Origin of the sequence: Halotalea alkalilenta DSM 17697, from assembly GCF_000621205.1 — a bacterium.
GTDB classification, from domain to species: domain Bacteria; phylum Pseudomonadota; class Gammaproteobacteria; order Pseudomonadales; family Halomonadaceae; genus Halotalea; species Halotalea alkalilenta.
Genome location: NZ_KK211227.1, coordinates 256,681 through 343,082, shown reverse-complemented (window position 1 = coordinate 343,082; position 86,402 = coordinate 256,681). Strand labels below are relative to the sequence as shown.

Genomic DNA, 86,402 nt, shown 5'->3' with positions numbered 1-86,402 from the left:
AGTGCGGCCAGTGCTGGATGCCAGCGGTGCCGACCCTCGCCGTAGGCGTCTCGCTCGGTGATGATCGTGCCGGCATTGTCGAACAGCGCTTCTTCCGCTACGCAGCCAAAGTAGATGAAGGCTTCCCGAAGTCCTGTTAGCCAGGCATCGCTGTCCTCACGCTCGGAGAAGCGCACGAAGGTTGCGCGACTGTAGCCCAGCATGGCCACGAAGGCCTTGAGAGGCGTGCATCCGCGGCGAATCGTAGTGAAGTCGACCTGCAGCTGCTTGCCAGGGGGCGTTTCAAAGCGAATCAACGGCTCCTCTGGCTGGCGCTTGAACGGTGCCAGATAACACCTGAGCTGGCTGATGCCACCGGGATAGCCCTGGTCCTCGATTTCGCGCATCAATACGGTCGCCGGAATCCAGAGCGGATGCGCGGCCTCTGTGATGACTAGCCTGGTCTGTACTGATCAATGCTGGCGTATCGGCGTTTCAAAAAACGTTATTGCATATATAATAATTTTTCTTATTGTTATAAGTTAAAATCGTGCGTTTCAAAACAAGAATGCAAGGTAATGTATAAAAAATATGTTTAATATCATTAAGGCGAACTGCATTTGTTAAGGTGCATTTTTATGGGAAAGATAAACAATGGGAACTCGCAGAAAGTATTTTTTAAGAATGCACTAACATTAATGGGCGGGGCCGCGCTTGGTAAAGTAATTGCATTAATGAGCATTCCCATAATTACGAGGATATATGACCCTGAAACTTATGGATTATATGCTATTTTTGTAAGTGCCACTGCAATGATGGGTACCATTAGCTCATTGAGATATTGTTATGCGATACCATTACCGAATTCAAAAAAACTGGCTATGTATATTTTTGTGATCAGCATAGTAATAGCTCTGCTTCAGTCCATCCTCTTCGGCGGTATTCTGTATTGGCAAGGGGAGATTATATTTAATTTGTTAAATGCACCATTACTTTATAATTATTGGTATCTTTTAGTTCTATCGTTTTTATCTGTCGCTCTCTTTGAATGCCTGAGCATGTGGGCAATCAGAGAGAAAAGTTTCAGGCTACTGGCAATGGCCAACGTCACTCAAAATTTTTCAGGTTCGCTAAGTAAAATTCTGATTGGCATGACCTCCTGGTATAATATAGGACTTTTGATTGGACAGATAATCAATCAGATTGGTGGTGTGCAACTGTTAATTAAAGGTGTAATTTCATGTTTTAAAATCGCCAAACCTTTTTCTTTGAAAAAATATAAGTTATTAATTTTCGCATATATTGATTTTCCCATTTATAGAATGCCTGCACAAGTGATGCTAGTACTGTCAATGCAGGCCCCATTATTGTTGTCGAGCTATTTCTACGGACTAAATACCGCAGGTCAGTTATCTCTTGCAATGACAGTAGTGTCACTGCCCGTCATGTTGGTCGCTCAATCATTGGGACAAGTTTATTATGCAGAGGTATCGAAAATTGGAAAGCACAATCCATTAAAGATTTATAGATTAAGTAAAAATCTCATATTAAAGTCGCTTATGCTGGTGTCAGCTCCCTGTGCATGCCTTGTTATGTTTGGACCAATTCTATTTTCTGTGGTGTTTGGTAGCCAATGGGAGCATGCAGGGGAAATAGCGCGGATATTAGCGCTAACTTTGGTTGGGCAGTTCATAGCTAATCCAATAATGAACGTACTAAGTGTATTTGATCAACAAAAACTCTTTTTCAAGATTAATACAGTTCGTGCTCTTGGCGTAATAGTGATTTTTTTATTACCGCACCTGATAGCGATAGAGTTATATGTTGTGATTTGCCTGTATAGTTTATTTTTAACATCGCATTATTTCGTTACGACATATAAAATCATTAAATTTGTTAAACTACGAGCAATATCTCAATAGGTGATAAATGAAGAATCTGTTTATATTTGAGCCCGCAGGTCAGATTGAAAATACTGGAGATTTATTAATAAACAAAGCTGCACTAGATATGTATAGAAGATATGGTGATATTGTGATAAATGATACATATACGCCATCTTGGTTTGTAGAACAAATATCGAATGAGAATGATGTCAGGTTAAAGGAGAGTAATAAAGGTGGAGTGTTAAAATATATAAAAAAAAGCGGGAATAAAAATCCGTACACTAATGTTTATTATGTGTTACCTCCTGGACACATAACCCGTAAAGGGCTTAGATCGGCTGCTGGGAGTATTGTTAAAGCAAGTAGGTTTTTCATATACAGAATGTTTGGAATAAATATTATTCGAGCTGGGTTTTCAATAGGTCCTTTTGACACATGTAATGCAATTTCTGAAAAAATAATATCAAATATATATTGTGCATATGGAGTCAGGGATAAGCAGTCCCAGCAACTAGCGGAAAATATAGGAATAAAAAACTTAAGATATTCTCCAGACTATGCTTGGACTTATCAGCCGAATGAAAGTAAAAAACCATTTCGCTTTGATATTGAAAGTTTAGAGAATGCAGTAGTAATAAGTTTCAGGGCAAATGTAAACGGAACTGAGCACGATAGTAATTACCTTGGTATATTTCAAAAACAATTAAATGAATTAATTTCTTTTGATGTTTTTAGAGGACAAAAAATTATATTAACGTATCAGGTTTTATATGATCGTCAAGCATGTTGCGAAATTTACGAATCTTTAAAAGATAAATGTGCCGAAAAAGGAATTAATATTTCATTCATCGATGAAAAATTATTATTAGAAGATGCAAATTTGGTTTATAAAAAAGCATATTGCATTATTAGCAATAGATTACATGTTTTATTATTAGCGGGCAAAAATAAAACACTCCCTATCCCGTTAATAATAAAGAGGGATAATAAAAAAATAATCGGCATTTTAAATGACAACGGTTTAGCGCATACAATTATTGATATTCATGATGAAAATATAGCGCAAAAAATAAATATTTTGTTCGGAAAGAGGCATTCAATAATAGAACAGTACGATAAAGTGAGTAAATCCAATACGAGTTTAATAACTAAAGAAATGCAAAGGATTCTTAATAAATAAAGTTTATCTCACGGAGAAAGCCAAGGTATGGAAAAAGTATCAATTTATGTGCCAACACATAATAGGAAAAATTTGGTAGTAAAAGCTGTAAATTCATGTCTGTCTCAAACATATCATAATATTGAGGTGATCGTTTGTGATGATGGTAGTACTGATGGTACATATAGTAACTTGGAAAAATTATATGAAAAAGATGAAAGATTCATTTTGATCAGAAATGATTTCCCTCAAGGTGCTTGTGTAGCACGAAACAAGGCAATAAATGTAGCTTCTGGGCGCTATGTAACAGGGTTGGATGATGATGATGAGTTTTTACCAGATAGAATAGAGCGTCTGATAAGAGCATATCGGACTGATCTTAGTTTCGTTTGCTCTGATTTCATTATTAAGGGGGAAAACAAGGAATCGATTTTTTACAACTCTAAAAAAGATAAGTTATTCGATTATAAGGACTTGATTTTAATTAACCAAGCCACTAATCAAGTGTTTACAGAATTATGGAAAATTAAGAAAATAGGAGGGTTTGATCCTTCTTTTAAAAAATATCAGGATTGGAATGTTTGGTTGAGATTGTCTCGTAGGTTTGGTAGTTTTTTAAGAATTAAAGAACCTACATATATTATGCATGATGATAATCAAATAAATAGAGTTTCGTTATCTGGGAAACATAGTAGTGCATACTCATTTTTAATAGAAAAAAATAGTGATTTACTAGATAATGAAGATCGCGCTATCACATCTTATGCGGTCCATCGAGGTGTGAAGGATCTTATAAAACTGGCGACAATAAAAGATACTTATAAAAAACATTCTGTTAATTTATCTAAAATAATGGCGAAAAGTTTAATTCGTAGATAAATTCCTAGATTGTCGAATATTCTTAGCTCTTAATAAGAGCTTGATAATTTCCTTAAAATAAACTTCTTAGCTTTATTTTTATTTTAAGCATTAACCATTTAAAGATAATTCTATTATCTATTTAATAGACCAATAGATACTGGTTATCCCACGTAGAATATTCGATCAGCATATTTTGGTCTAAACTTCTGGAGTTGACCTCGGTGGCTGAAGGCAAGATGTTCAACGATTTTCCGCACAGTGTGCTGTGAATGATCCGAGGGCAGGTCTGTGATAGAATTGCGTTGGGTCATAATTGCCATTGACAAGGATAATTTTAACTGCGGTGATGTTCCTTCATGTGCGCGATTATAAAAGTCATGTTTACTAGTTTTCGTACTCAAAATCGCTTCTGCTAATTTTTTATGCCACAGTAGTATATATGAGATATGGCAGGACGTTACGAACTATCTGAGAGCCGTTGGTCATTGACCAAGGACATCGTTTCTCCGCCCCAAGGAAAAGGGCAGCCAGACGGGATGACCGCCAGGTATTGAACGGGGCCTTGTAGATCCTGTGCGAGGGTCAAATGGCACGACTTGCCAAAACGAACGGCTATGGCCCTGGAATCACTGTGTACGCGCACTTGTGTCAGTAGCGCAACGGCGGCGTTGCTGGCGCGTCTTTCTGCTCAGGCTTCGTGAGGATGGCCTGCTGGATTTGGGTATCTGGATGATCGATTCCATGGCCGTTCGTGCGAAAAGCCGCCTCAAGAGGCGTAAAAAAGGGGGGGGGGGCGAACCGGGAAGCCATGTGCGGCTGCAAACCGGGGCGGCTTGGCCCCCATAAGATTTGCCTGGTCTGTGACCGACATGAATGGTCACTGGCCTTCACTTTATCATCAGGCCAGGACACCGACTCTTGTCATGTTATTCTCTCCATGGAAACGATTTGTCTGCCGGTAAACATGGACCGGCCAAAAGCTCTGCCGCTATTTCATGGCAGACAAGAGCTACGACAGCGATGAATTGCTCCGATATTGCGACCGACACCGGATGAAGCTGGTCATCGTACAGCACAAGAAATATCGTGGACGCAATGTCATCGAAAGGTGCTTTGGCTGGCTCAGGTAACTACGCCTAATCGGCACGCGCTATGACAAGCTGGCCCTTAGTTGCCAAGGTATGCTCGGCTTGCATAGAATGTCGCCTACGTGCGGAATTTCGTACAAAACCTAACATGCTTTTATGTTAAAAATAATTATAAAAACATTTGTACATATCGAGTCCTTTTACAGACATTATTGTGGGGTGCTGAATGAGTTCAAATAGTGCTTTGTTAAATCATAAAAATAGTACCTATTTTTTTGCGATCTCAAGAGTCTATGCTCTTGTTGGAGCTATAATTTTTTTCTTGATGGCATATGCATTTAATGCGGCTGCTTCTGTATTATCAATTTATCTATGCATGTTCATGTTAATATCCATAATTGGCTTTTATAGAAATAATTACTTGAGTTTGCCATTTGCCTTTTCAATCGGCTGGATTTTGGTTTTGTTTTTTAGTACATTAAATATATCTGATTTCTCTAGAGATGTGAATCCAATAACAGTGATCATTTGTGGTTCATGCATATTTATTAATTTTATTGTGTTTTCTCCAGCAGTTTCACCGCGCTACGAAATAGGGGTAAAGGAAAATGCATTCACTAGATGGTTTAATTTATATGTAATGATCTTTATGATAATGGCGTTGGCCAATGTTGCTATTTCCGGTTACATACCTTTGTTATCAATGTTATCGGGCGGAGGAAGTGATTATAAAAATTTCGGTTTGCCAGGATTATATGGTTTTTTCTTGGCATATTCAAATGCACTTGGCGTCACTGCAATATATTTTTACATTAAAAATGGGCAGTCTAAATATATATATATATATATATTAATAATTGCCGTATTCCTGCTTTTTGTCACAAGGCAAAATGTAATGTCTCTGTTAATAGAAAGTTTGTTTGTATACTGTATCTGTAGGAAGAGAATAGGATGGGGCAAGATCATCACTATAACATGTATTGTATTAGTGTTGTTTTCTATTGTGGGTGAAATGAGATCCGGAAATATTCGAGATATTGCTAGAATTAAGAGCGATTTTGAATTTTTGCCAGCAAGTATAATTTGGTTATATTCGTATAGTTATTTCAATATACTGAATTTAGATAATTTGCTGCAAGCCCCAGGTGCTCCTTTTTTCGACTTTTCTTCATTTTCAAGACTTGTGCCGTCCTTTTTAAGACCAGACGGTGAGTATATTAATGTACTGGAAGTATTGAATTTTAATGTTGCATCTTATATCTATTCGCTTTATTTGGATATGGGGATTGCGTGGGTGATTATATTTTCTATTACAGTGAATTTCATAGGTTATTTTATTTTCAACAAAATTAAGAAGGAAAGTAGTTATTTTTGGATATGTTCAGGTAGCGTTTTCTTTTTCTGTTTTATGATGTCTTTTTTTATTAACTTCTGGTTATATCTTCCGATCATATTTCAGATTGTGTTTTTTTACATATTTAGCAAAACTGTAGTTATAAGGAAAAACTAATATGAAAATTTTGTTTGTTATAGTGAATTACAATAGTGAAAAACTTCTTTATCAAAATTTAAATTCACTGCTTCCGCAAGTGGAAGATGTATGTGAAAAAAATGATAATATTATTAATATTATTATTGTTGATAATGATGGCAAAGTTGATGCATGTGTTGTTGAAAAATATAAATCAATAAAATTAGTGACTCCTAAAAATAATTTAGGTTTTTGTGAAGGAAATAATTATGGTTTAGAAGTGATGGAATGGAAAAACTATGATTTTGTTGTTTTTTTAAATCCAGATATTATCCTTCCAAAGGACTGGTTAAATAATAGCTTAAAATTAATTGAGAAAGATAGTCATTGTGATATTGGTATTTTTTCTGGATATTTATTGGGCTACGATTTTAAAGAAAATAAGCCAACAGGGATGTTTGATTCTTGCGGAATTTATAGAACTTGGACTGGAAAATGGTATGACAAACGGCAAGGAAAGCCTATAAATAATAAAGCTATTTCACAAGAAGTAGAACCTCCGGGAATTTGTGGTGCTTTAATGATATGTCGAGTCTCTGCATTGATTAATGTGGAAGACATGCATGGAATTTTTGATAAACGTTTCTTTGCATATAAAGAAGATATTGATTTATCAATTCGATTTCGGAAAAAGCAATATAGATTACGAATATTTCCAGAACTTAATGCTTATCACGGAAGGGGATGGAACAAAAATAGAGTTGATGTTCCTAAAAAACTTAGATTAATTTCTGCCAGAAATGAATTTCTTCTTAATATAAAAAATGTCTCAATATATTCTGCGGTTTCAGCATTAAAATGGACTTATGTGAGATTCTTAGAAAAATAGGGCTAAGTGTTTGATCGCAAAATGTAAGGATTTAATATTGTTCACATAGGTGTATGGTCCCGGAAAGTAATGTTCAGGGTTGTGATGAAACTGAATTGGATCACGTTGCCATTGATCGAGGATGAATCCAACCGGGGTCATGCCTTTCAATGCTCTCAAGGGACGAGCGCTATTGTAAGCCCAGAGATACTCCTTCAGATGTGCTGACAGCTCGTCCAGGCGGGCGTAGTGGAAGGCCTGCGTCGTAGCCTCCTTCAGCGTCCGGTTCATCCGCTCGACCTGACCGTTGGTCCATGGATGATAGGCCTGGATCAGCCGATGCTCGATGCGATGCCGGTGACAAATGAGATCGAAACGATGGGGTTTGTAGGTCTCGGTCCCCGGTCGCTTGGCGAACTGCACACCGTTATCGGTCAGTACCGTGTGGACGAGGTACGGTAGTTGGGCCAGCGTTTATTCGAGAAAGGCAGCGGCCTCGTCCCGGCCCGCTTGGCGATTCAGCTTGGTGCGCTCGAACTTCGAGGTATGATCGACGGCGACGATGTAATGCCCCAGTGATTTCCTGCTCAAGTGTAACCTTTTCGAGGAGACACCGATGAGCGCGGTAATGGAAGAAGATATCAAGCGTTGGACAGCACGCCGGAAGTCGGCGCTGGTGCTGGAGATCATCCAGGGCAAGACCACTGTGTCGGAGGCGAGTCGCAGTTCGACTTGCCGCCATCAGAGATCAAGAGCTGGGTCGATGACGGCAAGCGCGGGATGGAGAACGCGCTGCGTGCCAAGCCAAAAGACGTGCGCGAGCAGTACGAGCGGCAGCTCAAGGATCTGCAGGAGGCGTATGGCGAGGCGATGCTGGAGCTGCGTGCCCGAAAAAAATTGGCGTCCCTGCTGGGCAAGGAAGAGACCTGATGGTCACGATCCAGCAGGGACTGCGCAATGACGGCGTGGCGGTCTCGATGTCGCAGTTGTGCCGCTGGTTCGACGTGCCGCGTCGGACGGTTTACTACCGGCCGGTGAAGGCTGCACCGGCGGTGCGGCCGGAGCTGGCCGACCCGATCAAGCAGCTGATCGAGGCCGAGCCCTCATTCGGCTATCGTACGGTCGCCGGCTTGCTGGGTATGAACAAGAACACGGTGCAACGGATCTTCCAGTTGATGGGCTGGCAGGTGCGCAAGCGCGCTGTGGGCATGCGTCCCCGCATCCAGGCACTGCCATCGGTGGCGTCGGCACCGAACCAGCGTTGGGCGACCGATCTGTGCCGGATCTGGGGCGGCCGCGATAGCTGGCTCACCCTGGCGCTGGTGATCGATTGTCACACTCGGCAACTGCTGGGCTGGCACCTGTCGCGAACCGGCCGTGCGACGACGGCGGCAGCGGCTCTGGAGCAGGCGTTGATCACGCGCTTCGGTACGCTCGGCCGCGTCCCCGAACCGTTCCTGCTGCGCTCGAATAACGGATTGGTCTTCACCAGCCGTCACTACACGTGCCCGGTGCGCAGCTATGGCCTGCGGCAGGAGTTCATTACCCCGCGCACTGTCCACAGCAGAACGGCTTGGTTGAACGCGTCATCCGCACGCTGAAAGAGCAATGCGCCCACCGCCATCGCTTCGAAAGCCAACAGCATGCGATGCGCGTGATCAGCGACTGGATCCAGTTCTACAACTACCGGCGGCCGCATCAGGCGCTGGGCATGAAGACACCCGCCGAGGCATACGCTTTAGCGGCCTGACCTGTGCAAGAAGTGCTGGGTCATTACAATTACAATGAACAGATAAGCCTTGCCTTCGCCGGTGCGGATATCGCTGAAATCGATGTGCAGATAACCAATCGGATAGGCTTTGAAGCGTTTGGGGGTAGGCTGTTCATGGCTGTCTTTCGGCAGCCGGCTGATGCCATGACACTGGTAGAGTCGCCCGGGTCATGTGCGGGCTGAATCGCTGCAAGGCGTACAGACAATCATCGAGTGGGAGCAAGGTTCGTCGACGAAACTCGAGCGCCGCGTTTTGCTCCAGCGGTGCCAAGGAGTGTGAGCGAGGGCATTGGGGTCCCATGGCCACGTCCTCGACCGAGTCCCGTGCACGCCATTTACGAACGGTCTCGGGATTGAGGCCATAGCAGCGGCTCAAAGCCGCGACCGAAGCCTTCGATCGCCGTATTTTTTTCGGATGGCGTGCGTGGTCGTGGCGCGTGGGTAAGCTATGGGTCCTCCGCAGACATAGGTTGATACCACAATCACCTACACCCTTAGACCATACACTGAGGCTGGGGAACCGGCTCGAGTGTAAGCGGTTCTGCAATAGACTAAAATTCATTGGGTATGATTTTTCCATATATCAGGTCTGAGGGCCGGGCTATTTCAAAATTATGAAGTGTACTCTTGGTCTCTTGTGTTGATAAGGACAAGTTAAATTATTTTAATAATTTGACTTAATGGCCCAGTATTTATTGCCATGGTTTTTCATTTTTGTTGCCACATCCACTGAATATTCTGACAAGCAGAGATGCATAGTGTAAAGTTTACAGGAGACATAGACGAATAATATAGCGGAAGCAATTATTACTGTTATTTATAAAGGTGTTTTGAAGATGTTTTATAATATTATGTTATTTTTAATACTTTTAGTGTCGCCAATAACTCATGCTTATGCAGAAGTAAGCACTGCAAATGAGTCATATATATTAACCACTAATTTTCCTAGTTATAGACTATCTCAAATTTCAACTAATAATAGTATGGATTTGTTTGAAGAAATAGTATGGTGGATTAAAATAAACGGGAATGAACGGTTAAGGAAAATAATAATAGACGAATCAAATACGGAAGTATTAGAAGAGAATCAACAATCACAAGATATTGTCACAGAGCTAGTAACGACAATAAATGGAGAAATAACAAAATGGGAAATGAAAATAAAGTTAACGGAAAGCAAGTTAGCAATAAACGTTTCTTTTCCCAATAAAGAAAATTTTTATTTATATGGCATGCAATTTAATAAAGTGGAAGATGATGTTTCATTATTGGGTTATACTATACCTACGCGTGAAATAGAGAGTTATCCTGGCAGGAATAGAAATAATCTATTTTATAATAATGATATGAAAATATGGATATACCCGTATTGGGATTTAAACGGTTCTTCAGTCGTATCGAAAAATCCTGATTCAGTTAATATTTATAATGATGGGAAAAATCATTCCAGTGATAGCATCGATATTAATGAAATTAATTTCCCACAATTATACTCAGATACAATGTCATCTCGTGGATGGGATGGAACGATTTTTTTTAATCCTACGGAACAACGAGACTTACCTATAAATGAAACACTGTATTTAAATTTTTCTCCTGATTTATGGAAAGCGGTTCCTGTATTGGATAATGAAAGAAGTCAGTATTATGAAAAATTAAAAAATACTGTATACCTAGATTTCTGGGGAGGGGAGTTCGAGTTAGGACATAAATTAAACGATTGGATATTATTGTTTTTGCCAAAATCAATTAACAATATTACAATCATACAGAATTGGCAAGAAGGTGGGTTTGATTCACATCAGCCGTTAAGCTATGTGCCAAATGTTTTAGAAGTAAATGAAAATTTAGGCTCTAAAGTTGCATTAAAAGAATGGGTAAGTGATGCAATAGATAACAATGAATTGATTGGTCTTCGTACTAATTATTTAGTGTTTAAGAATAATTCATTACCAAAGATACAGAAGAGTAATCGCGCCATAGATGCATATAACAATGAAAAATGGCATACATCATTGAGTCAAGTTGGCAATATTGCGGAACAACAGGAGCGCAATATAAAAGATGGGTTCATGACAAATGCCACCTTTTCCGATCAATTGTCTTCGGGGGGCGGGGGATTTCCATATATAGATTATTCTACCATCCTTAATTATATCGGTGTGGGGGCTGTTAGGAACAACCTTACTGAGCTGGCTAATACCATTAAACATGGTATTAACGGGCCATTGTTATCTGAAAGTTTAAATTCAGAATATTTGCTGGGATATGTAGATGGTGGTGATTATGGGCTCTTTTCGGGACACTCCAGATTTTTGATTCCTGACTATAAATTAATGCGACTCCATAATTTGGCAGTTGCTTACGGTGTCGGGTTAGGATATCGATTTTATTTTGCACCCCCATATCAAGGGAATAAACTTAGAGAAGGAAATATAAAATATAATAGTGTTTATTCTCCATATTCAGATGATTATAGATCGACGACCATTTTGTATGGAAATGCTGGTTATATTTATTTCTATCCATGGTTAAAAAAAATAAAAGTATTATCCGAGTATATGACGACGGGTGTGATTCAAGCATACTATCTTGGGCAAGGTGTGGATAGTATTCTTCACTATACGGGAAATGAATGGTTACCTCTGGATCAGGTGTGGTTGCGTAATGAATATGAATCGATGGAAGCTCAAAATTATACGCATATTCGTTACCGAAATGGGTTCAACATTGTTGTTAACAGAGGTATCTCAGAGAAAGTAGTCTCTATCCCCAGTTTTGGAGATGTTCGGCTACCTCAGTATTCTTATGCTGCGTTTTTTGATAATGGTTCAGTGATAGCCTTTTCAGGCATTCCAAGTAATAATAATGGGCAGAGGATTGATTATACAAAAGATGACAATATTAAAATGGAATATATAGATCCAAGGGGATCGGAGTTTAATGGAGTGAAAGAGCCAACTGTGTATCAAGACGGCACAGTTAAATTTTCATGTGCAAATTGCGACGAAACATTTGACTATAAATAGTTATATTCTATTTAAGTAATTTCATATCTATAGATTAAGGGATCTCTAATGAAAATCATAGTTACTGGCGGCGCTGGGTTTATTGGATCTGCTGTTGTGCGACATATAATAAAAAATACCGATCATCAAGTGATTAATATTGACTCCTTGACATATGCTGGTAATATAGATTCTTTAAAAGATTTTAATGGCGATGAAAGATATATATTCTATAAGATAGACATTTGTGATTATGAATTAATGTGTGACGTTATAAACAAGAACTGTCCCGATGCAATTATGCATTTAGCTGCAGAGTCACATGTAGACAGATCCATAGACGGGCCTGGTGAGTTTATTCAAACAAACGTCGTAGGAACATACTCCTTACTTGAAGCGGCCAGGCATTATTGGAATAATTTAACTGAAGAAAAGAAAAAAAAATTTCGTTTCCATCATATTTCGACAGATGAAGTTTACGGTGATCTAGAAGGAACTAATGATCTCTTTACTGAGCAGACTCCTTATTCACCTAGCTCTCCTTATTCTGCATCCAAAGCAAGCTCTGACCACCTTGTTCGAGCTTGGTATAGAACCTATGGGTTGCCGACGATAGTTACTAATTGCTCAAATAACTATGGACCATATCATTTTCCAGAAAAACTAATTCCTCATATAATACTTAATGCCATCCACGGAAAACCTCTACCTGTTTATGGTGATGGCGGTCAAATCCGTGATTGGCTTTTTGTCGAAGATCATGCCAGGGCGCTTGTAGAAGTAGTTACGAAAGGAAATGTAGGACAAACCTATAATATCGGCGGGCACAATGAGAAGAAGAATATTGAAGTAGTAGAAACTATTTGTGCCTTGCTCGAAGAGCTTGCTCCGAAGAAACCAACCGACGTCAAAAATTATCGTGATCTAATTACTTTTGTTAAAGATCGACCTGGTCATGACATGCGTTACGCTATTGATGCCACAAAAATAAAGAATGAGCTAGGATGGGTTCCGCAGGAGACATTTGAGAGTGGAATACGGAAGACGGTTCAATGGTATCTAGATAATGATGAATGGTGGCAACGTGTACTCAGTGGTGAGTATAGATTGGGGCGACTTGGTACTACTGCATAGTATATTATTATATATTCATACAGGTTTTTATATAATTAGGAGGCTCTATGAAAGGTATCATTTTAGCTGGTGGATCGGGCACGCGACTTCATCCGATTACTCGTGGCGTCTCTAAACAGCTTGTCCCGATCTATGACAAGCCGATGATTTATTATCCGCTCTCGGTACTGATGCTCGCTGGCATTCGCGAGGTACTAGTTATCTCTACTCCTGAGGATTTACCTAACTTCCGCAAGTTGTTGGGCGATGGATCTGCATTTGGCATCGAACTTAATTATGCAGAGCAGCCTTCACCCGATGGTCTAGCTCAAGCTTTTATCATTGGTGCTGAATTTATTGGTAGTGATAGTGTATGTCTAATACTCGGCGACAACATTTTTTATGGTCAGAGTTTCAGTTTGATGCTGCGCGAAGCTGCTGACCGTTCCTCGGGGGCTACCGTCTTTGGTTATCATGTCGCGGATCCTGAGCGATTTGGCGTAGTCGAATTCGACGATAATGGCAAGGCAATTTCAATTGAAGAGAAGCCCGAAAAACCTCGATCATCCTATGCAGTCACTGGACTTTATTTTTACGACAACCGTGTGGTTGAGATTGCTAAAGGAGTTAGGCCTTCGGAGCGTGGTGAGCTCGAAATTACAGCAGTCAATAATGCCTATCTTGAACTGGGCGAACTACATGTAGGATTACTGGGGCGGGGGTTTGCTTGGCTTGACACGGGCACCCATGATTCTCTGATGGAAGCTAGCCATTTTGTTCAGACTATTGAAGCTCGCCAGGGGTTGAAGGTCGCTTGTCTAGAAGAAATCGCCTACCGTCAGGGATGGCTTTCTGCTTTGCAGCTGAAAGAAGAGGCCGATAAGCTCAAGAAGACTGGTTATGGTCAGTATCTCCTGCAGCTGTGCAAATCGGAGAACGTATGATGAAAGTAATTGAAACCAAGCTGCCGGGTGTTTTGATCATCGAACCTACGGTCTTTGGTGATGCGCGTGGTTTTTTTGTTGAAAGCTTTCAATTGGAACGTTATCGCGAAGTAGGAATAGAGCTGCCGTTTGTGCAGGATAACCAGTCTCGATCAAGCAAAGGAGTACTGCGCGGATTGCACTTTCAACGTACTCGGCCTCAGGGAAAATTGGTCCGCGTAAGTCGCGGGGCGGTCTATGATGTCGCTGTTGATATAAATTCCAATTCACCTACTTTTGGCCAATACGTCGGTGCGGAGTTAACCGAGGAAAATCAACGTCAGCTGTGGGTTCCGCCTGGTTTCGCTCATGGCTTTTGTGTCCTTAGCGATATTGCAGATTTTCAATATAAATGTACTGATTATTATTTTCCACAAGATGAGGGGGCGCTTATCTGGAATGATCCTGAGATAGGAATTGAATGGCCTATTGCGGATCCCTTGCTTTCAGCTAAAGACTTGCTCAATCCATCATTGCGCGAATTGATTGATCAGGAGAAAGGGCGATGAAAGTACTAGTTACTGGTGCTCAAGGTCAAGTGGGCAAAGAGTTAATTAAGGCTGTGCCTATTGGTTGGAGTGTCATTGGTCTTGGATCTTCCCAGTTGGATATCACCCAACCAGCAGCTGTAGCAAATGCTGTCGCCGAGTTTCAGCCCGAATTGATCGTAAATGCAGCAGCATATACTGCTGTTGATAAAGCCGAAAGTGATGTTGATCGTGCCTATGAGGTTAACCGGGATGGTCCTGCTAACTTAGGAAAAGCAGCTGCGGTGTTTGGAATACCTGTATTACATATATCAACTGATTATGTTTTTAATGGTACTCTTGACAGGCCTTATCGTGAAGAAGATTCCGTTGGACCTACCGGTATTTATGGCGAAAGTAAGTTAGCCGGTGAGCAATATTTATTAGAATCTAATTCTAGCAGTTTTATTCTCCGTACTAGCTGGGTATTTAGTGAGCATGGAAACAATTTTGTAAAAACCATGTTGAAACTGGGTGTTGAACGTAACGAGTTAGGTGTTGTTGCTGATCAACGAGGTGCACCCACTTCTGCTGCTAGTATAGCCGCCGTTCTTTGGAAAATAGCTGAGCGTATATCTCGGCAAGAAACTGTTCCTTGGGGAATTTATCATTTTAGCAATACTCCTTATTGTACTTGGTTTGACTTTGCAAATGAGATATTTGATGAGGCAGTTCGGTTAAACCTTTTAGATAAAAAACCGATCATTAATGCATTAAGTACAGCAGATTATCCTACTCCAGCAAGGCGTCCTGCATTTTCCATGTTAGACAATAGGAAACTGTTAGAGTTACTTCCGGATTCTAATGTCGATTACAGAGAAGAGTTATCAAAAGTCATTTTGGCTATCTCAGATAAAATGATCATTAAATAAAAAGCCAGGATGGAAAATAATTCATGCTTTATTGATGGTGCATCAATATTTTATTGGTCTGAACAATCGACAGTTAGATATAGGCGGATTATGAAATGAAAATACATGTATCGATTGTCGATTATTTTAAGGGACGTAGGGTAGAAAAAACATTAGATGCACTGCTGGCGCAGCGTATTGATGGAAGACTTATTGCAACGGTTATCGATAATAGTTGTAGTAATGATAATTTCTTTGTCTTGAGTAAGAAAATCTCGGCTTTGAGAAATGTGACACTACTTCGATCGCACTCTAATCTTGGATATACTCGCGGTACTAACTTATCGGTTGATGCTTCGGCAGACTATATAGTATTGCTTAATCCTGATGTGATATTGGAGGATCCCAATACCTTAGCTCGATGTGTTGATCTGATTGCTAGTGATGAGTCTGTAGGAATTGTTGGCATAGCCCAATGTGATGATGAGGGTAAGCGTGAACAAGTAGCGCGTCGATTCCCCAATTTGAAGGTGCAGATAGCTAGACGTATGGGTAATCTAGGGCAGCACTTGATGGGGGATGATATCCGATCCTATGAATATTCCGAACACCTAAATGATGATGGTGGTTTTCATGTTGTGGATTGGGTCCAAAGCTCATTTTGGGTCGTTCGTGGTGAGCTGTGGAGAAAATTAAATGGACTTGATGAGTATTTTTACCTGTTTATGAGCGAGGCTGACTTTTCTCGTCGTGCAGCCATGCTGGGATATAAAACTATTCTCTATAATGATTTAATGGCGCGATCAGACGGAATTAGGGCTAGCGGAGGCGGTGTTAAAGCTTTGTTTACCTCTAAGGCGCTTAGGATTCATGTTTTGGACGCGCTGAAGTACTATTTTCGCTCGCGTTAAAATATAATTTAATTCAAATTACATTGATTTCATGAAGGTGATTGGGGGATGGGATATTATGGGTTCCATTAAGCGAAGAAATTCAACAGTTGCCTTACCATTATTCATATTAGGTCCGGTTTATGATGTCATCGCGATGCTTATTGCAGGAATTGGGACTTTTATTTTGAGATTTGGTGCCTCCGACTTTGAAGACCGATTTGGCTGGGCATTAGTAGTGATGATTCTCTTAATGCTTTTGTTCAATACGCAGTGCGATGCCTATAATCGTTGGCAAAGTAAGCGCTTAGGCCATTTGATATTTAATCTTTTTTTGGTATGGCTAGCTCTAACGGCAGTTGTTTCCTCATTGATTTTTTTCTTTGATGTGTCGAAAAATTATTCTAGATTTTGGATATTTTCTACACTTTGGATTGCCTTTGCCTTGAGCGTGATGGGGCGCGTAACTGCTCGATTGATCATTGGTAATTATAGTCGTAGAGGAATCGGGAGAAGAAAAATTTTTTTAGTTGGACCCACTGCTGCGCTTCGCTCTACAATTCAACATATGCGAAGAGAGCAGGTCGCGGGTTACTCTATTGCTGGTATGCAGCGTCTTAGTGAGGAGCCTAGGGAGGCACAACTAAGCTCAATCGAGCGCCGTGTTGCTTCTAGTAAGGCTCATGAGGTATGGATTTGTATGCCGCTGAATATGGGCGATACGATCAAACAATTAATGTATGCTTTGCGTTATCAAACGGTTGAAATTCGGTTCTTTCCCGAATTGAGCGATTTGCCTCTATTAAATCATCGAGTGAGTGAGGTCGTTGGCCTTTATTCTATTGACCTAAGCGCCTCTCCGATGTCGGGCAAAGCTAGGATCGCGAAACGGCTCGAGGATATTTTTTTAGCATTTTTAATTTGTCTACTTATTTCTCCTATTTGTCTTCTCATTGCTTTTTTAATCAAGGTTACTTCTCCAGGACCTGTGATTTTTAAACAATATCGTACGGGTATTAATGGTCGAAAGTTCAAAGTATATAAATTTCGATCGATGCGCGTACACAATGAGCACTTTGGAAAAGTTACTCAGGCAAGTAAGAATGATACACGTATAACTCCGATTGGGGCATTTTTGCGAAAAACCTCTTTGGATGAGTTACCACAATTTTTTAATGTTTTACAAGGAAGAATGTCAATTGTCGGGCCTAGACCTCATGCACTGGCGCATAATGAACATTATAAGGCATTAGTTGAATCCTATATGAAGCGCCATAAAGTAAAACCAGGAATTACTGGATGGGCCCAGGTCAGTGGCTATCGCGGTGAAACAGATACACTTGATAAAATGCAGATGCGTGTAAAATTCGATCTGTGGTATATTGAAAATTGGTCGTTAGCATTAGATGTTAAAATTGTGTTTTTAACCTTATTTAAAGGTTTTGTAGGTAAGAATGCATATTAGTGAGAGAAGTGCTGTTTCAGGCATAAATGCTTTGTAAGCACGCTTGTTTTGATTTATTTTTAAATATCCCTTGTCACATGCAATCAAGCATAAAGAAATACTTGATTACGCTTGTTGGTCAACTGCCATGGGAATTTGTGGCGGCAGCATTGCTGGGCAGTCTCAGGAACGCCGTCACAGTTGCCGTGCCATTCGAGATCATTGTGTGTGATGTTACCCTGAGCAGGTCGATCGCCGTTTCAATCGTCACTATGGCCTCAAAGTTATACTGCCTCGCTTGCTGTTGCTGCGGTAGGGACACTATTATTGATGCCTATCAATTTTTGAATTGGGCTGAGGCATATGCATAATCAGGAAAAGACACAGATACTGCTCTTTTGGGTTAATAGCATTTTTATTTTTTCTTGGATTACAATATTACCTATACAGATAAAATATGGCTATTGGGTGTCGTTCTTATTTTTAATTTTGTCGATTACTTTTTTCTTTAAAGCTAATTTTCTTATGGAAAGAATGAGTTACAGTGACTGGTTTTTATCACTTTCTTTTTTTCTATATTCAGTTAATTGGGTGTGGGATATTATAAGAAGTGATTCATATTTTTCTGAAGTTGCTTTTTTGGCACCACTATGGCCATTGTTTGGTATATTGTTGTTGATCTATTTAAGGAACAATAAATTTTCTATCTTTTTTATGAAATCTGCTTTTTTTGCTGCTTGTGTAGGCGTTTCTGTAATTGCATTTTATGAAAAATTTATTCAAGGTGCATATAGAGTAACAAATGGTGTTTCTCCCATTGTTTTTGGGAATTTGTCAATGCTTTACTCTGTGTTGGCCTTTTTTGTTCTATTGGCTTCTAGTAGAAATGTTTCGAAAAACATGGCATTGTTGTTATTTATTTTTATTTTAGGCGGTATATTGACTTCAATTTTTACGGGAAGCAGAGGAAGTTGGGGGTGTTTATTTTTTGTATTATTTGCGCTAATTAAAAAATTTAAATACGATGGATGTTTTAAATTTAAATTGGATGCGCGGAGCCTTATATTTATAGCATTATTTTTTGCATTTGGATATTTATTGATAACATTTTCTCATATCGAAGATAGATTCATGATGATCAAATCTGATTTGATGGATTATCGTGAAGGTCGTGTCTTTACATCGCTTGGCTTGCGTTTTGAAATGTGGCGAGGTGCTTGGATTATTTTTTCTCAACATATTTGGTTTGGAGCAGGTGAGTCCCAGCTTACTTTTATGCGTGATCAATTGGTTGAATCTGGAGTACTGAACCGAGGTGTGATTAGAGAAGGTTCTTTAGTTTTTTTACATTTGCATAATGATATTTTTGATGTGGCTGCACGAAGAGGATTAATTGGTGTTTTATTTGCATTGATAATGTATTTCGTCCCTTTCTATTTATTTTTTGCTAAGTATTTCAGATCTACTCATGAAGAGTTGCGCTGGCTAGCGTTAAGTGGGGGATTAATACCTATAATGTATTTTTTGTTTGGATTAAGTTATACGGTAATGAGAGAGCCCCAAATGCTGGCAGCATACTTTTTGCTAATTTCTGTGATCTGGTGCGCTATTCGACAAATAGAAGACAAGTTAAGAAAAGACCTAAACTAATGAATAATGATTTTAATCGACTAATTGCCTTATTATAGAGGAAAAGTTTTCATGAAAATCACCATTTTTGGTACTGGCTACGTGGGCTTGGTTACTGGCGCTTGTCTGGCCGATGTCGGTCACGACGTAATGTGTATGGACGTTGACGCCGGCAAGATTCAGCGCCTGGAACAGGGGGAAATCCCAATCTATGAGCCTGGCCTTGAGGAACTGGTGACCAGTAACGTGGCGGAAGGGCGATTGCATTTCACTACCGATGCACAGCAGGCAGTGGGTCACGGTACGCTGCAGTTCATTGCGGTGGGTACGCCACCTGATGAGGATGGCAGCGCTGATCTCAAGTACGTATTGGCGGTGGCCGAGACGATTGGCCAGTATATGAGTGACTATAAGGTAGTGATAGATAAGTCTACGGTACCAGTGGGTACTGCGGACAAGGTATCTGAGAGAATCCGCACCACGCTGGAGGCGCGCGGCAGTTTCTTGCCCTTCGACGTATGCTCTAATCCTGAGTTTCTTAAGGAAGGAGCGGCGATCGCCGATTTTACGGGGGGCGCACGTATAGTCGTTGGCACTGCTTCCGAGACGGTCAAGGGCCTGATGCGCGAGTGCTACGCCCCCTATAACCGCCACCATGAAAAGCTGATGTTCATGGATGTGCGTAGCGCCGAGCTGACCAAGTACGCGGCTAACGCGATGCTCGCAACCAAAATTAGTTTCATGAACGAGATCGCTAATCTTGCCGAACGGCTAGGGGCCGATATTGAGCACGTACGCCACGGTATCGGCAGCGATCCCCGAATCGGTTATTCGTTCATCTATCCTGGTTGTGGCTATGGTGGTTCCTGCTTCCCTAAAGATGTCCAGGCGTTGGCACGTACTGCTAGTCAGATCGGCTACGATGCCGAATTGCTGCTTGCGGTGGAAGCTGTCAATCAGCGCCAAAAGCAGACTTTGTTCATCAAGCTCTCTCAGGCCTTTGATGGCGATCTCGCCGGCAAGGTGATCGCGCTTTGGGGCCTTGCGTTCAAGCCCAATACCGACGATATGCGCGATGCCCCTAGCCGTGCGTTGATGGAAGCAGTATGGGCGGCAGGAGGGCGAATCCAGGGCTTCGACCCGGAGGCGATGGAGGAGTGCCGACGTATCTATGGCGAGCGAGATGATCTTCAATTGGTCGCGAGCCGGGATGAGGCGCTGGAAGGCGCCGATGCCCTGGTGATCTGCACCGAATGGAAAGCCTTCCGTGCCATAGATTTTGCCCAGCTCAAGCAGCAGCTCAGCTCGCCTGTCTTGGTCGACGGTCGCAATCTCTACGATCCGGCGGCAGTCAAAGCGGCGGGGCTGCTTTACTATGCAGTCGGTCGCGCCGATTCGTTGCAGCCCGTAGTTTGAGACACGTACGTTTTTCCATGTATCAGGATCTTCATTGATGACCCGAACCACCATCCCGCTTTCCGCCTTTCGCGCCTACGATATCCGCGGTGTCGTAGGACGAGATATCTCCACCTACGGTGTTCGCCTGCTCGGGCAGGCCATCGGCAGTGAGGCTCGACGGCGTGGTGAGCAGTCGATCGTGGTGGGGCGTGACGGTCGGCTCTCCGGGCCTGAGCTGGCTGGCGCCTTGATCGAGGGCATCCGCGCGGCGGGCGTCGAGGCGATCGATGTCGGCAGGGTACCGACACCAGTGGTGTATTTCGCCGCCGCTACGCTTGAGGGTACCCGTTCAGGCGTGGCGGTGACTGGTAGCCACAACCCTGCCGATTACAACGGTTTCAAGATCGTGCTCGCTGGTGAGACCCTGGCCAACCAGGCGATCACCGATCTGCATCGGCGTATCGAGGCGGAGGATTTCACCACCGGCGATGGCCAGCTCCGCCAGCACGATGTCCGTCCGGCCTATCTCGAACGCATCCTCTCCGGTATCGAGATTGGGCGTCCGCTCAGGGTGGTGGTCGATTGTGGCAATGGCGTGACCGGGGAGCTTGGCCCGCAGTTGGTGGCGCGTCTTGGCATGGAGACCATCCCGTTGTTCGATGATATCGACGGGCGCTTCCCCAATCACCATCCCGACCCTGGCAAGCTCGAGAACCTGCGAGATCTGATCATCAAGGTGCGTGAGACCGGCGCCGACATCGGCCTGGCCTTCGATGGCGATGGTGATCGCCTCGGCGTGGTGACGCCAAGGGGGGAGGTGATCTTTCCCGATCGCCTGATGATGGCCTTCTCCGAAGACCTGCTCGAGCGTGAGCCCGGCGCGCGGATCATCTTCGACGTCAAATGCACCGGCAACCTGCCTGCACTGATCGAGCGGGCGGGAGGGATACCCGAGATGTCGCCGACCGGCCACTCGTTGATCAAGGCGAGAATGAAGCAGACCGGGGCGGTGCTTGCCGGTGAGATGAGCGGGCATATCTTCTTCAAGGAACGTTGGTACGGCTTCGACGATGGTCTTTACTGCGCCGCACGGCTGCTCGAGATCCTCAGCGGCCAGCGGCAGGATGCCGATGCCTTCTTTGCGCGCTACCCACAGGATCTCGGCACCGCGGAGATCAACGTCGAGGTGACCGACGAGAACAAGTTCGCCATCGTCGAACGCTTGGCGCGAGAAGTCGATTTCGGTGCCGAGGCGACCAAGACCACGATCGATGGGATTCGCGTCGACTATCCAGATGGCTGGGGGCTATGTCGGGCCTCCAATACCACACCGATGCTGGTGTTGCGCTTCGAGGGCAAGAATGCGCAAGCGTTGGCGCGCGTCCAGGTACTATTTCGCACCGCTTTGCATGATATCGTGCCTGGGGCGAATATCGGGATCTGAGTCCGATGACGTCTCTATGCGCCACCCGCGCATGAGCGGTGGGTATGTTTGGGTCTCTTATCCCGGGGCTTGGCCGACATCGCTGCGAGCTATTGCGTGCTTTGAAGGAGAGCCGGTTTTCCCCGCATCTGCTGCACATTTCCATACCCTATGACGCCTCGTCCATGCTCTGCGTGGACGAGGCGTCGTCGTTTATGGCAGTACTGTCTGGCCTGTCGTCTTCATTCAGCGTTGCTATGTGTCATTGGAGGGGGTCATCGATACGCGCGCGAACCGCTGCGGTATGTTCGAGCCAAAACCAGCACTACCGTGGCGATCCGGTGGAGGGAGAGCGAATCGCAGAGTTCGAATGCGCGTGCGCCTGGGATGAATTGGGGCAGGCGGTCGTGTCAATGCGGGGATGAATTAAATTAAAATTAAGTATTTGGTGGGCCGAGTGGTACATCGGCCATGAAAGAGACATTTTGAACGCTAATATATACCTTATTTTTAAATTCGTTTTTTGGGAACGAAAATCTGTTCGTTCCATATGGTCTTAACTTATCGACAATGAGCCTGACCTTCTTTAGGCTTCACTGATTAATATGTAAGCCCCTATTCGGGACAATCTCTCGCGACCGTCGCATGCTGATGGCGTCCGGGGCAGTGCCATGCGACTCGTTTCGTGATTTAGTTCATCGCACATATGCGCTTGGCTTGTTTTCTGAAAATGACGCTTGGAGAACAGGATGAACAAACATGTCTCTATCTATATCCCCACCTTCAATCGACCCGATAGACTCGCGCGGGCGCTGGCATCGCTGCTGCGCCAGACTTATCGGCGCTTTGAAGTTCTTGTATGTGACGATGCTTCTACGGTTTCTTATGACGAGGTATTGGAACGATTCAAGAATGAGTTCGATCATTTCATATACTTGCGCAATGAAAAGAATTCCGGGGCATGTGTGTCCCGAAATAGGATGATCGAGCAAGCCAGCGGTGACTATATCACTGGCTTGGATGATGATGATTGGTTCGATGAACAGCGCTTGGAAAATTTCCTGACCAGTGATGCACTGGGGCGATACGCTTTGCTTTGTAGCCATAATGTCAGTGGAGATTATTTTGGCAAGATAAAAAATAAAATAAAGCATGAAGGTGTCATCAGCTTCGAGCAGATGAAGAAGCGCAACGAGGTGGGCAATCAAGCCTTCATCGCAAAGGACATTCTGATCAAGTCAGGAATGTTCGATCCTGTCATGCCGGCATGGCAGGATTACGATACTTGGTTCAGAGTGATACAGAAACATGGCGAAGGCTACAAGACGCCTCACATCGATTATTATGTGGGACTGGAAGATCCTGAGCAAAGAATGAGTACCTCCAGCAAAGCGCATCAGGGGTATTTGAAATTCGTGGAAAAGCATCGCCATGTACTCAGCGAAGAACATCTCGAAACGCTTCACTACGAGGACAAATTCAATCGCTGTGAGTATGTATCATTCTGGGAGGTATTCAAGACGAAGGATACCCAAGCAGCCAAGAAGATAGTCAGATACCATATCAAGGATCGTCATCCTAAAATATATGGCTGGGTCAAGAAGTATTGCTATGAAAGTACCTCCCGCTAAAGAGTGGCTTTTTTGTCGAGCGGGGACAAGGCAAGGCGCGCGCGTCTTGCCTGGGGTAACGCGCCTATCCGCCGCGCCCTGTGGGCCAATCGGACACCGGCAGGGTTGGATCGGAAAGGTTCACAGTCTGCTCATCCAGTTCATCAACTCGCTCTGGTCATTGCCGCCGGAGGCGGTGCCGTCGAGCATCTTCTTGCGCAGCCCGCGCAGTGAGGTGCCATATAGGGTGGTGAAATGGTGGCGCAGTACATGCACTTCCAGCCCGCATCGCCGGGCTATCGCGGCAATGGTCAAATGCGCCATGGAGGGCATTCTGAACATACGCGCGGCCATCGCCAGGCGGCGGTTTCGAATATGGGTCGCAACACCGCCTAGTGGCTCGAAGAGGCGGTAGAGGCTGGTGCGGGAGAGGGCAAACTTGCGGCACAGCTCATCGATGCTGATCGGGGTGGCGAGATTTGCTTCGATGTAGAGGCATATCTTCTCCAGTGTCGAGCCCTTCTCTATCAGGTTGAGCACTTCTTTCCCACTTACCAGGCCCAAGATATTGAGAAGAACGGATAGGCCGCTTTTACCGATCGTCATTATTTCTTCATCATTCATGGCGTCGAACAGCTCCAGCATACTGGAGAAGTTTTGCCGCAGAAGCCGATTGAGCGGACTCGCCGCTGTCAGCGAGTGGCCATGGAGGCTGCCGATGTCTATATTGAAGTCCAATGATGACCGAGGAATGAAAATGAACTGAAACTCGGCTTGCTCTCTATCGGGAGGTAATATGATATCTAGATCGATGGGCTGAGAGAGATCTTGGATGAGTATATCGCCGGGTAACAGACTGGTGGTGTTGCCATAGCAGCGGCACACCATCATGCCGGAGACGACGATGAGGATGAGCGCGTGATCGGGCGCACTGAATCGCTGCTCCAGGCTGCGGTTCAGCCGCATCGGGCTGAGTGCGATCATCCCGGTGATCAGCTTGCCGAAATGATGCGCATAAGCCGACCACTCGAGCGCCTCCTGAGGCATATCATCATGCAGCCGAGGCGATAGCGCCGAACATCTGAGAATGGTTTGCAGCTTCTCGAAACGCTGTACCGGCAGTGAATAGCGTTGACTTCTATCCTTCAGGGTTTTCGTATTGTTCTGCGTCATTCTGTTGTCCGAATGTGCCATCGTTACTCCGTCAGGATGGCGTGCGTGCCGTCTTATCCGGTAACCCGGTATCGACCACCCCGTGTGTTGGGTTAAATACACTACTGATGTCTTGCTGTAGAGCGTCACGCTGGATGAAGAAAATGTCAGTCACCGCCCACTTTGCTGAAAGATAGAGGATTGTGATCTCGGCAGTGACGAGATTAGTGTGGTAAATCTTTCACTGTCATTAAACATGTTTTCCGTGTTTTACATAAGGATTAAAATGTAACTAAAAGCGATCGAGCATGGCACGTAAAGATATGGAAATGATACGTTGTGAGATGTTTTTGAAACAGGAGGTGATATTTTGGCCCAAAAAAGTGGGTCGCCTCCAAAACGGACTCCATCTCCCTGCAGGTGCAGGGTGTTGATTTTTTGGCTAAATGCTTATTGCCAAAGATTTTTTTGGTTAATCGTCGGATTCGATGTTCGCCGCTTTGGCCTGCGCTGGCGGTGCCGGGCCGCAGGGGTACGTCAACTCGTTGATGGTTGAAGTACCCGGATTCGTGCAGGTCCATGGATAGGGTTCGAAGGAGAAAGGCTGTTGAGCCAGTCTGCATTAATGTAAAGAAAAGACCCCAGCAGAGACCGCTATGAAAGAAACCTCTGGGAAAAGAGATCGAAGTGAAGAGAAATGGGTGGCTCGACAATTACCTGCCACATTGAAAAATTCTCCAGGTATCCAGGCACTTCTTGTAACCTCAGCCCTGCGCTCTTTCGCTTTGTCTGGGCGATCCGAACGTCGTTCATTCGTGGATTTTCTGAAATGAGGCTTGGCAATGAGCGTTGGTGGTCTTCCTGAATGGGGGGCCTTTTTGCGCTGATCAGAGGCGAAAGGCCAGCCAGTTCAGGGGCGGGGGAGGGATGAGGTCGAGGTTCTGTGGTCGCTGGGTCGGCGGGGGATCGATTCGATATCTATGTAACTGTTTGTTTTTGTGATATTTTTTTGGGATTTGAAGGATTTGGTTCAAGTCTTGTTGTGAAAGTGGGTAAAATGGCTATCGTATGAGTAACAAGCGTGAGTGAAATGTGGCCCGCGCGGTCGAGGTCGCTTTCACTTTGCTGCTTCAACGAGTATCTGGCGCTTCATGCAACAAGGATTTCAGATGTCCCGGCCGGTCCCCATCGCTTTTTCTTTGCGTTACTACCGGCGAGCGTTGGTGCGCGCCAATCGTTGGTTGGGCATCCCCAACTGGACATGGTGCTTGCTCGCTTCGGGTTCGGGGTTGGTGGCAACCCTGATCGCTTCCGGTGGAGACTATGCTTCCCGCTTGCCTTTCGACCTGCTCTACTGGCTACTTGGCGCGGTGGTGCTGTGGGCGGTGCTGAGTCTCTTTTCGCCTAGTCGCAAGCGCTTGCTGGCCGTGGCTGCCGAGGAGCATCGCGCCGATGTCGCTCGTACCGCCCTGGCCTGTCGCCTGCCTTTGTCCGGCGTCAAGCTGGTGGACAGCGATGCCGAGTACGACCTGCTTGCCGCTCAGCTGGCTGAGAATGGGGAAGTGACCGAAACGCAAGAGACCCAATCCCGCCCCCAAAATACATCGCTACCCACCCGGTAGCGAACCTCGGCGGCTGCATCAGTGGCCGCCGTTGCTCGCTCTGGTCTCGTCAGCCGATAGTGCTCCCGCCTCCGCTTGATCCGTATCTTCTGATGCCAATTCATCGATGATAAAAGGTTAAACCTTTATCGCACCATGCCGATAGCGATGTCATGGGAATGAAAATTCCACCAATGACTTGCTTGGGACATCGACATGGCATCGACGATAACCTCTCTGGGCGTGGGTTCGGGGCTTGACCTCACTAGCTTGCTGGATCAGCTGCGCTCTGCGGAAGAGAGCAAGCTCACCCCTATCGCCACTCGGCAAAGCAGTACGCAGACGAAGATATCGGCCTTCGGTACCCTGGCCACCTCGCTGGAAAGGCTTCAGGAGGCGGCGGCTGGGCTGAGCGATGCTTCTCTTTACAGTGCAACGGCAAGCAGCGGCGAGCATTCGGCCTTCGATATATCGACCAGTACGGATGCCCAGGCTGGACGTTACGAAGTGCAGGTCTCCCAGTTGGCGTCAGCTCACTCCATCGCTACCGCTACGGTTGCCAGCAAGACCGAAACGCTCGGTAGCGGCAGCCTCACCCTGGGTGTCGGAGACCAGCTGGTGTCGATCGAGCTCCAGGACGCCACGCTCGAGTCGATCCGCGATGCGATCAATGCCCAGCGGGATGAGGATGGTAACCCCCTGGGTCTGACGGCGACGATCGTCAACAGCCGTAGCGGTGTCGGCGGGGAGGAGAGCTACAGCCTGGTGCTGACTTCGCGGGAGACCGGGAGTGCGAATGCCATAGGCACCGTTGCCTTCACGCCGGCTGATGCGGCCGCGGAGGATCTCACCCAGCTGTTCGCCGCTGAGAATCGTGCCGCTGAGGTAACGGCGAAAGACGCGGAGTTCACTTTGAATGGGATCCAGATCATTCAGGGCAGCAACCAGATCCAAGGGGTGGTCGATGGGGTGGACATCACCCTTAAATCGGTGACCGATGGGCAGCCTCAAGTCTTCACCATTGCCAGCGATACTTCCGCGGTCAAGAGCGCCGTCGAAGAGTTCGTCGGTGCCTACAACGACTATCTGTCGCTTGCTGCGTCCCTGGGCAAGACCAATCCGGAAGACCCCTCCAATAGCGGTGCGCTGGTAGGCAATTCGGCGCTGCGCTCCATCCAGGGGCAGCTGCGTTCGGCGCTGGGTGCGGATGCTCAGCTCGGCTCGTTGGAGACCCTGGGAATCACGACCAAACTCGATGGCAGCCTGGAGATCGATGACAGCGTCTTGAGCGCTGCGCTCTCGACCGACATCGATGCGGTGTCTGAGACGCTGATGGGAAGCGGTGACGGTGGGGGGCTGATCGGGCGGCTTTCGAGTACGCTCGAAAGCATGCTGGATGGCAGTAGCGGGCTGATCAATAGCGCCACCACGGGTCTCGAGGCTCAGCTCGATAGGTTGGGGCAGCAGTACGACACTATGTCGACGCGTATCGATGCCACCATGGAGCGCTATCGTAAGCAGTTTGTCGCGCTCGACCAGTTGATGTCCAGGATGACCAGCCTTTCGAGCCAGCTGACCCAGCAGTTCGATGCACTCAATACCAGTAATTGATGATTGGCGCAGTGGGCTGTCGAGGGCGTGCGAGAGGGGATCGATGCGGTGGCGAGCCGTGGTTCGACTGCCCTCGTTCCTCGGGCGCTCACCACGAACGGAGCTGTTGGCTGTTTCCGCTCCTCGGGTGCTTATGACGAACGGAGCTGTTGGCTGTTCCCGCTCCTCGGGTGCTTATGACGAACGGAGCTGTTGGCCGTCTTCGCCCCTTGGGTGCTTATGACGAACGGAGCTGTTGGCCGTCTTCGCTCCTCGGGTGCTTATGACGAAAGGGGTTGTCGACCGCTCTCGGTCCGTGCCTGGGGGCGGTTCGACGAGCTCGCCCTCTATTGAGGTTCTTTTCGCTCTGCGTTTTCGAAAGTAGCTGTTTTCCAGACAAACCGCGGGATCAATCATCGAGAAGCGGGCTTGTGGACGCGTTGCTTGCCGTATGAGCGGTTTTCCCGCTCGGCTATGCTGATCGAAAGTACCTACAAGGTGAATATGATGCAAATTCGCAGGGGTGCTCAGGCCTATGCCCGGGTCGGGCTCGAAACGGCAGTAATGAGCGCGTCCCCTCACCAGTTGATCGTCTTGCTGTTCGATGGCCTGGACAAGGCCATCTATCAAGCTCGCTGGGCCATTGAGCAGGGTGACATCGCGATGAAAGGGGCAATGCTGTCCAAGGCGATCGCCATCATCGACGAAGGCCTGAGAGCGGCCTTAGACATCGAGCAAGGAGCGATCGGGGAGGATCTGGAGCGACTTTACGCCTACATGTCGCATAGCTTGGTCAAGGTCAACGCGAGTAACGACCTCGATCTACTTAGCCACGTCGAGCAGCTTGCCGGTGATATAGGCGGAGCTTGGCGTGCAATTGCTCCAGGCGTCTGATGCGATGCCGCCCGATAGCCGCCAACTCGTGAGTCTCGATCTCAATGAGCGATACCGTTCTCTTCTGGCCCGGACCGATGTGATGCTGAGTCTGGCGAGAGAGCAATGCTGGGATGCTTTGGTCGATGAGGGAGTGGGGTACCTGATCCAGCTGGAAGCGGTCATGGAGGCGGACACAGCGACCGAGGAAGCGTTCGCCGTGCGTCTCGAGCGCCGCGAGCTGGTCGCGAAGATCATCGCCAACGACGCTGAAATCAGAAATCACTTGCGACTGCGCAGGGAAGAACTGCGTGGATTGATGCGACATACCGATGCCTCCAAGCGCGCGGGGATCGCCTACCAGCGCTTTCAGGAGTGAACCATGTCCACCATCTCGCCGCTGATCGACACTTTGCTGCATCACGTGCTCGGGCGGCGCGGGGAGCTGGAGCGGCACGCGTTGCCGCCCCGCGGGCCGATGGTGGTGAGTGGGACGAGCGAAGTGCAAGGGCAGCTTCGCGGCGAACCAGAAGGGGGCGGTCCAGCATCATCGAATGCCCCTTCGCAACGCGTGGGCCATGGTGGTGGGCCTGGTGAGTCGCGGGCCGATGCCGATGGTGATGCGGCTGACAGGAGCCTGTCGCCGAGGGGCGAGCGGGAGAGTCTCAGCCGCGAGGCGCGCGTCATCGCCCAGGTGCTGGGGCGGTTTCCGCAGCCTGCATCGGTCATGCTGCTGCCTGGGGTTTCCCGGGGGCACGCATCGGTCGCCGCTCCTGCTCGGCTTTCGGCTGAAACTGAATTGATCGACGGCCTGGAGGGCTCCCGTCTGCGCCCGGCGATGCGGTTGGATGCCGGCACCCTAGCCAGTTCGTTGCGGGATGGTGTGGTCGAGAGCGGGCTCTTCTATGAGCGCCATCTGGCCTTGGCACTCATGGATAAATGGCCGCTCACCAGGCTTGCGCATGAGCCCCAGGCGAAGGTGGCCGCTGAGTTTGGCCCGGCGGTGGAGGATGATATCGCCCCGATCGTTCGTCACCAGCTGGAACTGCTGGGAGGGGAGCCGCTCAGGCTGCAGTTTCCACTCCATGCGGGAGTCATCGCCAGCCTTGAGATACTCCTTGGCGAAGAAGACGGCGAGGTCGGGCCGGAAGGCGATGAGGATGGTGAGGGGGGCGGGCAGTCGCCAGAGAGCCCTAGCTGGCGAACCAGGATAACTGTCGACCTGCCTGCGCTGGGCAGGGTGGACGCTCGCATTGGCGGATACTCGGACGGGCTGCGTATCGAACTGCACGGTGCGAGTGAGGTGGCGTGCGCTGCGCTCACCGACGGCGGCAAAGCGCTCGAGGCTGGGCTTGGCGGACAAGGTTTGGCGCTGTCCGCCCTGAGTGTGGAAGCGCTCGATGCAAATGCGGGAGAAGCGGGGTCATGAGCGAGCGCGTCGAGCGAGCGGTGGCGCTACGCCACGATGATGGCGAAGTGCCGCATGTCGTCGCGAAAGGCTATGGATCGGTCGCCGAGCAGATCATTGACTTCGCGATGCGCCACGATGTCCACGTCCATCGCTCTCCGGAGCTGGTGGGGCTGTTGATGCGCTTGGATGTCGACCAGCGAATTCCGGCGGAGCTTTATCGGGCGGTCGCCGAATTGCTCGCCTGGCTCTACATGGTGGATGGCATGGTGGATGAGGCAAGTAGCTCGGGTGGGAAGTGACGAGGCGTCAGGTACGCTTCGCTCGCTGTGCCGCCTTGCGCGTCTTCCCCGCACGCGAGGGAGGCTGGCAGATTCCGCAGACGTAGTCGTGATCGATGCTGTGGGCGTGGGCGACGAAGCGGCCGCCGCAGCGGCGGCAAACCGAGAGCTGCATCATTCCGCTCTGGAAGAAGCGTACGAGTGTCCAGGCGCGCGTCAAGCCGAGCACCGGCTCCCTGTCCTCGAGCATCGATACCTGCTCCAGGTAGAGCCTGTAAGCCTTGACCATGGTGGCCATTCGCGTCTCTGTGCCGAGCAGCGATAGTGACTCGTAGATGTTGTAGAACAGCGACGAATGGATGTTGGGCAGCCAGGTCACGAACCAGTCGGTCGAGAATGGCAGCATGCCTTTGGGGGGAGAGACCCCATGTATTTCCTTGTAGAGCTTGATCAATCGCCCGCGGCTCAGGCTGGTCTCCGTTTCGAGTACCTGGAGTCTGGCGCCTAGTTCGATCAGCTCTATCGCGAGCTGGATCTGGCGCATCTCACCGAGCAGGCTGCGGTCAGCCATGGTGGATCTCTGCTTGCGCTGGCTGGGGGGCGACGTGCTGCTTGCCTGCCAGGAGCAGCGCCGTATGCGTGCGCTGAACGTCCTCGTGGGGAGTCTCTTCGACCAGGCGATTGAAGCTTGCCGTGTCCTGTATCGTCAGCTGGCACAGCAGCTGGTTGGAATTGGCCAGTTTGGCCAGCTGGCTGAGGGGGGCGGCCACGAGGGCGTCGGCCATCGCCGGGGTGAGCTTCAGGCGAAAGATGGCGAGGGTCCGGTCGTCCCGAATCATCCTCTGCACCAGCATCAGGTACGAGAGGTTGAGCTGTCGTATATCGTCCAGCAGTGATTCATCGATCATCGTGCTTATTACCAAGGCTGTTGTTGTCCGGCACATTGCATATCGAAGGAGCATCCATCGGTCGTCCTGCGCCTGGGCGTGTTGAGTATGAGAGGGGGCTCTGCTCCGTGTCGGCGCTGTAGCTCTCGAGCGTGACCTGAATGAAACGATGCACCGCTTTTTTGGAACGTTTGGATGGTACTTTTCATTACATTTATTTGCAAATTGGTTGAACGGTTACAAAAATCGGTGTTTTTAGTTTAAAAAAGTAGCTTCCCAGCCTCACATTTCCCCTCGAAAAGCCCCGTCTGGCCCTAGCCGCGCCGCTTTGCACCCGTTTCTCCCTTTCCCCTTGCGCCATCGAGACACGGCTTGCGTAGGTGAATCGGTTCTTCACTGAGCTTACGTGATCCTTGAAAACGCCATGCTTGGCTCTCCACGGGTATCGAGACGTGTGGGACAAGCATCGAGGGAGACGAGCGGGTTTCGAAAGCAGCGCTAAAGATCGCACCGCACCTGCCGATAGAGGGGGTTGAACTCATTCAGTCAGCGGTGGACCCCTTACGTGCTCATATTGCTTGGCTTCATCGCCATCCTGGTTTCGGTCTTCGGCGGCTTCATGCTCGCGGGAGGCCATCTGAGCGTCCTGTTCCAACCGGTCGAGTTCATCATCATCTTCGGTGCGGGATTCGGTGCCTTCCTCGCCAGCAACAATGGCAAGGGCGTCAAGGCTACCCTCGCGATCCTGCCTAAGCTTCGCCGCAGCACCCGATACGACAAGCCGACCTGCATGGCGTTGATGGCGCTGCTCTACGAGATTCTCTCCAAGGCTCGGCAGGACGGGATCATGGCGCTGGAGGCCGATATCGAATCTCCGGGCGAGAGCGAGCTGTTCGGGCGCTACCCGCAGTTGAGAGATGACCCCCTGGTGCTCGACTTCATCCTCGACTACCTGCGCCTGATGCTCAGCGGCAACATGGATGTCGCCGAGATCGAGGCGCTGATGGACCACGAGATCGAGACTTTCGAGCACGAGGCGGAGATCCCCGTCAACAGCCTCGCCATGGTGGCCGATGGCATGCCGGCCTTCGGTATCGTCGCCGCGGTGATGGGCGTGGTCCATGCGCTGGGTACCGAAGGGCTCGAGCCCGACCAGCTCGGCCCGCTGATCGCCCACGCCATGGTTGGCACCTTCCTCGGCATCCTGGTCGCTTACGGCTTCGTCGCGCCGCTGGCCACGCGTGCGCGCCACCAGGTCGCCGAGGCGATCAAGCTGTTGCAGTGCGTCAAGGTGACGATGCTGGCGCACCTGAGCGGCTACGCGCCGCAAATTTCGGTGGAGTTCGGCCGTAAGGCGCTTTTCTCCTCCGAGCGCCCTTCGTTCGAGGAGCTCGACCGCCAGGTTCGTGACGTTCGCGGCGCAGCGCGCCAGGAGCGGTCGTGAGCGCGCCTCGACGAAAGATCGTTCGTCGTGCCAAGCAGGCTCACGGCAGCCATGGCAGCTGGAAGATCGCGTATGCCGATTTCATGACCGCGATGATGGCGTTCTTCCTGGTGATGTGGCTGCTCTCCGGGGTGAGCGCGGCCCAGCTGGAGGGCATCAACGAGTACTTCCGTACCCCGTTGATGACCTCCCTGGCAGGGGGCGAGCGCAGTGCGATGAGTCCCAGCGTCATCCCGGGCGGCGGAGACGACCCCATCCATCTCAGTGGGGAGGTGGCGCTGGTCAGCCGAGTGAAGACGGACGGCGACGGCGATCGCCGGCTCGACCCGGCCAGCCGTCGGGCCTTGGAACGATTGACGACTGTGATACAGCAAGACCCGGCGCTGTCCGCGCTGGGTGAGCAGCTGCTGGTCGAGGTGATCGACCAAGGCATCCGCATCCAGATCATCGATGGTACGCAGTCGCCGATGTTCCAGCTCGGCAGCGCGGAGATCACACCGCGGCTCAGGCGGGTGCTCGATGCACTGGCGCCGCTGCTGGTCGAGGCTCCGCACGGTATCACGCTGACCGGGCATACCGATGACCTGCCCTATGCCTCGGGGCCGGCCGGATACGGTAACTGGGAGCTGTCCACCGAGCGTGCCAATGCGTCGCGGCGGGAATTGATGCGCGTTGGGCTGCCGGAGCAGCAGCTGCTGAGGGTGACCGGCATGGCGGCGACGATGAATCTCTCGTCCAGCTCCCACGATCCGATCAATCGCCGGATCAGCATCGTGCTGCTCAGCGAGCAGGCGCGTGCCTCGATCGATGGCGAGCGCAGCACCATCGAGCGGGGAGAGGGCCTCACCCCGGAGCAGCTGCAGCTCGATCAGCAACGACCTCTTTCATTGGCTTCCGATATGGTCGCGCAGCCTCTCCCATTGCGCTGACCCGGGCGGGGTTTCCCGCGTATCCCGTCCCCGGTTCATGTACCGATCCGGGGTCCACCATCCTGTACAGGTGATCAGCATGGAGTTTTCTTCCTTTCACGACACCTTCTTCGACGAAGCGCAGGAGCTTCTCGACGACATGGAGGCGCTGCTTCTCGGCCTCGACGTCGAACGGCCGGACCCCGAGACGGTGGCGGCGATCTTTCGCGCGGCGCATTCGATCAAAGGCGGAGCGTCGACGTTCGACTTCACGGCCCTGCAGCGTACGACCCACGGTCTCGAGAATCTGCTCGATGGCGTTCGCCAGGGGAGCCTGGCGCTGAGCCCCGCGAGCATCGACCTGATGCTCGAAGTGCGGGATTCGCTACTTGGAATGCTCGCCTTCCACCGCCGCGGCGAAGCGCCCGACGAAGGAGCGATAGCGCGCGCCACCGGCTTGCTCACCGATCTCGCCGCCACGATGCCCGCCAAGGGAGGCTCGGTCGAGACCGCGCGGGAAGATTCCGCCCAGCCGGCCGATACCGCCCCGCATGGCGACGACACGATGCGGCTCGCGGTACGCCTGCAAGGCGTGGATGACGAAAGCGCGGAGGGGATCTGCGAGGAGCTCGGCCTGTTCGGCGAGCTTGGCGAGGTCAGCGTCGAGAACGGAGTGCTGAGCGCTACGCTTGCGACCCAATCGAGCATCGATGACATCTCAAGCGTGCTCTGCTTCGTGCTCGAACCCGAGCAGATATCCCTTACGCCCGTCGAGCCGGTCGAGCCCGTCGAGTCCATCAAGCAGGCGCCGCAGGCATCCGCGTCCACCGCCGCTGCCAGGGAGGTGCCGCGAGAGCGTGCCGCCGCTCCCGCCCGGCGCAGCGAGCAGAGTTCGACCCTGCGGGTCTCCACCGAGAAGATCGACCAGATCCTCAACCTGGTCGGCGAGCTGGTGATTACCCAGGCGACGCTCGAGCAGGCCGCGGCCTCGCTCGACACCAGGGCCCACGAGGATTTGATGCGTGGCACCAGTCTGCTGCAGCGCAACGTCCGCGACCTGCAGGAAGCGGTGATGTCGGTGCGCATGCTGCCGATCGATTCAGTGTTCAATCGCTTCCCGCGCCTGGTCCATGACATGGCCGGCAAGCTGGGCAAGCAGGTCGAACTCGAGACCCGCGGGCATGATGTCGAGCTCGACAAGGGGTTGATCGAGGGTATCGTCGACCCGCTCACGCACCTGGTACGCAACAGCCTCGATCATGGCCTCGAACTGCCCGAGCAGCGGCTCGCCGCCGGCAAGCCCGAGTGTGGACGGCTGCTCCTGTCGGCGGCTCACCAGGCTGGCAACATCGTGATCGAGGTCGCCGACGACGGTGCCGGGTTGAACCGGGAGAGGATCCTCGCCAAGGCGCGCTCGAACGGGCTCGAGATCAATCCCGCGATGAGCGACGAGGCGGTATGGGATCTGATCTTCGCGCCGGGTTTCTCCACTGCCGTCGAGGTGACCGACCTCTCCGGCCGTGGGGTCGGCATGGATGTCGTGCGCCGGAACATCGTCGGCATGGGAGGGAGCGTATCCCTCTTCTCGACGCCGGGGCAGGGCACCACCACCCGGATAGTACTGCCGCTGACGCTTGCGATTCTCGATGGGATGCTTACCGAGGTCGGCAAAGAGACCTTCATCCTGCCGCTGAGCGCGATCGCCGAGTCGATACAGCTCGATCCGAGTTCACTCAAGCGGCTGCCAGGCGGCGGGCGGGTGGTGCCGATTCGAGGAGACTACCTGCCGCTGATCGAGCTCGGTGGGCTGTTCCATGTACCCGGGGCCGAGCGCGATCTCGGCAAGGCGATCGGCGTGGTGGTCGAAGCCGACCGGACCCGCTACGTGCTGCTGGTCGATCGTTTGATCGGCCAGCGGCAGGTCGTGGTGAAGAGCCTGGAGACCCACTATCGCCGGGTACCCGGCGTCGCCGCGGCAACCATTCTCGGTGATGGCACGGTCGCCCTGATTCTCGACTTGCCGATGCTCGCCGCCCTGCAGCATGAGGGGTTGCCGGGCGAAACGCCGCCAGCCCCTGTCCAAGCCATTTCCTCTCAGCCGTCCACCGTCTCAGGAGTAGAGATCTGATGAACATCGCCTCGACGCTCAAGCCCAGTGCTAGGGATGCCGCTGCCGCTCGCAAGGAGTACTTGAGCTTCCGGCTCGGTGATGAGGAGTACGCGATCGACATCCTTCGCGTGCAGGAGATCCGCGGCTACGACAACATCACCCGGATCGCGGGTACGCCTCCTTTCATCAAGGGCGTTACCAACCTGCGCGGGGTGATCGTGCCGATCGTCGATTTGCGCATCAAGTTCGAGCTCGAGAGCGTCGAATACGATCACCGCACGGTGGTGATCGTACTCAACATCGGCGACCGGGTGGTCGGCGCGGTGGTGGACGACGTCAAGGACGTGCTCTCGCTCTCTCCCGACCAGCTGCGTCCCGCGCCCGAATTCGGCGGCGCGATGTCGGTCGAGTATCTCGAAGGCTTGGTGGATCTGGATGATCGGATGCTGATCCTGCTCGACATCGAAAGGCTGATGAACAGCCGCGAAATGGCATTGGTCGATGCCATGGAGCGAGGCGGCGCAGAGGATCACGGAGAGTGACCATGGCGCTGCATCAGGCTACCGACGGCCGCGAGTACGTGCTTGGCGAAAGCCAGTATCTCTACTCCAGAACCGATCTGGACAGCACCATCGTCTATGCCAACAAAGCGTTCGTCGAGGCCAGCGGCTACTCGATCGATGAGCTCTACGGTGCACCGCACAACATCGTTCGCCATCCGGACATGCCGAGAATCGCTTTCGCTGATTTCTGGCGTACGCTGCGCGCCGGGCGCACCTGGGTGGGGCTGGTCAAGAACCGGCGCAAGAACGGCGGTTTCTACTGGGTTCGCGCCTATGTGAGCCCGGTGTTCGAGGCGGGCCGGTGCATTGGCTATGCCTCCATTCGCGTCAAACCGAGCATCGAGGAGATATCCCAGGCCGCGCGCGGCTATGCGGCGATCCAGCGCGGTGCGCGCCTCAAGGTGCGCGATGGTGGCTTCACCCGCCCGGGCGTGCTCGGTTGGCTGATGCGCTGGCGCAGGCCCAGCCTGAGCAAATCGCTGACGCTGCCGTTGGCTGGCGCCATGCTGCTGTTGCTTGCGCTGCTGGGCGTCGTCTCCCTGCAGGAGCGCCCCTCCTTGGCCGTCTTAGCAGCCCTGTGCGCGGCGATCGCGCTGGTCGCTTACGCCGTTTGGCGGGTGGAGCGACGTGTATTGTCCGGGCTGCGCCAACTGCGGGAGATGTCCATCCGGCTCGCCGCGGGGGATCTGCTGGTCGAGTTCGGCAGCCGCGGCGATGACGAGCTGGGGCGGCTGTTCGCCGCCCAGGCGCTACAGGCCAAAAGCCAGCTCAACCTGCTGGAAGGGGTTCATAGCGCTTCTTCGACCCTGCACGGGCGCTGCGAGACCGTCAGCACGGGCAGTCGGGAGCTGGAGCATCGGACCCAGGAGGAGCTGGTATCGATGCGCCAGACCAGCGCCAGTCTCGATCGTCTCACCGAGGCGGTGGAGCTGAATGCCGAGCGTGCCCGCCAGGCGCATGCCCTGGTCGAGCAGGCGAGTACCACGGTCGAACGCGGCGGTCGGGACATCGCGCGGATGGTGACGACGATGGACGAAGTGCGTGCGTCTTCTCGCCAGATCAGCGAGATCGTCGGGATGATCGACTCGATCGCCTTTCAGACCAATCTGCTCGCGCTCAATGCTTCAGTCGAGGCTGCACGCGCTGGCGAGCAAGGCCGGGGTTTCGCGGTGGTGGCCGGTGAGGTTCGGGCGCTGGCGAACAAAAGCGCCGATGCCGCGCGCCGTGTCGCCTCGCTGGTCGAGGACACCCGCACCAAGATCGATGGTGGTAGCCAGGAGGCTGCCGCAGCGGGGGAGACCATGAGCGCGATCGTCGATTCGACCCAGCGGGTCAACCAGATCATCGCCGAGATCTCCTCCGTTTCGAAGGAGCAGAGCGAGGGCATCGCTCAGGTCAGCGATGCGATGCGAAGCGTCGACAGTGCGGTACAGCAGAACGTCGCACTGGTGGAGAGCCTGGGCATCTCCGGGCGCGAGCTCAAGTCCGAGGCCGATGCGCTCGACGCCACGATCGCTGGCTTCCGCGCTGGCACCAGACAGAAAGAGCGTCGCTCCGCCCGCGGCTTTGGCGCGCGTACCGGCGCGGTCGCAACCACCGACATGGTCCATTGAGCATGCAGGCGCGGGGAGTAGGGACGACGGAACCCGTGAGCCGGGATCTGGTGATGAGCGATGAGGACTTCCAGCGCATCCGTGACTACATCCGGCGCCGGGCGGGTATCTCCCTGGCCGAGCACAAGCGCGAGATGGCCTACTCGCGGCTCGCCAAGCGGTTGAGGGCGCTGGGGCTTGCGCGCTTCGACAGTTACTTGGCATTGCTCGAGCGCGCCGACGCCGAGGAGTGGGAATACTTCGTCAACGCGTTGACCACCAATCTGACCGCCTTCTTTCGCGAGCCGGCCCACTTTCCCTTGCTGGCCGACCATGTGCGTGGCTTGGGGCGGCCCCCGCGTATCTGGTGCTGCGCCAGCTCGACCGGGGAGGAGCCGCTGTCGATTGCGATGACGCTGTGCGAGACGCTCGGTGAGTCGGCCGCTCGCTCGCGCCTGCTGGCGACCGACATCGATACCCAGGCGCTGGAGCGCGCCAGGGCAGGGGTCTACCCGCTTGCCGCAGCGCAGGCGATGGGCGAGGCGCGGCTGAGGCGCTTCTTCCTGCGCGGCACCGGCGAGCGTTCCGGCTGGGCCAAGGCACGCCCCGAGCTGCTGGGCATGATCGAGTACCGAAGGCTCAATCTGATGGATCCGCAGTGGGGGATCGACGAAGGGTTCGATGCGATCTTCTGCCGCAACATCATGATCTATTTCGATCGGGAAGCGCAGACCCGGCTGCTCGAGCGTTTCGCCCAGCGGCTGGTGCCGGGCGGTCTGTTCTTCGCCGGTCATTCGGAGAATTTCAGCCGCCAGACCCAGGCGCTGCGCCTGACCCGCAACACGATCTACCAGCGAGTGGCGCCTTGAGACGACTATCCGGGGCGATCGAAGGCGTCGAGCTCGACGGATGGCGGGCCACACATCGCTACTACGAGCCGCTGGTCAATGCGGCCGCGGTCAAGCTGCTGCCCGGTGAGTACTACGTCAGCGTCGCTGGTGAGCCGCTGTGCACCGTACTGGGTTCATGCGTTGCGCTGTGCCTGTTCGACCCGGTGACCAAGGTGGCGGCGATGAACCATTTCCTGCTTCCGGGCGATGCACCGTTGGCGGTGAAGCGCGCCCACGGCATGCGCTACGGCAATACCTCCTGTGCGGTGCTGATCGCGACGATGGTACGCGCCGGGGCCCGGCCCGATCGGCTCGAAGCCAAGCTGTTCGGGGGCGCTTCGGGGTTGACCGGCGTCGCGCAGTCGGTGTTGAGGGTAGGCGAGTTGAATGCCCGCTGCGCGGAGGCGTTCGTCGCGGCCCATGGTCTGCGGCTGGTCGCGAGCGATCTGGAAGGCCGGCAGGCACGCAGGGTGCTGTTCGATACCGAATCCGGGCGGGTGAGGGTACGGCGCTTGGGCGTACGTGAAGGAAAGATTGATCAGGTTACCGTCACCGGTTTGATCGAGCCGGGTGGATAAGGGAGAGGCGCCATGAATGGCGAAGGGGTGGGGCTGCAGGACGGGCGGAAAATCCGCGTGCTGGCGGTGGATGACTCGGCGCTGATGCGGCGCCTGCTGACCGATATGGTCAATGCCGAGCCGGATATGGAGATGGTCGCGACAGCGCCTGATCCGCTGGTCGCGCGGGATCTGATCAAGCGTCATGCACCGGATGTGATCACTCTCGACGTCGAGATGCCGCACATGGACGGGCTCGACTTCCTCGAGCGTTTGATGCGGCTGCGGCCGATGCCGGTCGTAATGGTTTCGACGCTGACCCAGCGGGGATCGGAGATCACGCTGCGCGCCCTCGAGCTGGGAGCGGTCGACTTCGTCGCCAAGCCCGGCAGCTCGCGCGGCGAGGGCATGGAGCACTACGCCCAACGGGTGGCGGACAAGCTGCGCGCAGCGGCGCAGTCCAAACCGCGCCGTCTGCACGTGGGCGGGCAGGCGAGCCCGATGCTGACGCGACGTGCGGGCGCCGGCTTCCGGCTGATCGCGATCGGCGCCTCCACCGGCGGTACCGAGGCGATCCGGCAAGTGCTCGAACCGCTGCCGGCCGATATGCCGCCGATCGTGATCACCCAGCACATGCCCGCTGGATTCACCCACTCGTTCGCCGAGCGGCTCGACCGGCTCTGTCGACTCCACGTCAAGGAGGCGGAGCATGGGGAGGCGCTGCGGCCTGGAACCGCCTACATCGCGCCGGGCAGCCATCATCTGCGCGTGCTCGGCACGGCGGATCACTGGCACCTGGGGCTCGACGACGGCGAGCCGGTGAATCGGCATCGACCCTCGGTCGACTCGATGTTCGAGTCGCTCAAGCGTTTCGCAGGCCCCAGCCTGTGCGCGGTGATCTTGACCGGTATGGGGCGCGATGGCGCGCGCGAGATGCTCGCGCTGCGTCGAAAAGGAGCGATGACGATCGGCCAGGACGAGGCGAGCTCGGTGGTCTACGGCATGCCGCGGGAAGCCGCGGCATGCGGCGCGATCGCCCGCGTGCTGCCGCTGGGGTCGATCGCCGGCGCCCTGCTCGAGCCACCCGAGCGCGGCGGACTCGACTGATTGGTTAGGCCAGCGCCCGAACCGGCGGGCGGTACGGCGACATTGAATACCGGTTTGACCTTCATCTGGCTGCGGTAAGGAGACACCCATGGCCGACAAGCAAATCAATTTCCTGGTAGTGGATGATTTCCCCACTATGCGGCGCATCGTGCGCAACCTACTCAAGGAGCTCGGCTACCAGAACGTCGAAGAAGCCGAGGATGGGCAGCAGGCGCTCGAGCGTCTGCGCGCGGGAGGCTTCGACTTCGTCGTTTCGGACTGGAACATGCCCAACCTCGACGGCCTGGAGATGCTCAAGCAGATCCGCGCCGACCCTGCGCTCTCCTCCCTGCCCGTGCTGATGGTGACCGCCGAGGCGCGCAAGGAGAACATCATCGCCGCAGCGCAGGCGGGCGCCAACGGCTATGTGGTGAAGCCCTTCACCGCGGGCACGCTCGAGGAAAAGCTCAACAAGATATTCGCCAAGCTCGAAAAATGACGCGGGTGTGGTAGAGCCGGCTGGAAGGGACACGCGCAGGAGGATGCGATGAGCACTAGGGCTGACAAGGGCGCCAAGCGTCGTGGCGCGCAACAACAGAGTGACGTAGACGAGGAGGAGCTTCTCGATCGGATCGGGCGGCTCGCACGTTCACTGCATGAGAGTCTCAAGGGGCTCGGGCTCGATCAGCACGTCGAGCATGCCGCCGAAGCGATTCCCGACGTTTGCGATCGGCTCCACTACATCTCGAGCGCCATGGAGAACGCCGCCAACCGCTCGCTCAACGCGATCGAAGCCGCGCAGCCGCTGCAGGACCGTCTCGGTGAACAGGCCAAATTGCTCGACCAGCGCTGGCAGCAGTGGTTCGACGCGCCGCTGGACAGCGAGCAGGCCAAACGCCTGGTCAGCGACACACGTCGCTATCTCGGCAATGTGCCAGCGGATACCGACGCGACCAGCAAGCGGCTGCTCGAAGTGGTCATGGCCCAGGAGTTCCAGGATCTCAGCGGCCAGATGGTCATGCGGATGGTGGAGAGCATGCGAACGCTCGAGAGCGAGCTGATCCAGGTGCTGCTCGACTACATGCCCGAACGCAATGGAGTCGCCAAGCCGAGCCCGAAGGAGGAAGACCTCGAGGGCCCGCAGATCAACCCCGCGCGCAGGGACGACGTCGCCAGCAACCAGAGTCAGGTCGACGACCTGCTGGACAGCCTCGGCTTCTGAAACCCTGATCGTCAGTGTCTCTCGCCGTGCTTCTTGTTGGAGATGCCCGGATAGCCGGCGAGGACCCTTCGGCTCGCTGCGCTCGCTCAGGGTGCTCGGAAACATCTCGAGTCGAACCACGGCCTTGGCGCCGCCGCTCGATCCCTCGACTGGCGTTCCCAAGTCTCGCATTGAACCGATGCCTTGGCGCGTAGGAACGCCGCTCGGGACGAACGGACTTATCAACCATTCGTGGTGAGCCGGCGAGGACCCTTCGGCTCGCTGCGCTCGCTCAGGGTGCTCGGAAACATCTCGAGTCGAACCACGGCCTCGGCGCCGCTGCTCGATCCCTCGACTGGCGTTCCCAAGTCTCGCATTGAACCGATGCCTTGGCGCGCAGGAACGCCGCTCGGGACGAACGGGTGGGGACTAATCCGTTCGTGTCCTTCGATGCGCTTCGCTTACTCAGGATGCTCGGGTAGCCGGCGAGGACCCTTCGGCTCGCTGCGCTCGCTCAGGGTGCTCGGAAACATCTCGAGTCGAACCACGGCCTCGGCGCTGCCGCTCGGTCCTTCGATGCTGGTTCTTCGCCCTCGGGGCGAATGGGTGGGATTCTCCCTTCTCGGGTCCGTGTGGGGCCCTATCGCTCGAATAGCCCATCGTTGGATGTTTTGTTCGGCCAATGCGTGTGCTTTCGCTGCTTCTATGATCGCAGGATCGAAAAGAGGCGGCGCGCGCGGCGCTGCGCGAAGCGGCAGCATTCGATGGCGGAAGAGAACGATCAGGAAAAGACCGAACAGGCCACTCCAAGGCGGCTCGACAAGGCGCGCGAGGATGGCCAGATCGCCCGTTCCCGCGAGCTTTCCACTTTCACGGTGCTGGTCACCGGCGTCGCTTCGATGTGGTTTCTCGCTCCGTGGATGTTCGATCGCATGGGCATGGCCGTCACTGAGGGATTGCGCTTCGATCATGCGCTGGTCTTCGACCCCTCCCTCGCCATGCGGCACGTGGGGGGGCTGCTGATCCAGGTGGGGTTGGCGCTGGCGCCGGTCCTGGGGGCGTTGGCGATCGCTGCGTTCATCGCGCCGCTGGCTCTGGGCGGCTGGTTGATGTCGGCCAAGTCGCTCTCTCCCGATCCCAAGCGGCTCAATCCGCTCAAGGGGTTCAAGCGCATATTCTCCCACCAGGCCCTCGCGGAACTCGCCAAAGCGGTGGCGAAGACGGTTCTCATCGCCTGTGTCGCTTGGCTGTTCATCGGCTATCAACGCCAGGCACTGCTCGGGCTGGCGCAGCAGTCGATCGGCTCGGCGATCGCGGACGCGCTGGGGCTGGTGGCGATGTGCTCGGTGCTGATCCTGCTCGCGTTCATCATCGTCGTGCTGATCGACGTTCCGTATCAGCTGTTCAGCCATCATCGCAAGCTGCGCATGAGCCGCGATGAGATACGCCGCGAACATAAGGAAAACGAGGGCGATCCCCATCTCAAGGCGCGGATTCGTCAGCAGCAGCAGGCGGTCGCGAGGCGGCGGATGATGAGCGAGGTACCCAAGGCCAGCGTGGTGATCACCAACCCCAGCCACTATGCGGTGGCGCTGCGCTACGAAGCGGGCATGGCGGTGCCGAGGCTGGTGGCCAAGGGAGCCGATGAGATCGCGGCCAGGATCCGGGCGGTGGCGGGGGAGCATCGAGTGCCGCTGCTCGAGGCGCCGCCGCTGGCGCGTGCGCTCTATCGTCATTGCGATCTGGAGCGTGAGATTCCCGCTGGGCTCTATGCCGCGGTGGCTGAGGTGCTGGCCTGGGTGCACCGGCTGGCGCTCGCTGCGCGCGAGGGCGAGGCGCCTCCCATGGCCCCTGTCGACCTGCCCATTCCCTCGGCGCTCAGCGTCGACCCCGATCCCCCCATGCCAGGAAGCGCTGACCGATGAAGCCTCTCGCCACCTTATCCAGAGAACGCGGCTTCGCTTCCAGCGCTTCGCTCAAGCTTCTCGCCGGTCCGGTACTGATCCTCCTCATCCTGGCGATGATGGTGCTGCCGCTACCTCCCGTCGCGCTGGATTTGCTGTTCACCTTCAACATCGCGCTGTCGATCATGGTGCTGCTGGTCGCGATGTTCACCACTCGGCCGCTCGATTTCGCTGCCTTCCCGGCGGTGCTGCTGTTCACTACATTGCTCAGGCTCTCGCTCAACGTCGCGTCCACCCGAGTGATCCTGATGCACGGCCATGAGGGTAGCGATGCCGCGGGGCGGGTGATCGAGGCATTCGCCGACTTTCTCGTCGGGGGCAACTTCGCCGTCGGCCTGGTGGTCTTCGTCATCCTGGTGTTGATCAACTTCATGGTTATCACCAAGGGGGCGGGACGTATCGCCGAAGTCGGCGCGCGTTTCATCCTCGATGCGATGCCGGGCAAGCAGATGGCGATCGACGCCGACCTCAATGCCGGCTTGATCGATGAGAAGACCGCTCGCGCCCGGCGCTCTGAGATCACCCAGGAGGCTGATTTCTTCGGCTCGATGGACGGAGCGAGCAAGTTCGTTCGCGGCGATGCGATCGCCGGCATCTTGATCATGGTGGTCAACATCATCGGTGGGCTGATCGTCGGCGTCGGCCAGCACGGCATGTCGGTCTCGGACGCTGCCCACGCCTACACGCTCTTGACCATCGGCGACGGTCTGGTCGCCCAGATCCCCGCACTGGTGATCTCTACCGCCGCCGGGGTGACGGTATCCCGTGTGCGCACCGAGCAGGACGTTGGCAGCCAGCTGATCGGGCAGCTGTTCACCAATCCGCGGGTGCTGCTGCTCTCCGCCGGCGTGCTCGGGCTGCTGGGCATGGTGCCCGGCATGCCCAATCTGGTGTTCCTGTTCTTCACCGCGATGCTGGGTGGTCTCGGCTGGTACCTGATGCGCCGCCCCGAGGCACCTGAACAGGCTGAGCCCGTGGCAAATCCTGAAGGCGACCAGGCGCTCGATGCCAGCTGGGAGGACGTCGCGCTGATCGATCCCTTGGGTCTCGAGGTAGGCTATAGATTGATTCCGCTGGTCGATCGGAGCCAGGGTGGCGAACTCCTCGGGCGGATCAAGGGCGTGCGCAAGAAGTTCGCCCAGGACTTGGGCTTCCTTCCCCCGGTGGTCCATATCCGCGACGACCTTGGCCTCGCGCCGCAGGGCTATCGGATCACGCTGAACGGTGTGGAGATCGGCACCGGGGAGGCGTGGCCGGGCAGTTTCCTGGCCATCGATCCTGGCGGTGTCAGCGGTGCGCTCGAAGGGCGGCCGACGCGCGAGCCGGCCTTCGACCTCGAGGCGGTGTGGATCTCCGCCGAGCTGCGCGATCGCGCGCAGGTGCTTGGCTACACCGTGGTGGATGCCAGCACGGTGATCGCCACCCATCTCAACCATCTGCTCGGTCGACATGCCAGTGAACTGCTGGGCCGTCAGGAGACCCAGCAGCTGCTCGACAGGGTGGGGGAGTCGGCGAAACCGCTGGTCGACGAGGTGGTGCCGCAGCCGCTCGGCGTCGGGGTGATCAACCGGGTGCTCCAATTGCTGCTCGCCGAGGAGGTGCCGATCCGCGACATGCGCACGATCCTTGCGGCCCTGGCCGAGCACGCATCCACCACCACCGATCCGCTCGAACTCAACGCCCTGGTGCGCATCGCACTGGGCCGCGCGATTACCCAGCAGTGGTTCGGCGCTTCCACCACCCTCGAGGTCATAGGTCTCGAGTTTGGGCTCGAGAAACTGCTGGGGCAGGCGCTCAACAACGGTGGTGGCCTCGAGCCCGGGCTCGCCGATGTGCTGCTCGCGCAGGCCCAGGCGGCGATCGATCATCAAGAGGGACGCGGGTTGGCGCCGGTGATGGTGGTGGCGCATCCGCTTCGGCCGCTGCTGTCGCGCTTCCTGCGCCGACGTCTCGACCGGCTGGTGGTGATGTCTCAGGCCGAGATTCCCGACGACCGCACGCTCAAGGTCGAGGTATTCGTAGGTGGCCAGTAGGGGCGGCGGGTGGATGGGTGCCATCTTCCTGGCGACGGCGTCGATGACGCTGTCTCCTGGCTCGTTCGCAGCGGGGGCGAGCTGGTCGACCCAGCTCGCAGGCCCCGTGCTCGGAGCACCTGGCGCCACCGTGCGCAGCCCGGTATTGGGTGACGGGGAGACGGGGCGTGTCACGCGAGTGCGCTGGCGGGTGGACTACGGGGAAATTCCAGTGCTCGCCAGGCTGTGCCAGCGAAGCCGCTGCATCACGCTGCCCTCGTCGAGTGGCACCAGCGCCGCTTTCGCCGGCCTGCCGGCCGGAGCGGGGTTTCACTTCGAGCTGCAGAGGCAGGCCGCAAAGGCGGGAGGGAGGAGGGCGAGCATGGCGGCGAGCGGTGGGCTGTCGCTGACGGTGGAGTACCGCCCCGATTCCTAGCCGTGCCCCAGCGCATGTCTGCCGACGAGCCCGGGAGGGCGAAGGCGCCTCGGGCCAAGCACGGACCCACTGGGCCTATCTACTTACTCGGTTGCCCGCCATTCGGCTGTGGCATCGTCGAGCGGCGGCCGCGGGCATCATAGAGCGATGCGCCCTGCTGACGTTGCGCCCAGGCCAGGCGGTGGGCGTTGAAATCGGATAGCTCCTCGAGCAGCCCTGCGAGCTGGGCGGTGAGGCGGCGCGCGCGCTCGAGTTCGGCGAGCAGGCGCCGCCACTGGGGCTCGAGGCCGAAGAGTGCCACGCAGGCGTCGGTATCGGTGCGGTCACCGTGCGGGTAGCCCAGGCTGCGCAGCAGCTCCCGTCGTGCCTGCTCGTCTCGTTCGAGCAGGGCCAGTTGGTGCAGCTTGGCTTCTCGTAGCCGTTCGAGACGCTCGAGCGGGGTGGCCGAGAGCGAAGGCAGTCCGGCGCGCTCCTCTTCCAGCAGCGCATTGAGCGCACGCAGATGTGCCTCCTGCGCTGTGAGCAGGGCCGAGAGCGCGTCGATGTCGTTGCCCATCTTCGCGGTCACTCTTGAACGAAGCTGCGTATATCGGTGATCAGGCCATCGGCGATTCGGTCGGTATCGATCTCGAACCGCCCCTCGCTGATCAGCTGGCGCAGCTCGTTGACCCGTTTGACGTCGACGTCCTGGGTGGCGTCCTGCACCGTGCCCGCATGGTGCAGGGCGGTGACGCTTTCGCTGCGCTCGGCGCCCGAGGCTGACGTCGGCGGGCGATGTACACCGATCTCGGTGGGGGTCGTCGAAGGCCGCAGCCCTTGACGCGGGTCGATTTTCACGCACTTTGCTCCTGAGAATGCTGTCTTGGAATGGGCGTGCCGGTACATGCTGCCCGTCGCCTCGTCCCTGTAACACGAATAGCTTCATCGGCCATTGGGAAGTTAACTTTAGCTTCGCCTGACAGTATCGCGGACTAAAGAGCGTTCCTGGCGCCACCCTTCACCGAGACAGCGTGGCGCTGCTGGCACCGCTCGCAGTGACATCCACTACGCTGCCCGAGGCCAAGCGAACGCGCAAGCGCTGCTCGAGCGCCGCATCCTCGAGGGCGATGCCCTCGGTGAGGATGGTGAAGCCGTTTCCCTCGGCGCGTACCTCGACCCGCTCATTGCGCTGGATCACGCTGGGCGCGCGGGTCATCCCCTCCAACAAGGCGGTACCACGATTGATCCGGCGTACCGTCTGCTGGCCGATCAGCTGGGCGGGGTCGGTGACCAGCCGACCCGGCAGCCGGCTGAGATCCCCTTCGCGCTGCTCCAGATCCCCCATGCTCAGCAGGTCTCCAGCGTCGATGTCGCGGTCGGCCACCCAGTAGGGAGCGAAGCGTCTCAGCGTTGCCCGCAGGTAGCGGGTAGTGGTCGCACCTATAGGCGACACGCAGCGCACGCCTATGGTGAGCTGGCCGATGAGATTGGGGTTGCCGGGAATGAAAGCCTCCGGCTCGAGGCACTCGGGCAGCGTCGCCTGCGGCGCGCGCAGCTCGATCTCGACGCGCCCTGGCGCTCCTGCCAGCCGCTGCTCCAGCAGGGTTCGCGCCGCGGCGAGCTCGGCGCGGGTCTGCGCCGCCTGCGCGATGGCGGGGCAAAGCATCAGCACGGCGCAAAGAAGGAGAGGAGTGATGAAGCGCGGTGGCGGCATGGCTGGCTCTTGGGACTTGGCACGGGGGGCTGCGCACTTCGAGTAGCATTCTAAGCGCTCGGTCGTTTGCCCAAGCGAGGAAATGGCTGCGAAACGGGCGGCTTTTCCGTCGACCATCGATTCGAGCGGCGCTCTATCCTGCTTCCATATCGCCATGGGCGCGCTCCGATGTTTCGCGCCCCGCGTTTCGAATTCGCTGGGGGAACGCCACGTGATCGATAGGCTCAATGAATCCTTCTCCTTCCTGCAGGGCGCGCTCGACTTGCGCAGCCGTCGCCAGGAAGTGCTGTCGGCGAACATCGCCAATGCCGATACCCCTCACTACAAGGCGCGGGACTTCGACTTCAAGCAGGCGCTGGACAGCGCGATGAGCCAGGCGGGAGCGCGGAGCCTTTCGCTCCAACTCACCTCGTCGGCGCACATTGCGGCGTCCTCCAGCATCGGTGCCGAGCTGGATCTCGCCTATCGGATCCCGGCCCAGCCCAGTCTCGACGGCAACACCGTCGATATGGACTTCGAGCGGCTCAACTTCGCCGACAACAGCCAGCACATAGAGTCCACCCTCGGGCTGCTCAACAGCAAGATCAGAGGCCTCAACTCCGTCATGCAGGCGGAGTGACCGCCAGGAGCTTTCCGATGTCGTTTTCTTCGATCTTCTCCATCGCCGGATCCGCCTTGACCGCCCAGTCCCAGCGAATGAACGCGATCGCCAGCAACCTGGCCAACGCCGATAGCGTCGCCGGTCCCGATGGCCAGCCCTATCGTGCTCGCCAGGTGGTGTTCGAGCTCGACGCGGCGCCCGGCGCCGCGGTCGGTGGCGTGCGGGTGGCACGGGTGATCGAGGACCAGAGTCCTCTGCGCCGTGAGTTCGACCCCTCCAGCCCGCTCGCCGACGAGGAGGGGTACGTCGAGATGCCCAACGTCGATCCGAGCGACGAGATGGTCAACATGATCTCCGCCTCGCGCTCCTACCAGGCCAATCTCGAGGTGCTCAATACCCATAGGAACCTGGTCAGCATGACCCTGTCGCTCGGCCAGGGATGAGCGGCAATGCGAACCCTTCCACTTCGTCTCAGGAGCGCTGCTTGAATGGTCATCGGTGACGCCACCCTCGCCAACATCAACGCCAGTGCGGGCAGTAGCCAGACCGGCACAGACTCCGCGGCGGAGCTCTCTACGCAGTTTCTCACCCTGCTGATCGCGCAGATGCAGAACCAGGATCCGCTCAATCCCACCAGCAATGCCGATCTCACCTCGCAGCTGGCGCAGATCAACACGGTCAGCGGGATTCAGGAGCTCAATCAAACGCTCAGCTCGGTGACCAGCCAGATCGACGCCAGCCAGCGGCTGCAGGCCAGCTCGCTGATCGGCCGCGGCGTGCTGGTCGAGGGCGACAGGATCGTGGTCGGCGAGGCGGATGGCGAAGCGGTCACCCCGCCGTTCGGGTTCAGCCTCGACAGCGCCGCGAGCGATGTGCAGGTCTCGATTCTCGATGCCGCGGGCCAGGAGGTGCAGGCCTACGACCTGGGTGCCCAGTCGAGTGGCGTGCATTCGCTCAGCTGGGATGGCAGCACCGCGAGCGGCGGCGTGGCCGAGGCCGGCAGCTATCGGGTGGTGATCAGCGCGTCGAGCGATGGGCAGGCGGTGACCGTCACCGCGCTCAATTACGCCTACGTCAGCGGTGTGATCACCGCCGGTAGTAGTGCCTCGAGGCTCGATCTCGGCACTGCGGGCGACGCCGCGCTCGACGAGATCTACCAGATTCTCTGATTGGTTCGCTTCGCCCGGGAGGCTCGTCCGTAAGAGGGCGTCCCGGTGTCTCAGTTTCCTCAACCCGCCAGGGAGGCGGTCCGCACATGGCATTTTCTCAAGGCGTCAGTGGCCTCAAGTCCGCATCCGTCAGCCTCGATGTGATCGGCAACAACATCGCCAACTCGCAGACGGTGGGTTTCAAATCCTCGCGCGCGGAGTTCGCTGACATGTACGCCGGAGCGATGGCGGGCATGGGTACGCGCGTTGCTGGTGTCACCCAGAGCTTCGGCTCGGGCTCGATCGAGCAGACCGACCGTACCCTGGATCTGGCGATCAACGGCAATGGCTTCTTCCGCCTCGAACAGGGCAACGAAGTAGTCTATTCGCGCAACGGCCAGTTCAACGTCGACAACCAGGGCTATCTGGTCAATGCCACCGGCGGACGGTTGACCGGCTACGCTGGCGACAGCGCCGGCGGCGACCCGATCGCGCTGCAGGTCGACAACGCCTCGAGCGCGGCCCAGGCGACCACCACCGCGGGCGCGGTCTACAACCTCGATGCCAGCGCGGCTGCCGGCGACAGCAATACCAGCAGCATGACGGTCTACGATTCGCTGGGCAACGCCCATGCCGTACAGCTGACCTTCACCAAACTGGCCGAAGACGCCGATGCCGTCCCCGCCGTGCCTGCCAACGCCTGGCAGCTCAGTGCCTCGCTCAATGGCGAGCAAATCCAGCTGGGTGAGGGGGCGGACGGCGAGGCCATGTTCGCTCAGCAAATCACCTTCGATGGCGCGGGTGCCTTGACCAGCGAAATGCCGCTCTCGCTGGACATCGGTGCTCCCGGCACCGGCGCCAACGACATGGCGGTCGCCCTCGATCTCACCGGGACCACGCAGTACGCCCGTGACTTCGCCAATACTTCCATCGAGCAGGACGGCTACGCCGCGGGAGACTTGATCGGGGTCAGCGTCAGCGAAGACGGCCTGCTGATCGGGCGCTACTCGAACAACCAGACCGAGACCCTCGGGCGCGTCGCGCTCGCTGATTTCCGCAACCCCCAGGGGCTGGAATCGACCGGCGACAACGCCTGGCGCGAAACCGTCGAGTCCGGGCAGGCCCTGGTCGGTGCCGTGGGCAGTGGCCAGCTCGGCAGCCTGCTGGCCGGCGCCCTGGAGAGTTCCAATGTCGATCTGTCGGAGCAGCTGGTGTCGATGATCATCGCGCAGCGCAACTATCAGGCCAACTCGCAGACGGTCCAGACCCAGGACCAGATCATGCAGACCCTGATCAGCATGCGCTGATCCCGCGGTTAACGGAGCTTTTCGATGGACCGGATGATCTACACCGCGCTTTCGGGCGCCAAGCAGTCCCTCGCCCAGCAGTCGGTGGCCAGTAACAACATGGCCAACGTGTCGACCACTGGTTTTCGTGCCCAGCTGTCGGCGTTTCGCGCCTTGCCGGTGCGCGATGAAGCCGGGGAGGGCGTGTCGACCCGAGTGGCGACGGTGATGACCACACCGGGCACCAAGCTAGACGCAGGCGAACTCAGGACCACCGGGCGCGGCCTCGACGTCGCCATCGATGGCGCCGGCTGGCTGGCGGTGGGGCGCGAGGACGGCAGCGAGGCCTATACCCGCGACGGCGGCTTGCAGCTCGATGATTTCGGCATGCTGGTCACGGGCAGTGGGCGCCCGGTTCACGGCGAGGACGGCAACCCGCTGGTCATCCCTCCCGGGTCGAGGGTCGAGATCGCCGCCGACGGCACCGTCTCCGCGCTTGGGTTGGGCGATCCGCCCGCGACCATCGCCGAGGTCGGCAGGATCAAGCTGGTCGACCCAGACCCTGTCAGTCTCGCACGTGGTGAGGATGGGCTCTTCGCCCTGGCCGCCAACGCCGAGGGAGAGCCCCAGGCGGCACCGCTTTCGGAGGCGGTACGGCTGGTCAGCGGCGCGCTCGAGGCGAGCAACGTCTCCGCGGTCGACGCGATGATGGCGATGATCACCAACGCTCGCCGCTTCGAGCTGAACATGAAGGCGATCTCCACCGCCGATGACAATGCCAACCGTGCCAACGCCCTGCTCGGGCCCAGCAATGGCTGAGCCGGACAGGCTCTCGACCGAGGATTGATTCGATGATTCGCTCCCTGTGGATCGCAAAGACCGGGCTCGAGGCCCAGCAGACCCAGCTCGACGTGACCGCCAACAACCTGGCCAACGTCGGCACCAACGGTTTCAAGCGCTCGCGCGCGGTGTTCCAGGACCTGCTCTACCAGAACATGCGCCAGCCCGGCGCGCTCTCCTCCAACCAGACCAACCTGCCGTCGGGGCTGCAGCTCGGAACCGGGGTGCGCACCGTCGCCACCGAGCGGATCCATACCCAGGGCAACCTCGAGGAGACCGGCAACTCGAAGGACCTGGCGATCAACGGCCAGGGCTTCTTCGCAGTGCAGATGCCCGACGGTACGCTTGGCTATACCCGCGACGGCTCGTTCCAGGTCGACCAGAACGGGCAGATGGTGACCGCCAGCGGCTATCCGCTCCAGCCCGCGATCGTGATTCCGCCCAACGCGCTGTCGGTCAGCGTGGCGAGGGATGGCGCGGTCACCGTGACCCAGCCGGGAACCACCGCCAATGTCCAGGTCGGCCAGCTGCAGCTGTCGATGTTCGTCAACCCGACCGGGCTGCAGAGCATCGGCGACAACCTCTATCTCGAGACCGAAGCCTCGGGGGCGGCCAACGACAGCGAGCCGGGGCTCAACGGCGCGGGCGTGCTCTACCAGAACTACGTCGAGACCTCGAACGTCAACGTGGTCGAGGAGATGGTCGCGATGATCGAGACCCAGCGCGCCTATGAGATCAATTCCAAAGCAGTGAGCACCTCGGATCAGATGCTCGCGAGGCTGACCCAGCTGTGAGGATGATGCATCGACGACTGGCGATCGCGCTGCTGGCGCTTGCACTCGGGGCCTGTGCCTACGTGCCGCGACAGAACGTGGTCCAGGGCCCGACCAGCTCGCCACCGCAGCCGGCGCCGATGCCGATCGCCAATGGCTCGATCTACCAGGCCAACTACACCCGGCCGCTGTTCGAGGACCGCCGCCCGCGTGGGGTCGGCGACATTCTCACCATCGTGCTGAACGAGAACGTCAGCGCGACCAGGAACTCTGCGGCCAATGCCAATCGCACAGGCTCCGTGGGGCTCGAGCTCACCGCCGTGCCGCGGATCACCGGCGGGCTGCTCAACGGGCAGGATGCCGACATCACCGGGACCAACACCTTCTCCGGCGGCGGCGGGGCGAGCGCCAACAACGTGTTCACCGGCACGATCACCACCACGGTGCTCGAACTGCTGCCCAACGGCAACTTCAGGGTCAGTGGCGAAAAGCAGATCGGGATCAACCAGGGCACCGAGTACATCCGCTTCTCCGGGGTGATCAACCCGCGCTTCATCACCTCCTCCAACACCGTGCAGTCCAGCCAGGTCGCCGATGCGCGCCTGGAGTACTACGGCGATGGCTACATCGACGAGGCGCAGCGCATGGGTTGGCTGCAGCGTTTCTTCCTCAACATCTCACCGTTCTGAGCAGACCCATGCCACAGCCCGTACGATTCGTTCGCTCGTTTTTCCCTTTCGTGCTGGCGCTGTCCGCAGTACTTGCGAGCGCGCTTCCCGGCAGCGCGGCGGCCGAGCGGATCGGCGACATCGCTACCATCCAAGGGGTGCGCGACAACGCCATCATCGGTTATGGCCTGGTGGTCGGTCTCGACAATACCGGTGACCAGACCACCCAGACACCGTTCACCGCCCAGACCCTCAACAACATGATGTCCGAGCTCGGCATCACCATACCTTCCGGGGTCAACATGCAGTTGCGCAACGTCGCCGCGGCGATGGTCACCGCCCAGCTGCCCGCGTTCGCGAGCCCCGGCCAGCAGATCGACGTCACCGTCTCTTCGGTGGGCACCGCGCGCAGCCTGCGCGGCGGCACGCTGCTGATGACCCCGCTCAAGGGCGCGGATGGCCAGGTCTATGCGCTGGCCCAGGGCAATCTGGTGATCGGCGGTGCCGGCGCTCAGGCCGCGGGCTCCAGCATCACCGTCAACCAGCTCTCGGCTGGGCGCATCCCCAACGGCGCTACGATCGAGCGCGGGGTACTGCTGGATCTCGGCAGCGACGGGCTGGTCGGTCTCGACCTCAAGCGCGCCGACTTCACTACCGCCACCACCGCGATGAATGCGATCAACGGCTACTTCGGCCGCAGCGTGGCTTCGGCGATCGACGGGCGCACGCTGATGCTGCAGGCCCCGACCGACCCTTCCGCGCGGGTCGCGTTCATCTCGCAGGTGCAGAACATCCGGATGGAATCCGCCGCACCGTCGCCGAAAGTGACGATCAACGCACGCACCGGCTCGGTGGTGATGAACTCCGACGTCAGGCTGCGCCGCGCCGCGGTGGCGCATGGCAGCCTCTCGATCGTGATCGATGCGCAGCCCATCGTCAGCCAGCCCAATCCGTTCGGCGGCGGTCAGACCGCGGTGGTACCGAATGCCAACATCACCATGCAGCAGCAGGGCGGTGCGCTGCAGATGCTCAATGCGAGCCCCGACCTGCTCGATGTGGTCAATGCGCTGAACATGCTTGGTGCCACACCTGGCGACCTGATCTCGATTCTCGAGGCGCTCAAGGCCTCGGGGTCGCTGCAAGCCGAGCTGGAGGTGATCTGATGAGCCTGGATTCGACCACGGGCTTCGCCCTCGACGTCAACGGTTTGAGCAGGATTCGCCGCGCCGAGAGCGCGGAGCAGGGCGCTGGCCTGCGTCCGGTGGCGCAGCAGTTCGAGGCGCTGTTTCTCAACATGATGCTGAAGAGCATGCGCGAGGCGATTCCCAAGGGCGATCTGGTCCAGAGCCCCGCCTTGGATACGTTGGGTTCCATGCGCGATCAGCAGTTCGCCCAGGCGTTGGCGGGAAAGGGCATCGGGCTTGCCGATCTGCTGGTCGAGCAGCTCTCCGCCCGTCGCGGCGAGGCAGCCGCCTCCCTCGACGACCAGGCAGCGCTGGGTGAGAGCGGCGTACCCTGGCGGATTCCTCCCGAACTCGCCAGCGCACGGCAGGGCACGCAGACGCAAGCGGCGCAGCAGGCGAACGACGCTAACATCCAGGACCGGCTCGACCGATTGCTCGGCGAGGTGGCGCCCCATGTCCAGGCGTTTCTCGATCGCCTTGCGGGGCCGGCGCTGCGTGTGGCCGAGCGTAGCGGCATTCCGGCACGGTTGATCCTTGCCCAGGCCGCACTCGAAACCGGCTGGGGGCGGTCGGTGGCCGGTGACGGGAACGGCGAGAGCAGCCATAACCTGTTTGGCATCAAAGCCACGGGTGGTTGGCAGGGCGAGAGTACGCTGGCGACTACCCATGAGTTCGAAGGTGGCGCCATGGTGAAGCGCGAAGAGCGTTTTCGCAGCTATGCCTCGATCGAGCAGTCGCTCGAGGACTATGCGCGGCTTTTGACCGAGAGCCCGCGTTACGCGGGGATCAAAGGGGCGAGCAGCGAAGAGGGTGCCCGTCAGCTGCAGGCCGGCGGCTATGCCACCGATCCGGACTACGCCGACAAGCTGATCGGTATCCTCCGCCAGCTGCCGGCTTCGCTCGAGCATGTCTGGGCGAACGCTAGCGCGACCGGCCGGTCGACACCGCTCGATGCGCTGGGCGATCTCGCGCGCAACCCCACGGCGCTGTTCTGACCCGGTCCGATTTCCAAGGCCAATAGGGGATTGGATGCTCAAGCTTCTCCCCGAATGGCCGATAGCTTGAAACAGGCAATCATTCCCGCGGTGCACCGCCGCGACCGACGAAGACCCGGATACGATGAGCAACCTCTACTCCATTGGCGGCAGCGGGCTGCGTGCAGCGCAGGCCCAGCTGAATGCGTCGAGCAACAACATCGCCAATGTCGACGCCCCTGGCTACAGCCGCCAGAACGCCCTGCTCTCCAGCGGTTTCGGGGGCGGCTCGGGTGTATCGATCAGCGGTATCGGGCGTGACTATTCGCGGGCGATCGGCGAGCAGTTGAATGCGGCGCTATCGCGCCAGGCCTCGCTGCAGGCTCAGAGCAGCTCGCTCGCCACGCTCGAGTCGCTCTACGGCAGCGGCGGGCTCGATCAGAGCCTCAATGACTTCTTCTCCGCAAGCGCCTCGCTCGCCGACGCGCCGAGTTCGAGCTCCACGCGTCAGGCGCTGATCGGCGACGCCGAGGCGCTGGTGGGGCGTTTCAACGCCTATGCCAGCCAGCTCGACGAGATTGCCACCACTGTCGACAAGCAGCTCGCTTCCACCCAGGGGCAGATCGAGGACGGGGCGGCGCAGCTTGCCGAGCTCAACAAGCAGATCGTCCGCGTCCGTGCCCAGACCGGCAGCGAGCCCAACGAACTGCTCGACCAGCGAGACCAGCTGGTCAGCGACCTCAGCGAGCTTGCAGACGTCCGGGTGGTCGAGCAGGACGGCCTCTACAATCTCTCGTTCGCCGATGGCACTGCGCTGGTGCTCGGCGAGCGCGCCGTCGCGGTTCCCGAGGCTGCATGGCAGCGGGTCCAGGGCGGTACCCTGGGCGGGTTGAACGAATTCAACCAGGGCGCTTTGGCTGAAGCGCGCAGCGGGTTGGATGGGCTGATGAAGGACTTCGCCGACAGCGTCGGGGAGGCCTATTCGGCACAGCTTTTCGGCTACCAGGCCCCGCAGCAGGAAGGCGACGTTGGCCGGTTGACGCTCGAGGTCACCGATGCCGACGATCTGGTCACCGGAGAGGGCAGTTTGCTAGATGGCAGCCGGATGCGCGCGATCGCCGATCTGCAGGACAGCCAGCGTTTCGGTGATCGGTATGCCGCCATGGTCTCCAAAGTCGGCACCTCGGCGGCCAACGTCGAGGCGCGCTTGACGACCCAGCAGAGCCTGACCAGCGAGCTGAGCGGTGCGATGCAGTCGATCAGCGGGGTGGACCTCAACGAGGAAGCGGTGAGGCTGGCCCAGTACCAGCGCTTCTACCAGGCCAATGCGCAGGTGATCCAGACCGCCACCAACCTGCTCGACACCATTCTCGCGATTCGTTAGGAGATTTGACATGCGAGTCAGCACCGCCGGGATGTTCCAGCGCAACATCGAGCTGCTCCAAAGCCAGCAGTCGCGCGATAACGCCGCGCTGGAGCGTCTTGCCACCAACCAGCGGATCAATCGTCCTTCCGACGATCCGCAGGGCGCCGCTCGAGTGATCGAACTGACCCAGGCGCAGGTGCGCAGCGAGCAGTACACCTCGAGCCGCGCGGCCGCTACCAGTGCCCTGATGCTGCAGGAGAGCGCGCTCACCGATCTCACCGATACGCTCCATTCGGCCCGCTCGCTGCTGGTTCAGGCCGGTAACGGGACGCTCGATAGCGCGACGGTGGTGGGGCTTGGCGAGCAGCTCTCCATGCTGGTGGACCGGATGGAGGACACGCTGCGTACCCGCGACGCAGATGGTAATTATCTCTTTTCCGGCCAGCAGGGTACGGCGGATCCATTGGGCGATGGCGCCGACGCCGCGCCGCGCAGCTACCGCATCGACGATGGGCTGACGATCGATGGTCCGGTCAATCGCAACCAGCTGATGTCCCCGGCTGGCGAGGATGGACCCGACCTGACCGAGTGGCTGCGTGAAATCGCCGATGGTCTCCTGGCCGGCGACACCGATGTCATTTCGGATACCACCCTTGCCGATATGGATGCGGGAATCGACAACGTGCTCGGTATCCGCGCACTGGGTGGCAGCCGGCTCAACCAGCTCGAACGGCTCGACGAACTCAGCAGCGACCGCAGCATTGCCCGGCAGGACGAGATCAGCGGGCTGCGCGACGTCGACTACGCCCAGGCGCTCTCCGAGGCGGCCATGACCAGTCTCGCACTCGAAGTCGCGATGAAGAGCATCGCCCAGAGTCAGCAGCTGTCGATGTTCGATCTGCTCAACGGCTGAGTGGAGCCCCCGGCCCGGCGCTAGCTTCCGATCCCTCGACTGGCGTTCCCGACTGTCGCGATGAACCGGTGTGTTGGCGCGTAGGAACGCCGCTCGGGACGAACGGGTTTATCTGTCCGCTCGTGCCCCTCGATGCGCTTCGCTTGCTCGGGATGCTCGGGATGCTCGCGGATAGCCGGCGAGGACCCTTCGACTCGCTTCGCTCGTTCAGGGCGCTCGGGATTACCTCGAATCGAACCACGGCCTCGTCTCTGACGCCGGGCTTCTCTGTGCAAGTCTCAATCGCCGGCGAATCCCGCGGCGATGCTCTGCATGGTGCGCAGGGCGTCACCGAACAGGCGAGAGAAGTATCCGCCGAGCTCGGGCAGCATCACCATCAGAAGCAGCAATCCCGCCAACAGCGTGATCGGAAAACCCACCGAAAAGACCGAAAACTGGGGCGATGCGCGGTTGAGGATGCCCATTGCCAGGTTGATGATCAAAAGCGCTGCCACCAGTGGCAGCGAGAGCAATAGCCCAGCGGCGAAGATGGTGGTGCCGAAGCTCGCTAGTCGCCAGCTGCCCTCGGCGGCCAGTCCTCCCGGGCCGATGGGTACCAGTTGGAAGCTGTCGACCAGGACCTGGAGCATCATCAGGTGGATATCGAAGGCGAGCAGCAGCAGCATGGCGAATAGATGCAGCAGCCGCGACAGTACGGTGGTGGTGCCGCCGGCGTCCGGGGAGAAGAACGAGGCGTAGGAGAGCCCCATCTGCAGGCCAATGTACTCACCCGCGGCCTGAACCGCGGCCAGGGCGAGGCGCATGGTCAGCCCCATTGCGATGCCGATGACCAGTTCGCGGGCGATCAGCCACAGCCCTGGCCAGGAGACCGGCGGTATCGCCGGCGGCGGTGGGAGTATCGGGGCGAGCACTAGTGCGATCAATCCTGCCAGCACCACCTTGGTGCGTGCCGGTACCTGGTTTTCACCGAACACCGGTGCTACGGAAAGCAGCCCGAGGATGCGCACGAATGGCCAGAAGTAGAGTGCCAGCCAGCCGTAGAGCTGCGCGGAGGTGACCTCTACCACGGGCCGCTCAGCTGACCAGCAGCGGGATACGCTGGAACAGCTCGCGGGTGTAGTCCGCCAGCAGGCCGAGTATCCAGGGACCAGCGAGGATCATCGTCCCGATCACCGCCAGGATCTTGGGAATGAACGACAGGGTCATCTCATTGATCTGCGTCGCGGCCTGGAACAGGCTGACCAGGAGGCCGACGGAGAGCGCTGCGAGCAGCATCGGCGCAGCCACCAGCAGGGTCATCTTCATGCTCTGGAATCCCAGGCTCATCACCATTTCCGGGGTCATTGGCGTTTCTCCTCCAGGCGCCCGTGGGGGATGCTCACCGGTGCGCTCATATGTAGAAGCTCTGGGCCAGCGAGCCGATCAGCAGGCCCCAGCCGTCGACCAGCACGAACAGCATCAGCTTGAAAGGAAGCGAGATGGTCACCGGCGGCACCATCATCATCCCCAGCGCCATCAGTACGCTCGCCACCACCAGGTCGATGATCAAAAACGGAATGAAGATCATGAAGCCGATCTGGAATGCGCTTTTCAGCTCGCTGGTGAGAAAGGCGGGCATCAGCAGCCGCAGCGGTACGCTTTCTGGACTTTCCAGCTCCGGCGCGTTGCTGATCCGCGCGAACATCGCCAGGTCGGTTTCGCGGGTCTGGTGGAGCATGAACGTCTTGAGCGGCTCTACGCCTTCCTCGATCGCCTGCTGGAAGGTGATCTCATCGCTGGCCAGCGGCAGGTAGGCGCGATCGTAGATCTGCTCTAGGACCGGTGACATGACGAAGAAGGTCAGAAACAGCGCCAGTCCGATCAGCACCTGGTTGGGAGGCGTGGTCGGTGTCCCGAGTGCGGTGCGCAGCAGGCTGAGCACGATCACGATCCGAGTGAAGGCGGTCATCATCAGCAGCGCCGCCGGTAGAAACGTCAGCGAGGTGAGCAGCACCAGCGTCTGGATCGGCAGCGACCAGCTTTGTCCGCCATCGGCGGTGGGCTGGCTGACTATCCCTGGCAGGGCCTGGGCGGCGGCGAGATCCGGCAGCACGATGAGCAGCGCAGTGGTGAACGCCCCGATCGCGCGATGACGATCAACCATCCCGCCCACCTTTGTGGCCACGAGCATGGGCGAGCACTCGAGCGAAGCCGCCCGGTGCGGAAGGGGCATCGTGCAGGTCGCGCTTGGCCGGAAGACTGTGGAGCTTTTCCACCCGGCCGGCGCCGACCCCCAGTACCAGCCAGGTGTCATCGACCTCGACCAGCACCACGCGCTCGCGCTGGCCGACCGGCTGGCTGGCGATCACCTTCAGCGCACTGCCACCGCGGGGCCGCTGCGGCGAGAAGCGCTTCAGCGCCGCGCATACGACGAGGATCAGCGCGATCACCACCACGAGTGCGAGCGCGGTCTTGCCCGCGCCTACCAGCGGGTCGGCGACGCCGGCACCGATCTGCCCGTAGTCGGAGACGGGCTGTTCGACGTGTGCGGTGCTGTTATCGTTCGCTGCAATGGAGATTGTCTCGCTCATCCGCGGCGTTTCAACCGCTGCAGCCGTTCGGAGGGGGTGACGATGTCGGTGATACGGATACCGTAGCGCTCCTCGATCACCACCACTTCGCCCTGGGCGACCAGATAGCCGTTGATCATGATATCCATCGGCTCGCCGGCGAGGCCTTCGAGCTCGACCACCGAGCCCTTGGCGAGATCGAGCAGCTCGCGGATCGTCAGCCGTGTGCGACCAAGTTCGACCGACAGGGTCACTGGGATGTCCATCACCATGCTCAGATCGCGTGGATCGCCTTCGGCGGTGCTCTCCTGCAGCGGCTTGAATACCTCTTCACTCGGCGGTGAGGCGTCATCCGTCGGCTCTGCCTGCTGCTCGGCCATCGCCTCGCCCCAGATATCGTCGAGTTCTTCCTGCTCTGAGGGCTTCTTCTCGTCACTCATGGTCAAGCTTCCTTATCAGTCGTCGTCCGGCCCGGTTTCGCATCGCCGTCGCGCGCGGCCTGGCTGCGCGCGAGGCGGTCCAGCGTCGGTGCCGGATGGTCGATCAAGCGGGTGATACGCAGCGCCTTGCGGTCGTTCAAACGACCGAATTCGCACTCCATCACGGCCACGCCGTCGATATTGGCGGTCAAGGTCTGGGGCAGGTCGATTGGCAGTATCTGGCCGCATTCGAGACTGGCGACTTCGCTGAGGGAGAGTTCGAGCTTGGTGAACTCGGCGACCAGATCCACGCTCGAGTGTTCGACCTCTCTGCTCAGGCGCTCGATGCGCACACGCTCCTGCTCGGGCGCCCCGCGCTGCATCGGCCCGCTGAGCAGCTCCCGGATCGGTTCGATCATCGAGTAGGGCATGCAGATGTGGAAATCGCTGCCGAAAGCACCGACTTCGAGGCGGAAGGTGGTATGCACCACCAGTTCGCTCGGCATATTGACGATGCTGGCGAACTTGGCCTGGGTCTCCGAGCGCTGGTGGAGCGGCGCGACCACGTAGATTTCTTCCCACGCTTCGCCATAGCACTGCAGTGCGATGCCCAGCAGCCGGCTGATGATCCTTTGTTCGGTGCGGGTGAAATCGCGTCCCTCGGTCTTCAGCGCGAAGCGACCGTCGCCACCGAACAGGCTATCGACCACCAGCAGCACGAACTCGGGTGGAAAGACCACCAGGGCCTGGCCGTGGAGAGGGGACAGGCTGATCACGTTGAGGTTCGCCGGCACCGGCAGGTTGCGGGCGAAGTCGACGTGCTTCTCGAGCCGCTGCGACATCACGGTGATGTCGGAACCGCGCCTGATCAGATCGAACAAAGAGTTGCGAAAGCGGCGGGCGAAACGCTCGTTGATCAGCTCGAGCCCCGGCAGCCGGCTGATTCTGATACTGCGCTTCGCCGATGCGGGGTCGAAGGGCAGGATTCGCTTGCCGTTGTGGAACTGCTCTTTTGGGCGATCGTCGCTGTCGTCGTCACCCGCGTTGAGCAGCGCATCGATCTCTTCCTGGGAAAGCTGGTCGTTGGCCATGGATCACTGCACGATGAAATCGGTGAACAATACCTGGCGTACTGGAAAACCGTTGACACCATCGAAGGGCTGGGAGAACAGCGCGCGCAGCTCCTCGGCGAGCCGACGCTTGTCGTCGGCGGTTTCGAGTCGATCCGCGGGCTGCTCGGCGAGCAGCAGCAGGATGCGGTTGCGGATATGCGGCATGTAGCTGGCCAGTTGCTGGGCACTCGACGGGTCTTCGAGCTCGAGGCTGAGACCTAGATGGAGCATCCTGCCGCTGTCGTCGTTGAAATTGACCGTGAACGGCTGGAGCGCGTAGAAGGTCGGCGGCTGAGCGGGAGCCGCGATCGGCGCTTGGTCGGGTGCCTGGGATGAGAGGAAGAACCAACCGGCTGCACCGGCACCGAGCAGTGCAAGCATCAGCACCAAGCCGATGACCAGCCATTTCTTGCTGGAATTGGGTGCCGGCTTGGCGGCTGTGGGATCGGACATGAAACGTTTCTCAGGCGGTCCGGACGAGCCGGAAGAGGATCGAAGAAGCAGGCGTACATCGCACCCATGGTAGAACCTGCTGCCGGGAGCGATGGCCCGAACAGAGGGCGATGGCGGGTTCAACTCGTGGCTTTGCGGCCGTGGTTCGAGATGTTGGTTCCTTGCCTGGAACGGATTCGATGATTGCCGTGCGCTGGGAACGAGCAAAGGCGGGGGGAAGAGTCCCCGCCTTTTCGATCTCACTCGACTGCTTTGAGCGCATCCTCGAAGACGTCGACCATCTCGTCGACGTGCGCCTTGGTCAGGATCAGCGGCGGCGAGATGATGAAGGTGTCGGCGAGGTTGCGAATCAGCACGCCCTTTTCCCGGCAATGGTCGGCAATCCGCGCGCCGAAGTTCTCCGACAGCTCGAATGGCGTCTTCGTTTCCGGATCCTTCACGAGTTCGACGCCGATCATCAGGCCGAGGCCGCGTACGTCGCCGATGTTGTGATGGCGGGTCTGGACTTCCTTCAATCGTTCGATGAAGTAGGCGCCGACCGTGCCGGCATTGGCGGGCAAGTCTTCCTCCTCGATGATCTTCAGATTGGCGATCGCCGCCGCGCAGGCGAGGGGATGGCCCGCATAGGTATTGCCGTGGAAGAAGGCGGCAGGGCTGAAGGAGGTGTCGTCGTCGGTGGTGAAGGCGTCGGCGACTTTGCTGTTCATCATGGTCGCACCGAGCGGCACATAGCCGCTGTTGATACCCTTGGCGAAGTTCATTATGTCGGGCTGCACGCCCCAATGGCGACAGCCCATCATGTTGCCGACGCGGCCGAATCCGGTGACGACTTCGTCGGAAATCATCAGGATGTCGTACCTGTCGCAGATCTCGCGCACCTTGGGCCAGAAATTGGTGGGCGGCACAATGACGCCGCCCGCGCCCTGAACCGGCTCGGCCACGAAGGCGCCGATCGTTTGGGGACCGTGATAGAGGATCTCCCGTTCCAGCAGTTCGGCGCAGAGCGTGCCGAGTGCATCATGGTCGCTGGTGAAGGGATTGCGATAGGCATGCGGCGTTTCCACCTGGAAAAAACCCGGTATCAGCGGTTCGTAGGCTTCGCGATAGGCGTTGGCGCCGTTGGCCGAAAGAGCGCCGAGCGTTACGCCGTGATAGGCTCTTTTCAGTGAAATGATCTTGATGCGGGTCGGCTCGCCTCTCTGCCGCCAGTATTGGCGCACCAGCTTGAACGCCGCTTCATTGGCTTCCGAGCCGCCCGAGGAAAAGAAGGCGCGGGTCATGCCTTCCGGTACGGTCATGCGGGTCAGTACTTCTCCCAGTTCTATGGCCGGCGAAACGGTGGTGCCGCCGAACAGGCTGTAATAGCTGAGCTTGTCGAGCTGGGTGCGGATCGCCTCCTTGATCTCTTCGCGGCCATGGCCGACATTGACATTCCATAGGCCTGCCTGGCCGTCGATATAGCGCCTCCCGCTCGCGTCCGTCACGTAAACGCCGTCTCCGCCCTCGATCACAAGCGGCGGATTTTTCGCCAGATGGCTGATGTTGGCGAAGGGATAGAGAATACTGCGGGTGCTCTTGTCATTGTTGGCCGCTGACGTATCTCGCATGGTGACGGGTTCCTTCTGACCTTAGGATTCAAATGCCTGGCAGGCGGGGATAATGGAAAAACTAGCTCGGCAGAAAAAATTAGTCAAATGACCAAAAATAGTGCAATTGAAAGAAATCCCGTCCGCCCGACGACCAAGAGTGTGGAAACCCGGGCACGTATCATTCGCGGTGCGCTGGATGCACTGGAGACGCACGGGATAGGCGAGGTGACGACGCGAAAGATCGCCGCCAATGCCAAGGTGCGGCTTGCCACACTGCATTATCATTTCGACAGCAAGGAAACGCTGCTGCTGGCAGTTCTGGAAGATCTGAACGCCAGCATGCTGGCGCGCTACCAGGAAGAGCTTCGCAATTCGGATGATTTTGAAACCCATGTGGCGGAGCTGATCCGGTCGATCTGGCGTTACGTGGAGCGCACGCCCGAACAGCAGTTCGTCCAGCTCGAGCTGACGCTCTATGCGCTTCGCACCAAGGGCAGCGAGTGGCTCGCAGCCAAGCAGTACGACGCTTACATCGATGTTTACAAGCGGCTGATCGTAGAAGGCCGGGGAACCCAGGATCCCGCCCTCGAACGCATCGGTCTAGCGCTTGGTCGCTTCATTCTCGGTGGCATCGACGGATTGATCCTGCAGTCCTTTGCCCTTCGCGACGCGGCTGACACGCAGGCCGGTCTGGAGGCATTGATCGTCGCCGCGCGGGATTATCTGCGACATCTTTTGGATAGCTGAATTTCCCCACCCGTCAAAATCTGGTCGTTTGACCAATTCTGGTGCAGGTACGAGAACTGCTGCTTGTCCGCTGATCACTTTGGCGGGTTCCGCTGCGCTGGATTCGCTTCCAAGTCTCTACCGTTTCAATCCGTTTTCGGTGCATTCACTCGGATAATGAGCTTTTTTATGGAGATGGCACGGAGATTGCTGAGACAAAACTACATGTCTTCGTTTGCAAAGATCTTCCGGATGTCATGGTGCGACGGGTGAGAGTTAGAGCCGTCGAGATGAACGGTTGCGAGAGAACAAGGGGGATATCTTGTTACTGGAAAATCCGTGCCGATTCGCCATAGAAGTTCGCGGTGTCAGCCGTATTTACGGCGCTAGCAGCGAGCGGGTAACAGCACTCGGCGGTGTGTTCGTCTCGATCCGCGAGAATGAGTTTTTCACGTTGCTAGGACCTTCCGGTTGCGGCAAGACGACGCTTTTGCGGCTGATCGCGGGTTTCGATTTTCCGACTGAGGGAGAGATTCTGCTGCATGGGCAGGACATCGCGCCGCTGCCGCCGTTCAAGCGACCGGTGAACACGGTGTTCCAGAACTACGCGCTCTTTCCGCATATGACGGTCGCGCAGAATATCGCCTTCGGGCTCGAGATGCTGGGCAAGCCCAAGGACGAGATCCGCGCGCGCGTCGACGAGATGCTGAAGCTCGTTCACATGGAGCAGATGCGGGATCGCTACACGGGCCAGATCTCCGGCGGCCAGCAGCAGCGCGTGGCGCTGGCGCGCGCCCTTGCACCGCAGCCCAAGGTGCTGTTGCTGGATGAGCCGCTGTCGGCGCTGGATTACAAGTTGCGCAAGGAAATGCAGATCGAACTGAAGCGGCTGCAGTCCGAAACTGGCATTACCTTCATTTTCGTCACGCACGATCAGGAAGAGGCGCTGACCATGTCGGACCGGATCGCGGTCATGTCGGCAGGCCGTATTCATCAGGTCGGCACCGCGCGAGAGATTTACGACCGTCCGGCCGACCGGTTCGTGGCTGATTTCATCGGCGAGACCAATTTTCTCCAGGCAACGGTGGTCGGCACGGCAAACGACAGGGCGACCGTGCGGCTGGCATCCGGCGAGATCCTCGATGCGGGGCTACCCGAGCGCTTCAAGCCGCAAGGTGAGGTCACGGTGGTCATCCGCCCGGAGCACGCGCAGCTCTTCGCGGACGACGGCGAGGAGTCGGGCATCAAGGGCGTGCTGGAAAACGTCGTCTATTTCGGAACGGACACCCATTACCATGTGCGGCTGGGGGGCGGCGATATCTTCATAGTGCGCCGGCAGAACACGCGCACCAGTGTCGATGTGCTCGAGCCGGGCGTCCCCGTGGGTATTCGCCTGGGCAGCGATGCCGCTCTGGTATTGAGGGATTGACTATGGAGCACACACGGCGGGCTGCTGAAAAGGCGCAAAGAGCGGATATTCGAACCCGGTGGCTGCTGTCGGCACCCGCCCTTGTCGTGATTGCGCTCGCAAGCGTCGGGCCGCTTCTGATCGTACTGGTCTATTCGTTCCTATCGCCCGGTCCCTATGGCGACGTGATCTGGAAGCCGTCCCTCGAAGGCTGGTTCAATGTCTTCTTCTCACGCGACATCTTCGACGACACGGTTTCCTTCGCCGACGCCCACCTCTCCATTCTCTGGCGCAGCATCAAGCTCGCCATCGGCACGACGTTTCTCACCTTCGTCTTCGGGTTCCCCACGGCCTATTTCATCGCCAGCCGTTCACCGCGCAGTCGGGCGATCTGGCTTTTCCTGATCACCATTCCCTTCTGGACCAATCTGCTCATTCGGGCCTTCGCCATTCAGGAGGTGATCCGCAACGAGGGCATCATCAATTCCCTGCTGATGTCTGCCGGGCTGATCACGCAGCCGATCCAGATGATGTTCACCGATTTCGCGATCATGGTCGGCATGACCTATGTGCACCTGCCGCTGATGGTGCTGCCGCTTTACGCCAGTATGGAAAAGCTGGATTTCAGATTGGTCGAGGCCGGATACGATCTCTATGCCACTCGGCTGGCGGTGCTGAGGCGGATCATCATTCCGCAGGTCAGACCCGGCATCATCGCGGGCTCGATCCTCGTTTTCATCCCGTCGCTCGGCTCCTACGTCATTCCTCGCGTTCTCGGCGGCGGCAGGAATCTGATGGTGGGCAATCTGATCGAATTGCAGTTCGGCCAGGGACGTAACTGGCCGCTCGGCGCGGCGCTTTCGATCACGCTGGTCTTCATCGTGCTGGTCGCGCTCGCCTTTTATGTCCGCAACGTCGGCAAGTCGGGGGGATCGCATGGCTGAACGGTTCGATATCAAGCGGCAGGTAGGTTTCTCCACCGTCGCCATGATCTGCTTTTTCCTGCTCTACCTGCCGATCGCAACGCTTGTCGTCTATGCTTTCAATGCGGGTACCTCCATCGCTATCTGGGAGGGATTCTCCCTGCGTTGGTTCCGGCAGGCGTGGAACAACCAGCAGGTGATCGACGCTTCGCTGCGCTCTCTGCAGATCGCTTCTGCCGCCGCCATCATTGCCACCATACTTGCGACGATGGCGGCTATCGCGACGACGAGAACTGCGCGCTACCGGGGGCTAAGTCTCAAGTATTCCTTCATCAACCTGCCGCTGATGATCCCGGAAATCGTTTGCGCCGTTGCCCTTCTGATCCTGTTCTCGCGCATCAAGATTTGGACAGGGTATTCCGGTCTCGGTTACCTGATCATCGCGCACACCGCCTTCTGCATTCCCTTTGCCTATCTTCCCATTCGTGCGCGACTGGAAAGCATGGACCTGGCGCTGGAGCGGGCGGCCGCCGATCTCTATGCCACGCCGTTACAGGCATTCCGCCGCGTCTCGCTGCCGCTCCTGTGGCCTGGCATCATCGCAGGTCTGATGCTTGCCTTCGTCATTTCCCTGGATAACGTCGTCATCACCGAATTCGTCAAGTCGGGTGGTCAGGATACGCTGCCAACCTATATGCTCGGCCAGCTCCGCCGTGTCGTGACGCCAGAAATGAACGCCATCTCGACGGTTTTCCTACTCCTGTCCCTTGGGATAGTGACGATTTTCTTCTTTATCAGCCGGCATAAAAACTAAACATCCCGACAGGAGTGAAGAAAATGAAGCGTCAACTGATATTGACCACCTTTGGCCTTACCTTGCTTGGATCTACATCCATCTCTCACGCCGAAGGCGAGCTGCATATCTTCAACTGGGGAAACTATACAAATCCGGATCTCATCAAGAAGTTCGAGGAAACCTACGAAGTCAAGGTGACCGTTACCGACTACGATTCCAATGACACTGCGCTTGCCAAGGTCCGCCAAGGTGGTCATGGATTCGACATCGTCGTTCCGTCTGCAAGCGTAGTCCCGATCTGGATCGATGAGGGTCTGCTGATCGAGACCAACCCGAACCAGATGGAGAACTTCAAGAACATGGACAGGCGGTGGGTCGACGTGCCGTTCGATCCTGGCCGAAGATACACCGTCCCATGGCAGTGGGGAACGACCGGAATAACGGTCAATACGTCCGTTTATTCCGGCGATATCAACACCTCGGCGATCTTCCTCGATCCACCGCCCGAGCTTGTCGGCAAGATCAATGTCATTCCCGAAATGAGCGATGTCATGCCGCTGGCGATCTACTATGCCGGCGGTGAATCCTGTACGGGCGATCTGGAAGTGCTGAAAAAGGTGCGCGACAACTTCGCTGCGGCAAAACCAAAATGGGCCTCGCTGGACTACGGTAACGTCGAACGCTATGCCAAGGGCGATATTGCCGCAGGCGTGAATTGGAACGGCTCATCCTTCCGCTCGCGTCTGCTCAACGAGAATGTCGCTTACGGGTATCCCAAGGAAGGCTATCCGATTTGGATGGACAATGTCGCCGTTCTGAAAGACGCGAAGAACGTCGAAAACGCCAAGCTGTTCCAGAACTTCATCATGGATCCTGAAAATGCGGCCATGATCTCGTCTTTCGCCCGCTATGCCAATGGCATCGCTGGTTCGGAAGCCTTCATGCCGGAAGAGATGAGGATGGCGCCGGAGATCAACATTCCGGAAGAATTCGTCGAAAAAGGTATCTTCAATGTCACCTGCCCGCCTGAGGTACAGGCGCTCTATACCCGGATCTGGACCGAGTTGCAGAAGTAGACGGTAACGATGATGGAGAAGCGGGGAGGGGCGGCTCTCCCCGCTTTTTTTTCAGCGAGCGCGGAAGCGATCTCGCATTCGCGGTGTAGAAGAAGAACAGTTTCCCAAGGCGGTGCCCATGCAGACCATTGCAGATATCGTCATCACCAACGCCCGTGTCATGACCATGGACGAGGACAATCCCCGTTGCGAAGCGTTGGCGATTGCCGGAAACCGCATTCTGGCAGTCGGTTCGGTCGCAGAGATAGCGGATTTCAAAGGCTCCGCGACGAGGATCGTCGATGCGAAGGGGGCAAGCGTTCTGCCGGGTTTCAACGAGTCCCATCTACACATTTTCGGCGGGTCGGTCGGGCTGTCGCAGCTCTCGCTTTTCAAGCTGCAAGGCTTCGATGCGCTGAAAGCCGCGTTGCTCGACTACGCGGCTGCACACCCGGGCCTGCACCTGCTCGTCGGTCAATATGCGAGCTACGCGATCCTGTCGAACGACGAGCGCCTGACCCGCCATCATCTCGATAGCATCATCCCGGAACGCCCCGTTCTTCTGTTCGCGTCTGATCATCATACCGCTTGGGCGAACACGGCGGCGCTCGAGGCGGCCGGCATCCTGTACGGAGCGGACGTCGGAGTGGGCAACGAGATTGTCATGGGGACGGATGGTCGTGCCACCGGCGAACTGCGCGAAGCGAACGCTATCAGGCCGGTGGCCTCGCTCAGCGAGACCGAAGGGCGCGAGGGGCTCGGCGTTGGAACCGGCGGCGAGCCGGAATCCGTCACACAGGCGCAGCGCGCCGCCGATATCGCCATTCTCCAGCGCGGTCTCGATTACTGCGCTTCCCTCGGCATCACCTCGATCCAGAACATGGACGGCAATCTCTACCAGCTCGAAATGATCGAAGAGATAGAAGAGACGGCCGGCCTGCCGGTGCGTGTCCGCGTTCCCTTCCATATGAAGAACTTCATGGATCTGTCCGCGCTGGAAGAAAGGGCAGTCGTCTGGCGTGAACGGTTCCGCTCGGACCGTCTGAAATCGGATTTCGTGAAGATGTTCGTAGACGGTGTGACGGAATCGGGCACGGCCTTCTTCATCGAGGACTACGCCACGCAGCCCGGATGGCGCGGCGAGCCGCTTTTCACCCAGGAGCATTTCAACCGCGTCGCCGTGGCCGCGGACGCGCTCGGCATGCAGATCGCCGTTCACGCGATCGGCGATGGGGCCGTGCGTGAGGCGCTCGACGGCTATGCCGCCGCCATCCGGGAAAACGGCAGCCGCGACAGCCGCCACCGCATCGAACATATCGAAGTGGTCCATCCTGACGACATTCCGCGTTTCGCGGAACTCGGTACGGTCGCCTCCATGCAGCCGGTACATTCGCCCGGTTCGGCGGGGCTTCCCCTCGAGCCCTATCTCAGAGATATCGGCGAGGAGCGTTGGGCTTACGCTTTCGCCTGGCGCATGCTGAAGGATGCCGGCGCGCGCATCGTGTTTGCGACGGACTGGCCGGTGTCCCCGCTCGACCCGCTGTTGTGCATTCGTGAGGCAATGGTGCGCAAAGTATGGAAGCAAGGGCTGCCGGACCAGCGCCTGACCCTTGAGGAGACCCTTGCCGCCTACACCAGCGAGAGCGCTTGGGTCGAATTCATGGAAGACCGCAAGGGCAAGCTGAAGCCGGGTTATCTCGCCGATGTCGTCGTGCTTTCCGCCGATATAGAGGCGGTCGAGCCGCAGAGCATCCACGAGATCCGTGCCTTGGTCACCGTCTGCGATGGGAAGGTGACATGGGACGCGGACGCCGCCCGTTCCGGCGGTCCCATGCAATGAAAGGGCAGTTGCCTGACGCGGCATCGCTAAGCGTGGCCTTCCCACCCGTTCGTCCCGAGCGGCGGTGGTGAGGCCGTGGTTCGAGATGTGCGGTGATCAGGCGAATAGATCGACTCCCCCCGAGAGCCGGGGTGTCTGCTGACTGGCGCCTGTCGCTTGTTCGTCGGTGGTTCCTGCGGACGCAGCCGCTTCGATCGAGTCAGGCTGGGTCGGGCTATCCGGGCGTTGGCCGCTGCCTTGCTGAAACGCTTGCTGCTGACCGGCGAACCCGCTCGTGTCGCCGTTCTGGGAGAACTGCGGCTGTGCGCCGTTTTGCTGCTGAGCGGTCGTGGCGGCGGCCGAGGGGCGTTCGACGAGCTGTACCTGGACGAGGGTCAGGCCGCGTTCGCTGAAGGCCTCGCGCAGCTTGTCGAGCGAGTCGTCCAGCGCTTTGCGGGTTTGTGGGTGGGCCATTTGGAGACTGAGTACGGCTTGGGATTTGGTATCGACGCTCAGCGACACCGACAGCGGACCAAGCTCCGCCGGGTTGAGGCTCAGTTCGAGCGTGCGCACGCCAGGGGTATTGCCGAGGCCGGTCAGGCGTGTGGCCAGCGAGTTGGTCCATTCCTGATCGCCAACCTGCTCGGTCAAGGCGGCACTGGGCACCTCGCTGCTGCTGGACGCTGGGCTGGAACCGGGCAGCCCCGGTTGGGAAGCCATCAACGGTGCCGCTGGTGGGGCGGTGGCGGTATCGGCGGCGCGCCCGCTGACCTCTAGGCTGGCGGGCTTGAACGAGCGAAACCGATTGAGGCTGTCTTCAAGGCTCAGGTCCGCGCGAGAACGGGGCGAGGTGGCGCCGGCTGGGCTGGACTCCTCTCGCGCGGTGCCGAATGCCGGGCGCACCTCGGTTTGGGGACGCTCTACCGCGGTGTCGTCAACGCTGCCAGAGGCGGTGTTCGCGGTCGTGGCGACGCCCGGTACCTGCCGGGCGAGCGCTCGTGCTTCTTGCGGCTGGACGCGTGGGTCGATGACCGCTCGCGTAGTAGAAGGGGAGGCGGGCTGGTGGTCCGCGGGCGCTGCGGCGGTAGCTTGTGCGGCCGTCGCCTGCGGCCTGCTCGAGACACCGTTCTTCGCGGGGAGAACTTCCGCGGGGAGCGCAGTCGCGGCGTCCTTGGGTAGTTCGCCTTGGCTTGGCGATTCGGTCCTCATCGATGGGGCATTGGTCGAGGGCGAGGAGGGCGGGTTGAGCAGGGCGACCTCCGCGAGCGCTTCAGCCGCTTCGGGCTCGCGCGTCCCATCCTGGTCGTGATCGCTGCCTTCTGGGGCGATCGTGCGTGGCTGGCCGACATCCGCGGATGAGCGCGGCTGATGGGCTAGTCCGGGCTGCGGAGGCAGTGATGAGCTCACTTGATCGAGCAGCGAGGAGAAGCTCGCGTCTTGCTCCCCACGGGGAACGAGGTCGCGCGTCGTGTCGATGTTCGGGCTCGGATTCAAGGCGATCTGCATGGCGTCTTTCCCCTGCGTGAAGCGAAACTTGTCGGTGAGGCCGGGATGAGGGTCGATGCGTCCTAGGTGTAGTGCGACTGGGCGCGACTGGCGTACTCATCGTTGCGAAGCTGCTCCAGGCGTCGCTCGCGGTGATTCGCATCCTGCTTGCGCCGGCTGGCGAGCGTGGAGAGCGCGTCGACCTTGCGCTGGTCCTGTCGCCAGGTCGCGAGCCCCTGTTCGCGGCGTACCTGGTCGTCGTCGCGGCGCTGTCGCTGATGCGCGATCGCGGTATCGAGCGCCTCGAGGAAGCGGCGCTGGTTATCCAGCTGGCCGGGCGATACCCCCTGGGCCATCGCTTCGCGCAGGCGGTTACGATAGCCCTGGCGATACTCTTCGAGCTGGCTCAGCTGGCTTTCACTCGCGCCCAGCGCGCGTTTCAGCTCGGCCAGCGCGAGCGTCGCACTATCGCGGCGCTCGGTGGCGAGATCGATCAGCATCTTGAGTGATTGCTCGCTCATCTTGGTCGGCTCCTTGACGCACTGTTGCCCTGCTCGATCAAGTCGAAGAGGGCCTGGACGGCCGTATCGAAATCGGCGCGTTCATCGATTCGCTGGCAGAGGAAGGCTTCGATCATCGGTTGCAGCGCGATCGCCTGGTCGAGCAGCGGGTCGCTGCCGGAGACGTAGGCACCGACGTTGACCAGATCGCGGTTGCGCTGGTAGTGGGAGATCAGCCGCTTGAGGCCCTGGACGCAGTCGAAATGACGGCTATCGACCAGCGAGGTCATCGCGCGGCTGATCGAGGCTTCGATGTCGATCGCCGGATAGTGGCCGGCTTCGGCCAGCGAGCGCGACAGCACGAAGTGCCCATCGAGGATCGCTCGAGCGGCGTCGGCGATCGGGTCCTGCTGGTCGTCGCCTTCGGTGAGCACGGTGTAGAAAGCGGTGATCGAGCCGCCGCCGGGCGCTGCGTTGCCCGCGCGTTCGACCAGTGCCGGTAGCCGGGCGAATACCGAGGGCGGGTAGCCCTTGGTGGCGGGGGGCTCGCCGATCGCCAGCGCGATCTCGCGGATCGCCATCGCATAGCGGGTCAGCGAATCCATGATCAGCAGCACGTTGCGCCCCTGTTGGCGAAAGTTCTCCGCCAGCCGGGTGGCATAGGCCGCGCCCTGAAGGCGCAGCAGCGGCGAGCAGTCGGCTGGCGCGGCGACTACCGCGGCCCGGGAGAGTCCGGATTCGCCGAGGATGTTCTCGATGAAGTCCTTGACCTCGCGTCCGCGCTCGCCGATCAGTCCGACCACGATCACTTCCGCCTCGGTGAACCGGGCCATCATCCCCAGCAATACGCTCTTGCCGACCCCCGAGCCTGCGAAGAGGCCGAGACGCTGGCCGCGGCCAACGGTGAGCATCGCGTTGATCGCGCGCACCCCTACATCGAGCGGCTCACGGATCGGTGCGCGCTCCAACGGGTTGAGGGAGGTGCCGCCAAGGGATTGCGAGACCACGTCGCGAAGCGCTCCCTGGCCGTCGAGCGGGCGGCCTCGCGCGTCGACGACGCGCCCGAGCAGGCCGTCTCCCACCGGCAGCCGCTGGGACATGCTCCCTTTTTCGTCGAGCGGCCAGACCCGGGCGCCGGGAACTACGCCGGCGATCTCCTCGAACGGCATCAGATAGAGCGTGTCGCGGGTGAAACCCACTACCTCGGCCTCGGCGAAGCCGCCTTCATTCGCTAGCTCCACTCGGCAGCTGGCGCCCAGCGGCAGGCGCAGGCCGCCGGCCTCGAGTACCAGGCCGGTCGCCCGCAGCAGCCGGCCGCAGGTGCGCCAGCGGGGGAGTGCGGCGACCGCGGCACGCGCGCGAGCGAGCCGGTCGAGGCGTTCGGTGCGCAGCGTCTGGGCGTCGAACGGGGTATTCATCTCAGTGCGCCTTGTGGCCGACGGCTAGGCGCAGTCGCTCCCAGCGGTCGCTGCGGCTGGCGTCGATCACCTGGTACATGCTTTCGAGCTGGCAGTCGCCGCGTTCGAGCGCGGGGTTGGCGCGCAGCTGCCAGCCCGCCGCACGCAGCTCGGCGTCGAGGCGTGTCTCGACCAGCGCCAGGTCCTCGGGATGAAGCAGCAGCGTCGGTGGGGCGTTGGACTCGAACGGCTCTTCGAGCAGCGCCTGGACATCATCGACGATGTATTCGGGTGCGAGCCGCAGTGCGTCTCCGGCGAGCACTCGACCGACCTCCAGCGCAAGCTCCGTGGTGGCGCGAGCGATGGTGTCGTTCTCCTCGCGCAGCGCGGCTTCGAAGCGGCGTGCCAGTTCGGCGAGCGGTGCCACCAGGGTGTCCAGGCGCTGTTCCAGGCCCTCGAGCCCGGCTCGCTGCGCGGCCTCGAATCCTTCCCGCTGCCCCTGCTTGAAGCCCTCTTCGCGTCCCTGCTCGAAACCCTGGGCGCAGGCTTGCTCCTTGGCCTGTTCGAACAGTGCGCGGCTGATCTCCGCCTCGGCGTTGCGCTTGGTACGCGCCGGTGCGATGTCCGCGGGCGCTGGCCGGGTGGAGCCGAGGTCGTGGAGCCGCCAGGGGCGCCAGTGGCGAGGTTGGTCAGACATAGTCCTCCTCGCTGTGGCCGAGGTTGATTTCGCCCCTTTCGGCGAGTCGGCGGGCCAGCTGGGTGATCGCCTTCTGCTCGGCCTCGACCAGGGTGACCCGGATCGGGCCGCGCATCTGGATGTCGTCGCGGAGGATCTCGGCGGCGCGGTTCGACATGAACGAGAAGAAGTGCTCGCGCAGCGCCTCGTCGGTTCCCTTGAGCGCGATCGCCAGCGAGTTGCTGTCGACTTCCTGAATGATCCGCTGGATCGCTTGTCCGTCGAGGTCGATCAGGTTGTCGAACACGAACATCTGGTCGACGATCTGCTGGGCCAGCTCCTCGTCGTAGGCGCGTACCCGGGAGATCACCTGCTCCTCGAAGGAGCTGCTCATCAGGTTGAGGATCTCGGCCGCTGGACGTACGCCGCCGAGCTTGTCGCGCTTGACCTGCTTGCCGCTGAGCATGCCGCCTAGCACCTGGTCGAGCTCGGCGAGTGCGGCGGGCTGGACGCCGCCGAAGGTGGCGATGCGCAGCAGGATGTCGCTGCGCTGGTCGTCGTCGAGCAGGTTGAGCACGTTGGCGGCGTGGCCGCGCTCGAGATGGACGATGATGGTGGCGATGATCTGCGGATGCTCGTCGCGGATCAGCTCGGCGATCACCTTCGCTTCCATGCCGTTGAGCGAGTCGAGCCCGGTGCTGTTGCTGGCCTCGAGAATGTCCGAGAGCAGCTCGGTGGCGCGATCCTCGCCGAGGGTCTTGGTCAGGATGCCCTTGAGGTGCTCGGTCGAGTCGATGTTGATCGCGCTGAACTGGTCGAGCTCGTCGTCGAAGTCGTTCATCACCTCGGTGACGCGCTCGTTGGAGAGCGGGCCGAGGCTGGCCATCGCGCGGCTCAAGCGCTGCACGTCATGCATGTTGAGGTGCTTGAACACATGGACCGCGGTCTCTTCCTCGAGCGCCAGCATCAGAATCGCGCTGCGCTCGAGCCCGGCGGTGAGGTTGAACTCAACGTTGGCGCTGGTCATCTTCGTTCATCCATCCCTTGAGAATCATCGCGATCAGGCGGGGATCCTTGCGTGCCTGTTCTCGGACCCGTTGGATCCGCTGTTCGTCCTGGCGCTTGCGGGCCAGCTGGTTGCGCTGCTCATTGGCCTGCGCCTGCTGTTCGGCTTCCACGCGGCTAGCGGTCTGTACCGCCTCGCTTTCGGCCTCGGCGACCATGCGCGCTCGCTCCTCGCGCTCGACGCGCTGGCGGTTGACGGCCGGGCGGACCAGCCGTCGCCACAGCAGCCAGGCAACCAGGGCGATCGCGAGGTAGCGGGCATATTCCAGCGCCAGCTCGATCAGGCGCGGGTCTTGCCACCAGTTCGATTCGGCCACGACGTTGATCGATTCGCTGAATGGGGTGTTGACCACTTCGAGGCTATCGCCGCGGCTTTCCGAGAACCCCATCGTCTCGCGTACCAAGCGGCTGATCCGCTCCAGCGCCTCGGCGTCGAGCGGCTGGGCCACGCCTTCCTCGTCCGCGCGATAATTGACCGCCACCGCGACGGAGAGCCGGTTGATCGCCCCGCGCGCTTCCCTGACATGGCGCACCGTGCGGTTGAGCTCGTAGTTGACCGTTTCACCGCGCTGCATCGAGGAAGGGCCGCGGTTGGTTTCTTCCTGCTCGTCGCCCTCGGCCTGCTCGCCCTGCTGGGCGTTGATCGTCTGCGGCTGTGATTCGGGGGCCTGGTTGGAGAGCGCGCCGGGCACGCCGCCGATGCCATTGGCGCCGAGCTGCTCGGCATCGTTGGACTGGCGGCTGCGGATCGCGGTCGACTGCGGATCCGCGTTGGGGTCGTAGTGTTCCTGGGTGTGCTCGGCGCTCGAATAGTCGATGTCGGCGGTGACCGTGGTAAGCACGTTGTCGCGGCCGACCAGGGCGCCGATCAAGGCTTCGATCCGCTTGCGCAGCCGCTCCTCGACCTCCTGGGTGTATTTGAGCCGGGCGTCGTCCGCGCCGGCGTCGCCGAGGCCGCTTCTGGTCAGCAGGTTGCCGTTCTGGTCCACCACGCTGATGCCATCGATCGGCATTTCGGAGACGCTGCTCGACACCAGATGAGTGACCGCGGCGACCTGGGAAGTATCCAGCGCCCTGCCCGGATGGAGTTCGACCACGACCGATGCGCTTGGCGTGCGGCGATCGCGGACGAACACCGTCGGCTGGGGGATCGCCAGATGGACGCGTGCCGAGGCGACGGGGCCGAGCGTCTCGATCGAGCGGGCGAGCTCGCCTTCGAGCGCACGCTGGTAGTTGACGTGCTCGGTGAACTGGCTGACCCCGAACGGCTGGGCATCCATCAGCTCGAAGCCCACCGCACCGCCCTTCGGCAGCCCGAGGCCTGCGAGCGTCAGCCGGGTACGGTCGATCTGTTCCGCGGGAATCAGCACCGTGGAGCCGCCGGCGGAGAATCGGTAGGGAATCTGCATCTGCTCTAGCTGAGCGACGATGGCGCCGCCGTCGCGGTCGCTCAGGTTGGAGTAGAGCGGCTTGTAGTCGGGCGAGCGTGCCCACAGCAGCAGTACGACGAGAATCGCGAGGGACGCAGCGATGGCGACCGCCACGCCGATCAGTGGCGCTGTGCGCAGCTTGGCCAGCGCCTCTTTCAGTCGGGCGGGATCCAGCCCGGTGCGGGCGTTCGCTGAAGTCATGTCTGGCGCTCGCAAGCGGCGAGGAAGCGAGACGAAGGCTGGTAGCTGATCGAGGTCACCGGGCGGGACGTCCTTGGCACGAAGCACCCGCTGCGATCGCGGTGCATTGGGTGTAACGGTGTGTAAATACAGATGTCACCCATTATTGGCCCCGGGCCGGCGTAGCAAACCGACGAGTAGGTCGATAAATCGGGCTCATTTACGCCGATCGAACTGACGCACCAGTGGTAGCCTGCGATCGACATCCTCGTCTCGTCGCATCCGCCTGAGCTTGATCCGGTGGCATGCCCGGTACTTGGGGACGAGTTTCCTTCCAGGTTCTCTTCGATGGATCGGTGATCGATCGTTGCTTGAGCCTCGCTTCAATGAGAGATGCCATGACCGTTGCCTCTGGCGCCCTTGCCAGTGCCCTGCAGGCGCTGGAGACCACTGCCGCCCAAGCTGCCGGCGGCGTAACCCGCATGCCCCGGGCCGAAGATGCGAACCGCGACGGGCTCGACTTCGCCGCTTCGCTCAAGCGTTCGATCGATCGCGTCGACGGCATGCGCCAGAGCGCCGAGATCCAATCACAGGCCTACGAGCGTGGCGATCCCGGCGTCTCGCTCAACGATGTGATGATCGACCTGCAAAAGGGCAGTATCGCGTTGAACATGAGCGTCCAGGTGCGTAACCGGCTGGTCAGCGCCTATCGTGAAGTGATGAACATGCAGGTGTGAGGGTTGCTTTTCCCTTTGGGTTGAAGCGTCATCTGAATCTGCCGTTGTGACTTTTGCACATTCACAGCATGGCGACTGAAGATGACTCCAACTCACGACTATGGCTATCGGTTGCTTTTCGGCCATCGACGGATGATGCGTGACCTGATCGTCGGCTTCATCGACGAGCCCTGGGTTCGCGAGTTCGATCTCTCGACCCTGGAAAGGGTGAACGCGGTCTATGTCAGTGGCGATTGGCGCAAGCGCGAAGGTGATGTGGTCTGGCGATTGAAGTGGGGCGGCGATTGGCTCTACGTCTATCTATTGCTCGAGTTTCAAAGCAGCATCGACCGTTTCATGGCGCTGCGGATGATGGTCTATCTCGGCCTGCTCTATCAGGACCTCATCGCTCAGAAAGCCCTGACCCAGCAGAGCATGTTGCCGCCGGTACTGCCGATCGTGCTTTACAATGGCGAGGCTCGCTGGAGCGCGCCTCGCGATGTCACCGAGCTCATCCAGTCCATTCCCGATGGGTTCGAGCGCTATCTGCCCAAACTGCATTATCTGCTGCTCGACGAGGGTGATATCGCCCTCGACCGAGCCTGGTCGGAGGAGAGCCGTAATCTCGCTGCGGCGCTCTTTCGCCTCGAGCAACACCCCGACATCGATGAACTGCTTTCATTGTTGAGCTTGCTGGTAGACTGGCTGCAAGGTCAGGAACAAGCGCAGCTGCGCCGTCATTTCGTTGGCTGGATCAAGCGTGTACTGCTGCCGCAGTGGGTTCCCGCCGACGAGTTGCAGGATTGGACCACTCTGGATGAACTCAGCGAGGTGCAAGGTATGTTGACCGAACGGGCGAAGAAATGGCCGCAGCGGTGGCTGGAAGAAGGGTTGGAGAAAGGGTTGAAACAGGGCTTCGCCAAAGGAAGAGAGCAGGGGCGTGAGAGTGCGCTTATTGCCACCGCGCTCAGCATGATCAGTCGAACCGAGATGGATGATGCGACCATCGCCGATTTGGTGGGCCTACCGGCCGAGCGGGTGCGGGCACTGCGTGAGCAGCGCAGGGGTTGAATCCGACGGGGGAGTCGTTGGTGTCCTTCGACTCGCTTCGCTCGCTCAGGGCGCTCGGAAACACCTCGTCTCGAACCACGGCCTTGGCGCCGCCGCTCGATCCCTCGACTGGCGTTCCCAACTGTCGCGATGAGCCGGCACCTTGGTGAGTAGGAACGCCGCTCGGGACGAACGGGTAGGTGTGTGCCGAGCCCTGGGTCCGGAAAACCTCATTTGAGCCCTTCGATGCGCTTCGCTTACTCGGGATGCTCGGATAGCCGGCGAGGACCCTTCGGCTCGCTGCGCTCGCTCAGGGTGCTCGGAAACATCTCGAGTCGAACCATGGCCATACCACCGTCGCCGGATTCCTCGACTGGCGCCCCATTGCCGAGCCGGTACCCGGCCTTAGCGCGTATCGGCGCCGCTCGGGACGAACGGGTGTATCCGTCCGTTCGTGGTGAGCCGGGCCTTCGTCGACTTGGGCAATCTCGCAAGACACCATGGAGGCCCGTGTCGAACCACGGCCTCACCACCGCCGCTCGATCCCTTGACTGGCGTTCCCGGCTGTTGCGCTGAATCGGTGCTTTGGCGCATGGGAACGCCGCTTGGGAAGAGCTGAGGGGGGGGGCGTTAGTGGAGAATTAAGCCCACTCGTCCAGCAGGCTGCCGGGGGTGACACTGCCGGTTTCTAGGCGGGTTGCGATCCTGAGCATTTCTTCGGAGGGGATCTGGCGGATCAGTTCGCCGCTGCTGCGATCGACCACTTTGATGATCAGCCGGTCGCTGCCTTCGTCTATTTCGAAGGTCACGCCGAGGTCGGCGAACGCTTGCTGGGCGACTTCCAGTGCGTTCAACGGGGCTTGCGGTTCCATCTCCCGCTCCACGTCGGGCGATGTCCGTTCGGCTTGAGGCGCCTCGACCTTGAGTGAAGCAGCGGTGATGAGGTCTGTCGCGGCCTGGAGGGCGGCGCTGGGAAGTTGGGTCGACTGCGGTGGAATCGGTGGAATCGGTGGAAGGGTCATGCAACGCTCCTTGATCTAGTTATCAAGCGTCATGCTCAAGCGGGATTCGAACCTTGGGGATGAAAAAAGGGCGCCGCGGCGCCCTTTTCGTTGCCTGCTCTCGCTCGCTTACTGCAGCAGGGACAGGACGTTCTGCGGGCGCTGGTTGGCCTGCGCCAGTACCGAAGTGCCTGCCTGCTGGAGGATGTTGGCGGTGGTCATGTTCGACACTTCGGTAGCGTAGTCGGCATCGGCGATCTGCGAACGGGCTGCCGAGAGGTTGGTCGAAAGCGCTGAGTTGCCGTCGATCGCCGATTCCAGGCGGTTTTGCTGCGCACCGAGGACGCCGCGCGCGCTGTCGATGGTGTTCAGCGCAGCGTCGAGTGTCGCGAGTTGCGTGGAGGCATCACCACCTTCTTCGACGGCGAAGCCCGTCAATCCCAGGGTCTCGAGTGAGGTGTCCTGCAGTGTCAGTTCGATAGTCTGGCCATCGTTGGCGCCGACCTGGATGGTGACGCTTGTGTTGGTACCATCCAGCAGACTGATCCCGTTGAACTGGGTCTGTTCGGTGAGGCGGGTGATCTCCTCGAGGCGCTGGGTGACTTCGGATTGGATCGAGGTACGGTCATCCTCGGTCAGCGTACCGTTGCTAGCCTGGACGGTCAGTTCACGGATGCGCTGGATGTTGTCCTGCACCTGGCCGAGGGTGGAGTCGGCGGTCTGCGCCATCGACAGGCCGTCGTTGGCGTTGCGGTTGGCCTGGTTGAGGCCGGTGATCTGGGCGCTCAGGCGGTTGGCGATGCCGAGGCCGGCGGCGTCGTCCTTGGCGCCGTTGATCCGCTGGCCCGAGGAGAGACGCTCGATCGCGGTGTTCAGCTGGTTTTGCGATTTGCTGAGGTTGTTCTGCGTCATCAGCGACAGAGTGTTGGTGGAGATGACTTGTGCCATGGCTCTATGTCCTTGAATGCTTGGGCCCTTGAGGGCGCGGGCTTTGGGTCTTCGGCGCTGCTCGCCGTCGCATAGTGGTTATCGACGTGGATCGACTTTGCTTTAGGAAAATTGCGCATTCTTTGCGCGGCGGGTGTCGATCCTGGGCTGCGTCATCGTTCGGTCAGGAGGGTAAAAGCGCGGTTTTTCCGGCGATGGCGGGGGCGTCATCGGGATGACAATGGGCAGAGTGCTCGCTTTGGAGGTTTCAATGCCCGCGGGCACGGGAGCACAGAATTGTCATCATCCGCGGGCGTCTGCCCGCTTCGCTGGAGGTCTCGAGAAGTGGCGATCTACACCGCGAAGGGGCGGCTGGAGCGCGCCGCTCTGATCGAACGCTACCTGCCCATGGTGCGCCGCCAGGCGCTGTCACTTTCCGTGCGGCTACCCCCGAGCGTCGAGCTCGAGGATTTGATCCAGTCCGGGATGATCGGGCTGCTCGATGCGCTCGAGCGTTTCGATCCGAGCCAGGGCACCAGTTTTCCCACCTATGCCTCCCAGCGCGTGCACGGCGCGATGGTCGATGAGCTGCGCTCGCGCGATTGGCTGCCGCGCAGTGTGCGCCGGGGCTATCGCGAGGTCGAGCGAGCGATGCGCGAGCTCGAGCAGCGTCACGGCCGCGCGGCGAGCGAGCGGGAGATCGCCGAGTATCTCGATATGTCGCTCGAGGCCTATCGCCAGCTGATCGGCGAGGTCAACGATGGGCTGTTCTCGACCTTCACCGAAAGCGGTGAGGACGATCAACCCGCCAGCAGGGTCGATGAGGAGCTGGCGCCCTTCGTCGCGCCGGACCAGGCCTGCCTCGATGCCGAGCAGCGCAAGCGTTTGCTCGATGCGATCGAGATGCTGCCGGAGCGCGAGAGGATGCTGCTAGCGCTTTACTACCAGGAGCAGTTGAACCTCAAGGAGGTCGGCGCGGTGCTCGGCGTCACCGAGTCCAGGGTCAGCCAGCTGCATTCCCAGGCGGTCGCTCGACTGCGGGTGAAGCTTCGCTGGTAGCCGGGCTGTGATCTTTGCGCGAGCGCGTGGTTGCCTGTGTCACCCTATCGCCAGCCGGACCGGCTTGCCAACCCGGCTCAGCATCTCCACCAGCGCGTCGATGGTGAATTTCTCGGTTTTCTTGTTCACCACATCGGACACACGCGGGCGCGATACCCTCATGATCTTCGCGGCCTCGGCCTGCTTCAGGTGATGCTGCGTAATCCATTCGGCCAGCGCCGACATCAGTTGCTCTTTGAGCCGCCGCGTGTCGTTGATCTGCTGGCGAGAAGCGGCTTGTAGCCGGGTGGCTTCCTCGGCCGGGAACCCCAGCTCGAGGAACAGGTTTACGCCGGGTCCGGTGACACGGCGAATTTCGGTGTCGATCTTCATGGCCTGCCTCTTCTCGCGTTGACCACAGCACGATAACGCACCATGGCGATGTCCCTGTCCCGCTTGCTGGTCGCCTGTGTCTTCTTCTGGAAGCAGTGCAGGACGTACACGGCTTCTTCGAATTTGGCGACGTACATCACCCGGAATATGCCGCTGGTGTCTCTTATGCGGATTTCCCGCGTCCCGATACCCACGTCATCGAACGGCTTCCAGTCCTCCGGCTCCAGGCCCGCCTGTACATTGCTCAACTGAAAACCGGCATCCCTGCGCGGCTCTTCGGGGAACTTCAGCAGATCGTCGTAGGCGGACCCGACCCAGCGGATCTCCTTCTCATGCAGCATACGTTAGCCTAGTATAAAATTTTATACGGGCGTGCGCCAGGCGTAAAGCCTGATGCCGCTCCCTGGCGTGGCCGCTGAAAGCGTTTTCTTGCTCATAATGCTCGCCGCCTGGCGGGCGCAAAAAAGCCCGCACGCTGGCGGGCTGGAAGCGTTCGTTTGTGCGGGGGTCAGAACTCGGTCCACTCTTCGATCGACTCGCTCTTCGATGCCGCCCGTTTGTCGCCCACCGGTGTTTTGAGCGCCGGTACATGGGTCGCCGATGGCGGTTTGGAAGAGGGGCGGGGCAGCGACGGCGCTTGTCCGGTATCGCGGACATGTTCGTCACCCAGGCGGAAGCGCTCTACGGTCTCGGCAAGCTCGGCGGCCTGGTGTTCGAGGGAGGAGGCGGCGGCGGCGGCTTGTTCGACCAGCGCGGCGTTCTGCTGGGTCACGCTGTCCATCTCGCTGACCGCTTGGTTGACCTGTTCGATGCCGTCGCTCTGCTCCTTGGAGGCGGAGGCGATCTCACTGACCAGCTGGTTGACCTCGCGAATGCCGTCGACCACTTCTTGCATGGTCTTGCCTGCGCTCAGCGCAATCTGGCTGCCGGCGTCGATCTTGCCGCTGACGTTCTCGATCAGGTTCTTGATCTCGCCGGCCGCTTCGGCCGAGCGGGTGGCGAGGTTGCGTACTTCGCCGGCTACCACGGCGAAGCCGCGACCGTGCTCGCCGGCACGCGCCGCTTCCACCGAGGCGTTGAGGGCGAGGATGTTGGTCTGGAAGGCGATACCGTCGATCATCGCGATGATCGATGAGATCTGGCCTGCGGTGCTCGAGATGTCCTCCATCCCACCGACCACTTGCTTCATCTCTTCGCCGCCGCGCTCGGCGACGCCGGTGGCGCGATTGGCAAGGCTACGGGCCTGCTCGGCATTGGCGGCGTTCTGGCGCACGGTGGAGGTCATCTGCTCCATGCTCGAGGCGGTCTCCTCGAGCGAGGCGGCCTGCTGCTCGGTGCGGCTCGAGAGATCGGTGTTGCCTTGGGCGATTTCTCGCGCGCCGTGGTGGATCGACTGCGCGCCCACGCGGACTTGGGAGACGTTGTCCTTCAGCATGTCCTGCATCTTGCCGAGCGCGGCATAGAGCTGGCCGATCTCGTTGCGTCCCAGTGTCTCGATCGGCCTCGAGAGATCACCCTGGGCGATACGTTCGAAGTGCGACTGGGCGTGGACGAGCGGGGTGACCACGCTGCGGCGCAGCATCAGGAAGGTGACGACGCAAAGCACCAGCGAGAAGAGCAGGCAGGCTGCCATCACCAGGGTGTTGCGCAGGTTGGTTTGGTCGGTGGCTGCTTCGACTTCGGCCGCGCGCTGAGTGCGAAAGTCCAGGATCGCTTGGATCGCTTGGTTGAAATCGGCGTTGGGTTGCACCGCATTGAGCGTCAGTGCGTTCAACCCATCGACGTCCGAGCGGCGCGCGTAGTTGAGCGTCGGTTCGATGATGTTGGCCACGTAGCCGGCGAAAGCGGCGCCCAGCTGCTGGTCGATGGTTTCAACGACGCTGGAGGTGCCTTCGCGGGTGAGGTAGGCATCGAACGATTGCTGCACCTCCGCGAGCAGTTGCTCCGCGCTCTGGAGCGCCTGGCGTTGCTGGGCGAGATCACCGCTTCGACCGGCGATGGCTGCGCGAATCGACGTCAGCCGGACCTGGCGCAGCTGGCTGTAGGCATTGACCATGCTTTCGGGCAGTTGCGCCTGGCGGGCGGTGTCCTCCCGCAGCTTGTCCATCGAGGAGAAACTCAGCATGGAGATGCTGATCACCAGCACGAAGAGCGCGAAGCTCACCGACAGCGCTATGCCGAGCTGAAGAGTCAAACGGAGGTTTTTCATGGGACGCCCGATGATCCAGGAATGTGTATTCCGATAGATCGACCGGGCGCCCGAAAACTTGACCTTTTTCTACTTTTCGTCGATGAAATCCGGCTTTCGGCCAGCACTGCTGAAGGCGCGCATGCTGCCATCGCGCTCCAGCGCCTGGTGCCAGGCAAGCGCCTCTTCCAGGCAGTGCGGGGTCTGTCCGCCGCGGGCGCAGGCGCGCTCGAAGTAGTCGTGCAGCGCATCGCGATAGAGCGGGTCGGCGCAGTTCTCGATCAGAAGCGGCGCACGCTCGCGCGGAGCAAGGCCACGCAGGTCGGCGAGGCCGTGCTCGGTGACGATGATGTCGACATCGTGCTCGCAATGATCGACGTGGCTTGCGAACGGCACCAGGCTCGAGATGTCGCCGTTTTTGGCCAGGGCCTTGGTGATGAAGATCGAGAGCTGGCCATTGCGGGCGAAGTCACCCGAGCCGCCGATGCCGTTCATCATCCGGGTGGCGCAGACGTGGGTCGAGTTGACGTTGCCGTAGATGTCGATCTCGAGCGCGGTGTTGACCGCGATCACCCCGAGCCGGCGCACCACGCCGGGGTGGTTGGAGAGCTCCTGCGGGCGCAGTACCAGGCGATCACGATAGGCGTCCAGGTTGGCCCAGACCCGTGCGCCGCACTCCTCGGTGAGGGTGATCGAGCTGCCGGAGGCGAAGCTCATCTTGCCGCTGTCGAGCAGGGCGAAGGTGCTGTCCTGCAGTACCTCGGAATACATCGTCAGGCCCTCGAACGGCGCCGAGAGCAGCCCTTCCATCACTGCGTTGGCCATCGTGCCGATGCCGGCCTGGAGCGGCAGCAGGGAGTTGGAGAGGCGCCCTTGGGCCACTTCGGAGACGAAGAACTCGATCAGGTGGTCGGCGATGCGCTGGGTGTCGGGATCGGCGGGCTTGCAGTTCGACGGGCTGTCGTGGCCGTCGGTGAGCACGATGGCGGCGATCTTGGCCGGGTCGATCGGGATGTAGGGCAGGCCGATCCGGCTGTTAGGTGCGGTGATCGGGATCGGGGTGCGTTTGGGCCGCATCTGCGGGATGTAGATGTCGTGGAGCCCTTCGAGCGCCGTGGGTGAGTTGAGGTTGAGCTCGATGATCACGCGCTCGGCGAGGATCGCGAAGCTCGCTGAGTTGCCGACCGACGCGGTTGGCACGATGCCGCCTTCCTCGGTGATGGCGCAGGCTTCGATCACCGCGATGTCGAGGTTGCCGAGCTGCTTGTTGCGCAGCAGTTCGACGGTTTCTGAGAGGTGCTGGTCGATGAACATCACCTCGCCGCGGTTGATCGCCCGGCGCAGCGTGGTATCGACCTGGAACGGCATCCGTCGAGCGAGCACGCCGGCTTCGGTCAGCTTGGCGTCGATGTCGTTGCCGAGCGATGCGCCGGTCATCAGGGTGATCGAAAGCGGCGTCGAGCGCGCCCGCTCGGCAAGCGCCAGGGGGACCGCCTTGGCCTCTCCTGCGCGGGTGAAGCCGCTCATCCCGACGATCATGCCGTCAT

The 86,402-nt window shown here is 57.7% G+C and carries 85 protein-coding genes and 1 pseudogene (1 of these 86 running past the window's edge); 58 read left to right on the top strand and 28 right to left on the bottom strand.

Translation table 11 applies throughout. The annotated features are described in order from the left end of the window. Window positions 1-422: pseudogene (locus tag Q376_RS22575) on the bottom strand (DDE-type integrase/transposase/recombinase); the annotation flags it as partial. 195 nt (window positions 423-617) lie between these two features. Here Q376_RS22575 and Q376_RS24425 point away from each other — a divergent pair. The 5 genes from Q376_RS24425 to Q376_RS24400 all read left to right on the top strand — a co-directional run bounded on the left by Q376_RS24425 (window position 618) and on the right by Q376_RS24400 (window position 7,333). Continuing rightward, on the top strand, window positions 618-1,901 hold the full coding sequence (locus tag Q376_RS24425) for a lipopolysaccharide biosynthesis protein (RefSeq protein WP_081803539.1): 1,284 nt from the start codon (window positions 618-620) through the stop codon (window positions 1,899-1,901). Window positions 1,902-1,908: 7 nt separating this feature from the next. Further along, window positions 1,909-3,045 carry a polysaccharide pyruvyl transferase family protein gene (locus Q376_RS24420; protein ID WP_081803538.1) on the top strand — a complete coding sequence of 379 codons (1,137 nt, stop codon included), beginning with the start codon at window positions 1,909-1,911 and terminating at the stop codon, window positions 3,043-3,045. Between the two features lie 27 nt (window positions 3,046-3,072). After that, on the top strand, window positions 3,073-3,903 hold the full coding sequence (locus Q376_RS24415) for a glycosyltransferase (protein ID WP_081803537.1): 831 nt from the start codon (window positions 3,073-3,075) through the stop codon (window positions 3,901-3,903). A 1,296-nt stretch (window positions 3,904-5,199) separates the two neighbouring features. Further along, a complete protein-coding gene (locus Q376_RS24405) occupies window positions 5,200-6,483 on the top strand; it encodes an O-antigen polymerase (protein WP_081803536.1) in 1,284 nt (427 codons plus the stop codon). A 1-nt stretch (window position 6,484) separates the two neighbouring features. Further along, window positions 6,485-7,333: a glycosyltransferase family 2 protein gene (locus tag Q376_RS24400; protein ID WP_081803535.1), complete on the top strand. Its 849-nt coding sequence runs from the start codon at window positions 6,485-6,487 to the stop codon at window positions 7,331-7,333. On the opposite strand, the gene Q376_RS24395 is transcribed toward Q376_RS24400, so the two are convergent. Further along, on the bottom strand, window positions 7,322-7,735 hold the full coding sequence (locus tag Q376_RS24395) for an integrase core domain-containing protein (protein WP_162177906.1): 414 nt from the start codon (window positions 7,733-7,735) through the stop codon (window positions 7,322-7,324). The genes Q376_RS24400 and Q376_RS24395 overlap by 12 nt on opposite strands. A gap of 225 nt (window positions 7,736-7,960) precedes the next feature. Here Q376_RS24395 and Q376_RS22565 point away from each other — a divergent pair, with 225 nt between their 5' ends. The 14 genes from Q376_RS22565 to Q376_RS22540 all read left to right on the top strand — a co-directional run bounded on the left by Q376_RS22565 (window position 7,961) and on the right by Q376_RS22540 (window position 23,980). Beyond that, entirely contained in the window at window positions 7,961-8,242 is a 282-nt protein-coding gene (locus Q376_RS22565) for a hypothetical protein (RefSeq protein WP_211266664.1), read from the top strand. Beyond that, window positions 8,242-8,913 (top strand): DDE-type integrase/transposase/recombinase, encoded by a 672-nt coding sequence (locus Q376_RS22560; protein WP_245598947.1) that lies wholly within the window; start codon window positions 8,242-8,244, stop codon window positions 8,911-8,913. Before Q376_RS22565 ends, Q376_RS22560 begins: the two co-directional genes overlap by 1 nt. Next, entirely contained in the window at window positions 8,886-9,062 is a 177-nt protein-coding gene (locus tag Q376_RS25400; protein WP_027350627.1) for an integrase core domain-containing protein, read from the top strand. Before Q376_RS22560 ends, Q376_RS25400 begins: the two co-directional genes overlap by 28 nt. An 857-nt stretch (window positions 9,063-9,919) precedes the next feature. Next, window positions 9,920-12,112 carry a hypothetical protein gene (locus Q376_RS24860; RefSeq protein ID WP_155834341.1) on the top strand — a complete coding sequence of 731 codons (2,193 nt, stop codon included), beginning with the start codon at window positions 9,920-9,922 and terminating at the stop codon, window positions 12,110-12,112. A 48-nt stretch (window positions 12,113-12,160) separates the two neighbouring features. Next, window positions 12,161-13,225 carry a dTDP-glucose 4,6-dehydratase gene (gene rfbB / locus Q376_RS22555; protein ID WP_043447720.1) on the top strand — a complete coding sequence of 355 codons (1,065 nt, stop codon included), beginning with the start codon at window positions 12,161-12,163 and terminating at the stop codon, window positions 13,223-13,225. A 47-nt stretch (window positions 13,226-13,272) separates the two neighbouring features. Next, a complete protein-coding gene (gene rfbA / locus Q376_RS22550) occupies window positions 13,273-14,148 on the top strand; it encodes a glucose-1-phosphate thymidylyltransferase RfbA (protein WP_043447716.1) in 876 nt (291 codons plus the stop codon). Continuing rightward, a complete protein-coding gene (gene rfbC, locus Q376_RS24040; protein WP_052365221.1) occupies window positions 14,148-14,696 on the top strand; it encodes a dTDP-4-dehydrorhamnose 3,5-epimerase in 549 nt (182 codons plus the stop codon). Before rfbA ends, rfbC begins: the two co-directional genes overlap by 1 nt. After that, a complete protein-coding gene (gene rfbD / locus Q376_RS24035) occupies window positions 14,693-15,586 on the top strand; it encodes a dTDP-4-dehydrorhamnose reductase (protein ID WP_052365214.1) in 894 nt (297 codons plus the stop codon). Before rfbC ends, rfbD begins: the two co-directional genes overlap by 4 nt. A gap of 95 nt (window positions 15,587-15,681) precedes the next feature. Beyond that, window positions 15,682-16,476 (top strand): glycosyltransferase family protein, encoded by a 795-nt coding sequence (locus tag Q376_RS24390; RefSeq protein ID WP_081803533.1) that lies wholly within the window; start codon window positions 15,682-15,684, stop codon window positions 16,474-16,476. 58 nt (window positions 16,477-16,534) lie between these two features. After that, entirely contained in the window at window positions 16,535-17,920 is a 1,386-nt protein-coding gene (locus Q376_RS22545) for an undecaprenyl-phosphate glucose phosphotransferase (protein WP_043447875.1), read from the top strand. A gap of 513 nt (window positions 17,921-18,433) precedes the next feature. After that, window positions 18,434-19,549: an O-antigen ligase family protein gene (locus tag Q376_RS24855; RefSeq protein ID WP_155834340.1), complete on the top strand. Its 1,116-nt coding sequence runs from the start codon at window positions 18,434-18,436 to the stop codon at window positions 19,547-19,549. A gap of 51 nt (window positions 19,550-19,600) precedes the next feature. Continuing rightward, window positions 19,601-20,944, top strand: coding sequence for a UDP-glucose dehydrogenase family protein (locus Q376_RS0112690; protein WP_027350625.1), 1,344 nt, complete (start codon window positions 19,601-19,603; stop codon window positions 20,942-20,944). A 37-nt stretch (window positions 20,945-20,981) separates the two neighbouring features. Continuing rightward, the gene (locus tag Q376_RS0112685; RefSeq protein ID WP_027350624.1) at window positions 20,982-22,370 is read left to right on the top strand and encodes a phosphomannomutase/phosphoglucomutase; all 1,389 of its coding nucleotides are present in this window, start codon (window positions 20,982-20,984) and stop codon (window positions 22,368-22,370) included. 728 nt (window positions 22,371-23,098) lie between these two features. Continuing rightward, on the top strand, window positions 23,099-23,980 hold the full coding sequence (locus Q376_RS22540) for a glycosyltransferase (RefSeq protein WP_052365212.1): 882 nt from the start codon (window positions 23,099-23,101) through the stop codon (window positions 23,978-23,980). Window positions 23,981-24,100: 120 nt separating this feature from the next. Here Q376_RS22540 and Q376_RS0112675 read toward each other — a convergent pair whose 3' ends face one another. Continuing rightward, window positions 24,101-25,153 carry an AraC family transcriptional regulator gene (locus Q376_RS0112675; RefSeq protein WP_027350623.1) on the bottom strand — a complete coding sequence of 351 codons (1,053 nt, stop codon included), beginning with the start codon at window positions 25,151-25,153 and terminating at the stop codon, window positions 24,101-24,103. A 1,127-nt stretch (window positions 25,154-26,280) separates the two neighbouring features. Between Q376_RS0112675 and Q376_RS0112670 the strand changes: the two genes are divergently transcribed. The 6 genes from Q376_RS0112670 to Q376_RS0112645 all read left to right on the top strand — a co-directional run bounded on the left by Q376_RS0112670 (window position 26,281) and on the right by Q376_RS0112645 (window position 30,885). Further along, window positions 26,281-26,733 carry a hypothetical protein gene (locus tag Q376_RS0112670; RefSeq protein ID WP_155834339.1) on the top strand — a complete coding sequence of 151 codons (453 nt, stop codon included), beginning with the start codon at window positions 26,281-26,283 and terminating at the stop codon, window positions 26,731-26,733. A gap of 195 nt (window positions 26,734-26,928) precedes the next feature. Continuing rightward, complete coding sequence (fliD, locus tag Q376_RS0112665) at window positions 26,929-28,323, top strand: flagellar filament capping protein FliD (protein ID WP_027350621.1); 1,395 nt, start codon at window positions 26,929-26,931, stop codon at window positions 28,321-28,323. A gap of 423 nt (window positions 28,324-28,746) precedes the next feature. Further along, window positions 28,747-29,196 carry a flagellar export chaperone FliS gene (fliS, locus tag Q376_RS0112660; protein WP_342665977.1) on the top strand — a complete coding sequence of 150 codons (450 nt, stop codon included), beginning with the start codon at window positions 28,747-28,749 and terminating at the stop codon, window positions 29,194-29,196. Then, on the top strand, window positions 29,174-29,554 hold the full coding sequence (fliT, locus tag Q376_RS0112655; protein WP_155834338.1) for a flagellar protein FliT: 381 nt from the start codon (window positions 29,174-29,176) through the stop codon (window positions 29,552-29,554). Before fliS ends, fliT begins: the two co-directional genes overlap by 23 nt. Before the next feature lie 3 nt (window positions 29,555-29,557). Then, window positions 29,558-30,604, top strand: coding sequence for a flagellar hook-length control protein FliK (fliK, locus tag Q376_RS0112650; RefSeq protein WP_027350618.1), 1,047 nt, complete (start codon window positions 29,558-29,560; stop codon window positions 30,602-30,604). Then, window positions 30,601-30,885: an EscU/YscU/HrcU family type III secretion system export apparatus switch protein gene (locus tag Q376_RS0112645; protein WP_027350617.1), complete on the top strand. Its 285-nt coding sequence runs from the start codon at window positions 30,601-30,603 to the stop codon at window positions 30,883-30,885. Before fliK ends, Q376_RS0112645 begins: the two co-directional genes overlap by 4 nt. A gap of 7 nt (window positions 30,886-30,892) precedes the next feature. On the opposite strand, the gene flhC is transcribed toward Q376_RS0112645, so the two are convergent. Further along, window positions 30,893-31,435 carry a flagellar transcriptional regulator FlhC gene (gene flhC / locus Q376_RS0112640; RefSeq protein ID WP_027350616.1) on the bottom strand — a complete coding sequence of 181 codons (543 nt, stop codon included), beginning with the start codon at window positions 31,433-31,435 and terminating at the stop codon, window positions 30,893-30,895. Beyond that, window positions 31,428-31,772, bottom strand: a complete 345-nt coding sequence (gene flhD, locus Q376_RS0112635; RefSeq protein WP_052365208.1) for a flagellar transcriptional regulator FlhD — start codon at window positions 31,770-31,772, stop codon at window positions 31,428-31,430. Before flhD ends, flhC begins: the two co-directional genes overlap by 8 nt. A 544-nt stretch (window positions 31,773-32,316) precedes the next feature. Here flhD and motA point away from each other — a divergent pair. The 13 genes from motA (at window position 32,317) to Q376_RS0112570 (ending at window position 46,514) form a co-directional block, all read left to right on the top strand. Then, a complete protein-coding gene (motA, locus tag Q376_RS0112630; protein ID WP_027350614.1) occupies window positions 32,317-33,195 on the top strand; it encodes a flagellar motor stator protein MotA in 879 nt (292 codons plus the stop codon). Further along, window positions 33,192-34,124 (top strand): flagellar motor protein MotB, encoded by a 933-nt coding sequence (motB, locus tag Q376_RS22535; protein WP_081803531.1) that lies wholly within the window; start codon window positions 33,192-33,194, stop codon window positions 34,122-34,124. The genes motA and motB overlap by 4 nt, the downstream gene beginning before the upstream one ends. A 79-nt stretch (window positions 34,125-34,203) precedes the next feature. Next, window positions 34,204-36,231 (top strand): chemotaxis protein CheW, encoded by a 2,028-nt coding sequence (locus Q376_RS22530; RefSeq protein WP_081803530.1) that lies wholly within the window; start codon window positions 34,204-34,206, stop codon window positions 36,229-36,231. Further along, window positions 36,231-36,755, top strand: a complete 525-nt coding sequence (locus Q376_RS0112615; protein ID WP_043447712.1) for a chemotaxis protein CheW — start codon at window positions 36,231-36,233, stop codon at window positions 36,753-36,755. The genes Q376_RS22530 and Q376_RS0112615 overlap by 1 nt, the downstream gene beginning before the upstream one ends. Window positions 36,756-36,757: 2 nt before the next feature. Further along, window positions 36,758-38,389 carry a methyl-accepting chemotaxis protein gene (locus Q376_RS22525; protein WP_052365207.1) on the top strand — a complete coding sequence of 544 codons (1,632 nt, stop codon included), beginning with the start codon at window positions 36,758-36,760 and terminating at the stop codon, window positions 38,387-38,389. 53 nt (window positions 38,390-38,442) lie between these two features. Next, window positions 38,443-39,237, top strand: a complete 795-nt coding sequence (locus Q376_RS22520) for a CheR family methyltransferase (protein WP_245598946.1) — start codon at window positions 38,443-38,445, stop codon at window positions 39,235-39,237. Continuing rightward, window positions 39,234-39,836, top strand: coding sequence for a chemotaxis protein CheD (locus tag Q376_RS22515; RefSeq protein WP_052365205.1), 603 nt, complete (start codon window positions 39,234-39,236; stop codon window positions 39,834-39,836). The genes Q376_RS22520 and Q376_RS22515 overlap by 4 nt, the downstream gene beginning before the upstream one ends. 12 nt (window positions 39,837-39,848) lie before the next feature. Further along, a complete protein-coding gene (locus Q376_RS0112595; protein ID WP_052365204.1) occupies window positions 39,849-40,922 on the top strand; it encodes a protein-glutamate methylesterase/protein-glutamine glutaminase in 1,074 nt (357 codons plus the stop codon). 88 nt (window positions 40,923-41,010) lie between these two features. Further along, a complete protein-coding gene (cheY, locus tag Q376_RS0112590; protein ID WP_027350611.1) occupies window positions 41,011-41,400 on the top strand; it encodes a chemotaxis response regulator CheY in 390 nt (129 codons plus the stop codon). 48 nt (window positions 41,401-41,448) lie between these two features. Further along, complete coding sequence (gene cheZ / locus Q376_RS22510; protein WP_052365203.1) at window positions 41,449-42,123, top strand: protein phosphatase CheZ; 675 nt, start codon at window positions 41,449-41,451, stop codon at window positions 42,121-42,123. Between the two features lie 743 nt (window positions 42,124-42,866). Next, on the top strand, window positions 42,867-44,027 hold the full coding sequence (gene flhB, locus Q376_RS0112580; protein WP_027350610.1) for a flagellar biosynthesis protein FlhB: 1,161 nt from the start codon (window positions 42,867-42,869) through the stop codon (window positions 44,025-44,027). Continuing rightward, window positions 44,024-46,099: a flagellar biosynthesis protein FlhA gene (gene flhA / locus Q376_RS0112575; protein ID WP_027350609.1), complete on the top strand. Its 2,076-nt coding sequence runs from the start codon at window positions 44,024-44,026 to the stop codon at window positions 46,097-46,099. Before flhB ends, flhA begins: the two co-directional genes overlap by 4 nt. 13 nt (window positions 46,100-46,112) lie before the next feature. Then, window positions 46,113-46,514: a flagellar protein FlhE gene (locus tag Q376_RS0112570; protein ID WP_027350608.1), complete on the top strand. Its 402-nt coding sequence runs from the start codon at window positions 46,113-46,115 to the stop codon at window positions 46,512-46,514. Between the two features lie 79 nt (window positions 46,515-46,593). Here Q376_RS0112570 and flgN read toward each other — a convergent pair whose 3' ends face one another. The 3 genes from flgN to flgA form a co-directional block, all read right to left on the bottom strand. Next, the gene (gene flgN, locus Q376_RS0112565) at window positions 46,594-47,070 is read right to left on the bottom strand and encodes a flagellar export chaperone FlgN (RefSeq protein WP_027350607.1); all 477 of its coding nucleotides are present in this window, start codon (window positions 47,068-47,070) and stop codon (window positions 46,594-46,596) included. A gap of 8 nt (window positions 47,071-47,078) precedes the next feature. Next, window positions 47,079-47,351: a flagellar biosynthesis anti-sigma factor FlgM gene (gene flgM, locus Q376_RS0112560; RefSeq protein ID WP_027350606.1), complete on the bottom strand. Its 273-nt coding sequence runs from the start codon at window positions 47,349-47,351 to the stop codon at window positions 47,079-47,081. Window positions 47,352-47,511: 160 nt separating this feature from the next. After that, the gene (gene flgA / locus Q376_RS0112555; RefSeq protein ID WP_027350605.1) at window positions 47,512-48,207 is read right to left on the bottom strand and encodes a flagellar basal body P-ring formation chaperone FlgA; all 696 of its coding nucleotides are present in this window, start codon (window positions 48,205-48,207) and stop codon (window positions 47,512-47,514) included. Window positions 48,208-48,418: 211 nt separating this feature from the next. Here flgA and flgB point away from each other — a divergent pair, with 211 nt between their 5' ends. From flgB to Q376_RS0112500, 11 genes are all read left to right on the top strand, one after another. After that, window positions 48,419-48,826 carry a flagellar basal body rod protein FlgB gene (flgB, locus tag Q376_RS0112550; protein ID WP_027350604.1) on the top strand — a complete coding sequence of 136 codons (408 nt, stop codon included), beginning with the start codon at window positions 48,419-48,421 and terminating at the stop codon, window positions 48,824-48,826. Between the two features lie 17 nt (window positions 48,827-48,843). After that, on the top strand, window positions 48,844-49,251 hold the full coding sequence (gene flgC / locus Q376_RS0112545) for a flagellar basal body rod protein FlgC (protein WP_027350603.1): 408 nt from the start codon (window positions 48,844-48,846) through the stop codon (window positions 49,249-49,251). Window positions 49,252-49,296: 45 nt separating this feature from the next. Beyond that, complete coding sequence (locus Q376_RS0112540) at window positions 49,297-49,977, top strand: flagellar hook assembly protein FlgD (RefSeq protein WP_027350602.1); 681 nt, start codon at window positions 49,297-49,299, stop codon at window positions 49,975-49,977. Window positions 49,978-50,063: 86 nt separating this feature from the next. Continuing rightward, the gene (gene flgE, locus Q376_RS0112535) at window positions 50,064-51,263 is read left to right on the top strand and encodes a flagellar hook protein FlgE (protein ID WP_027350601.1); all 1,200 of its coding nucleotides are present in this window, start codon (window positions 50,064-50,066) and stop codon (window positions 51,261-51,263) included. A 24-nt stretch (window positions 51,264-51,287) separates the two neighbouring features. Further along, entirely contained in the window at window positions 51,288-52,061 is a 774-nt protein-coding gene (locus tag Q376_RS0112530; protein WP_027350600.1) for a flagellar basal body rod protein FlgF, read from the top strand. Window positions 52,062-52,093: 32 nt separating this feature from the next. Continuing rightward, the gene (flgG, locus tag Q376_RS0112525) at window positions 52,094-52,876 is read left to right on the top strand and encodes a flagellar basal-body rod protein FlgG (RefSeq protein WP_027350599.1); all 783 of its coding nucleotides are present in this window, start codon (window positions 52,094-52,096) and stop codon (window positions 52,874-52,876) included. Between the two features lie 5 nt (window positions 52,877-52,881). Further along, window positions 52,882-53,544, top strand: coding sequence for a flagellar basal body L-ring protein FlgH (locus Q376_RS0112520; RefSeq protein WP_027350598.1), 663 nt, complete (start codon window positions 52,882-52,884; stop codon window positions 53,542-53,544). Window positions 53,545-53,552: 8 nt separating this feature from the next. Then, entirely contained in the window at window positions 53,553-54,686 is a 1,134-nt protein-coding gene (locus tag Q376_RS0112515) for a flagellar basal body P-ring protein FlgI (RefSeq protein WP_027350597.1), read from the top strand. Then, a complete protein-coding gene (flgJ, locus tag Q376_RS22505; RefSeq protein WP_052365201.1) occupies window positions 54,686-55,702 on the top strand; it encodes a flagellar assembly peptidoglycan hydrolase FlgJ in 1,017 nt (338 codons plus the stop codon). Before Q376_RS0112515 ends, flgJ begins: the two co-directional genes overlap by 1 nt. Before the next feature lie 124 nt (window positions 55,703-55,826). Beyond that, window positions 55,827-57,065 carry a flagellar hook-associated protein FlgK gene (gene flgK, locus Q376_RS0112505; protein WP_027350596.1) on the top strand — a complete coding sequence of 413 codons (1,239 nt, stop codon included), beginning with the start codon at window positions 55,827-55,829 and terminating at the stop codon, window positions 57,063-57,065. A 10-nt stretch (window positions 57,066-57,075) separates the two neighbouring features. Continuing rightward, a complete protein-coding gene (locus tag Q376_RS0112500) occupies window positions 57,076-57,960 on the top strand; it encodes a flagellin N-terminal helical domain-containing protein (protein ID WP_027350595.1) in 885 nt (294 codons plus the stop codon). A 278-nt stretch (window positions 57,961-58,238) separates the two neighbouring features. Here the strand turns inward: Q376_RS0112500 and fliR are convergent, their stop codons facing one another. From fliR to Q376_RS0112460, 8 genes are all read right to left on the bottom strand, one after another. Beyond that, window positions 58,239-59,027, bottom strand: coding sequence for a flagellar biosynthetic protein FliR (gene fliR / locus Q376_RS0112495; RefSeq protein WP_027350594.1), 789 nt, complete (start codon window positions 59,025-59,027; stop codon window positions 58,239-58,241). 7 nt (window positions 59,028-59,034) lie between these two features. Then, complete coding sequence (fliQ, locus tag Q376_RS0112490) at window positions 59,035-59,304, bottom strand: flagellar biosynthesis protein FliQ (protein ID WP_027350593.1); 270 nt, start codon at window positions 59,302-59,304, stop codon at window positions 59,035-59,037. 46 nt (window positions 59,305-59,350) lie between these two features. Further along, window positions 59,351-60,103, bottom strand: a complete 753-nt coding sequence (fliP, locus tag Q376_RS0112485) for a flagellar type III secretion system pore protein FliP (RefSeq protein WP_052365220.1) — start codon at window positions 60,101-60,103, stop codon at window positions 59,351-59,353. Then, entirely contained in the window at window positions 60,096-60,530 is a 435-nt protein-coding gene (gene fliO / locus Q376_RS22500; protein WP_052365198.1) for a flagellar biosynthetic protein FliO, read from the bottom strand. Before fliO ends, fliP begins: the two co-directional genes overlap by 8 nt. Next, entirely contained in the window at window positions 60,527-60,949 is a 423-nt protein-coding gene (gene fliN / locus Q376_RS0112475; protein ID WP_027350591.1) for a flagellar motor switch protein FliN, read from the bottom strand. The genes fliO and fliN overlap by 4 nt, the downstream gene beginning before the upstream one ends. Before the next feature lie 2 nt (window positions 60,950-60,951). After that, window positions 60,952-62,019: a flagellar motor switch protein FliM gene (gene fliM, locus Q376_RS22495; RefSeq protein ID WP_052365197.1), complete on the bottom strand. Its 1,068-nt coding sequence runs from the start codon at window positions 62,017-62,019 to the stop codon at window positions 60,952-60,954. A gap of 3 nt (window positions 62,020-62,022) precedes the next feature. Continuing rightward, window positions 62,023-62,493 carry a flagellar basal body-associated FliL family protein gene (locus tag Q376_RS0112465; protein ID WP_027350590.1) on the bottom strand — a complete coding sequence of 157 codons (471 nt, stop codon included), beginning with the start codon at window positions 62,491-62,493 and terminating at the stop codon, window positions 62,023-62,025. Window positions 62,494-62,732: 239 nt separating this feature from the next. Beyond that, window positions 62,733-64,100 carry an aminotransferase class III-fold pyridoxal phosphate-dependent enzyme gene (locus Q376_RS0112460; protein WP_052365193.1) on the bottom strand — a complete coding sequence of 456 codons (1,368 nt, stop codon included), beginning with the start codon at window positions 64,098-64,100 and terminating at the stop codon, window positions 62,733-62,735. Between the two features lie 87 nt (window positions 64,101-64,187). Here Q376_RS0112460 and Q376_RS0112455 point away from each other — a divergent pair, with 87 nt between their 5' ends. The 6 genes from Q376_RS0112455 (at window position 64,188) to Q376_RS0112430 (ending at window position 70,830) form a co-directional block, all read left to right on the top strand. Next, window positions 64,188-64,829, top strand: a complete 642-nt coding sequence (locus Q376_RS0112455) for a TetR/AcrR family transcriptional regulator (RefSeq protein ID WP_043447693.1) — start codon at window positions 64,188-64,190, stop codon at window positions 64,827-64,829. Between the two features lie 301 nt (window positions 64,830-65,130). After that, window positions 65,131-66,237 carry an ABC transporter ATP-binding protein gene (locus Q376_RS0112450; protein WP_043447842.1) on the top strand — a complete coding sequence of 369 codons (1,107 nt, stop codon included), beginning with the start codon at window positions 65,131-65,133 and terminating at the stop codon, window positions 66,235-66,237. A gap of 2 nt (window positions 66,238-66,239) precedes the next feature. Further along, window positions 66,240-67,160, top strand: coding sequence for an ABC transporter permease (locus tag Q376_RS0112445; RefSeq protein ID WP_027350586.1), 921 nt, complete (start codon window positions 66,240-66,242; stop codon window positions 67,158-67,160). Then, window positions 67,153-67,953 carry an ABC transporter permease gene (locus tag Q376_RS0112440; protein WP_027350585.1) on the top strand — a complete coding sequence of 267 codons (801 nt, stop codon included), beginning with the start codon at window positions 67,153-67,155 and terminating at the stop codon, window positions 67,951-67,953. Before Q376_RS0112445 ends, Q376_RS0112440 begins: the two co-directional genes overlap by 8 nt. A gap of 23 nt (window positions 67,954-67,976) precedes the next feature. Further along, window positions 67,977-69,011, top strand: a complete 1,035-nt coding sequence (locus tag Q376_RS0112435) for an ABC transporter substrate-binding protein (RefSeq protein WP_027350584.1) — start codon at window positions 67,977-67,979, stop codon at window positions 69,009-69,011. 118 nt (window positions 69,012-69,129) lie between these two features. Further along, entirely contained in the window at window positions 69,130-70,830 is a 1,701-nt protein-coding gene (locus tag Q376_RS0112430) for an amidohydrolase (RefSeq protein ID WP_027350583.1), read from the top strand. A gap of 96 nt (window positions 70,831-70,926) precedes the next feature. On the opposite strand, the gene Q376_RS0112425 is transcribed toward Q376_RS0112430, so the two are convergent. The 6 genes from Q376_RS0112425 to fliF form a co-directional block, all read right to left on the bottom strand. Continuing rightward, window positions 70,927-72,315 (bottom strand): flagellar hook-length control protein FliK, encoded by a 1,389-nt coding sequence (locus tag Q376_RS0112425; RefSeq protein WP_027350582.1) that lies wholly within the window; start codon window positions 72,313-72,315, stop codon window positions 70,927-70,929. A gap of 62 nt (window positions 72,316-72,377) precedes the next feature. Beyond that, on the bottom strand, window positions 72,378-72,815 hold the full coding sequence (fliJ, locus tag Q376_RS0112420; protein ID WP_027350581.1) for a flagellar export protein FliJ: 438 nt from the start codon (window positions 72,813-72,815) through the stop codon (window positions 72,378-72,380). Beyond that, window positions 72,812-74,212 carry a flagellar protein export ATPase FliI gene (gene fliI / locus Q376_RS22490; protein WP_052365192.1) on the bottom strand — a complete coding sequence of 467 codons (1,401 nt, stop codon included), beginning with the start codon at window positions 74,210-74,212 and terminating at the stop codon, window positions 72,812-72,814. Before fliI ends, fliJ begins: the two co-directional genes overlap by 4 nt. A gap of 1 nt (window position 74,213) precedes the next feature. Beyond that, on the bottom strand, window positions 74,214-74,888 hold the full coding sequence (locus tag Q376_RS22485) for a flagellar assembly protein FliH (protein WP_052365190.1): 675 nt from the start codon (window positions 74,886-74,888) through the stop codon (window positions 74,214-74,216). Then, window positions 74,881-75,894 carry a flagellar motor switch protein FliG gene (gene fliG, locus Q376_RS0112405; RefSeq protein ID WP_027350580.1) on the bottom strand — a complete coding sequence of 338 codons (1,014 nt, stop codon included), beginning with the start codon at window positions 75,892-75,894 and terminating at the stop codon, window positions 74,881-74,883. The genes Q376_RS22485 and fliG overlap by 8 nt, the downstream gene beginning before the upstream one ends. Beyond that, window positions 75,875-77,563 carry a flagellar basal-body MS-ring/collar protein FliF gene (gene fliF, locus Q376_RS0112400; protein ID WP_043447686.1) on the bottom strand — a complete coding sequence of 563 codons (1,689 nt, stop codon included), beginning with the start codon at window positions 77,561-77,563 and terminating at the stop codon, window positions 75,875-75,877. Before fliF ends, fliG begins: the two co-directional genes overlap by 20 nt. Before the next feature lie 377 nt (window positions 77,564-77,940). On the opposite strand from fliF, the gene fliE reads away from it, so the two are divergent. Together fliE and Q376_RS0112390 are read left to right on the top strand one after the other, a co-directional pair. Continuing rightward, entirely contained in the window at window positions 77,941-78,279 is a 339-nt protein-coding gene (fliE, locus tag Q376_RS0112395) for a flagellar hook-basal body complex protein FliE (RefSeq protein ID WP_027350578.1), read from the top strand. An 81-nt stretch (window positions 78,280-78,360) separates the two neighbouring features. Then, window positions 78,361-79,329, top strand: coding sequence for an Rpn family recombination-promoting nuclease/putative transposase (locus Q376_RS0112390; RefSeq protein ID WP_027350577.1), 969 nt, complete (start codon window positions 78,361-78,363; stop codon window positions 79,327-79,329). Window positions 79,330-79,949: 620 nt separating this feature from the next. Here Q376_RS0112390 and Q376_RS0112380 read toward each other — a convergent pair. Together Q376_RS0112380 and Q376_RS0112375 are read right to left on the bottom strand one after the other, a co-directional pair. Continuing rightward, the gene (locus tag Q376_RS0112380) at window positions 79,950-80,330 is read right to left on the bottom strand and encodes a flagellar protein FlaG (protein WP_027350576.1); all 381 of its coding nucleotides are present in this window, start codon (window positions 80,328-80,330) and stop codon (window positions 79,950-79,952) included. A 108-nt stretch (window positions 80,331-80,438) separates the two neighbouring features. Then, window positions 80,439-81,257 carry a flagellin N-terminal helical domain-containing protein gene (locus Q376_RS0112375; RefSeq protein WP_027350575.1) on the bottom strand — a complete coding sequence of 273 codons (819 nt, stop codon included), beginning with the start codon at window positions 81,255-81,257 and terminating at the stop codon, window positions 80,439-80,441. Between the two features lie 330 nt (window positions 81,258-81,587). Between Q376_RS0112375 and Q376_RS0112370 the strand changes: the two genes are divergently transcribed. Continuing rightward, window positions 81,588-82,295 (top strand): RNA polymerase sigma factor FliA, encoded by a 708-nt coding sequence (locus Q376_RS0112370; protein WP_027350574.1) that lies wholly within the window; start codon window positions 81,588-81,590, stop codon window positions 82,293-82,295. 39 nt (window positions 82,296-82,334) lie between these two features. On the opposite strand, the gene Q376_RS0112365 is transcribed toward Q376_RS0112370, so the two are convergent. The 4 genes from Q376_RS0112365 to scpC all read right to left on the bottom strand — a co-directional run. Beyond that, window positions 82,335-82,667: a helix-turn-helix domain-containing protein gene (locus Q376_RS0112365; RefSeq protein ID WP_027350573.1), complete on the bottom strand. Its 333-nt coding sequence runs from the start codon at window positions 82,665-82,667 to the stop codon at window positions 82,335-82,337. Further along, window positions 82,664-83,008 carry a type II toxin-antitoxin system RelE/ParE family toxin gene (locus tag Q376_RS0112360; protein WP_027350572.1) on the bottom strand — a complete coding sequence of 115 codons (345 nt, stop codon included), beginning with the start codon at window positions 83,006-83,008 and terminating at the stop codon, window positions 82,664-82,666. The genes Q376_RS0112365 and Q376_RS0112360 overlap by 4 nt, the downstream gene beginning before the upstream one ends. Before the next feature lie 167 nt (window positions 83,009-83,175). Further along, a complete protein-coding gene (locus Q376_RS25540) occupies window positions 83,176-84,876 on the bottom strand; it encodes a methyl-accepting chemotaxis protein (protein WP_027350571.1) in 1,701 nt (566 codons plus the stop codon). A 69-nt stretch (window positions 84,877-84,945) separates the two neighbouring features. Then, window positions 84,946-86,402, bottom strand: the 3' portion of a protein-coding gene (gene scpC / locus Q376_RS22480) for a succinyl-CoA:acetate CoA-transferase ScpC (RefSeq protein WP_052365188.1). The gene runs 76 nt beyond the window's last position; 1,457 of the gene's 1,533 nt are visible here — the last part of the coding sequence; its start codon lies beyond the right edge, outside the window; it ends in the stop codon at window positions 84,946-84,948.

What these genes read in the sequence shown, in the direction of transcription:
- Q376_RS24425 (WP_081803539.1), top strand. Translation starts at nt 618, where the DNA reads ATGGGAAAGATAAACAATGGGAACTCGCAGAAAGTATTTTTTAAGAAT.
- Q376_RS24420 (WP_081803538.1), top strand. Translation starts at nt 1,909, where the DNA reads ATGAAGAATCTGTTTATATTTGAGCCCGCAGGTCAGATTGAAAATACT.
- Q376_RS24415 (WP_081803537.1), top strand. Translation starts at nt 3,073, where the DNA reads ATGGAAAAAGTATCAATTTATGTGCCAACACATAATAGGAAAAATTTG.
- Q376_RS24405 (WP_081803536.1), top strand. Translation starts at nt 5,200, where the DNA reads ATGAGTTCAAATAGTGCTTTGTTAAATCATAAAAATAGTACCTATTTT.
- Q376_RS24400 (WP_081803535.1), top strand. Translation starts at nt 6,485, where the DNA reads ATGAAAATTTTGTTTGTTATAGTGAATTACAATAGTGAAAAACTTCTT.
- Q376_RS22560 (WP_245598947.1), top strand. Translation starts at nt 8,242, where the DNA reads ATGGTCACGATCCAGCAGGGACTGCGCAATGACGGCGTGGCGGTCTCG.
- Q376_RS24860 (WP_155834341.1), top strand. Translation starts at nt 9,920, where the DNA reads ATGTTTTATAATATTATGTTATTTTTAATACTTTTAGTGTCGCCAATA.
- rfbB (WP_043447720.1), top strand. Translation starts at nt 12,161, where the DNA reads ATGAAAATCATAGTTACTGGCGGCGCTGGGTTTATTGGATCTGCTGTT.
- rfbA (WP_043447716.1), top strand. Translation starts at nt 13,273, where the DNA reads ATGAAAGGTATCATTTTAGCTGGTGGATCGGGCACGCGACTTCATCCG.
- rfbC (WP_052365221.1), top strand. Translation starts at nt 14,148, where the DNA reads ATGAAAGTAATTGAAACCAAGCTGCCGGGTGTTTTGATCATCGAACCT.
- rfbD (WP_052365214.1), top strand. Translation starts at nt 14,693, where the DNA reads ATGAAAGTACTAGTTACTGGTGCTCAAGGTCAAGTGGGCAAAGAGTTA.
- Q376_RS24390 (WP_081803533.1), top strand. Translation starts at nt 15,682, where the DNA reads ATGAAAATACATGTATCGATTGTCGATTATTTTAAGGGACGTAGGGTA.
- Q376_RS22545 (WP_043447875.1), top strand. Translation starts at nt 16,535, where the DNA reads ATGGGTTCCATTAAGCGAAGAAATTCAACAGTTGCCTTACCATTATTC.
- Q376_RS24855 (WP_155834340.1), top strand. Translation starts at nt 18,434, where the DNA reads ATGAGTTACAGTGACTGGTTTTTATCACTTTCTTTTTTTCTATATTCA.
- Q376_RS0112690 (WP_027350625.1), top strand. Translation starts at nt 19,601, where the DNA reads ATGAAAATCACCATTTTTGGTACTGGCTACGTGGGCTTGGTTACTGGC.
- Q376_RS0112685 (WP_027350624.1), top strand. Translation starts at nt 20,982, where the DNA reads ATGACCCGAACCACCATCCCGCTTTCCGCCTTTCGCGCCTACGATATC.
- Q376_RS22540 (WP_052365212.1), top strand. Translation starts at nt 23,099, where the DNA reads ATGAACAAACATGTCTCTATCTATATCCCCACCTTCAATCGACCCGAT.
- Q376_RS0112675 (WP_027350623.1), bottom strand. Translation starts at nt 25,153, where the DNA reads ATGGCACATTCGGACAACAGAATGACGCAGAACAATACGAAAACCCTG.
- Q376_RS0112670 (WP_155834339.1), top strand. Translation starts at nt 26,281, where the DNA reads ATGTCCCGGCCGGTCCCCATCGCTTTTTCTTTGCGTTACTACCGGCGA.
- fliD (WP_027350621.1), top strand. Translation starts at nt 26,929, where the DNA reads ATGGCATCGACGATAACCTCTCTGGGCGTGGGTTCGGGGCTTGACCTC.
- fliK (WP_027350618.1), top strand. Translation starts at nt 29,558, where the DNA reads ATGTCCACCATCTCGCCGCTGATCGACACTTTGCTGCATCACGTGCTC.
- Q376_RS0112645 (WP_027350617.1), top strand. Translation starts at nt 30,601, where the DNA reads ATGAGCGAGCGCGTCGAGCGAGCGGTGGCGCTACGCCACGATGATGGC.
- flhC (WP_027350616.1), bottom strand. Translation starts at nt 31,435, where the DNA reads ATGGCTGACCGCAGCCTGCTCGGTGAGATGCGCCAGATCCAGCTCGCG.
- flhD (WP_052365208.1), bottom strand. Translation starts at nt 31,772, where the DNA reads ATGATCGATGAATCACTGCTGGACGATATACGACAGCTCAACCTCTCG.
- Q376_RS22530 (WP_081803530.1), top strand. Translation starts at nt 34,204, where the DNA reads ATGGAGTTTTCTTCCTTTCACGACACCTTCTTCGACGAAGCGCAGGAG.
- Q376_RS0112615 (WP_043447712.1), top strand. Translation starts at nt 36,231, where the DNA reads ATGAACATCGCCTCGACGCTCAAGCCCAGTGCTAGGGATGCCGCTGCC.
- Q376_RS22525 (WP_052365207.1), top strand. Translation starts at nt 36,758, where the DNA reads ATGGCGCTGCATCAGGCTACCGACGGCCGCGAGTACGTGCTTGGCGAA.
- Q376_RS22520 (WP_245598946.1), top strand. Translation starts at nt 38,443, where the DNA reads ATGAGCGATGAGGACTTCCAGCGCATCCGTGACTACATCCGGCGCCGG.
- Q376_RS0112595 (WP_052365204.1), top strand. Translation starts at nt 39,849, where the DNA reads ATGAATGGCGAAGGGGTGGGGCTGCAGGACGGGCGGAAAATCCGCGTG.
- cheY (WP_027350611.1), top strand. Translation starts at nt 41,011, where the DNA reads ATGGCCGACAAGCAAATCAATTTCCTGGTAGTGGATGATTTCCCCACT.
- cheZ (WP_052365203.1), top strand. Translation starts at nt 41,449, where the DNA reads ATGAGCACTAGGGCTGACAAGGGCGCCAAGCGTCGTGGCGCGCAACAA.
- flhB (WP_027350610.1), top strand. Translation starts at nt 42,867, where the DNA reads ATGGCGGAAGAGAACGATCAGGAAAAGACCGAACAGGCCACTCCAAGG.
- flhA (WP_027350609.1), top strand. Translation starts at nt 44,024, where the DNA reads ATGAAGCCTCTCGCCACCTTATCCAGAGAACGCGGCTTCGCTTCCAGC.
- Q376_RS0112570 (WP_027350608.1), top strand. Translation starts at nt 46,113, where the DNA reads ATGGGTGCCATCTTCCTGGCGACGGCGTCGATGACGCTGTCTCCTGGC.
- flgN (WP_027350607.1), bottom strand. Translation starts at nt 47,070, where the DNA reads ATGGGCAACGACATCGACGCGCTCTCGGCCCTGCTCACAGCGCAGGAG.
- flgA (WP_027350605.1), bottom strand. Translation starts at nt 48,207, where the DNA reads ATGCCGCCACCGCGCTTCATCACTCCTCTCCTTCTTTGCGCCGTGCTG.
- flgC (WP_027350603.1), top strand. Translation starts at nt 48,844, where the DNA reads ATGTCGTTTTCTTCGATCTTCTCCATCGCCGGATCCGCCTTGACCGCC.
- Q376_RS0112540 (WP_027350602.1), top strand. Translation starts at nt 49,297, where the DNA reads ATGGTCATCGGTGACGCCACCCTCGCCAACATCAACGCCAGTGCGGGC.
- flgE (WP_027350601.1), top strand. Translation starts at nt 50,064, where the DNA reads ATGGCATTTTCTCAAGGCGTCAGTGGCCTCAAGTCCGCATCCGTCAGC.
- Q376_RS0112530 (WP_027350600.1), top strand. Translation starts at nt 51,288, where the DNA reads ATGGACCGGATGATCTACACCGCGCTTTCGGGCGCCAAGCAGTCCCTC.
- flgG (WP_027350599.1), top strand. Translation starts at nt 52,094, where the DNA reads ATGATTCGCTCCCTGTGGATCGCAAAGACCGGGCTCGAGGCCCAGCAG.
- Q376_RS0112520 (WP_027350598.1), top strand. Translation starts at nt 52,882, where the DNA reads ATGCATCGACGACTGGCGATCGCGCTGCTGGCGCTTGCACTCGGGGCC.
- Q376_RS0112515 (WP_027350597.1), top strand. Translation starts at nt 53,553, where the DNA reads ATGCCACAGCCCGTACGATTCGTTCGCTCGTTTTTCCCTTTCGTGCTG.
- flgJ (WP_052365201.1), top strand. Translation starts at nt 54,686, where the DNA reads ATGAGCCTGGATTCGACCACGGGCTTCGCCCTCGACGTCAACGGTTTG.
- flgK (WP_027350596.1), top strand. Translation starts at nt 55,827, where the DNA reads ATGAGCAACCTCTACTCCATTGGCGGCAGCGGGCTGCGTGCAGCGCAG.
- Q376_RS0112500 (WP_027350595.1), top strand. Translation starts at nt 57,076, where the DNA reads ATGCGAGTCAGCACCGCCGGGATGTTCCAGCGCAACATCGAGCTGCTC.
- fliQ (WP_027350593.1), bottom strand. Translation starts at nt 59,304, where the DNA reads ATGACCCCGGAAATGGTGATGAGCCTGGGATTCCAGAGCATGAAGATG.
- fliP (WP_052365220.1), bottom strand. Translation starts at nt 60,103, where the DNA reads ATGGTTGATCGTCATCGCGCGATCGGGGCGTTCACCACTGCGCTGCTC.
- fliO (WP_052365198.1), bottom strand. Translation starts at nt 60,530, where the DNA reads ATGAGCGAGACAATCTCCATTGCAGCGAACGATAACAGCACCGCACAC.
- fliN (WP_027350591.1), bottom strand. Translation starts at nt 60,949, where the DNA reads ATGAGTGACGAGAAGAAGCCCTCAGAGCAGGAAGAACTCGACGATATC.
- fliM (WP_052365197.1), bottom strand. Translation starts at nt 62,019, where the DNA reads ATGGCCAACGACCAGCTTTCCCAGGAAGAGATCGATGCGCTGCTCAAC.
- Q376_RS0112465 (WP_027350590.1), bottom strand. Translation starts at nt 62,493, where the DNA reads ATGTCCGATCCCACAGCCGCCAAGCCGGCACCCAATTCCAGCAAGAAA.
- Q376_RS0112460 (WP_052365193.1), bottom strand. Translation starts at nt 64,100, where the DNA reads ATGCGAGATACGTCAGCGGCCAACAATGACAAGAGCACCCGCAGTATT.
- Q376_RS0112455 (WP_043447693.1), top strand. Translation starts at nt 64,188, where the DNA reads ATGACCAAAAATAGTGCAATTGAAAGAAATCCCGTCCGCCCGACGACC.
- Q376_RS0112445 (WP_027350586.1), top strand. Translation starts at nt 66,240, where the DNA reads ATGGAGCACACACGGCGGGCTGCTGAAAAGGCGCAAAGAGCGGATATT.
- Q376_RS0112440 (WP_027350585.1), top strand. Translation starts at nt 67,153, where the DNA reads ATGGCTGAACGGTTCGATATCAAGCGGCAGGTAGGTTTCTCCACCGTC.
- Q376_RS0112435 (WP_027350584.1), top strand. Translation starts at nt 67,977, where the DNA reads ATGAAGCGTCAACTGATATTGACCACCTTTGGCCTTACCTTGCTTGGA.
- Q376_RS0112430 (WP_027350583.1), top strand. Translation starts at nt 69,130, where the DNA reads ATGCAGACCATTGCAGATATCGTCATCACCAACGCCCGTGTCATGACC.
- Q376_RS0112425 (WP_027350582.1), bottom strand. Translation starts at nt 72,315, where the DNA reads ATGCAGATCGCCTTGAATCCGAGCCCGAACATCGACACGACGCGCGAC.
- fliJ (WP_027350581.1), bottom strand. Translation starts at nt 72,815, where the DNA reads ATGAGCGAGCAATCACTCAAGATGCTGATCGATCTCGCCACCGAGCGC.
- fliI (WP_052365192.1), bottom strand. Translation starts at nt 74,212, where the DNA reads ATGAATACCCCGTTCGACGCCCAGACGCTGCGCACCGAACGCCTCGAC.
- Q376_RS22485 (WP_052365190.1), bottom strand. Translation starts at nt 74,888, where the DNA reads ATGTCTGACCAACCTCGCCACTGGCGCCCCTGGCGGCTCCACGACCTC.
- fliG (WP_027350580.1), bottom strand. Translation starts at nt 75,894, where the DNA reads ATGACCAGCGCCAACGTTGAGTTCAACCTCACCGCCGGGCTCGAGCGC.
- fliF (WP_043447686.1), bottom strand. Translation starts at nt 77,563, where the DNA reads ATGACTTCAGCGAACGCCCGCACCGGGCTGGATCCCGCCCGACTGAAA.
- fliE (WP_027350578.1), top strand. Translation starts at nt 77,941, where the DNA reads ATGACCGTTGCCTCTGGCGCCCTTGCCAGTGCCCTGCAGGCGCTGGAG.
- Q376_RS0112390 (WP_027350577.1), top strand. Translation starts at nt 78,361, where the DNA reads ATGACTCCAACTCACGACTATGGCTATCGGTTGCTTTTCGGCCATCGA.
- Q376_RS0112380 (WP_027350576.1), bottom strand. Translation starts at nt 80,330, where the DNA reads ATGACCCTTCCACCGATTCCACCGATTCCACCGCAGTCGACCCAACTT.
- Q376_RS0112375 (WP_027350575.1), bottom strand. Translation starts at nt 81,257, where the DNA reads ATGGCACAAGTCATCTCCACCAACACTCTGTCGCTGATGACGCAGAAC.
- Q376_RS0112365 (WP_027350573.1), bottom strand. Translation starts at nt 82,667, where the DNA reads ATGAAGATCGACACCGAAATTCGCCGTGTCACCGGACCCGGCGTAAAC.
- Q376_RS0112360 (WP_027350572.1), bottom strand. Translation starts at nt 83,008, where the DNA reads ATGCTGCATGAGAAGGAGATCCGCTGGGTCGGGTCCGCCTACGACGAT.
- Q376_RS25540 (WP_027350571.1), bottom strand. Translation starts at nt 84,876, where the DNA reads ATGAAAAACCTCCGTTTGACTCTTCAGCTCGGCATAGCGCTGTCGGTG.